Raw genomic sequence first — 115,343 nt, 5'->3', positions numbered from 1 at the left:
AACGCGGCATCCGTCGGTCCGGTGTTGACCAAGACGTACACGTCGCCGGTCGGCAGCGAACGATGGATGAACCCGATGTGCTCGGAGGCGGGCTCGATGTCGAGATCGGGACGCCTGTGGTGACGAAGAGTCTCGGTGAGCTGGTGCGGCTGAACGCTGTCGAATCCGGCGTCGGCACGATCCCCCGATTCGAAGGCATCCGCCGACGAGCCCACTCGGCCGCGGACGGCGATGACGGGAACTCCCCGGACGCGAGCAGCGGCGAGCACGGAACGCGTGCGCTCGGGCAGCGACGAGACGAACGGGAGAACGACGAGGCAGTCGTGCCCGAGGGCATCCTGCAGTGAGTCGTCGTCGACGAGGTTGAAGTCGAATCCGGCATCGCGGATCGCCGCCGGAATCTCGTCGCCGATGTGGTCGCGCAGCGCGCGCCAGAGGTCGAGCGAGCCGCCTTGCTCGGGTCCCAGGTGCGGGTACACGTCGTCGGCCGGCAGATAGAGCAGCACGTCGCGCACCGGCTCGCCCTGGCGCAGCAGCCAGCTCAAGCGCGTGAGGTACGTCATGAGCGACGGCATGGCCGGCCACCAGGCGTTGCGGTCGTCGAGGGCTCCCGACGCGTAGAAGAACCAGCCCAGGCCGCCGGCATCCGGTGCACTGTACGGCCAGCCGTGGCCGACGAACTGGTTGATGCCGAGAAGGAAGTGCTCGTGCGCCTCGCCTTTGAGATCGAGCGGTGTGGCACGGAACGAGGGGGAGTGCACCCAGGTCCAGGTCTCCGACGAGACGACGGCGCGACCCAGGTGATGCGCTGCGGATGACGCCCAGCGCGTCTGCGTGATCCCGCACCATCCCCATCCCTCGCCTTCGGTCAGGTCGGCGTGGCCATAGCTCATCAGGCGGGCAGGCGGTGTTCCGTAGCTCTGTACGCGGAACGGCATTCCGCGTTCGGCGGCCCAGGCCCGTATTACGTCGAGGAAGTTGTCTTCGTACAGCTCGCCGAGTGTCGCGTAGTACTCCCGGCGGAACGCCGCCGAGCCGGGTGCGTCGAAACGCAGCTTCCAGAGATCGGGGACCAGCTCGTGCCCGCGTCGTCGGGCGAACTCCGCGGCAAGGTCCGGTGTCCAGTTCGCGCCGTAGGCTTCGAGGCTGTCGCAGAATACGGAGTCGATGAGTTCGGCGGGTACCGCCTCGAGCATCGGATCCGCCACTGCGCGCAGGTGCGCGAGCGTCGCCGCAGCACTGTAGTGATCGAGCACCGGACCCTCCGCGCCCGCGGCCGCACGCTTCACCTGCTGCCCGGTGAGCCGGGATCGAGCGATCGCGAGCACGCGCGGTCCGCGTCCTCCGGGAACCAGGATGCGTCCGCCGTGCACCGGCACCTCGGCGAACGCGGAGGGCGGTTCCTGCAGCGATCCGTCACCGACGTAGACGGCGATGAGCTCGTCGTGCGGATACCCGTCGTCGGCTCTCGCCTCGAGCTCGGCCGCGCCGATGTCGCGCACATCCCACCGGAGCGCGCGGGCGGCCGTCTCCGGCCCGATGTGCGGCCCGCCGAACGACCAGCCGCTGCCGAGTGTGAGGTCGAACCCCAACCCGAGCGAGCGAGCGGTCTGCGCCGCGAACCGCAGGTCCGACAGAAGTCCGGGGGAGACGAACGGATGCTCCACCGCAGACAGCGGGTATTCGAACGCGACCTCGACCCCGCCGATGCCGGCGTCGCGCATCGCGGTGAGCTCGCGCTCGAGCTCGCCTCGTTCCACGTCGGGTCCGAACCACCACCAGCGCATGCGCGGCCGACACTGTGCCGGCGGTGCGACGAACGTCGCAAAAAGCTCGTTGCCGGATGCCGTCTCGTGCTCGGGTGCCGTATTCATGGCTCTCCTTGCTCTCGGTTCTCGGACTTCACTGCAGCTGATCGGCGCGCCGACGCTGCCGGGCGAGGTTCGTGGGGGACGGGCGCCGGTCCCGCCGCCCAGGCGTCGAAGAAGTCCTCCGCCGCACACATCATGTCGTCGCCGAACTCGTGCCCGCAGTCGAAGAACCTGCCGTCGTATCCCTCGACCGACTCGAGCATCCGGTCTGCGTCGTGCATGCCGGAGCGGGGGAAGAGCGGGTCGCGCTCGCCGTAGAGCACGAGCATCCGTCGGAACGATCCGACCCGTGCGAGCTCCGGCCAGTCGCACAGCTGCGGTAGGCCGGGACTGTGCAGCAGCCAGGAGTGGGTCTCGATGTAATCCGGCATGAGCGAACCGAAAGTCGCCATCATGCAGGCGATGGCAACGGCGCTGATGCGGTCGTCGAGGGCGCCGAGCAGGTGTGCCCGCCCCCCGCCACCCGAGAACCCGACCGCGCCCAGACGGTTCGCGTCCACTCCCGGAAGCCCGCTGAGCACATCGAGCGCGATGAGGTCGTCGGCGACGACCATGCCGGCGAACGTCTGACCGAGTGCACCCGCCGCCTTCGCGATCAGGTTCTCGTGCAGGTTGGAGACCGCGTCGAACACCTCATCGGGAGTCGGCTCGTGCCGCTCGGCTGCCCATAGTGCCATCAGCGCGTCGCGGTCACGCGCGAGCTTGGGCGGCGGCGACGAGAGGTCGAACCTTCTGCTCGCCCACGAGAACGTGTCGTGGGCAAGCACGACGAATCCGCGCTTGGCGAGCCGATTCGCCCAGGCGCCGGGATTCTCGCCGTGCACGTCGACGAGCTGTGCCGCGCCGGTCGACCGGCGTCCGCCGTGCTGATGCAGCGCGAGGATGCCCGGCAAGCGCCGGCCCTTGTCCTCGCCGAAGCGTGCGCCTCCGCCGGCGCTCGCGTGCGCGTTCTCGTCGGCCTCCGCCTGTCCGCCCCCGTGGGCGCGAGGCCCCGCGCTGTCGGCAGGTCGCAGTTCCCACGCCTCGGTCGCGGGTCCGTAGGGAGTGCGCCAGCGCAAGGGTGTGATCGCGACTCCGTCCCGCACGGTCGTCTCACCGCGCTGCACTCGCGGCGGCGCAGGCGAGCGTCTCAGGCCGAGAACGTTCGCGAGCGCCTGCACCGAGGCATCCGCTGCGACGAAGGACGGTGTGGCGGATGCCTGTGCCGGCCAGTCCTCGTATCCGGGTACGGCCGACGGCCGGGCGATGGAGTCTCCCATCGCCCGGCCGTCTCGTGCGGCGGCAGCCGCCGCGGAGTTGTCGTCGATCACGAAGCGGCTGCCATGAGCCCCTTCAGTTCGGTCGTGAATGCGGCGGCAGCGGCTGCCGGGGTGGCGCGGCCGAAGATCACGTCCTGCGTGTGGCGCTGCGCGACGGCGGCGGCCGTGCTGGTGCCCTTCGGCGGCACCGGCGGCACCCACTTGATCTCGCTCTTGATGTCTTGCAGGTACTGCACCCCGAGCTGATCGGTCTCGGTCAGCAACGGCTTCACCACTGCGAGCACCTTCTCGTTCACAGGGACGGCGCGTTCGGCCAGCTGGAGCTTCGCGGCCTTCGTGCTGTTCAGGAAGTAGTTGATGATGCCGCCCGCCTGCGACGGGTACTTCGTCTGCGCCCCGATCGACCAGTACATCGACGGCTTGTAGTACACGCCGTTCTTCTTGGCGGAACCGGCGAGGCTCGGCGGCCGGAGCAGCGCCAGGTCTCCCTTGTTCGACTGCTGGTACGCCGTGATCTGGTTGCTCCACATCCAGCCGAAGCCGACCTCGCCCTTGCCGAAGAGCGTCTGCTCCGTGGACGCACCGATGTCGTTCGTGAACTGGGCAGGGGTCGGCCCGGCTCCGCTGTCGAACAGCTTCTTGACCAGCTCGAACCAGCTGGTGAGAGCGTCCACCTTGAATCCGATCTTGCCCTTGTCGGTGTAGAGCTGTTGGTCGTGCTGGTGCAGCCAGATCTGCAGGTCCTGGTCACCGGCGTTCCAGTTCGAACCGCTGAAGTCGCCTCCCGAACCCTTCTTGAGCTTCTCGCAGATGTCGAGGAAGTCGTCCCAGGTCCACGTCTTGTCGTCCGGCAGGTCGACGCCCGCCTTCTTGAACAGCGTCTTGTTCGCGCCAACGCCGTAGGCGTTGTTCCCGGTCGGGATGCCGTAGAGCTTGCCGTCCAGAGTGCCCGCGGAGAGCGACGACTTGAGCGGCGTCAGATCGATGCTGGCGACCTTCGACATGTCGAGGAGCGCGCCGCGGCCGCCGTACTCGGCGATGTACGCCTGGTCCATCTGGATGACGTCGGGCTCGGTGTGACCCGCGACCTGCGTCGAGAGCTTGGTCCAGTACGTGGCCCACTCGCCGGGGGCGGGGTTGAACGTGACCTTGGGGTGCTCGCCGGTGTACTGCTTGAGTATCTTCTCCGTGTAGGCGGTGCGAACGGGATTGCTCCACCACTCGAAGTTCAGGTTCGCCTTCTTGAACGCGTCGCCTGCGGCGGCCGTGGAGCCGCTTCCGCTTGCGGATCCGGTAGCGGAGGTACCGCACCCGGCGAGCAGGAAAGTGGTGCCGATCCCGGTGAGTGCGAGCGCGCCGAATTGGCGCCGCGAGAGCTGCTGTGACATGTGGCCTCCTTGCCAGTCGACATGCTGTGATTCAGTGTCGGGGAAACGCTTTCTCGACCCGTCCGCCCACATTATGACGAGGCATTTTGAATCGTGTCAAGCATTCGGGGACAATTTGAGAAATCGCTTTCTCGCAGCCAGTGTAGACGGATTCGTGAGGATCGTTCGCTGTCGTGTCGCGAACGTTACACAGTGACGTTCTCGAGGAGTCGCAACGGCCAGTGGCTCATGCAGGCCATGACGTAGTCCCGGGAGCGCCGTCCTCCCGCGTTTCCAAGGGTGTCTGGCGAGTCATCCCACGATCTTCCATGGACCGTTCGCGACCGTCGGCTCCTGGTCTCGCGTCCACCATTGCGCCACGTAGAGCGCGCCCTTGTAACTCACGATGTCGCCGGCGGTGAAGATGCGTGAAGCGGTCCAGAGCACGGTTCCGTCGTCTGTAGTCGAGACCAGCTCCCAGGGACCGTTCGCGTCGCCGGGCGCCTGGTCGCGGGTCCAGTAGGCGGCCTCGTACAGTCGTCCTTGGTAGATGGCCTCGTCTCCCGCGGTGAAGATGCGGGAGGCGGTCCAGACGGCGGTGCCGTCGGCTGCCGTTCTCACTTGCTGCCAGGGACCGGTCGGATCGCCGGGCGTCTGATTCCTGCTCCACCACGACGCGGTCCACAAAGTGTCCTGATAGACCGCGGTGTCGTTCGCGGTGTAGGTCGTGGCGGCGTTCCATGCCGGAGCGAAGACGAATATCGCAGTCGCGCTCGCCGCCACCGCCCCGCTTCCGGTGAGACCTGCGCGCACGGTGAATGTCACCGGAACGGAGCCGGCTTCAGCCGAGGACCAACCGACAGCGGTCACGTCCGATTCCGCAAGTACGACGGTCGATCCGTCGGAGAGCGTACCTCGGAGCACGGCGCTGCCCGTCTGCGGCGCTCCGACGGCGAACGCTTCCTTCGCCGGCACGACGGACAATGCTTTCACGGCGGGGGCCAGTGCGGACTCGGCGGCATCGATCGCCTGGGAAGCAGCATCCACCTGCACCTGCGTGGAGCTCGCGTTCGCGACGACCATTGCGCCGGCGTCCCTCGCCGTGATCAGCGGTGCCCAGCTGTCGGCACTGAACTGTGTCGGGTCGAGTGCGTCGACATCGGCGATCGCGCCCGTGAGCACCGAGAAGTCGACGGCTTTGCGCGTCACGTCGATGACGTAACCGGCGGAGTCTCCGGGGTAGGAATCCACCGTGACGGTGATCGAGTTCGCACCCGGTTGCACCGGGACGGTCGCCTCCGTGGCACCGACGGGAAGCTGCTCCCCGTTCACCTGAACCCGTTGCCCTCCCCAGCCGAGCTGCCAGTGCAGGTGCACAGAGGTCGTGGTGGAGCCCAGCTGCGTGGTGACGTTGTATGGCTTGTCGGTTCCCACGCGGTCACTAACGAATGCCGGGTCGAGCGTGAGCCCGTCGAGCGAGAGATCGCGCAGCTGCGCCAGCTGGTCCGGATTGGTCCGGGTGAGAACGACGGTGTAGGTGTTCTGGGCGCCGTTCTCGGCGGTCACGACGATCGGAATCCGCGTGGTCACCACGGCCTCATCGTCGTCTTCCTGTGCCAGGGCGACGTCGACGGGGCTGCCGCTCGAGACGGGGGCGCCGTCGACCGTCGTCGACGCGAACGGGCTTCCTGATGCGGCGGTGATCGTGACCGTCTCGTCGTACGGGTTCGTGGTTCCGAGGTAGCTGTGCGCGTCGCCCGATGGCGTCAGGACGAGGTCGCCGCTCGCCGTCTGGGCGCTCAGCGAACCGAGCGACGCGTCGTCGTAGTCGACGGGCGTCCCGGTGTTCACCCGGAAGTAGTCGACGAGCATGTCACCGACGTTCGAGGCATTCACGAAGAAGTCGAAGTAGTCGAGCGAGTCCACCTTCGTGCGCAGCGGCTGGTCGGTGAGCACAGGCGTGTCCATGTCGTCGATGTAGAGGTCGAAAGTACCGGTGTCGAGATCGACGACGTTCCGTACGGTGTACCACTGGCCGATCGTGTAGTCAGCTACGTTCTTCACGCTGCTGGAGCCGGTCACGTTGTGCGTGATGACCTTGCCCCGGGAGAATCCGAACGTCGCCGCCGGATCCGTGGATGACGCGGGCTTCGAGGCGTTCCATCCGGAAGCGGCGTACGAATACATCGCCACCTGGTTCGCGGACGTGTTCGTGCTGGTCCGCGCGATTCGCGCCTCGAGCGTCACGGTGCCGGTGAGGTCGAGCGCTGAGGTGTTGTGCACGGCCAGAACGCCGGAGCTGGAGCTGGTCTTGGCGATGTCGAGGTACTTGTTGCCCGGGCGTGAAGGATCGTCGACCACGGTGATCGAACCGACCGAGGCATCCGTGCTCGCAACGAGCTGGCCGTCGTTCGTCTGGGTGAAATCACCGGGGGAGTTGTCGTCGAACGTCTCGTTGATCGCGTAATGCGTCTGGGTGACGACGGCGGAGAGCACGAGGTCGACGGTGGCTGTACGAGCGGCCTTCACGGCGACCCCTGATTGCGATGCGGTCTGGAAACCGGTCTTGCTGGCCGAGACCGTGTAGTCCGTCCCGCTGGCCACCGGGGCGATCGAATAGTCGCCGTCGGCGTCGGTGGTCGCCGTGCCGACGGTCTTCGTGTCCTGTGTCACGGTCACTGTCGCGCCGGCCAGCGCTTTGCCCTTGGCCGTGATGGTGCCCGCCACGGTTCCCGTTGTGATCGTCGTCGTGCCGAGTGCGAGATCCTGATCCAGAGTCTGACCGCCGGTGACGGTCACCGCTACGGAGTCGCCGTCGGCGTAATCGTCCGCCGAAGGCGTGAGCGTGTAATCACCGGCTTGCACTTCGAGCCAATAGCGTCCGGCGGAGTCGGTGGTGACCGAGGCGGCTCCGTAGGTCACTCGGGCGTTCGGCACCGGTTCGCCGTCCTGATCCCCAACGACTCCGACGACGACCGCTTTCCCGTCGGCGGGGCGATAGGACGCAGGACCGATGGTCGGCGGCGTTGTCAGCGCGTTGCCGAAGAAGTCGACGCTGGTCGGCAGCTGGCTGCTCTCGTCGTCACCGGTGGCGTGGAAGCCCGGTGCGAGCTGCGAGAGATCGACGGGTGCTCCGGCGGCGATCAACGGGGACGACGCAGAGCCTGGCTCGATGGCGGTGATCGCCTTCGCCGGGTCTGTCACTTGCGGATCGGAGGTGACGGGGTCGGAGTCCTGAGCGGGAGCCGTGACGCCGGGCCCGTAGTAGGCGTTGTGCGAGAACGTGACGCCGGGGTAGTCGGCTTGGAGCGCGGCTCCACTCGCCGACGCGAGCGTGTTGACGAAGACGTTGTTGTACAGGTAGTGCCTGTTCTTGTCGACCAGAACGCTGCTGTTGCTGCCCGACGAGTTGAAGAAGCCCACGGTGTTGTTCGACGACGGCGTGCGCGTGTTGTACATCAGGTTGTTGTAGATGATGTTGAGGCCGGAGTCGCCGTGCGGATTCACGTAGTTTCGTGCGACGTCCTCGATCACGTTGTAGCGCACAACCGAGGTGCCGAAGCCGAATCCGCAGAGCAGAACGCCCTCGCCCGAGTCGTGCACGTAGTTGCCCTGCATCACGATGTTCGACGTGCCGCGGTCCCCGTCCATCCCGTTGGAGTCCGCAGCGTTGGCGCGTTGCTCGACGTCGGCGATCTCGTTGTTCTGCACGACGATGTTGTCGGAGTAGTACATCTCGATTCCGGAGACACCGGCGCCATCGATCAAGTTGTCTCGTACTGTCGCGCCCTGAACGCTGGTGAGGTAGAGCGAGTCCCAGCCGTATTGCGTGTCGCGGTTGGTGAGGTAGTTGCCCGAGATGTCGATGTCGGTGTGCGGCCGCCAATCGGGATCTTCCGTGATGACGCCGGTGTTGCTCGCCTTGGCCATGGCTCGGTCGCCCCAACCCGGAGCGCGGTTCTGGTAGCGGTCCGTGCCCATGCCCGAGAACTGCTTGAAGATGACGTTCGCGAACGACGTGTCGGCGATGTAATTGTCGCGGATGGTGACGTCGTGGAACTGCGAAGCGGTCTGACTGTCGCCCTTGAGCCCTTCGAAGAGGATGCCGCCGGTGCGCTTCGAGCGATCGAGGCCGGAATTGCCGACCGACCAGGTCACGCCGCTGACGTCGTGCACGAAGACGTGGTGGATGACGAAGCCGGCGAGCGTGCCCGCGTCCGAACCCTGAATGTGGATGCCGCGCAGATCGCCGGTCAGCGGGTTCTCTTCACCCGGAAGGAGTCCCTTTCCCGAGGCGGGCTCCCAGGTGGACGGGTCGAAACCGTCGGTGACATTGCTGATGTCGAGGTTCGAGATGTCCCAGTGCTGCTGGTTCGTGAGCTGCAGCACGTCGTTGACGACACCGCGGCCTTCCAGCTTCGGTGCGTCGCCCGTGCCGTAGCTCGAGATGACTATCGGATCCGCGGCGGATCCCGATCCTTCCGGAGCGAGCAGGGCCGTCGGCGCAGCCTCCGTCACATCCGTCGGAACGCCGTCGTCCCACGTCGTGTAGTCGTACGCTTCCTTTGCCACCGCATCGCCCTGCGCGCTCCAGCTGCTCCCCGCTTTGAGGAGGATGCGATCGCCCGGCTGAAAGACCTTCGTATTGACGTTCGCGAACGACTTCCACGCCGTCGCCGCGCTCGTGCCGTCCTGGGAGTCGTCGCCGTCGTGCGAGTCGACGTAGTACGTCGTTCCGGTCGCGTCGGGCGCCGTTCCATCGGCGACTGCGAGCGCGTCGTCGTTCACGATGCTCCGACCAGAAGACCGAAGCTGGTCCTTCCCGGTGTATCCGGTGAAGCCCGTGTTCGACGGTGCCGCCGCGGTGGCCGCGGGAGAGAAAACGAGTGCCGCCGCGATAGTACCGATGGCCGCGGCCAGCGCGAGCGCGGCTCGGCCTCGTGATCGTGGTGCCGGGGAGAACAGGGACATCGGTGTTCCTTTCGCTGCTGCGCGAGCCTGACGCCACACGACGTGCCGCGACTTGCCGAGTCGTGTGTCGAGCAGGGGGTACGACGTCGTGGCTCTGCTGCGACGCACCGTCTCGGCTCTGAGGCGATCACGCCAGGACGGGCGATGGAGAGGACTTTAGTGATCGTTCACTATTGATGTCAACGCCCAGACTGAGACGGGTGCATCAGTGCGGTGCCGGCCCGCTGGAGGCGCGCGGAATGAGCCGACCGATGATCTCCTGCGGAATCTGCGGGGGCTCTTTGCCCTCGATCAGGGCGATGAGCTGGAGCATGCTCTGCCGTCCGATGAGCCCAAGGTTGTCTTCCACCGTGGTGAGGGTCGGAGCGCAGAATCGAGCGAACTCGTCGTTGTCCCAGCCCACGACGCTGACGTCGTCGGGCACGCGCAGGCCGCGGTCCTGGAGTCCACGAATGACGCCGAAGGCGATCGTGTCCTTGGCCGCGAAGACGGCGGTCACTCCCGAGTTCGCGGGAAGGTCGCGCGCGGCGTTGTAGCCGGATTCGGTGGTCCATTGACCGCCGACCACGCCGTAGGACTCCAGGCCGAGGCTCGTAATCGCCTCCTGATACACGAGGAGACGGTTACGCGCGGAGGCCCACCGTTGATCTCCGGCGACGTGCAGAAAACGACGGTGCCCGAGGTTCGCCAGGTGCTGGATGACCTCGGCCGCGAAAGCACCGTCGGCGAAGGCTCCCGTCGAGCGCATCTTGTCGTCGTACTGGCCCACAACGACGATCGGCGCCGATGATCCCGTGGGCGTTTCGAGCATGTCTCCCAAGGGTGTGAGTGAAAGCACGCCTTCGACGCGCTCGCTGTCCATCAGGGTGATGACGCGCTGACGCCGCCGCTCCTCATCGCCTTCGAGGCTGACGACATCCACTTCGTAGCCGGCTTCGTGTGCGGCGGCGGTGGCGCCCTGGAACGGCATCGGGAGGTAGTACGTGAGTTCTGGCAGCACGATGGCGATTCGGTTCGATCGCCCGGTGCGCATCGATCGGGCGATCAGGTCCGGCTTGTAGTCGAGCTCCCGTATCGCGGTCTCGATCTTCTCGACGGTGACGGGTTTGAGGCCGCCGTTGAACCGGAGGTAGCGCGATACCGTCTGATGCGACACGCCGGCGCGGCCGGCCACTTCCATGATGGTCACGCGCTTGCGGCGCGGAGCCGTCGATCTCGTTCCTTCGTCGGACATAGTGCTCAGCCAATCGGTTCTGCAGGTGATGGCGCCTGTCGGCGGCACCTCGAGACGGTGAGGCTCTGTGCGCCACAGTATCGAAAGCCTCGGCCAGGTACGGCAGCCCGGCTCCGGAAGCCAGCGTAGTTGCGTCGAACTCTCACTTCGTGCATTCTTCACTTTGTAAGGTGAACGATCACTTTTCGATCACGGCGTGCCCGGGCCGCCAGACGGGACTCTCGCCCGACCACAGCATGGCAAGGAGGCCACTTATGTCACAGCAACTCTCTCGGCGCCAATTCGGTGCTCTTGCGCTCACGGGAATCGGCACGAGCATCCTGCTCGCAGGGTGCGGTACGTCCGCGACTCCGGACAGCGGCGGCGCATCCACTGCTGCTGCAGGCGATGCCTTTAGGAAGGCGACGGTGAACCTCGCGTGGTGGACGAACCCGGTGCGTACCAAGTACACCGGCGAGATCGTGAAGGACTACACGAACGCGCACTCCAAGATCACGGTGAACCGAGCGCCTGGCGAGTGGGCCACGTACTGGACCAAGCTCTCGACGCAGGTCGCGGGTCACACCGAGCCCGACGTCATCCAGATGGACCAGGCGTACATCGCCGAGTACGGCGGCCGCGGCGCGCTCCTCGACATGTCGAAGGTGGGGAGTATCGACGTCGGGCCGCTGAAGTCCTCGTTGGCGGCCGGGACCTTGGATGGCAAGCTGTACGGCATCCCCGCGGGGAACACGGTCTACGCGGTGCTCGCCAACAAGACGCTGTTCACGAAGGCGGGCGTCGATCTCCCTGACGACAAGACGTGGACCTGGGACGACTACATCGATCTCAGCGCGAAGCTCGCCAAGGCGTCGCACGGCGCGTTCACGGGAACCTCGTGGTTCGGAGGTGATCAGGACGTGCAGATCTGGCTGAAGCAGCACGGCGAACAGCTCTACACGGCGAAGGGCAAGCTCGGCTTCTCGGCGAAGACCGTGGCGAGCTGGTTCGCGATGGTCAAGAAGCTGTTCGCGTCGGGTGGTGGTCCCACCGATGACCAGTACACGAACGACATCGCCACTTCGGTGCAGCAGGAACTGTTCGGCACGAACAAGTCGGCCATGGGTTGGCACTGGAACACCCAGCTCACTGCGCTGGCGGCGGCGAACGGTGGAGATCTGGTGTTGCTGCGCCCGCCGAGCGTTTCGGGATCGGCCAAGAAGAACGGCTTGTACTTCAAACCGTCGATGTACTGGTCCGTCGGCTCGCAGACCAAGTATCCGGCGCAGGCGGGCGGCCTCATCGACTACTTCCTGAACAATGTCTCCGCCGCCAAGCTTCAACTCGTCGATCGTGGCATCCCGACGAATGAGAAGGTCATCAAGGCCATCACTCCCTTGCTTGCGAAGACCGATCAGCGAGCGGTCACTTATATGCAGAACGTCAAGAGCGAGATCTCCTGGGTGCCGCCCATCCCTCCGAAGGGCACGAGCACGGTTGCGCAGGTGGCGCAACGCCACACCGAGGATGTGGTCTTCGGGCGCGCGACGCCGAGCGCGGCCGCCTCGGCCTTCAGGGCCGAGGTGCAGAGCTTGCTCGACAGCAACTCGTAGCGGAGCGTTCACGTAATCGCACGATGCCGGCCCGAGCGGTCTCGATTGCTCGGGCCGGCACATCCGTGCGGGCGAATGAGAGGCTGCCGCCATGCCCGTACGATTCGAAAGGAAGGGCAAGTTGGACTACGTCATCAACGACAACGGAGCCTGGTGCTGGTTCCAGGACGAGCGTGCGCTCGTCGACCCGGAGACGCAGGCACTGGTGGTCGGGTCCATCGCGGCGGCCGAAGGACCCGACGGCGAAAGGCGTGCCGGCAACGTCGAGTTGACTGTCGTCGACCTCGCCTCGTGCACGGCCCGGGTCGTCGTGCTGCACGACGCGTTCGAGGTCGATGACCACGATGTGCCCGCGCTGTGGCGCCGTGAAGACGGCCGTTGGCTCGCCGCGTACACCAAGCACAAGACGGACGACCTGCTGCGCTGGCGGATCAGCGAGCCGAATGATCCGACCGCATGGGGGCCCGAGCGAACATTCGACTGGTCGGCGTACACGGAGCACCGCGGCGTCACGTACGCCAACCTGCACGAGCTCGAGGGCCGGCTCTACTGCTTCAGTCGGGCGGTCAACGACGATCCCTGCGCCCTCGTGTCGGACGACGATGGAGAGAGCTGGGCGTATGCGGGCAAGCTGTTCACGCGTCCCAAGGTCGGCTACGTCAACGGCTACACCCGGTATGCCGCCGGCGAAGACCGGATCGATCTGATCACGACCGATCACCACCCGCGCGACTACGACAATTCGATCTATCACGGGTATCTGGCCGGCGGCATCCTTCACCGTTCCGACGCATCGCCGGTACAGGCTCGTCCATTCGACGCGGCGGGGGATGCCCCGTCACAGGTCGAGCTGACAACCGTGCTGAACGCGGGTGAGCGGCTCGGTGAAGTGGCGCTCACGCACGCGTGGACCTCGGACATCCGCAGAGCGCCGGACGGCACCATCGCCGCGACGATCACGGCACGCGGCGACGATCGGCCCGCCGATCCGGAGGATGAGTTCTCGCGTCTGCGGCCTGTGCTCGACCATCGGTTCGTCTACGCCCGGCAGGATCCCGGACGAGGATGGACGCGGCATTCATTGGGGAAGGCCGGAGCCGGCCTCCTCCCGCACGAGCAGGATTACACGGGGCTCGCCGTCATCGACCCGTACGACGTGAACTCCGTGTACATGTCGACGCCCTTCGACCCTCGCTCCGGCGCCGAGACGCCGCATCACGAGATCTACGCGGGCACGACGGCGGACGGCGGGGCCTCGTGGACCTGGGTCGCCGTCACGCAGGACAGCGAAGTCGACAACCTGAGGCCGATCGTGGCGCCGGGCGACCCGAGCAGGGTCGCGCTGCTGTGGTTCCGCGGCGAGATGACCGCATCGCAGCACTTCCGCTGCGAGATCGTTCTGCGCGACACCGCGCGATCCTCGTCCATGGGCGCCGGTGCGTAGAGCGGCATGTGTGCAGATCAAAGGTTGAGAGAAACACCATGATGACTGCTAAGCTAAGAAAGCGTTTTCTGAGTCGGCTTGACTCGAGAAGGCGCCCACGCGTACTGTTGGCCCGACAACCGCAGGGAAGCGCTTTCCGCCGGACGTCGCGCAGGCAAGTCCAGACCATCCGAACGGGTCGCCCGACGATCCGCACCGCGTACTCAACGTCGATTACAAGGGGGCTCATGTGAGCGTCTTCGAGGAACTCCGATCGGTTAGATCGGCGAAGTCGCAGGGCAAACGCGACAACAAGGCGGCGTTCTTCTTCTTGTTGCCGTGGTTGCTGGGTGTGGTGTTGATCACCGCGGGCCCGATGTTGGCGTCGCTGTGGTTGTCGTTCACGAATTACAACCTGATTCAGACTCCGGACTTCATCGGGGTGCAGAACTATGTGCGGATGTTCAACGATCCGCGCCTGCTGAACTCACTGCGGGTGACGTTCGAGTATGTGTTCGTGTCGGTGCCGATCCAGTTGGTGGTCGCGTTGGCGGCGGCGTTGGTGTTGGACAAGGGGATGCGGGCGCTGCCGTTCTACCGGTCGGTGTTCTATCTGCCGTCGCTGTTGGGTAGTTCGGTGGCGGTGGCGATTCTGTGGCGGCAGATCTTCGGTCAGGGCGGCCTGGTGAACCAGGCGCTGGGGCTGGTGGGGTTGCACAACCTGCCGGGGTGGATCTCGGACCCGCAGTTTGCGTTGGGCACGATCATTCTGCTGAACGTGTGGACGTTCGGTGCTCCGATGATCATCTTCCTGGCCGGGCTACGGCAGATTCCGGACATGTATTACGAGGCGGCGTCGATCGATGGTGCGGGCCGGTGGAAGCGGTTCCTGCGCATCACGCTGCCGATGCTGAGCCCGATCATCTTCTTCAACGTGATCCTGCAGCTGATCGGCGCGTTCCAGTCCTTCACGCAGGCGTTCATCGTCTCCGGCGGCACCGGGGGTCCCTCGGACTCGACGATGTTCTACACGCTCTACCTCTACCAGCAGGGCTTCAACCAGTTCGACATGGGTTACGCGTCCGCGATGGCGTGGCTGCTGTTCATCATCATCGCCATCATCACGGCTGTGACGTTCGTCACTTCGAAGTATTGGGTGTTCTATGACAACTGAGACTGCAACCAGAGCCCTCACGGTCCCGGCGAACGGTCGGAACCGAGCCCAGCGGGATGCCTCGCGCGGCATCAAACGCTCCGCCTGGAGCATCGCCAAGCACGTGATCATGATCGCGTTGGCGCTGCTGATGCTGTACCCGCTGCTATGGATGGTCGTCAGTTCGCTGCGACCCAACAGCGAGATCTTCACGAACCCGTCCATCATTCCGGACAGCTTCCAGGTGCAGAACTACGCAACCGGCTGGAACGCGCTCTCGGACCCGTTCAGCCTGTACCTGGGCAACTCGATCATCATCGTGATCGGCGCCATCCTCGGCAACCTGTTCGCCTGCTCCCTGGCCGCCTACGCGTTCGCCCGCCTCGAGTTCCGCTTCAAGCGGCTCGCGTTCACGATCATGCTGCTGACCATCATGCTGCCGTTCCAAGTCACCCTGGTGCCGCAGTACATCATGTTCTCGTTCGTGCACATGCTGAACACGTTCTGGCCCCTGATCCTGCCCAAAGTGCTCGGCACGGACTCGTTCTTCATCTTCCTGATGGTGCAGTTCATCCGCGCGATCCCGCGCGAACTCGACGAAGCCGCCAGGATCGACGGCTGCGGACATCCGCGCATCTTCTTCCGCGTCATCCTGCCCCTGATGACACCAGCACTAGCCACCACCACGATCTTCACGTTCATCTGGATGTGGAACGAGTTCTTCGGCCCGATCGTCTACCTCACGCAGCCGCACACTTGGACGGTGCAGGTCGCCCTAGGCCAATTCATCGACAACCAGACAGGCGGCGACTGGGGAGCGCTGTTCGCCATGTCCGTCGTCTCGCTGATACCCGTCTTCCTCGCCTTCCTCATCGGCCAACGCTTCCTCATCCGAGGCATCGCCACCACCGGCATCAAATGAGTTCGGGCGGGCGTTCGCGCTCGCCCGGCCATCATGCGGGACAATCGTCGCGGGCGGAAGACATTCCGCGTGGCGACGGAGGAGCGGGTGTGACACAAAGCGATGCGCATGGCGAGCAGAACAGATCGACCATCACGCTGGCGCACGTCGCACGGCACGCCGGCGTCTCACTGGCCACCGCGTCCCGCGCGCTCAACGGGAGCACACGCATCGTCAACCCGGAGTTGAAGGCACGAGTCGAGGCATCCGCCCGTGAACTCAACTACACAGCCAATGTGCAGGCGCAGGCGGTGGCGCGGGGCACCAGCCGCACCGTGTCTCTGGTGCTGGGTGACATCGCCGACCCGTACTTCTCTGCGATCGCCGCAGGCGTGATGGATGCCGCGTCTCGCCACCGCTTCACCGTCACCATGTCGGGCGCCGGCACCGAGCCCGAGCAGGTGGTGGAGACGATCGCGGCGCTCCGCGGCCAGCGTCCCGCGGCTGTGATCGTGGTCGGCAGCCGGTTCGTCGACGAGAAGACCGAGGCCGCGATCGCGGGTGAGCTGCGCGCGGTCGAGCAGCAGGGCGGCCGCGTCGTGCTCATCGGGGCGCGAGCCGGCGCCTTCCGCGCCGTGCCCGTGCTCAACGCGGAAGGCGCGTCGGCATTGGCGGACGCGCTCGTCGAGCGCGGTCACCGCGACTTCGCCGTCCTGGCCGGACCGACCGGCCTGACGACCGCCGCAGACCGCGCCGCGGGGTTCCTGAAGGGCCTGGCGGAACACGGCATCCGCCCGGATGCCTCGGCCATCGTCACCGGCGGATTCTCACGTGATGCGGGCTACCGCGACATGCTTCGGCTGCTGGATGCGGGCGTCCGCCCGGGCTGCGTCTTCGCGGTCACCGATGTGATGGCCGTCGGTGCGATGACGGCCATGCGCGAGCGTGGCCTCGCGCCGGGCCGCGACGTCGCCGTCGCGGGGTTCGACGACATCGAGATGCTGCAGGACGTCGTTCCGTCGCTGAGCACGGTTTCGCTGCCGTTGCGCGACCTGGGGGAGCGGTCATTGGAGCTGGCGCTGGCCGACGACGGGGCCGCTGCGGAGCCGATCCGCGGAACCGTGACCTTGCGCGACAGCACGCCGTAGCGGCCCCTTCGCGTCGGCCCTTCGCCCCGGTCGTCTCGCTCCGCTGTTTCGCTCCGCCGTTTCCCAACGGCCGTTTCGCGTCAGACCTTTCGCACCGGGCGTCTCGCGCCAACAGGACAGAAAGCGCCTTCCTGCCGAAAGCATGCCGATTCGGCATGTTCTCGAGCCGATGTCCTGTTGGCACGGGGCGAACGCTGCGAACGCAGCCGCAACCGCGACAGCGACGACAACCGCGACGACGACCGCGACGGCAATCGTGACAGCGACGACGACAGCGACAGCAACCGCACGACGTGGCTAATCGGGTCAGAAGGTGACGGTGCTGGTCCCGTCGTCCCACGTCACCCTGAGCACGGCGGATCTCGAGGTGCCGACCGCCCGGGCTCGCGGTCGAGCATGTGCAGCGGATGCGCTTCGAGCCAGCCGCGACGCCACGATGGCAGTCTCACCCGGCGCGAGCTCGAACTCCATCCAGGGCACGGTCGTCACGGCGCCGATCGGCGACGTTCCGCTCTCCTCATGCACCGACGGATGTCCGCCCTCGCTCAGCGCGATCAACTCGCAGACCAGACCCTCGGCTTCGACGGTGACAACCGTGCTCCCGGCGTCGGCGTCGGCATCGGTGCTGATGTCGATGCTGGTCCCGGCCGCCGCGGACGGAACCGGCCACCCGCTGACGCGTACGCGCGAGACGGAGGGCGCGGCATCCGACAGCCGAACGGCGCGCACCTCCCATGCACCACGCACGATGGAGGCCGTTCGCAGATCGGGGGCATCGACGACGATGCCCTCGCGCCCGGACCCGTGATCGTGGCCGTCATCGTCACCGCTCGAATCGACCCAGTGCGCGTGCGTCACCGACGTGGCGTATGCGGCGGTGCCGTCGTCGCCGACGATCCCGCGGTCGAAGCCGGTGCGATGCGTGAGGCGACCCGCATCCAACACGCCGGCCGAGTTGTCGACCGGCGAGTCGATGGTGTCTCCGATGAGGGGTGGGATGCTCGCGCTCGAGTACCCGAACCGCGCGTAGATGGGCGAGTCCCCGGCCCTGTCGCCGGCCACGGCGTGGTCTGCACCATGGTTGTACAACCGCACGATGCCGTCGTCTCGGGTTCCGCTGATCAGCCAGCCCGCCGCGCGGACCACGCGCCGGGTGTCGCCGACCTCGATCGGCAGCGGTTCCTCGACGGCGCGCCACACCTCGTGGTCGGCGGGGAGCAGCAGCCCCAGCATGCCCTTCGACGCCCAGTATGGCGATCCCGATCCTGAGTACGTCTGCGCCATCTGCGGCCACTCGCCGAACAGGCCGAGCGTGAGCAGCCCGTTCTCGTTGAGCGCGCCGCGCTCGACGAAGGCGCGAAGCACGCCTGACGCCGCCCTTCGGATGGTGCCCGGCTTCAGACGGGTCGCTCCGGTGATCGCACCGACCCAGAGCGGCGCGGCCGTCGCGAAACGGTAGACGAGACTGCGTCCCTGGAGCACAGGCATTCCGTCGGCGCCGATGAAATGCACGTAATCGTCGAGGAACTCGGTCAATCTGCTGCGGAACACGGGATCGAGCGCGCGCGATCCGAACGCGTCGGAGCCATTCGAGAGCACCCAGATCAGCGGGTAGAGGTGCATGGCCCAGCCGCAGTAGTAGTCATAGGCGCGTACGGACCCGTCGGCGTACCAGCCGTCGGCGCGGTAGTACGACTCGATCGTCGCCAGGTCGTGCATGACGCGGTCGGGGTCGTGCGGACCGCCGACCGAGGCCAGGAACGTCTCGACCGTGATGCGGAACCACAGCCAGTTGTTGTCGGGATACCAGCCGTGCGGCGACTGCGCCAGCCAGTCGATGACGTGCTGCTTCTCGGCAGGCGCGAGCGTGTCCCAGAGCCAGGGACGCGTCAGCTGCAGACCGAGCGCGATGGATGCCGCCTCCACCTTCGCCTGGCCCACCTCGCCCGGCGCGGGCCACGGCTCTGGTCCGTCCGGATCGGTGCCCGCCAGCAGGCCCGCGCGATACCAGTCCAGGAAGCCGTGCGGATCGTCGCCCCGCTCACCGTGGAGCCGGAACGCGAAGAGCATGAAGGAGCGCGCGTACCCTTCGAACCCGTCGCTGTCGGCGCCGCTGGAGCTCGTCGGCCCGGGCAGGTTCACGTGGCTGCGGGTCGTCGAGAAGTACGGGCGCAGCGAGAGCAGCATGTGGTCGGCGATCGCCGCCCAGTGCTCGCGGCCCCAGCCGGTGTAGGGGGAGAGTTCGCGGTTCTCCGCGGGCAGGTCGAGCGCGCTCACGCGGGAGTCCTTTCGGTGGTGGCGGTGGCCGGTGTCGTGTCGGTGATGGTGCTGCCGCCGGCGTCGGCGGCCGCCCTGGTGTTCGGGACGGTGCCGTCGGCCGATGTCTCGGTGCCGGCATCCTCGATGCGCGCCGGCATGGACGAGTCGCGCACGTGAAGGTCGGGGCTGAGCTTGACCCGATGCGCGGGACGGGCGGTGCCGGCCTCGAGTCGGGCGATGAGCAGGTTGACGGCCTCGCGGCCCACGGACTGCTTCGGCGGGCGCACCGCCGTGATCGCGGGATCGCCGAACCGGGCGACGTCGTCGTCGTAGGCCACAATGGCGAGGTCGTCGGGCACTCGGACGCCGCGGTCGAGGCAATGCTGCTCGAACGCGAGCGCCTGCGGGTCGGGCAGCACGATGATCGCGGTCGTTCCGGTGGCAGCGCAACGATCGAGCACGTCATCCATCTCGCGTTCTCTGCCGGGCGCATCGAACCGGATGCCGTCCTGCCGCACACCGTCTTCCGGCAGCCCCAGCGACCGCAGGGTCGCACGCCAGCCGCGGCGCACGTAGCGCCCCGTCGGATACTCCGACTGCGTCAGCAGGCCGATGCGCTCGTGGCCGGCCGCGTGCAGGTGGCGCACGGCCTCCGCGGTGCCGGCGGCGTGGTCGGTGACGACGGACTCGAGCCTGTGCACGCCCGCCGCGGAACGGATGCGCCGCTCGGCCAGCACCACCGGGATCGACAGCGAGTCGAGCCAGCGCAGCATCTCGAGCCCCTCGTCGCCGTAGGTGTCGGGTGCCGCGATGAGGCCGTGCATCCCCGGAGTGTTGACGAGCGCTTCCACCTGCCGCCGATTGTCGCGCGCGTCGTACGTGGATGCCCGCAGCATGAGTCGCGCCCGCAGCTGCAGCGCCTGCGCCCTGGCTCCGTTCACGATCGGTGGCCAGTAGTACTCGAGCGAGGGCACGACCATGCCGATGGTGTACTTCGGCACGGCTGGATCGTGTCCGGCCAACCCGGGTGCGAGACCCGGTTCGATCGAGCTGCGCAGCGTCGCTCCGCCGTGCACGCGGGTCACCAGCCCCTGCTGCGCCAGCGAGTTGATGTCGCGGCGGATCGTGAGCTCGCTCACCCCGAGTCGCCCGGCGATGTCGCTCACCGTGACGGACCCGTGCTCGCGGATCTCGTCCATGATGCGTTCGCGTCGCTGCAGCGCGAACAGCTGGTCGCCGTTGCCGCTCATGCTCGCGCCTCCGGTGCGTTCAGCGCCTCGACGACCGTGGTCAGCGTGCCGGCCGGCGTCGGCAGCAGGTATGTCAGCCGCGTGAGCCGCTCGCCCCACACCTCGATCAGCTCGGGGTCGTCGAGTTCCCACACTTCGGTCGTCGGCGCGACGCCTTCGGCTGTAGTGATCCGGATGCCCGTGCCGCCGTCGCGCACCACCGCTTCCATTCCGTGCACGGTCACCTCGCCCGCCGCGACGAGGTGCACCCGCGTGGCGGAGGCATCCGCTCGCCCGACCTCCTGCGACCGGGTCTCCCGTGACTGCGGCTCTCGTGACTGCGGCTCTCGTGACTGCGGCTCCGGCGGCCCCAACCTCCAGCGGTCGGCGATCTCGATGCGCGTCGCGGACACGAGCCGCAAGTCGCGCTGCCATTCGTCGCCGTTCGGCAGCGGATACCCGGCGACGAGCTCGAGCCGGAGCTCGACCGGGAGCGCAGCCTCCGCCCGGAACTGCTCCGACTGGCCGAGCGGGCTTGCCTGATCGGATCGGCCGGCTTGGCCAGGCCCGTCGGCCTGGACTGGCCGGCCCGGCTCGCCCTCCCGCGGTTCCCGCAGCACCGTGGCGTGGAAGTCCGGCCCCGCCCCTTGCTCCAGCCCGCGCGGTGCCGGCGCGTTGTGCCACCCGCTCTGCATGGCGCGGATCTCGTAGCGGTGCTCGCTGAAGGTCTGCGCGGTGTAGGTCGGCTTGCCGACGTCGACGAGGAGCGGGCGTCCGTCGGAGGCGACGATGAAGGAGCCGAGGTCCTTGTGGTTATGGTTCTCGTCGTTCGTGCCGCCCTTCGCGGCCAGGGCGAGCCCGTGCGATTCTCCTGCGCGGGCCCGTGCGACGAGCAGCTGCACCGATGGCAGCCAGACCGTGGCGGGAAGCGGAGCCGGCCGCGAGACTGCATCGCGCCACTCCTCGTCGCTGAGCGCACGCACCAGCCGCGGCAGGCCCGCGCTCACATCGGCCACCGGCCCGTCCGCGCGCCGGCCGCCGCTCGCCCAGGCGACGACACGAGCGTCGGCGAGCCTCGTGCCCCAAGCGAACGGCACGTGCCACGGCTCCGTGCCCGAACTGCGTGCCCAGCCGTCCGCCACGTTCACGTACCAGCCGTCGCCCAGCTGCATGCGCATCGGGAAACGCAGGACTTCTCGTACGACGGGCACCGCCGCGGCATCGAGCGCCCCGTCGGTGAGCCGCGCCACGAGGTCGAGGCACTCGAGCAGTCGCGCCGCGCCGTTCCACCAATAGGCGACGCCCTCATCGATCGCGCCATCGGCGGGCAGAGTCGCCACGTAGCGGTCCAGGCTGTCGAGTGCGCGACCGGCGATGCGCGCGACCCGCTCGGGGTCATCGAGAAGCAGCGCCGCGGCGAGCAGAACATTGCCGAGGATCCAGGGGTTCCAGTTGTTCACGTCCCGCCAGTAGCCGAGCCACCAGAAGTCGTCGCGCGTTTCGAACGGCGTGAAGACGCGGGTCTCCGCCTCGAAGCGGATTCGTTCGCGCAGACCCGGCCACGTGGCGTCCCATCGATCGCCGAGCACCCGATCCGCGATCCCGAGCTGAGCGACGATTTCGCCGGCCCCGAGGTCGAGATACGGCGAGGCGGCATCCGCGAGGACGTATCCCTTGCGAGCGTGCGCGTCATCGTGCGCGGCCCACGACCACGTGCTCTGTTCGCAGAGCAGCACGACGCCGTCGGCTGCCTCGTCGAGCCAGCCGCGGTCATCCGTGGCGGCGGCCGTGACGACGGCGCGGGTCAGACGCTGCTGTCGTGCACCGACCGCGGACTCGTACGTCTTGCGATCGCCGTCACGCACGTACCGCGCGAAGTCGGATGCCGTCGGCTGCGCCCATGCACCCCGTCGGTCCGCCTCGGCCGCCCGGGTGATGGCGTCGAGGGTGGCGCGGTCCATGCGGGTCCACACGTCGCGGTCGGACGACGAGGGGATGCCCACCCGCCTCCGCTGCTCGGTCGTGCTGACCGCTCCGATCGTCTCGGCCAGCGCGGGCGCGCGCATCGCCTCGCCCCAGGCCGCGAAGAGAGGTCCACGGAATTCCGACCGCTCCACGTCGAGTCCGGCGGGTGGCACCGCGTGCGCGTTGACCCGGGAGAGCGCGGCGGCCGCAGCGCTCGGCTCGTCGCGGGACCTGTCGTCGGGAGCGCCCGTGGGGGCGGCTGGCTGTTCCAGCATCGTCGCTGACCTGCAATCCGATCGTGTTTGTATTTTGATGTTCGAGTGTGATCGACTTGTTTGTTCTCGATCGGGAATGAGTATCTACTGTCAATCGCGACGATGCAATGGCGAGTCGCAAATCCGGTCGATGAACCTTCAGGAGCCTCCCCACCATGACCACCCCGAGCCCGACCTCACCGAACGCGACCGCCGGGCAGATGCCCGTGGCGCTCGTGGTGATGTCGCGCGACGTCTTCCACGCGCAGTTCGATCAGGCTCGGCTGGAGCGGCTCTCCCGACTCGCCGATCTGCCCGATCCGGTGTTCGCCGATGATCTCGACGATCCTGCGCTGGCCGGGCGACTCGCGGGAGTCGAGGTGCTGTTGACAGGCTGGGGTGCTCCGCAACTCGATGCAGCTCGGCTGGACCGCATGCCTCGGCTCGAGGCCATGCTGCACTGCGCGGGCACTGTGCGCGGCATCGTCACCGACGAGTTCTGGCGTCGCGGCATCCGCGCCTCCAACGTGGCCGAGGCGAACTCCGTACCTGTCGCGGAGTTCACCCTCGCGGCCATCATCTTCGCGGGCAAGAAGGCACCGTTCATCGCGGCCGATCCTCAGGCACGCCGGGCCAACGACCTCACCGTGCAGCGTTACGGCGAGCTGACGAATCTGGGCCGCACGATCGGCGTCGTCGGTTTCAGCCGTGTCGGCCGTCGTGTCGTCGACCTCGTTCGCCAGCTCGATGACGTCACCTGCCTCGTCTCCGATCCGTACGCCGACCCCGACGAGGTGCGTGCGTCCGGCGCTGAGCTCGTGGAGCTCGACGATCTGCTTCCGCGCGTCGACGTGCTCTCGCTGCACGCTCCCGCCCTCCCGTCGACCCGGAACATGATCGGTGCTCGCGAGCTGGCCGCCCTGCCCGACCACGCCACCCTGATCAACACTGCGCGCGGCAGCCTCGTCGACACGGCAGCCCTCGAGGCGGAATGCGCCACCGGCCGCATCAACGCCATGCTCGACGTCACGGAGCCGGAACCGCTCCCCGCGGACTCCGTGCTCTTCTCGCTACCCAACGTGATGATCACGCCGCACCTGGCCGGCTCCCTCGGCTCCGAACTGCACCGCATGACGGATGCCGCCCTCGACGAGCTCGAACGCTACGTCAGCGACGTGCCGCTGCTCGACGAGTTCACCAGCGAAGACCTGCAACTGAGCGCCTGACGGCGCTCTCGACCCCAACCCCAACCCACGACACCGATAACAAAGGAGTTATTCCTCATGAAACGCTCACTGATCGCCGCGGGCGCGGTCACGGCTGCGCTCGCGCTCGCGCTGAGCGGCTGCGCGGGCACGTCATCCTCCGCGTCCGACGGCTCCAGCGGCGGCAAGACCACGCTGCGCGTCTCCGTGTGGAACTACAAGCAGACGCCGGAGTTCAAGGCTCTCTTCACCGCGTTCGAGAAGGCGAACCCGAACATCACGATCCAGCCGGTGGACATCCTCGCGGCGAACTACGAGGACAAGGTCACCACCATGCTGGCCGGCGGCGACACCACCGACATCATCACCGTGAAGAACCTCACCGACTTCGGCGGCTACGCGCAGAAGAAGCAGTTCGTCTCCGTGAACGACGTGGCCAAGTCGCTGCCCGATGACAAGATTCCGGCGCTCGACGACTACAAATCCGACGGCACCTACTACGCCGTGCCGTATCGCCAGGACTTCAACGTGCTCTTCTACAACAAGACGATGTTCAAGGATGCCGGCATCGCCGACCCCGAGAACCTCACCTGGGACGAGTTCGCCGCCGACGCCAAGAAGCTCACCAAGGGCACCGGCGCCGACAAGGTCTACGGAGCCTACATCCACACCTGGAACTCCATGGTGCAGGGCTTCGCCGCCGCTCAGCAGAACAAGAACTACGACAAGCCCAGCTATTCGTGGATGAAGGACCAGTACAACCTCACGCTCGACCTGCAGAAGGACGGCACGATCATGAACTGGGCCACGGCGAACAGCCAGCAGACGAGCTACCAGACCATGTTCGAGACGCAGAAGGCCGCCATGGTTCCGATGGGCACCTGGCTGATCGCGCCACTGCTCGCCGACGCGAAGGCCGGCACGACGAACGTCGACTGGGGCATCGCTCCCACTCCGCAGATCGCCTCGGGTGACAAGGTGACGACGATGGGCGGCCCGACCGGGTTCGGCATCAACAAGAACTCCAAGCACGTGGATGCCGCCAAGAAGTTCCTGAAGTTCGCTGCGGGTCCCGACGGAGCGAAGGCCGTGGCATCCATCGGCATCGTCCCGGCGTATCACAGCACGGCGATCACCGATGAGTACTTCGGGCTCGACGGCATGCCGCAGGACGCGCTGTCGAAGAAGGCCTTCAACCCGGACGTGATCCGGCCTGACGGGCCGACAGGCCCGAACGCCGCCGCAATCGGCAACGTGCTCAACCAGGAGCACCAGCTGATCATGACCGGAAGCAAGTCGGTCGACGCCGGAATCTCCGAGATGGAGAGCCGCGTGAAGTCGGAAGTGCTGAACCAGTAGTACGCATCCGCCCGAGGCGGCCGGCACCGGAATGCTCCCGGTGCCGGCCGTCCCACAGGTTCACGACAGAACACAGGTTCACGACAGAACGGAGCGGTTCCGCTGAACCGGGAGTGACACCATGACGACCATCACCGAACGCCGCGACAGTGCGGCCCCGCCGTCGGGAGCGCCCGCGCGGCGAACTGCGAGCCGGAGGATGCGCCGCCGTAGCATCCTGGTCGGCTGGAGCTTCATCCTGCCGAACTTCCTCGGCTTCGCCCTCTTCACCCTGATCCCGGTGATCGCCGCGTTCGTGCTGGCGTTCATGCACTGGGATGCCTACAACCCGCCGACCTGGGCCGGATTCTCGAACTTCGTGCGTCTGTTCGGCGACGACAACTTTCACGTGGCCCTCAGCAACACGCTGCTGTTCGCGCTCGGGCACGTGCCGCTGACGCTGGCGATCTCGCTCGGACTCGCCCTGCTGCTGAACCAGAAGCTGCGCGGGATCGCGTTCTTCCGGGTCGCGATCTTCTTCCCCTACATCACCTCGCTGGTCGCGATCGCGATCGTGTGGAACATGCTGTTCGACCCCACGAGCGGCCCGATCAACCAGTTCCTTCACCTGATCGGCATTGCGAACCCGCCCGGCTGGACGGCGAGCACGGCCTGGTCTCTTCCCGCGGTCATCATCACCGCCGTGTGGCGCGACATGGGCTACTACATGGTGCTGTTCCTGGCGGGGCTCCAGGCCATTCCGCAGGAGTACTACGAGGCCGCTTCCGTCGACGGCGCCGGGCGGTGGCGTCAGTTCTGGAACGTGACGCTGCCGTCGTTGCGGCCCACGACCTTCCTCGTTCTCGTGCTGCTCAGCGTGTCGAGCTTCAAGGTCTTCGACCTCATCTTCGTCATGACGCAGGGCGGCCCGGGCCGCGCGACCCTCGTGCTCTCCCAGCTCATCTATCAGGACGGCATCATCAACGGGCAGTTCGGCTATTCGTCCGCCATCTCATTGGTGCTCTTCGTGATCGTGCTGATCGTGACCGTCTTCCAGTTCCGCATCCAGCAGAGGAGGGAACGCTGATGTCCACCCTGACCTCGGATCTCGCGCAGGAGCTCGAGACCGGGCGCACGCATCCGTCGTCCCGTCCGCAGCGGCGCGGGCAGCGCCGCATCCGTTCCCGTCTCGGCAAGGCCGCGATGTACGTGCTGCTGGTCGTGCTTCTGGCCGTGGTGTTGCTGCCGTTCATCTGGATGCTGTCGTCGTCGTTCAAGCATGACAACCAGGTGCTCACGGTGCCGATCCAGTGGATTCCGAGAGAGTTCGTCTGGAGCAACTACCAGAACATCTGGACGCAGGTCCCGATGGCCGGCTACCTGATGAACTCCGCCATTCTGGCGGTCGTGATCACGTTCCTTCAGGTGCTCACCGGCAGCTTCGCCGCGTACGGATTCTCGAAGGTGCGCTTCCCGGGGAGGGATGCCCTGTTCCTCACCTACATCGCGACCATCGCGGTGCCGTGGCAGGCCTACATGATCCCGCAGTACATGATGATGCAGAAGGCGGGGCTCACGAACACGTTCCTCGCGCTCATCCTGCTGCAGGCATTCGGTGCTTTCGGCGTGTTCCTGATGCGGCAGTACTACATGACCATTCCCGATGAGCTCAACGAGGCCGCCCGCATCGACGGCCTCAGCGACTACGGCATCTGGGCCCGCATCATCCTGCCGCTGTCGAAGCCGGCGCTCGCGTCGCTCGCCCTGCTCACGTTCGTGAACACGTGGAACGACTACATGGGCCCGTTCATCTACCTCTCCAGCAACGAGCTGTGGACCGTGCAGATCGGACTGAGGTCGTTCATCGGCCAGTACTCCGCCCAGTACGCCATGATCATGGCCGGATCCGTGATCTCGATCGTCCCGATTCTGGTCATCTTCCTGGCGGGGCAGCGCTACTTCATCAGCGGCATCGCGACGAGCGGAATGAAGGGATGACCGCCACGGCTCCGACGCGCGGGACCGACGGCCGGCCAGCGCGCGCCGCAGACGCGAAGCCGCGGCAGGGTCTCTTCCGGCTTCGGAACGAGACGATGGAGACCATCTTCGGCTACGCCTATGCACTGCTCATGGTCGACCTGCTGCTCGTGGCGTTCAACGCACCGCTCGCGGCCGCACTGTTCGTGACCGTCGACCCGCTAGCATCCTGGCCGTTCTTCCTGCTGCTTTCGCTGACGCTCGCGCCGTCACTCGCCGGCGCGTTCGAAGTGTTCCGAGCGATGCGCGCCGAGGGGCGAGCGCGCCCGTTCGCCGCGTTCTGGTCGGGGTATCGCCGTCGCGGAGGCGCGGCCTTCGTGGTTGGCGCCGCGACAGCGGTGATGGTCGGCCTGGCCCTGTTCGATGCCACGGTGATGGCGGGCACCGTGTGGGCGCCGCTGCTCGGGCCGTTGCTGGCGGTGCTCGGCATCGGTTCAGTGGTGGCCGCGCTCTTCACCGTGGTCGGTCTGGTGGTCTTCCCGACCGCGTCGTTGCGGGCGATAGCGAAGGCGGCCGTGTACTTGGTGGTGCGCCGCTGGTACTTCAGTGTGGTCGCGCTCGTCATGGTCGGGCTGATCGCGGCGGCGGTGCTCCTGCAGCCGGTGCTGGGTGCGGCGCTCGTGCCGGGCATCCTTCTCTATGCGGTGTTCGCGAACGCGCAGTACTCCTTCCACCGGGCGCTGGAGGAGGAGTCCGCGGCGGCGGCGTAGCGCAGGGCACTCCGCCCGCGGGTAGAGCCGGCGGGCTTTCGGCCGCGGAGTGTGGCTGTGGTGGGGTGGCTTCCGGGGTCGTTGGCGTCGAGCCACCCGTTTGGCGTCGAGCCACCCGTTTGTCGTCGAACCACCCCTCAATTCGCGCAAACAAAGGGGTGGCTCGGCAATAAGCGGGTGGCTCGACGTTGCGGAGACCCCACGGCCTCGAGTGGATCGTCGCGGTGAGGACGCGGCGGCGCTGGAACCGGGGCGGGACCGCGCGGGAGAGGCACGGCATCCGTCGACGCAGGCGTACCTCAGTCAAAGGGGAAGAGCGAGGCCGAACGCGCGAAGGCGGTGACCGAGCGTGTCGGCAGAGTCGATGTGCTTGTCTCCCCATCGGTACAGTGGTCGGCCGGTGATGCCGCGGATCCAGTCCTCGCGATACTTCTCGTCCAGGATCACCTTCTGGATGCTCCGATCCGAGCGCAGCTCTTCGTCCGTGTATTTGCGCTCGCCGTCGAACTCGCCGAAGGCGTTGAAGTCCTTCAGGTCAAAATCGAGCCAATAGCTTCCGCCGCGCGGGGCCGGTACGCGCACCTGCAGTCCGAGGTTTCGCACGCCGAGCCGGTGAAACTGAACGCGGCTGACGCTCTCGCCCGGCAATTGCGCACGACCGTCGGCGAAGCAGAGCACCCAGCTCGCCTGGCGAACCCCTCGCTGCCCTCGGACGGCATGCAGTTGCCGGGTCATGCGTTCCCGCCAGGCGTCGGCGAGATCGTCGTTCTGAGTGTTTCGCCGCACGGCGACCCGGCGCAACGACGCATCCGCGATGGCCACCGCCGCCTCGAGCGAGGTGGTGCGCAACACATCGGCGACGGTTCGCTCCATTGAGGTGACGCGCATCCCCTCGATGAGTGTCGTGTCGGAGTCGGGAAGGACTCCTTCACGCCGCAGCACGTCAGGCGAGCTGTGGATGTGGTGAGGGTTCGCGACAAGCAACTCGACGCGCGTCGGGCTCAGCCCGTAGAGAGGAAGTCCGTGCAGAACCGCAGCGGAAAGACCCGCGAACACGGCGTTCGAGCCACGGGCATCCCGGAAGACGGCGACGATGTGGACGAGATGTCTACCCTCTGACCACAGATTTTCCCATTCGGCACGGGGCACGAACCAGCCTCGTCGAACACGGTGCAGGATGCCAGTGGCGACCGCGCGCGAAATCACGCGATCGGACATCCCGCCGACGAACAGGTCCTGTCGCGATCGAAGGAGCGCCCGCGCTTCCGGAATCGTGATGGCGTGCCGCATGACCTCCATCGTCGGCGCTTCAGAGCGACGCGAACGTGCCGGGGCGGGATCTGTGGAGAGCTCACGCCTGTGGGGGAACAGTCGTGAGCCGAGCCTGCGGAGTCGGGCGCTCCGCTCGTCGTCGAGGACCGCGGATCCTGGCGAGCGCTCCGCCTGTTGCGGGGCCGCCGGATGCCGCCGGGCCACCTGCACGTTATCGGGCCACCCGGATGTTGTCGGGCCACCCCTTTATTTGCGCAAAGAGGCGGGTGGCTCGGCAACAATGTGCGGGCTCGGCAGTTCGACGCGCGCGGCGGCGCGGCGCGCCGGGGACCACTAAGAAGCCGCCGAGGGCCGCGAGGAGGCGGAAGCGGAAGAGGTGGGTGCGAGCAGGGTCCAGAGCGCGTCGAGCGCAAGAGTCGCCGCCACCGCCCGCGAGTCGCCGCTGGCTGGGGCCGCCGCCAGCGCCTTCGAGTCGCCATTGGTCGGTGGCGCCCCCGCAGCCTGGGGCTCGGCACCGCTCGGTTTTGCGCCGGTCGGTTCGGCACCCGCCGGCCGGACCTTCGGCCCGGCTTCGTCGTGGGCCGACGCGGCCTTCGACCCGGTTTCGTCGTGGCCCGACGCGGTGGGCGCGTTGAGCACCCATTCGTCGATCGTCGTCAGCGACGCGATCGCCCAGGCCGACAGGAGGTCGGCGGGCAGGTCGGACCGTATGACGCCGAGCGCGCGGCCTCTCATCAGCGCTTCGCCGATCCAGTTCAGCACAGCAGCGCGCACCCCGGAGATCGCGCGATCGGCCGGGGCGGTCGCCGAGTTGTGGAACATGAGTCCGAGGTTCATCAGCTCGGGGCGCTCCGCTGCAAGCGCGGTGGCGCGACCGAGCATCGCCGTCAGCGCGGGGCGGAAGGATGCCGCGGTCAGCATCCGAAGATCCGGCGGCTGAAGCGAGTCGACCATGTCGTCGGCGAGGGTGCGCACCACCCAATCGTGCAGTGCCGCTTTATCGGCGAAGCGGTGATAGAACGAGCCTTTCCCCATGCCGCACCGCTTCAGGATGTCGTTCAGTGACGCCCCGTCCAGGCCATCCGCGCCGAAGGCGGCCGCCGCAACGAGCCGGAGCTTCTTCGCGGCAACCGGAGCGAGGGGACGGGGTGGACGAGGCACGGCATCCACTCTAGGCTATTCCTGTACCGCGCGGTACAAGAACGCTTTCCGTACAGAGGTGGAGGTCGGTATGGGCGAGTTGGTCGTGGTCGCCGGAGCAACGGGGTACGTCGGCCGTCACGTGGTCGAGTCCCTCGACGCCCGGGGGTTCAGGGTGCGAGCGCTGGTGAGGTCACGCGAGCGCGCGGAGCAGCCTGGCGCGTTCGGTGCTCCGGCGTTGCGCGGACACGTCGCGGAGTGGCGCACCGTCGACTACGCCGAACCGGAGACGCTGACGGACATCTGCGAGGGTGCCGATCGCGTGGTCTCTGCGTTGGGCGTCACCCGTCAGAAGGCGAGCCCCTGGAACATCGACTTCCTGGGCAATCTCGCCGTGCTGGCGGATGCGGAGAAGCACGAGCTGGCATCCTTCGTCTACGTCAACGTGCTGCACTCGGAGACCGGAACGTCACTGACGATGCGGTCGAAGTTCGCGTTCTCACAAGCACTGGCTCGCAGTCGGGTTGCACCGCAGATCATCAACCCGTCGGGGTACTTCTCCGACATGTCCGATTTTCTTCGCATGGCGCAGCGCGGCATGGGGTTCACGATGGGCGACGGTGCAACGAGGCTCAACCCGATCCACGGGGCCGACCTCGCCACGTTCATCGTCGACCACCTCACGGGACCGGCCGGCAGCTGGAACGTGGGCGGGCCGGATGTCTTCACCTACCGCGAGATCGAAGAGCTCGCGTTCCGCATCGCGGGCCGCACGCCACGCATCCTCAGGGTCAACGAACGGGTCGGGCGCTCGCTGGAATGGGTTGCCGAACGCGGATCGCCGCGGCTGGGCAACCTGACCCGCTTCTTCATCGAGTCACTGCAGGTCGATGCGGTCGGGGAGCAGTTCGGCGAGCGGCACCTGGAACCGTACCTGCGGTCGCTCAGTTCCGGCGCGCCAGGCAAGTAGGGACGTCCTGCCGCACAGACGCCGGGCCCTGCGGCTGTCGAGTCATCCGCTTGTTGTCGAGCGACCCGCTTGTTGTCGCGCCACCCGCTTGTTGTCGCGCCACCCGCGTGTTGTCGAACCACCCGCTTGTTGTCGAACCACCCCTCTATTCGCGCAAAGAGACGGGTGGCTCGGCGACGATGTGCGGGCTCGACGTCGGCGCGGCCGCGGGAGCGGGCGGTCGCGCGGGGCCGTGGCGCGGGCGGCCCATGGGACGGGCCGCCCCGGGGCGGGTGCGACCCGGTGGGACTACCGCTCGCGGAGCAGCCAACCGGCCGCCTGGGCGATGATCGCGCGCGCCTCGGACGCGTCGTACGACGCCTCGTCGTGGCCGAGCGCGTCGTAGACGATCCGCGCAGCGCCGTACTCGTGCGTCCAGAGCACAGGCTGGCGCTCGCCGTCGAGGTCGTGCCACGCCAGCTGCCGGGCACGCGGCGAGACGCGTAACAGCGAGTAGCGCTCGTCGTCGGTGTCGAAATCCCGGATGGCCGCGACAACCGGGTGCGCATCGGTCGCCACCGAGATGTGCGCGCGCGAGTACGGCGGATGCATCGACGTACCGCGCACCCAGATGCCGCCCAGCACCGACTCCCATTCGGGCAGGAAGCCGAAGCTCGTCGACGAGACGTGCAACGCGAGCACGGGGCGTCCGCGCTCGACGTGGGCGAGCAGACCGGCGCGCGTCGCCGCATCCGCCTCAGAAAGGGGCAGGGTCTCACGGTCGTCCGAACTCTGCACCACCGAACGCTCCTCGGGCGTGCGGCCCGCGCCGACGTTGAGCACGAGCAGGTCGACGTCGTCGGCATACGCGAGGGAGGCGAGGCGGGCATCCACGTCGTCGTCCACGGTCACGCTATGCCCGGCATCGCGCAGTAGCGAGGCCGTGCGCGCTGAGGTCTCGGCGAGCGGATGCCACGGGTCGGCATATCGGCCGCTGCCCGACACGACGAGGATGTTCGCGCTCATGCTGCTCCTTGTGGTCCGCTGGTTCGACTCAGTGCGCCGGTTCGACTCAGCGCGCCGGTTCGGCGCGTCGGCCGGGTCGGCGTCGCGCGTCGAACCACCCGCGAGTTCCTCGGACCACGGTCTCAGGATGAGCCGCGTGGACGACGCCCTGCGCGCGTCACCCGCCAGCCTACGTTCTTCGTGCAGTCGCTCTCCTGCCGCTGATCGCTGGGCGTTGGTCGCTGGCCCCTTGGCCCTTGTGGCACGAGCATCGCGTGTCACGGGGAGGAGCGCCGCGAGTCCAGGACGCATAGCCTGGTCATCATGAACGCGAGGGGCTCGGGCGCTGAGGTGGCGGCATCCATGACGGAACGGCGGGAGAGCGCGAGCGACGTGACGGCGCGCGAGAACGATGTGATCCGGGTGCACGGCGCCCGGGAGAACAACCTGAAGGACGTCGACGTCGTCATCCCCAAGCGGCGGCTCACGGCGTTCACCGGCGTCTCCGGCTCCGGCAAGAGCTCGCTCGTGTTCGGCACGATCGCCGCCGAGTCTCAGCGGCTGATCAACGAGACGTACAGCGCGTTCGTGCAAGGGTTCATGCCGAGCATGGCGAGGCCCGACGTGGACCTGCTCGAGGGGCTGACCACGGCCATCACGGTCGACCAGGAGCGCATCGGCTCCGACCCGCGCTCCACGGTCGGAACGGCGACGGACGCGAACGCGATGCTGCGCATCCTGTTCAGCCGGCTCGCGCGACCGCACATCGGCTCGCCGAAGGCCTACTCGTTCAACGTGGCCTCGATCAGCGGGGCCGGCGCGGTCAAGATCGAGAAGGCCGGCCGTGAGGTGAAGGAGCGGCGCGAGTTCAGCATCGTCGGCGGTCAGTGTCCGCGGTGCGAAGGGCGCGGCACCGTGCAGGACTTCGACCTGACGCAGCTCTTCGACGATTCGAAATCGCTCGCCGACGGTGCTCTGCTCGTGCCGAACCACGTCGGCGACAGCTGGTACGGCCGCATCTACCGCGGATCCGGGTTCCTCGACCCCGACAAGCGCATCCGCGACTACACGAAGCGCGAACTGAACGACCTGCTCTACCGTGAACCCACGCGCATCAAGGTCGACGGCGTCAACGTCTGGTACATGGGGCTCGTGCCGCGCATCCACCAGTCGTTCCTGAGCAAGGATCGCGAGGCGATGCAGCCGCACATCCGCGCGTTCGTCGATCGGGCGATCACTTTCCAGACGTGTCCCGAGTGCGGCGGCACGCGCTTGAACGAGGCCGCCAGAGGCTCGACGATCGGCGGCGTGAGCATCGCGGATGCCTGTGCCATGCAGCTCACGGACCTCGCGCAGTGGGTGCGCGGCATCGACGAACCACGGCTGAAGCCCCTTCTGGGCTCCCTGCGCGACCTCCTCGACTCGTTCGTCGAGATCGGGCTCGGCTACCTCTCTCTCGACCGGCAGGCGGGCACGCTCTCCGGCGGCGAGGCGCAGCGAGTCAAGATGATCCGGCACCTCGGCTCAGCGCTGACCGATGTGACCTACGTGTTCGACGAGCCGAGCGTCGGCCTGCATCCTCATGACATCGAGCGCATGAACGGACTGCTCACCCGGCTGCGCGACAAGGGCAACACCGTGCTCGTCGTCGAGCACAAGCCCGAGGTCATCCGCATCGCCGACCACGTGGTCGATCTCGGGCCCGGGGCCGGCGCGGACGGCGGCACCGTGTGCTTCGAGGGCACGGTCGACGACCTGCGCGCCAGTGACACGGTCACCGGTCGCCATCTCGGGGACCGGGCGGCGCTGAAGGACGAGGTGCGTGAGGCATCCGGCGTGCTCGAGGTGCGCGGCGCGAGCGCGCACAATCTGCAGGACGTGGATGTCGACATCCCGCTCGGTGCGTTCGTCGTGGTCACCGGCGTCGCCGGTTCCGGCAAGAGCTCGCTGATCGACGACTCGGTGGCGGGGCGCGATGGCGTGATCGTCGTGGATCAGACGCCGATTCGCGGGTCGCGTCGTAGCAACCCGGCCACGTACACGGGGCTGCTCGAGCCGATCCGCAAGGCGTTCGCGAAGGCGAACGGCGTCAAACCGGCACTGTTCAGCTCGAACTCGGCCGGCGCCTGCCCCGCCTGCAACGGCGCCGGCGTCATCTACACGGACCTCGGGATGATGGCGACCGTCGCCACGGTCTGCGACGAGTGCGGCGGCAAGCGGTTCGACGCATCGGTGCTGGAGTACCGGCTGGGCGGCAAGAACATCAGCGAAGTGCTGGAGCTGTCGGTACGCGATGCGCATGCCTTCTTCTCGGAGGGTGAGGCGCGCACGCCGGCCGCGGTGGGCATCCTGGATCGCCTCGTGGATGTCGGCCTCGGCTACCTCACGATCGGCCAGCCGCTCACGACCCTGTCCGGCGGTGAGCGGCAACGCCTCAAGCTGGCGGCGCAGTTGGGCGGGGCGGGCGACATCCTGGTGCTCGACGAGCCGACGGTCGGGCTTCACCTGGCGGATGTCGAACACCTGCTGGCTCTGCTCGACCGCATCGTGGACGACGGCAAGTCCGTGATCGTTGTCGAGCACCACCAGGCGGTGATGGCGCACGCCGACTGGATCATCGACCTCGGACCCGGTGCCGGACACGACGGCGGACGCGTGGTGTTCGAGGGCACTCCCGCCGAGCTGGTCGCGGCCCGATCGACGCTGACGGGGGAGCACCTGGCGGAGTACGTCACGCGCTGACGCGCGGGCGGCGGCCCCGGGGCCATTGCCGTGCGGCGACGTTGCTGTTATCGTGCTGGTAAGCGCTTTCCCGCAATCAGGGCGGCGCGATATCGCGCCGCATCACCGGCGCGCTCGCACTTCACCACAGACGAAGTCAACGCACTAACGAAAGAGAAACCCGTGTCAGAGTCGACCATCGGCATCATCATGAACGGCGTCTCCGGACGCATGGGCTACCGGCAGCACCTGGTGCGCTCCATCCTCGCGATCCGCGAGCAGGGTGGCATCGAGCTCTCCGACGGGCGGCGCGTGCAGGTCGAGCCGCTGCTCGTCGGCCGCAACGAGGCGAAGCTCGCCGAGATCGCCGCGCGCCACGGGCTCGATCACTACACCACGGATCTCGATGCGGCACTGGCCGACGACCGGTGGCAGATCTACTCGGACTTCCTCGTGACGAAAGCACGGGCATCCGCGCTGCGCAAGGCGATCGCCGCGGGCAAGGCGATCTACACCGAGAAGCCCACCGCCGAGACGTTCGAGGAGGCTCTCGAACTCGCGCTGCTCGCCGATGAAGCGGGCATCAAGAACGGCGTTGTGCACGACAAGCTCTACCTGCCCGGCCTGCGCAAGCTGCGCCGCCTCATCGACTCCGGCTTCTTCGGCCGCATCCTCTCGGTGCGCGGCGAGTTCGGCTATTGGGTGTTCGAAGGCGACTGGATGCCCGCCCAGCGCCCGAGCTGGAACTACCGCACCGAAGACGGCGGCGGCATCATCGTCGACATGTTCCCGCACTGGAACTACGTGCTGGAGTATCTGTTCGGTCGCGTGGAGTCGGTGTACGCCAGGGCGGTCACCGAGATTCCGGAACGAGTCGACGAGCAGGGCAAGCGTTACAAGGCCACCGCCGACGACGCCGCCTATGCCGTGTTCGACCTGGCCGGCGGCATCACGGCACAGCTCAACTCGAGCTGGACGACCCGCGTGAACCGCGACGAGCTGGTCGAATTCCAGGTGGACGGCACGCACGGCAGCGCCGTGGTCGGTTTGTTCGGCTGCAAGATCCAGCCGCGCAACGCCACGCCGCGCCCCACGTGGAACCCGGATGTCCCCGACGCGCACGACTACGCGGCCGACTGGCACGAGGTGCCCAGCCTCGACCTGTCGGGCACGGAAGCGTTCGAGAACGGCTTCAAGGTGCAGTGGGAGGAGTTCCTCCGCCACGTGCTCGAGGACGCCCCGTTCCCGTACGACCTGCTCTCCGGCGCCCGCGGCGTGCTGATGGCTCAGAAGGGCCTCGAGAGCTCGAAGACCGGCGCGCGTGTGGACATCCCGGAGGTCACTGCGGAGAACCTTCGCGAGCTGAGCGGTGTCGTGCGATGACCGACTTGCTGCTGATCACGCCCGACGGGGCCGTGCGCACCGAGACGCTGATCGAGCATGAGCCGACGCTCGCGCCGTCTGGTCCGCTGCGTTCGCGGGTCGCGTACGCCGCGGCCCACGTGATTCCGAAGCCGTTCGCCGAGAACGTGCCCGGCGCTCCCGCCGACCTCGACTGGGATGCCACGCTCGCGTTCCGCCACCACGTCTGGTCCCAGGGCCTCGGCGTGGCCGACGCCATGGACACCGCCCAGCGCAACATGGGGCTGGACGCCGCGGCCACCCGCGAGCTCATCTCCCGCAGCGCGAAGGAGGCGTCCTCCGTCGACGGTGCGCTGGTGGTGGGCGTGAACACCGACCACGTCGACGAGGCGACCATCTCGATCGACGCCGTGATCGACGCGTACCTCGAGCAGCTGGAGTTCACCGAGGATGCCGGTGCCGGCGTCGTCCTGATGGCCTCCCGCCACCTCGCCCGCGTCGCGCAGACGCCGGCGGACTACGAGCGGGTCTACGGTGCAGTGCTGAGCAGGGCGACGACCCCGGTCATCCTGCACTGGCTCGGCGAGGCGTTCGATCCCGAGCTCGCCGGATACTTCGGCGGCGTCGGCGGCGACCTGACTGCGGCGACCGACACGCTGCTGCGCATCATCGAGGCCAGCGACGGGCGCGTCTCCGGCGTCAAGATGAGCCTTCTGGATGCCGACGCCGAAATCGCCGTGCGCGCTCGCCTTCCCGAGACCGCGGCGATGTTCACCGGCGACGACTTCAACTACGTCGACCTGATCGCCGGCGACGGCGTGCTCGTCGACGGGGCGGATGGGGAGCGCGTCGAGCAGTCCGGCCACTATTCGAACGCGCTGCTCGGAGCCTTTGCGGCGATCACGCCCGTGGCCTCCCGGGCGATCCGGGCCCTCGACGCCGGCGACCGAGAGGGCTACGAGCGCATCCTGCGCCCGACCGAGGCGCTGAGCCGCCAGGTGTTCGCCGCGCCGACCTTCTACTACAAAACAGGCGTCGCGTTCCTCAGCTGGCTGAACGGACACCAGGAGTCGTTCACGATGGTCGGCGGGTTGCACTCCGCGCGGAGTCTCCCGCATCTGGCCGAGATCGTTCGGCTGGCGAACGCGTCGGGCGCACTCGAACGGCCAGAACTCGCCGCGGCCCGGTGGCACGGAATGCTCGCCCTGAACGGCGTCGTCGAGCCGACCGTCTCGGCCTCGGGCGAACCGCCGGAAGCGCAGGCGGACGCGAGACGGGCCGCCGCGACTCAGGCCGTCGCGACTCAGGCCGCCGCGACGTCAGGCGCGCCGGTGGCCAATGCACCCCAGACCGACGCGACTAAGGAGGAGCGGGCATGAGCGCGCATCCGAGGTTCTCGCTCAATCAGGCGACGATCAAACACGCGTCGCTGGCCGAGGCCATCGCGGCGACGAGGGGCGCGGACATCCAGAGCATCGGCGTCTGGCGCGAGCCCGTGGCGGACATCGGACTGGATGCCGCCACCCGCCTCATCGCGGACTCCGGCCTGCGCGTCTCCAGCCTGTGCCGCGGCGGGTTCTTCACACTGCAGGACGGCCCGGAACGGGTCGCCGCGCTCGATGACAACCGCCGGGCCATCGAGGAGACGGCGGCACTGGCGGCGGCCGGTGCCGATGGATCCGCCGCCGTGTTGGTGCTGGTGGCGGGCGGTCTGCCCGCAGGATCACGCGACCTGATCGGCGCCCGCGAACGGGTGCGCGACGCGCTGGGCACGCTCGAGCCGTTCGCCGCGCAGGCCGGCGTGACGCTGGCGGTCGAAGCGTTGCATCCGATGTTCGCCGCCGACCGCGCGGTCGTCTCGACACTGGGCCAGGCGATCGATCTGGCCGCGGATGCCGGCCCCTCCGTCGGCGTCGTCGTCGACACGTACCACCTCTGGTGGGACCCGGAGGTGCTGACGCAGATCGCGCGGGCGGGTGAACTCGGGCGCATTGCGTCGTACCAGGTCTGCGACTGGATCACGCCGATCCCGGCGGATTCGCTGCTCGGTCGGAGCGTTCCGGGTGAGGGTCACATCGACTTCGCGCCGATAACGGCGGCTGTCGCGGCCGCCGGCTATACCGGCGATGTCGAGTGCGAGATCTTCCACGCGGATGTCTGGGCCCGCCCCTACGACGACGTCGCCCGCCAGGTCTCCGACGCGTTCACCCGTGTGGTTGCCCCTCACCTCTGAGGGGCCGTTCGCCGGGTGGTAGCTCTTCGGGTTCTCCGCTTCGCCAGTTCATAACTCAGGCTGGGAACCCGCAGCCGGCGGACGCGCCTTCGCGGATCGCCGGTGATCCGGGGTTCGGGTCGCGAGCAGGTCGGCGCAGCCTGAATTGTGAACCGGGCGCCGCCCACGCCAACCGGCGCCGCCCACGCCAACCGGCTCCGTGCAAGTCAACCGGCGTTGAGGAGACGGTCAGCAACCGACGGCCAGGACCCGGCCGCCGCAAGCGAAAGCAGTCGAATGCAGGAGAGTAGTGCCATGCGCATCGTCATCGCCCCCGACTCGTTCAAGGGTTCCGCCTCCGCCGTTCAGGTCGCCGAAGCGATCGCGTCCGGATGGCGCGAGGCGCGACCGAACGACGACCTCGTCGAGCTTCCCATGGCTGACGGCGGCGAAGGCACCCTCGACGCCTTCGAGACCGCCGTCCCGGGCGCGACGCGAGTGCCGATTCGGGTGACAGGTCCGGATGGGCGGGCGGTGCAGGCATCCTGGATGCTGTTGCCTCCGTCCGACGGATTGCCCGGCGGGACCGGCGTCGTCGAGCTCGCTGACACGAGTGGCCTGCCCCTGATGCACCGGCTCGACCCGATGAACGCGCACACGCTGGGCTTCGGACAAGCGATCGCAGCAGCCCTCGATCGAGGTGTCTCGCGGCTGCTGCTCGGCATCGGCGGCAGCGCCTCCACGGACGGCGGATGCGGCGTGCTCGTCGCCCTCGGCGCCCGGCTGCTCGACGGGCAGGGCATGTCGGTGCTGCTGGGCGGCGGTTCCTTGCCGGAGATCGTGTCGGTCGAACGCGGCAGGCTGCGCGCGCTCCCGGAGGGCGGCGGGCTCGTGCTCAGCGACGTCACGAACCCGCTCGTCGGGCCGAGCGGTGCGGCCGCCGTCTTCGGCGAGCAGAAGGGAGCGGATGCCTCCCAGCGCGCCGTCCTCGACGCCGCGCTCGCGCACTGGTCGGCCGTGCTCCACGGTGCCGGGCTCACGATCGATCCGGCCACCCCGGGTGCCGGGGCCGCCGGGGGAACCGGTTTCGGTCTTCTCGCCTGGGGCGCCGAACTGGCTTCCGGAGCGACCACCATCGCGGATGCCGTCGGCCTCGACGCCGCGCTCGCCTCCGCCGATCTGGTGATCGTGGGGGAGGGACGATTCGACGCCCAGACGGAGTCCGGCAAGGCGCCCGCGGTCGTGGCCGCGCGAGCGGCAGCCGCGGGAGTCCCGGTGGCGCTGGTGGCCGGCGCGATCGCGGCATCCACCGAAGGCTTCGCCGCGTGGCAGTCGCTGACGGAACTCGCGGGTGGCACGGAGTCGGCGGTCGCCGAGCCGCTCACCTGGCTTCGTGAGGCCGGACGTCGTATCGCGGTTGAGGTCGCGTCTCGCTGACGGAGGCCGCGAAGGCGGCCCCATGCGACGAGACGTGCTCGCCTGAAGCGCGTAGATGCTCGACGAGCGTTCGCACTGCGGCGAGCCGGTTACAGCGCCGCAAGCCTCGCGTAGCGCTCGTACTGCTCTCGGATCACCGGACGGAAGTCCGGCGCCGGCTCTGCGACCACCTCCAGCAGCCACTCCGGCCGCGATCCGCTTAGCACCCACGCGGCCTGCGCCGCCGCTCCGTTCGCCACGTACTCACCCGGCGCCGGGACGACGACCGGAGCATCGAAGACCTGCGCCGCCACCGCCTGCACGGCCGGGTTCAGCGCGGCGCCGCCGACGAGCAGCAGCCGCTGCTCGCGCACCCCGACCGCACGCACGGCGTCGAGTCCGGCGGCGAGCCCGCTGAGCATGCCCTCGACGGCCGCACGCGCGATGTTCTCCCGTCGCGTCGACGCGATCGAGAGGCCGTGCAGGCTGGCCTTCGCCGTCGGCAGGTTCGGCGTGCGCTCACCCTCGAAGTACGGAACCAGCACCACGCCCTCAGAACCGGCGGGCGCGCGCAGGGCGAGCTCGGCGAGCTCGTCGAAGTCCACGTCGAGCAGGTCCGCCACGGTGCCGAGCACGCGCGCGGCATTCAGGGTGGCGACGAGCGGGAGGAAGCGGCCGGAGGCATCCGCGAAGCCCGCCGCAGCGCCCGTCGCGTCCGGAACCGACTCGTCGACGACGGCGAACACCGTGCCGCTCGTGCCGAGTGAGACGACGACGTCGCCGGATGCCGCGCCCAGGCCGAGTGCGGCCCCCGCGTTGTCTCCGGCGCCGGGGCCCACGATGATGCCCGCCTTCACGGCGACCTCGCCGTTCTGCTCGGCGGCCGTGCCGGCCGAGTCTGCGGGGCCGAGCACGCGAGGCAGCACGACCGGCGCGGAGACGTCGGAATCGAAGACATCGGTATCGGCGTCGCCGGTACGCGGCGCGCCGTCGTTCTCGGTGCCGGGCCTCGTCGCTTCCGAGGCGGCAGCGCTCGCGTCAGCGCCGGCGGCCTCCCGCGCGGGACGGCCGAGAGCGAGCTCGAACAGTCCGAGGTCGTAGGAGTCGGCAGCCGGCGACCAGTATGCCGTGCCCGATGCATCAGAGCGGTCGGTGACGAGGGCGTCGAGCTGCGGGCCCAGCGGCGCCTCGTCCGCGGGGCCGTAGCCGAGCAGGCGCCAGGTGAGCCAGTCGTGCGGGAGCGCGACGGCGGCGACGCGCGACGCGTTCTCCGGCTCGGCATCCCGCAGCCAGCGAACCTTCGTGGCGGTGAAGGATGCCACCGGCACAGACCCCGCGCGCCTCGCATACTCCGCGGCCCCCACCTCGGCGGCCAACTCGGCGGCTGCGGCGGCGCTGCGTGTGTCGTTCCAGAGCAGGGCCGGGCGGATGACGCGGCCATCGGCATCCAGCACCACCATGCCGTGCTGCTGGCCGCCGACCGCGATCGCCGCGACGTCGTCGAGCCCGCCGGCTTCGCCGATCGCGGTGCCGAGTGCACTCCACCAAGCCGCCGGATCGACCTCGGTGCCGTCGGGATGCGACGCCCGGCCCGAGCGCACCAGCGCGCCTGTCTCGAGGTCGCGGATGACGACCTTGCAGCTCTGCGTCGAGGAGTCGACGCCTGCGACCAGTGTCATGGGAGGTTCCTTGCGCTCAGCGCCCTGAGCGAGCAAAGCGAGTCGAAGGGCCCGTGTGGGTTGCCCTTCGACTCGCTGGCGCTCGCTCAGGAAGCAATGGTGGATGACGCGTGAAGCGGGATGCGAATCGAATCAGCGCGCGCCGAGTAGGTGCTCGGTGGCGAGCTGCTGCAGCCGCACGAAGCCGAAGCCCTTGCCGCCGAAGTACGCGTCGGTGTTGAAGTCCTCCCACGCGCTGCGGTCGGCCTTGATCGACTCGATGGTCTCGCCCTCGTTCAGCGTCGGCTGCTCGAGTTCGAACACCCGGGCGGCCTCCAGAGCTTCCTGCACCTCGGGGTCGGCGCGGAACGCGTCGGCCCGCTCCTTGAGCAGCAGGTAGGTCTCCATGTTCGCCTTGGCCGACTCCCACACGCCGTTCTCGTCCTCGGTGCGACTCGGCTTGAAGTCGAAGTGGCGGGGACCGTCATACGCCGGACCGCCGTTCGCCCCGCCGTGCTCCAGCAGGTCGACGAGCGCGAACGCATTGTGCAGGTCGCCGTGACCGAACGCCAGGTCCTGGTCGTACTTGATTGAGCGCTGCCCGTTCAAGTCGATGTGGAAGAGCTTGCCGTGGTACAGCGCCTGGGCTACGCCGGAGGTGAAGTTGAGGCCCGCCATCGTCTCGTGGCCGACCTCGGGGTTGAGACCGACGAGTTCGGGGTGCTCCAGGGAGTCGATGAACGCGATCGCGTGACCGAGCGTCGGCAGCAGGATGTCACCGCGCGGCTCGTTCGGCTTCGGCTCGATCGCGAAGCGGATGTCCCAGCCCTGCGACAGCACATAGTCGCCCAGGAAGTCCACGGCCTCCTTGTAGCGCGCGAGCGCGGCCTGGATGTTCTTGGCCGAGTCGTACTCCGCGCCCTCCCGGCCGCCCCACATCACGAACGTCTTCGCACCGAGCTCGACGCCGAGCTCCAGCTGGCGCAGGATCTTGCGGATCGTGTACCGGCGCACGTCGCGGTCGTTCGACGTGACTCCGCCGTCCTTGAACACCGGCGCCGAGAACGTGTTCGTGGTGACCATCGGCACGATGAGGCCCGTGTCGTCGAGCGCCTTCTTCAGGCGGTCGATCTGCTTCTGGCGTTCGGCATCGGTGGATCCGAACGGGAACAGGTCGTCGTCGTGGAACGTGAGGCCGTAAGCACCGAGCTCGGCCAGCTTCTCGACGGCGTGCACGACGTCGAGCGGGGGGCGCGTCGGGCCGCCGAACGGGTCGGTGCCGTTGTAGCCGATGGTCCAGAGACCGAATGAGAACTTGTCGTCGCGTGTGGGCGTGGGTGCCATGGGAGAGTCCTTCAGCATCGAAAGAAGAGTATTTGTTGCGCCGCCAAACATATCAGACGAGAGAGAGCGCGTACAGGCCTCAGCAGCATCGAAGCGCGCAGAGCGCCTTGCTGCGCGCCGCCTCGCTCGAGAGCGAGCCGTTTTCACCCCTGTTCGAGGAGTCGATCCAGCGGCGCGCGGTCGGCGGGCGCCGGTCCCGTCGACTCGCCCGGCCGCAACGTGCAGGCGAGGCGCTGCAGCATCGGCGGCGCGGAGCTGCCCTCGAGCCGCGCGATGAGCGCCTCGGTCGCCAGGCGCCCGAGGGGACTGCCCGGAGCGTCGTAAACCGTCAGCGGCGGCTCGAGCAGGTCGCCCATCGCAGTGGATGTCGCCACTCCCGTGATCGAGAGGTCCTCCGGAATGCGCACGCCACGCCGCGGAAGGCTCATGACGAGCGAGAACGCGGCTTCGTCGTGCACGGAGATGATCGCCGTCGTCTGCGGAGCACGGCGTGCCAGGTCGTCGGCGAGCGCCAGTACCGCCTCGGAATCGTGCGTCACGCGGAAAACCGTGCCGTTCAAGCCCCGGGATGCGATCACCTCGGTGAACGCCTGCTCGCTGCGGATCGGTGGTGCGTATCCGGCCAACGGTGTGCCGGAGAGGTCTTCGACGATCAAGGCGAAGTCACGATGGCCGACCGCGGCGAGGTCGTCGATCGCCATCTCGACGGAGCGCTCGAAGTCGATGTCGACGCAGTCGATCCCGTCGGTCTCCCGCGTGCGGCCGATCAGGGCGAACGGCGCCTCCGCTCGCCGCAGATGATCGACCCGCTCGTCATCGAGCTGCACCTCCATGAGGATCACGCCATCGGCCGAGCCGGACTGGATGAGCGAGGTGATCTCACGGCTCACGTTGTCGGAATGCAAGGGCCAGAGCACGAGGTTGTATCCGCGTTCCTCTGCGGCGGTGGCGGCGGCATCCACGAAGGAGTGATGGTGGCGATGGTCGAGCAGCGGGTAGATCAGGGCGATCACCCGCGACTTGCGGCTGGCGAGCGCCCTCGCCGCAGAATTGCGTCGGTAGCCCAGCTCGTCGATGGCCGCCAGGATGCGATCGCGCGTCTCGTCAGAGACGGGCTTGGTGCCGTTGACCACGAACGAGACCGTAGCGATCGAAACCCGAGCCCGATCGGCGACCTGCTGCATCGTGACCACGGGGCCAGTATCGCATCAGTTTCGGTAAAGCGCTTGACTATCGGTGTCGAGCGTGCTCACAATGCCAACAGGCACTCGCTCGTATCCTCACCCCACATCAAGCAGAGTCGTCTTTCGAGGATTCGGTAAAGCGCTTGACCGCACCGTGCTGTCCGGCCGGTGCGCACCCTGATCGAGAACCATTCGAAGAACGAAGCAAAGGAGCTTTCCGTGAAGAAATCACGCATCCTCGCGGCGGTGGCCGGGGCGATGATGGTCTCGCTGTCACTGGCGGCGTGCTCGGGATCCGGCAGCAGTTCCGGCTCGAAGCAGACGCTGACGGTCGAGGACTACTACACCGCGAACCCGAGCATGAGCGGGTACAACAACATCTACAAGCAGTGCGGCAAGCAGATCGGCGCGAACGTGAAGACGGTGCACATCGCCGGCGCATCGCTGATCTCGAAGGTGCTGCAGCAGGCATCCTCGAAGACACTGCCCGACGTACTCATGCTCGATAACCCGGACGTGCAGCAGATCGCCGCCACCGGGGCTCTGTCACCGCTGAAAGACTTCGGCGTCACCGCACCGAAGGGCGATGTGCCCGCCGTGATCAAGGCCGGCACGTACAAAGGCGAGCTGTACGGCCTGGCGCCTGTGATCAACTCGATCGCCTTGTACTACAACGCCGACATGCTGAAGGCCGCCGGCGTGACTCCGCCGACGACCTGGGCCGAGCTCAAGGCCGCCGCGCTCAAGCTCACCGACAAGAGCAAGGGTGTTTACGGCTTCGCGATGAGCAACATCAACACCTACGAGGGCACGTGGCAGTTCCTTCCGTTCATGTGGAGCAACGGCGGTGACGAGAAGAACATCGACACGACGGCGACGGAGCAGGCGCTGCAATTCGACGTCGATCTGCAGAACGACGGCTCGATGTCGAAGAGCTCGGTGTCGTGGAGCCAGCAGGACGTCAACAACCAGTTCGTCGCGGGCAAGGCGGCCATGATGATCAACGGCCCGTGGCAGCTGCCGGTGCTGAACGCCAAGAAGGGTCTGAACTTCGACAGCGTGCCGATCCCGACCCGCACGAGCAGCCAGAAGGTTGTCTCACCGTTGGGCGGCGAGACGTTCAACGTGCCGCGCACCGGTGACAAGACGAAGATGGCGCTGGCGGGCAAGTTCGTGCAGTGCTTGAACAAGCCGGCGACACAGCTGAAGATCGCGAAGGTCTCCGGCAACGTGCCGTCGCAGGAGGCCGCAGCCGCCACCTGGGCGAAGTCGCACCCGCAGGTGAAGTCGTTCGTCGAGACGGTGAAGACCGCTCGCGCGCGCACTGCGGAGCTCGGGCCGAAGTGGCCGACCGCCGCGACGGCGATCTACACGGCCGTGCAGAACGCGCTCACCGGCAAGGCATCGCCGGCTGATGCGCTGAAGCAGGCGCAGACGCAGAACAAGTAGGCCTGACACGGACGGGCGGGGAAGGCATCCTCGCCCGTCCGCGGTCCTCGACGCGCGAAGGAGCGTGACATGACCTCAGTGGACGTCGGCCTCGAGAAAGAGGTCGCACACACGAGTCGCGGAGGCGGCCGGCGACGAAGGAGACGACTCGGCGACTATCTCACGAGATGGTTGTTCGTGGCGCCGGCGATCGTGTTCGTGCTGGTGTTCTTCGGCTACCCGATCGTGCAGAACGTGGTGATGTCGCTGCAGGACTACACGACGGCCACGTTCTACACGGGCATCGCGCCGTGGGTCGGGTTCGAGAACTACGCCAAGGTGTTCGGCAACCCATTGTTCGTCACCACGTTGGTGAATACGTTGTTGTTCACGGTGGGTTCGATCGTGTTCCAGTTCGGCATCGGCATGGGGCTGGCGCTGTTCTTCAAGCGGCACTTCCCGCTGAGCGGGTTCTTGCGCTCGCTGCTGCTGCTGCCGTGGCTGCTGCCGTTGATCGCGTCGGCGGCGGTGTGGAAGTGGATCCTGGATCAGGGCAGCGGGGCGTTGAACCAGTTCCTTGGACTGTTCGGGGTGCAGCCGGTGCCGTGGCTGGTCAGCCCGAGTCTGGCGTTGATCGCCGTGATCGGGGTGAACATCTGGTTGGGCATCCCGTTCAACACGACCATCCTCTACAGCGGCCTGCAGGCCGTGCCGGAGGAACTGTATGAGGCGGCGGCGCTGGACGGTGCTGTCGGGTGGAAGGCGTTCTGGCACATCACGTGGCCGAGCATCCGATCGGTGGTCAGCGTGGTGATCGTGCTCGGCGTGGTGTTGACGCTCAAGGTGGTCGACATCATCCTCGGCCTGACCGGCGGCGGACCGGCGAACTCGACCCAGACGCTCGCCACCTGGGCGTACCAGAACTCGTTCGTGCAGTTCTTGTTCGGGCAGGGCGCGGCGATCAGCAACGTGCTCATCGTGATCTCGCTGCTTTTCGCCGTCGTCTATCTCTACATCAACCGCAAGGGGGCGGACGAATGACCGCGACTCAGACGATGGTGCTGCCTACCGGTGCTCCGGCCAACCGGCGCAGGTACACCCGCACATGGCCGATGACGGTGCTCGGCATCATCTTTTTGGCGATCATGGTCTTCCCCGTCTATTGGATGATCAATAGCAGCCTGCAGGGGAACTCGGGTGCGGCCACGACCGACTGGTTCCCGTTTCACCCGACGTTCGCCGGCTACGAAGCCGCAATCAACCAGCAACTGCCCAACCTGGTGACGAGCCTGATCGTGGCGCTGAGCACTGTGGTGCTCACGCTCGTGATCGCGACGCCGGCGGCTTATGGTCTTGCGCGGTTCAAGATGAAGGGGATGACGGCGTTCGTCTTCGTTCTGCTGATCACGCAGATGATCCCCACGATCGTGATCGCGAACGCGTTGTACGCGTTGTTCAACGATTGGGGCCTGTTGAACTCGTACCTCGGGCTGATTCTGGCCGATAGTGCGGCGCAGATCCCGTTCGCGATCATCCTGATGCGCGCGTTCATGGCATCCCTGCCGCAGACGCTCGTGGAGGCCGCGCTGGTGGACGGCGCGAACAACTTCCGCGCGTTCCTCTCGATCGTGGTGCCGATCAGCAAGAACGCGATCATCACCGCAGCCTTGTTCACGTTCCTCGGCGCGTGGGGAGACTTCCTGTTCGCCCTGACGCTGACCAGCACGCCGCAGGTGCGCCCGATCACGCTCGGCATCTACAACTACCTCGGCGCCAACGTCTCGCAGTGGGGGCCGGTGATGGCCACGGCCGTCATCGCATCCATTCCTGCAGGGTTGCTGCTGATACTCGCGCAGAAGTACATCGCAGCCGGTGCCCTCGGCGGCGCCATCAAGTAACGAAGAAACACGAAGGAGAAACACATGACAGCCACTACTGACCGCCCATTGCGGGTCGTCGTCTGGGGGGAGAACCGGCACGAGCAGGTGGAACCGCACGTGGCCGAGATCTACCCGGAGGGCATGCATAACGCGATCAAGTCGGGTATCGAGGAGAACCTCGGCGACCGGGTGGTCGTGAGCACGGCGCTGCTGGATGAGCCGGAGCACGGCCTCACCGAGGAGCGGCTGGCGCAAACCGATGTGCTGACCTGGTGGGGGCACGCGGCGCATGGTGAGGTGTCCGACGAGGTCGTGGAGCGGGTGCATCGACACGTGCTGTCGGGCATGGGCCTGGTGGTCCTGCATTCCGGGCATTGGTCGAAGATCTTCCAGAAGCTGATGGGAACCACGTGCACGCTGCGGTGGCGCAGCGAGCACGATCGCGAGCTCGTTTGGACCGTCGACCCGACGCATCCGATCGCTCAGGGTGTTCCGCATCCGATCGAGATTCCGCAGCAGGAGATGTACGGGGAGCAGTTCGATGTTCCGCGGCCGGACGAGATCGTGTTCATCAGCTCGTTCTCCGGTGGTGAGGTCTTCCGCAGCGGCATCACGTACCGGCGCGGCAACGGCAAGATCTTCTACTTCAGCCCGGGCGATCAGGACTTTCCGGTGTATCACCACAAGGATGTTCGCCGCGTGATCGCGAACGGCGTCGACTGGGTGGCTCCGGCGCGGGAACGAGCCGTGCCGACCCTGCTGCGGTACGAGTCGGGCGACTTCTTCCACGGCCACGGCTACGAGGGCGCCATGCGCAACCAGGACGAGGACGAATGAGCACGTTCGCCCTCGTGCCCGGGAATGAGCCGGTGCGGGTCGTGCTGGTCGGCGCCGGAGCGATGGGACGCAACTGGATGCGTGTCATCGCCTCGACGCCGGCCGTGCGGCTCGTCGGCGTGGTCGACCTCGACCTCCCGCTCGCGCGGCGGGCGGTCGAGGAGTACGGCGCCGAGCAGGGTGATGGGCAGGCGCGGGGAAGCGGTGTGGCCCCGCTGGCGGGTGACTCGCTGGCGGCGGTGGTCGCCGAATCGCAGGCGCAGGCCGTGATCGACGTGACGGTTCCACCGGCGCATCACGCGGTCAACACGCAGGCGTTGTACCTCGGGCTGCCCGTGCTCTGCGAGAAACCGATCGCGCCCACCGTGGCGCAGACGCTCTCGCTCATCGCCGCCCAGGAAGTCACCGGGCAGCTCCTGATGACCTCACAGTCGCGGCGCTACTACCCGCAGCTGGCGCGGTTGAAGCATGCCGTGGCATCCCTCGGGCAGATCGGTTTCGTCACCACGGAGTTCTTCAAGGCACCGCACTTCGGCGGGTTCCGGGACGAGATGGAGCACCCCCTGCTGGTCGACATGGCCATCCACGGCTTCGATGTCGCCCGATACCTCCTGGACGACGACCCCGTCAGCGTGGACTGCCGCACCTTCAACCCGGCGTGGAGCTGGTACCGCGGAGACGCCGCCGCGACGGCAGTGTTCGAGTTCGCCGGCGGCACCCGATTCGGGTACTCCGGCAGCTGGTGCAGTCCCGGGCTGGAGACCTCCTGGAACGGAAGCTGGCGCATCAGTGGTGCACGGGGGACCGCCATCTGGGACGGCGAAGGCGAACCGGAAGTGGAACTCGCCGAGCAGACAGGCGCCGTCGGCGCCACAACGCATCCCGACGGGCCGGCCGTGCCCGTACGCCCCGAGATCGCCGGCGCCCTCGACGAGTTCGTCGACGCACTACGCACGGGAACCACGCCGTCCGGCGACGTGCACTCCAACGTGCACAGCCTGGCGATGGTCGAGGCCGCCGTGCTGTCGGCATCCTCGGGCGGCACCGTGCGCCTGGCAGATGTGCTCGACGAGGCCTACGCCGCGGCACTGCAGAACGAGCTTCGCGACGACGTGCGCGAGAGGCTGCGATCGTGGGGTTCCGCATCCGGTGCGGGCCTCGCCTGACGAACCCCACCCCGCACTCGGCGCCGGCTCGGCGCGCTGCAGCCCATCACTCCACCGCGTGCATCGCGGCCGAGCACGAGGGCGGCGAGACCGCCTAGTGTCGTTCAGGCATCCTTCGGCCACGTCATCGAATGGGAGGTCGGCCGTGACCGACGTGAACCTCGACCCCTCATGCCTCGAGTTGGAGGAGCCCGCCCGCTACTTCCATGAGGCGTTCCTGCTCGGCAACGGCTCCCTCGGCGGCGCCCTCTGGGGCCGGCCCGGCGAGGAATGGGTCGATCTGAACCGCGACACGCTGTGGTCGGGCGGTCCGATCGCGCGCGGGGTCGATCCCGTCGTCGATCCGCGCGCCGCAGCGGCACTGCACGACCTCCGTGCCGCGATCGCGCGCGGCGATCACGCGGCGGCAGACACGTTGGCGCGTCGGCTGCAATCTCCGGGCTGGACGCAGTCGTATCAGCCCGTCGGTCGGCTCCGCTGGCATTGGCAGGGCCAGCGCCCGGGACAGGGACAGGAACAGGGCCCAGGGAAGCACGCGGCATCCGGCGAGGGCTACCGACGGTCGCTCGATCTACGGCGGGCCCGGGCGGAGCTCCGTGTCGGCGGCGATCGCCTGCACGCTTTCGCGTCGCATCCCGACGATGTGCTCGTGCTCGAGACCACGCATCCGGATGCCCCGCCGCCCGACTTCGAGTCACCGCACCCGCTGCTCGTCTCGCGTACCGAGCACGTCGACGGGGTGACTTGGCTCCTGGCCGCCGGCCGCGCGCCGTCGCACGTGGTTCCCGAGTACGAGCGACATGCCGAGCCGGTGCGATATGACGCCGCCCCGCCCGCCGTCGACGGTACCGTTGCGGCCGGGATGGGATGGGCGCTCGCAGCGGCGCTCACCCGCACGAGCGCGGGATCCCGGCTGGTCCTCACGGTGGAGACCGGGTTCGCAGGCTGGGACCGACGGCCTTCCGCCGACCTGACTGCGCTCATCCAACAGGCACGTTCGCACGTGGCGCGTGCTCTCACCGCAAGCACAGCCGAGCTCGCCGACCGCCACGAGCGCGACTACCGCGAGTTCTTCGATCGGGTGCGGCTCGACCTCACGGCCAGCGGCGATCGCGGCGCTCTCGACGCACAGCGCTACTTCGACTTCGGCCGGTACCTGCTCATCTCCAGTTCGCGACCGGGAACGCAGGCGGCGAACCTGCAGGGCATCTGGAACGACGACGTACGGCCCGGCTGGTGCAGCGATTACACCACGAACATCAACGTCGAGATGAACTACTGGGGAGCGGGGGCCGTCGACCTCGGTGAACTGCACGAGCCCTACTTCGACCTGCTCGCCGAGCTCGCCGAGGCCGGACGTTCGACGGCGATCGAGACGTACGGCGCGCGCGGCGCGACGACGCATCACAACACCGGCCTCTGGCGGTTCACCGACGCGGTGAGCGGCAACCCGCAGTGGGCGAACTGGCAGTTGGGGCTGGCCTGGATGAGCGCGCAGCTCGGTCTGCGGCTCGACACCGCGTGGTCGGATGGCTTCGCGAGGGAGCGCGCGCTGCCCGTGTTGCGTGCGGTCGGTGCGTTCGTGCTCGATCAGCTGGTGGAACATGAGGGCGGGCTCGTCGTGAGCCCGTCGAGCTCACCGGAGCACTCGTTCCGCGACCCGCAGGGCGTGGTCGGCGCGGTGACGGCGGGGTCGACGATCGACCAGGAGCTCGCGCACGAGGCGCTGAGCCTTCTCGTGCGCGTGGCGGACCGCGTCGGCGAGCGGGACGCGCTCGTCGAGGAGGCAGCATCCGCTCGAGACAGGATTCGGATGCCGTCGCTCGACGAGCGGGGCCGCCTGCGCGAGTGGCTCCCCGGTCTCGCAGCGACGGAGGAGGGCCACCGGCACCTCTCACACCTCTACGGCGCGTTCCCCGGTACCCGCATCACGCCGACGTCGACACCGGTGGAGTTCGAAGCAGTGCGGCGATCGCTCGCACACCGGCTCTCCCACGGCAGCGGATACACCGGATGGAGCCAGGCCTGGGTGCTGTGCCTGGCAGCGCGGCTGGGCGAGACGGAACTGGCCGAGCACTCGCTCGATGTGCTGGTGCACGACCTCAGCTCGCCGTCGCTCCTCGACCTGCACCCGCACGGAGAGCGGCCGGGCGGCGCCCTGTTCCAGATCGACGGCAACCTCGGTGCGATCGCCGGCGTCGCCGAGCTGGTGATGCAGAGCCACGACGGCGCGATCTCGCTGCTGCCGGCGCTCCCCGCGACGTGGGGCGGCGGATCCGTGCGCGGCCTGCGTGCCCGCGGCGGCCACGTCATCGATCTGGAGTGGAGCGACGGGATGCCCGTGGCCGCCACGCTCCGCCACCCGGCTGGTCCCGCGACCGGTGCAGCAGCGTCGGGCTGCCGCGAGGCAGCCCCGGCGGCGGGAGCGGCGGCCTTGTCGGGAGCGGCGGCCTTGTCGGGCTCGGCGTCGTCGTCGGGCGCGGAGACGGGAACCGGAGCCATCGTCACGATCGAGGTCCCTCGCGGGGTGCGGCCGCGGGTGACGGACGGTGCGGGGCGGAACCTCCCTGTCCTGCCGGTGCACGTCGCCCGCGAGGGTCGGACGCGATGGTCGTGGCCCGTGCCGACCGGCGCGACGTCATCCCTGGAGTTCGACCGCGAAGGCTGACGACACGGCCCGCGCAGATCTTCGTCGCGCGTCGCGTCGCTCCGGGAGCGCTTCGAATGTGCTGATTAGTGAGCGCCGCGAGCTTGCAGCGCGCATGAAGCCGCCGAACTGACCGAACCGGACCCCCTCGTCTTCTTGACGGATCCGCCACTCACTGGCTATGGTCATCGAAGCGGTTCGACATATTTCGCTTGAGGCTCGGCTCACTTGCCTGACCGAGGGATGTCTTGAACCGGGCACGTCGGACCTCACACAAGGGAGTGACATGAAGCGAGGCCAGCAAATCACGGGCCAGAGCGCGGTCACCGCGTCAGCGAAGGTCATCTCGCGATGACCACGCAAGCGGTTCTCCAAGAAGCGGTGACCGACGAGGTCGTCGAGAGCAAGAGCCACCGGCGCGCGAAGCGTCCTCGCGCGGGCAAGAAGTCCGTCGGGATGTTCCTGTGCATCCTCCCCTTCCTCGCGCTCGTGTTCGTCTTCTCGTACCTGCCGCTGTACGGCTGGATCTTCTCGCTGTACGACTACCAGCCGGCGCTCGGCCTGAGCGGCAGCGACTTCGTGGGCTTCCAGTGGTTCGAGATGCTGGTGCGCTCGCCGACTCAGCTCGCTCAGATCACCCAGGTGCTGGTCAACACACTGGCGATGAGCTTCCTCGGCATCCTCACGTCGTTCCTGCCGATCGTGTTCGCGGTGTTCCTGAACGAGGTCAAGGCGCCCTGGTTCCGCAACGTCGTGCAGACCCTGACGACACTGCCGAACTTCATCTCTTGGGTGCTCGTCTACATGATCGCCTTCTCGCTGTTCTCCAGTTCGGGGCTGGTGAACAGCGTGCTGACGGATTCCGGCATCATCACGACGCCGATCAAGTTCCTCGACTCGGGCGACCACGTCTGGCTCACCATGCTTCTCTGGAGCCTCTGGAAGGGCGTCGGCTGGGGCGCGATCATCTACCTCGCCGCCATCACGGGCATCGACCCGGCACTGTACGAGTCGGCGAAGATCGACGGGGCGGGCCGGTTCCAGCTCATGCGGCACATCACCATCCCGCAGCTCATGCCGACCTACGTCGTGCTCCTCATGCTGTCGGTCGCGAACCTGCTCAACAACGGCATGGACCAGTACTACGTGTTCCAGAACGCCTTCAACATGAAGCACATCCAGGTGCTCGACCTCTACGTCTACAACGTCGGCATGACGGGCAACAACCTCTCGCTGGCCACCGCGATCGGCATGCTCAAGAGCCTCATCTCGGTCATCCTGCTCGTCGTCGTCAACCTCATCGCCAAGCGTGCCCGCGGCACCTCGATCATCTAGGAGCCTTCACGAACATGGCTATCGCAGCGGATGCCCTCTCCCGCACGAAACGCGCACCTCGTCGTGGCCGCGCCCCGCGCACGAAGGGCAGCTGGGTCTTCAGCATTCTGAACTACGCGGTGTTCGCGCTCTTCGCGCTGATCTGCGCCTACCCGTTCTATTACCTGATCATCAACTCGGTCAGCGCCAACGATCTCTCCGCGCTGGGCGACGTACGGTTCTTCCCGGTCGGATTCCACCTCTCGAACTACGCGCAGGTCTTCCAGCTGCAGGGCCTCACTCTGGCCACCGCCGTGAGCGTTGCGCGCACCGTGCTGGGCACGGCGGGCACGGTGCTGGTGTCGGCGTTCCTCGGTTTCATGTTCACGCAGGAACGCATGTGGGGCCGGGCGTTCTGGTACCGGTTCACCGTCATCACGATGTACTTCAGCGCAGGCCTCATCCCCGTGTTCCTCATCATCAAGGGCCTCGGGCTGACGAACAACTTCTGGGTCTACGTCATCCCCTATCTCGTTCAGCCGTTCAACGTCATCCTCGTGAAGACGTTCGTGGAGTCGATGCCGCGCTCGATGCAGGAAGCCGCCGAGATGGACGGCGCCAACATCATCCAGGTCTTCTTCCGCGTCTACCTGCCCAACATGACGCCCATCCTCGCCACCGTCGCGATCTTCTCCGCGGTGGCGCAGTGGAACATGTTCCAGGACACGCTGATCTACATCACCGATCAGAGCCTGTACACGCTGCAGTACCTGCTCTACATGTTCATCAATCAGGCGAACAGCCTGGCTCAAGCGGCCCAGAACGCAGCGGGCGGAAACCTCAGCGCCATCGCCAATGCGGCCACATCGCAGACCGCGACATCCATTCAGATGACGGTCGCCGTGGTCGTCGTGCTGCCCATCATCTTCATCTATCCCCTGTTCCAGCGCTTCTTCGTGAAGGGCATCATGCTCGGCTCCGTCAAGGGCTGACGGGCCGCTCGAGCGCACCAAGAAAGGAATACAGCAATGAAGCGTAGAGAGTTCCTGGCCATGGCGGGCATCGGCACGCTCGCCTCGGTCACCCTGTCGTCGTGCTCCCTGATCTCCGGGGATTCCCCGAAGGCGGCGAGCACGTCGGGCGCGTTCCCGACGACCTGGAAGAAGGAGATCACGGTCGACGTCTTCGACGACCTGGCCAACTACCAGGGCATTCAGAGCGGCTGGTTCGCGAAGATCGTCAAAGACAAGTTCAACATGAAGCTGAACATGATCGCACCGAACGTGGCGGGCGGCGGCGAGACCCTGTTCAACACCCGATCGGCCGCCGGTGATCTCGGCGACCTGGTCGTCCTGGGATCATCGCAGCATCTCGATGAGGCGCTCAAGGGCGGCCTGCTGCTCGATGCATCCACGTACTACAAGAACATGACGAGCGTGGCCGGGTACAAGCAAGCGGTCACGAAGACCAACCCGGGAGACAAGGGGACGTTCGCGTTCCCGACGTCGGTGTCGAAGCTCAAGCCGACCCAGTCCTCCGAGAGCACGGAGCCCACGTTCGGCCCCTACCTGCGCTGGGACCTCTACGCCGACGCCGGCTACCCCAAGATCGGTACGCTCGAAGACCTCGTCCCGGTGCTCGAAGACATGCAGAAGTCGAACCCCAAGGCGCCGAACGGCAAGCCCGTCTATGCACTGTCCCTGTTCAAGGACTGGGACGGCAACATGATGAACAACGCCAAGCAGCCCGCGTGCTACTACGGCTACGACGAGATGGGATTCGTCCTCGCCGCCGCCGACGGGTCGGCCTATGAGAGCATCATCGACTCGGACTCGCACTACGTGCGCTCGCTGAAGTTCTTCAGCGCGGCCAGCAAGAAGGGGCTCGTCGACCCCGACTCGCCCACGCAGAACTACTCGACCATGTACGCGAAGTACCAGGCGGGCGAGGTCCTGTTCGCCTTCTGGCCGTGGCTCGCGCAGCCGGCCTACAACACGACCGAGAACATGAGCGCAGGCAAGGGCTTCGAGATCGCGCCGCTGAAGGACATGAAGATCTTCTCGTACGGCGCGGAGGTCTACGGCAACTCGAACTACGCCATCGGCATCGGTGTCAAGGCGAGCGATCCGGAGCGCGTCGCCGCCTTCATCGACTGGCTGTATTCGACCGACGGGGTCTACGCGAACGGCAGCCAGACGGGATCCGCCGCCGGCCCGAAGGGGCTCACCTGGGACCTCAATTCCGCGAAGAAGCCGGCGCTGAATGCGTTCGGCCAGAACGCCTTCCTGGGCGGTGGCACGAAGCAGGTGCCCGCGAAGTGGGGCTCGGGCAAGTACGCCGATGGCGTTTCGGCGCTCAACGTCACGACGGTCACGGCCGTGGACAAGGACCCCTCGACCGGGTACTCGTTCGCGTACCAGATGTGGCCGAGCTATCAGAAGCTGATCATCAACCCCCTGACCAAGGACTGGTCGAAGCACATGGACGGCGCGTCGACGACGATGGAGTACCTGCGCGACAACAAGAAGATCATCGTCGCCCCCGGCTCCGGCTACGTCGCGCCGGCCGACAGCTCCGAGATCCAGACCCTGCGCAACCAGATCAAGGCCGTCATCGTCGCCGACTCCTGGAAGATGGCGATGGCCACCAGCACGAAGCAGTTCGATTCGCTGCTGAAGGACATGCAGGACACCGTGAAGGGCCTCGGCTACGCGAAGGTGCTCAAGGTCGACATGGAGCACGCCAAGGAGCAGAACAAGACGCGCCTCGAGGTGGCGAAGAAGTTCGGCTGACGCACCGCCGCGTGACACAGATCGTGTAGCGACACCTAGCAGGAACGGGGCCCGGCGCAAGCCGGGCCCCGTTCCCGTGTCGGCCGGCGGCCCTCGGAACGCGCTTCGTGCGGCCATCGCAAGATGCGCAGGCGCACACGTCAGGAACGGTACTGCCGCGCGGTGCCTCAGTGCCGGGCGAAGACACCCCGCAGCAGGAAGCTGACGGCGTAGGCGCTCACCGAGAACCCGACGCTGAGCATCACGATCAGAAACGGCGAGAACGCGGCGGTGAGACTCACCAGAGTCGCAGGGATGACGACCAGCACGAACGTCCGCCAGGGCTCGGCCGCCGGCAGCAGCAGGGCGTTCTTGAGGGTCTGCCGCAGCGTCGCGCGGTACCGCGCGACCAGCGCCATGCCGTAGAGGAATGCGGCGAACAAGTAGACGGCGCCGAGGAACGCGATGACGGCGACCGCGATCGAGATGGCGCTGCCCTGGAACAGCCAGAAGAATCCGGCGAAGGCGAGCAGCAGCGTCGGGACGATGAAGCAGAGATAAACGACGCTCGCCCTGCCGGCATTCGACTTGAGCGCGACGAAGTAGTCCTTGAGCAGATGTCCGCTCTCCTCGTCGGAGTAGCGCATCGTCACCTCGAACAGCGCGCTCGTGGCCATCCCTATGGTGACGATCGGGATGCACGTGACCAGGAAGACCACGTTGAGGGCGATGAACATGACGAACGCCGAGGCGCCCTGCATTGTCTTGCCGTCAAGATTGACCTTCATGCGGTCGGCGTCATTTCGCGGTGGCCGGCGTCGTGCGCACGGTCAGGGTCGGCGCGATGAGGCGAACGCCGGCGGGGGTGCCGCCGGCGATCATGTCGCAGATCACCTCGGCCGCGGCTTCGCCGAGCGCTTCGGCCGGCACGGCGATGCTGTCGATCGGGGCCGGGACCGACAGCGCGACGTCGTCGGGGCACAGTGCCACGACCGCGGGCTTTCCGGTGGTGTGCTTGCCCAGGTCGACCAGGCGGGCGAAGACGTGCGGCAGTGCTGACTCGTTGTGCACGAGAAACCCGCTCACGTCCGCGTCGTGGGCGAGCACCTCGTCCACCAGGGCGCCGGCCTCGGCGCCCGGAGGGCAGGCGTGCACCGAACCGTCCACGCCGGCCGCCGCGCACGCGGCGAGAAAGCCACGGGCGAGGCGATCGGCATACGACGTGTGCCGCTCCATGACCTCCTCGGGCGAGCCGATCAAGGCGAGGCGACGATGACCGAGGGCGCGCAGCCTATCCACGGCGAGCCAGCCGGCCTCCTCGAAGTCGAAGTCGACGCAGGGAACGGCGCGCCGGCCCTCCGGAAGCCCGATCAACAGGCTCGGCTGGGGGAGCTGGGCGAGCACGCCGATGCGGGGATCGTCGGATTCGACATCCATCAGCAGGAGGGCATCGACCATCGACCCTCTCGCCGCGCGCTCCATGCCCCGAAGGTCGTCGCTCGTCAACAGCAGGATGTCGTACCCGTGCGTGCGCGCCCGCGCGACGAGCCCGGTGACGATCTCCATCACCACGTGCACGTCGACTCCGGAGCGCAGCGGGATCTGCAGCCCGATGACGTTCGTCGATCTGGACGCCAGCGACCGTGCGCCGGCGTGCGGGCTGAAGCCGAGCGTGGTGATCGCCCGCTCCACGCGCTTGCGCGTCTCGGGCGAGATCGTGCGTTTGCCGCTCATCACGTACGACACGGTCGAGATGGAGACGCCCGCCTCCTCGGCGACATCCGCGATCGTGACCATCGAAAGTCTCCTGCCCTTCTACGGCATCGTTCCCCGCGTCATCCGTGACAGCTCGCGCCGCTCGGCGGCAAGAAGTCGGCGGCGTTTCGACACGTCGTGGACACCACTTGCGTCATCCTATAAGGTCGCAATGTTGAAACGCTTCGACAACGGTGCAGAAGGTATGGAATTGACGATGCCAACGACGGATCGCCCGGCGGATGCCCGTGCCTCGGCCGACCGGGCCGGGTCCGGTTTCGCGGCGCTCTGCGCGGATCTCGGGTTGTGCTTCGGGGGTGATTACAACCCCGAGCAATGGCCGCGCGAGGTGTGGAACGACGATGTGCGGCTCATGCGTCGCGCCGGAGTCAACCTCGTCACCGTGGGCGTCTTCAGCTGGTCTCGAATCGAACCGGTTCCGGGCGAGCGCGACTTCACCTGGCTCGACGAGGTGCTCGACCTGCTGCACGAGAACGGGATCGCGGTCGACCTGGCGACGCCGACGGCATCCCCACCGCCCTGGCTCGGCATTCGACACCCGGAAACGCTTCCGGTCGACCGCGACGGCGTACGGCTGTCCGCGGGCTCGCGCAACCAGTTCTCGCCGGCGTCGGCGGTGTACCGGGAGCACGCGCTGGCCATCACGCGGGATCTTGCGGAACGCTACGCGAGGCATCCGAGTGTGCGCATGTGGCACGTCGGCAACGAGTGGGGGCAGCTCGACCACGGTGACGAGGCCGCACGCGAGTTCCGGCTCTGGCTGCGCCGGGAGTATGCCACGATCGACGCGCTGAACGAGGCGTGGGGCACGGCCGTGTGGTCGCAGCGCTACGGCTCGTTCGACGAGGTTCTGCCGCCGCGCCGCGCGCCGTACACGATCAACCCGACGCAGTCGCTCGACTTCCGTCGTTACTCCTCCGACCAACTGCTGCGGTGCTACGGCGAGCAGCGTGACGCGATCCGCGAGGCCGGAGCGACGCAGCCGATCACGACGAACTTCATGGGGTTCTTCCCGCACGCCGACTACTGGTCGTGGGCCGACGCCGTCGATGTGATCGCGGATGACCAGTACCCCGACCCTGGAGACGAGCACGCCCCCGCCGACATCGCGCTGGTGCAGGATCTCATGCGCTCTCTCGGCGGTGGCCGGCCGTGGCTGCTCATGGAACAGGCCATCAGCGCGGTGTCGTGGCGCGAGCACAACCTCGCGAAGACTCCGCAGAAGGGCAGGCTCGACAGTCTGCAGGCCGTCGCGCGCGGCGCCGACGGCATCTGCTTCTTCCAGTGGCGCCAGGCCCGCAGCGGCCCCGAGCGTTTCCACTCGGCGATGCTTCCGGCAGCCGGCGACGACTCGGCGGTTTTCCACGGCGTGGAGCGGTTGGGCGCCGACCTGCGTCGGCTGCGACCCGTGGTCGGCGCAAGGGTGAACGCGCGCGTGGGCATCCTTTTCGACTGGCCGTCGTGGTGGGCCTCCGAGGAACCGGCCCGTCCGACAGAGCGGCTGCGCACGATCGAGCAGGTGCAACGCTGGTACCGGGTGCTGTGGCGCAACGGCGTGGCGGCGAACGTTCTGCGCCCGGGTGACGACGCCGGCGATCACTGCGTCGTGCTCGTGCCGCACAGTTATGTGATCGAGCCTGGGGCCGCCGATGCGCTCCGTGATGCGGTGTCGGGCGGTGCGCGGCTCGTGGTCGGGCCGTTCAGCGGCGTCGCAGACCGGCACGGGCACCTCCTGCAAGGCCGGTCTCCGGCGCTCCTGCGCGACCTGCTCGGTGTCAGCGGCGAGGAGTGGAGCGGTCTTCCCGACGGTGCACCACTCGTCGTCGACGAGGCGTGGGATGCCGCGCCGGCGGTAGGCAGAACGGCGAGCGTTCTCGCCGAGCGGCTGCGCGCCGACGGCGCCGACGTGCTGGCGGCCTTCGGCGACGGGGTCTACGCCGGCCTTCCCGCGATCACCCGCCACGCGTTCGGCGAAGGCCGTGCCTGGTACGTCGGAGCAGTCGTCTCTGACGAACTGCTCGCGGCGGTTCTCACCGACGCACTCCGCGACGCGGGCGTCACGAACGTGGTGGGGGTGCCACCGCGCCCGGAAGGCTCGCTACCCCAGGGGCTCGAGGCGGTGCGCCGCGGCGACCACCTGTTCTTGCTCAACCACGGTCGGCACGGCGCGGAGCTCGTTCTCCCCGCAGCGATGCGCGACCTGCTGACCGACGAAGAATTCGACCGTGCCGCAACTGTGGCGCCGGGCGCGGCGATGGTGCTGACAGAAAGGCTGACTACGTGAAATTCACCGATGGATACTGGCTGACGAGGCCGGGACTGAAGCCGATCTACGCGATCGAGGTGGACGACATCCGCGCGGATCCGGATGCCGGCACGATGACCGTGTACGCCCCCACCAAGCCGATCAGGCAGCGCGGCGACACGCTCAACCTGGCGATGCTCACGGTCACGTTCTCCTCTCCCGCGCCGGGTGTGATCAAGGTGCGCGCGGAACACCACGCGGGTGCGGTGCACCGCGGGCCGGACTTCGAGAAGTTCGCCCAGGAATCCTTTCGTCCGACCATCGAGATCGACGACGAGTTCGGTGTGCTCACCACCGGCGACCTGAGGGTGCGCGTGGCGCGCAAGGGCCCATGGCGGTTCGACTTCGAGCACGGCGAGACGCTTCTCACCAGTTCGCTGCCGCGCTCCATCGGTCACGTCACGCGAGAAGAGGCACTGGGCCAGAGCGCCGCGACCTGGATGCACCAGCAGCTCTCGCTCGATGCGGGAGAGCGCGTCTACGGACTCGGCGAGCGCTTCGGCGCCTTCGTGAAGAACGGCCAGGTCGTCGACACGTGGAACGCGGATGGCGGGACCTCCAGTGAGCAGGCCTACAAGAACATCCCGCTCTACATCACGAGCCGTGGCTATGGCGTCTTCGTCGACGACCCGGCGAACGTCTCGTTCGAGGTCGCGAGCGAGGTGAACTCCCGCGTGCAGTTCTCGGTCGAAGGCGAGTCGCTGGAGTACTACGTGATCGGGGGCCCGGCGCCCAAGGACGTGCTGCGACGGTACACCGCGCTCACGGGCCGTCCGGCCAAGGTACCGGCCTGGTCGTTCGGCCTGTGGCTGACCACGTCGTTCACGGCCAGCTACGACGAGCGCTCCGTGAACGAGTTCGTCGACGGCATGGCCGAGCGCGACATCCCGCTCAGCGTCTTCCACTACGACTGCTTCTGGATGCGCGAGTTCCAGTGGACCGACTTCGAATGGGACGCCCGCTTCTTCCCCGACCCGGAGGGTCAGCTGTCGCGCCTGCATGACAAGGGCCTGCACGTGTCGGCCTGGATCAACCCCTACATCGCGCAGCGCTCGGCGCTCTTCGGGGAGGCGGCGGAGGCCGGATACCTGCTCAAGCGCACCGACGGAAGCATCTGGCAGTGGGATCTCTGGCAGGCCGGAATGGGCCTCGTCGACTTCACCAATCCCGCGGCGGTCGAGTGGTACATCGGCAAGCTCGAGGCGTTGATGGATCAGGGGATCGACGCCTTCAAGACGGACTTCGGCGAGCGAGTGCCGGTGGATGACGTCGCCTGGCACGACGGGTCCGACCCACGTCGCATGCACAACTACTACGCGAAGCTCTACAACGGCGCGGTCTTCCGGGCGCTCGAACGACGGCGTGGCAGGGGGGAGGCGATCGTGTTCGCGCGATCGGCCACGGCCGGATGTCAGCAGTATCCGGTGCACTGGGGCGGCGACAGCGACTCGTCGTTCGCGTCGATGGCGGAGTCCCTGCGCGGCGGCCTCTCGCTCGCGATGTCGGGCTTCGGGTACTGGAGCCACGACATCGGGGGCTTCGAGGGCACACCCGATCCCGCGCTGTTCAAGCGCTGGCTCGCGTTCGGCCTGCTCAGCTCGCACTCTCGTCTGCACGGCTCCGACTCGGTGCGTGTGCCCTGGGCGTTCGACGATGAGTCGGTCGACATCGCCCGCGAGTTCACCAAGCTCAAGATGCGGCTCATGCCCTATCTGGCCCAGGCCGCACGGCAGGCGCACACCGAGGGGACGCCGATGATGCGCCCGATGGTGCTGGAGTTCCCGGATGACCGTGGCGGCTACGACGCGGACTGCCAGTACATGCTCGGCGACTCGCTGCTCGTCGCCCCCGTGTTCACCGCTGACGGCAGCGTCGAGTACTACCTGCCGCAGGGCCAGTGGACCGCGCTGCTCGACGGCTCGAGTCGCGACGGCTACCGCTGGCAGGTGGAGAAGCACGGCTTCGACTCGCTGCCGCTGCTGGTGCGTCCCGGCACGGTGCTGCCGTTCGGGGCCAGGGACGAACGCCCGGACTACGACTGGGCCGACGGCGTCACCCTTCGCTGTTTCGAGTTGCCCGACGGATACGACGAGCTCGTGGTCGTGCCCGGGCACGACGGGGCCGCCGACACGACGTTCCGGGTGCGGCGCGACGGGAACGCGATCACTGCGAGCTCGGACGACGCACGGGCATCCTGGTCGCTGCAGGCGGGGGATGCCCTCGCGCATGCCGACGCCGCCGGCGAGCTCACGATTTCACTCGACGACACGCTTCAGGAGGGCCACCGATGACCGCCGACGCATTCCGCCGCACCGACCTGTCCGTCTCCGAGCGTGCACGCGACCTGCTCGGCCGGCTCACCGCCGACGAGCGGATCGCCATGCTGCACCAGGCGGCGCCCGCCATCGAACGCCTCGGCGTCGAGCGGTTCCACACCGGGTGCGAGGCGCTGCACGGCGTGGCCTGGCTCGGCACGGCGACCACCTTTCCGCAGGCCGTCGGGCTCGCGACCACCTGGGACACCGACCTGCTGAAGGCTGTCGGCGAGGTGACGTCGATCGAGGTGCGCGCCAAGCGCGCCGCCGACCACTCCGTCGGGCTGAACGTGTGGGCCCCGGTGGTGAACACGCTGCGCCACCCCGGCTGGGGCCGCAACGAGGAGGGCTACTCCGAGGACCCGCAGCTCACCGCACACTTCGGCACCGCCTACGCGCGGGGCCTGCGCGGCGACCACGAGCGGGTCTGGCGCACGGTGCCGACGCTCAAGCATTTCCTCGCGTACAACAACGAGACCGACCGCTCGACCACGTCGTCGAACATGTCGCTGCGCACCCTCCACGAGGAGGAGCTGCCCGCGTTCCGGGCGCCGTTGGAGACCGGTGCCGCCGGTGCCGTGATGCTCGCGTACAACCGGATCAACGGCATCCCGGCGCACACGCAGCCGGAGCTCGTGTCCGAGGCGCGGTCGTGGGCATCCGAGTCGCTCGCGTTCGTCTCGGACGCGGGCGCGCCGAGCTTCCTCGTGACCACGCAGCGCGCCCATCCGGACCACGTGTCGGCCAGTGCGGCGCTGCTTCGAAGCGGTATGGACTCCTTCACCGACAACGAGACCAACGCCGAGCCCACCATCGGGTACGTGAACGACGCGCTCGCGAACGGGCAGCTCACCATGGCGGAGGTGGATGCCGCGGTGCTGCGTCTCCTGGAACTGCGGGTGCGCACCGGCGAGTTCGACGGGGATGACGACCCGTACGCGTCCATCACGGCCGACGATCTCGACGCGCCCGCCTCGCGAGAGCTGGCCCGCGAGGTCGTGGCCGCCTCGGCCGTCGTGCTCCGCAACGATGCCGCGGTGCTGCCGCTCGCGCAACCGGAGTCGATCGCCGTGGTCGGTCCGTTGGCCGACGCGGTGCTCATGGACTGGTACTCGGGCACGCCGCCCTACGAGTTCGGACTCGCATCCGGGCTCGCGCAGCGCTACCCCGACGCGGAGATCATGACGGTGACGGGCGCCGACACGATCGCGCTGCGCTCGGCCTCGGCCGGACACTACGTCACCGTCACGACCGATGGCGGCCAGGTCGATGCGGGTGCGCAGACGGCTGACGAGGCGACGCGCTTCGACGTGACCGACTGGGGCGACGGCATCCTCACGCTGCGCTCCGCCGCCAGCGGCAGACTGCTCACCGGCGCCGCGTGGCCGATGCACGCTGACGCCGAGAGCGTGGGCGAGTGGGTCGTGCACGAGAGCTTCCGCCGCCACGTGCACGCCGACGGAACGTGGTCGCTGCTCAACCTGGGCACCGGCCGCTGGGTCAGAGTGTTCCGCGACTCGGGCCTGCTCGCCGCCGAGGCGGTGACGCTCGAGGAGGCCGAGCGGTTCACCGTGCGCACGCTGGTCTCGGGACAGGATGCCGTCGCTCGTGCCGCCGCGCTCGCCGACGTGGTCTTCGTGGCCGTCGGCAACGAACCGCACCTGTCGGGCCGCGAGACGCAAGACCGTCCCCATCTGTACCTGCCGGAGTCGCAGGCGGAGCTGTTCCGGGTGGCGCGTGCCGCGAACGACCGCGCCGTTCTCACCGTGATCTCCAGCTACCCGTACGTGCTGCCCGAAGGGGTTCGGGATGCCGCCACCATCGTCTGGTCCAGCCACGGCGGCCAGGAGCTCGGTCGCGGCCTCGCGGACGTGCTCAGCGGCGACAAGGAGCCGCGCGGTCGACTCGCCCAGTCCTGGCCGGCCCGCCCGGAGCAGGCGGGCGACCTGTTCGACTACGACACCGCGGCGCAGAAGGCCACCTACCGTCACCAGCCGGATGCCTACGAGTTCGCGTTCGGACACGGCTGCACCTATTCGAAGGTCGTCTACGAGGCGGTCGGCCTGATCGCCCCCACGGCCGTGGCGCCGGAGCCCACGCACCGCCACGCGGCCTTCGAGCCGGCCGGCGACGAGCCGACGGCCGATCGCGTGCGCGCGGTAGTCGCGGTGCGCAACACCGGCGACCGGGACGCGGAGGAACTGGTTCAGCTCTACGCGCTGCCCCAAGCCGGGCTTCCGATCGGCACGCCGCTGCGCATCCTCGTCGCGTACCAGCGCGTGCACCTGGCGCCGGGCGAGCGCCGCTCGGTCGAGCTCGACTTCTCGCTCGCACGTCTCGCGGTGTGGGACGACTCGGTGAGGCTCGCAAGCGCGCCGATCGATTGGCTGCACGCGGGCGCTCTGCGGGTGCAGGTGGGCGAGTACCGGCTGGCGGCCGGACCGTCGGCAGGGAATCTTCCGGTGGCGGCGACGCTGACCGTGACCTCGTAGGCACGGCGACGATCCTCCTCACGGCGGACGCTCCCGGAGACACCGTCGGGATCGTCGGCCGTGTCGTGGCGGCGACGTCGGGTCGTGGCGGCGACGTCGAGTCGTTTCCGCGGCGAGCCCCGCGTTGTCGCAGGCTGGCGGGTAGCGTGACCTGGTGAGTAGCGATCAGGTGCCGATCCGGCAGGTCTTCCACGGCCGCCGCGGCGTGTTCCTGTTCAGCATGCTCCTGGCCGAGTTCGGCGGCGGCATGCAGGGCCTCGCAGTCTCGACCGTGCTGCCCGTGGTGGCGCAAGAGCTGCACGGGTTCGCGCTCTTCGGTGCGACGCTCGCCGCCGGCAACATCGCCGCCGTGCTGATGCTGTCGTTCAGCGCGCCGATCCTGGCGAGGATGCGCCCTACCGCCGTCATCGCGTGGGCGACGGTCATCTTCCTGGCCGGGGTGGCGCTGTCGGTGTTCGCCCCGACGATGGAGTGGGTGCTCGCCGGCATGGTGGTGCGCGGCATCGGGCTCGGTCTCATCACGGGGTTCGGGTCGTCGGCCATCGGCGGCCTGTTCGACGACCGCGAGCGGCCGCGGGTGCTCGGCCTCTACGCCTTCGTGTGGCTGATTCCGTCGATCGCCGGTCCGGCGCTGAACGCGGTTGTGGCCGAATGGGTCGGCTGGCGCTGGGCGTTCGCGTGGCCCGCGTTCCTGGTGCTCGCAGCCAGAATCCTGATGGGCGCCTACGCCTCGGCGATTCCGTGGGAGAAGACCAGGGAACCGGTGCGTGCTGTGGCTGGCGTGATCGTCGCGGCGGCGCTGGGTGTCGGAGCCGCGGCATCCACGACCGCAGGGTTCTGGTCCGTCGTGCTGTTCGTGCTGGCCGCGATCGGCGGGGGAGTGGGAATCATCGCGTTCCTGAGGCGAGGTGCGCGCGGCGGGCGGCTGTTCAGCGTGCTGCTTTCGTTCGGAGCGTTGTGCGCGGGATTCTCCGGCATCGATGCGCTGCTGTCCGTCACCGTGATCGAGGCGTTCGGCAGCGGGCTGCTGTGGGCATCCGTCGCGATCACGGCGGCGCTCATCATGTGGACGCTGGCGGGCCTGCGGCCGCGACCGTCCGCGAGGCCCGACCGGGTCACCGTCGGACTCGTGCTCATGGTGCTCGCCGCCCTCGCACTCGTCGTCACGAGCTTCACCGGGTCCGGTCCCGGCGCGATCGCGGCCGTCATCGTGGCTGCCGGGGTCGCCGGGCTCGGAATGGGCATCGCGTATCCGCTTGCCATGTCTGAGGCCTTCGAGGGACCGGATGCCGCCATGCGGGTGGGCCCGCTCGTCTCGTTCGCCGAGACGGCGAGCATGGCCTGGATCTCGATGATCTGCGGGGGACTCTATTCCGCCCTGCACGGGTTCGGCTCCGGCCCCGGTGCGGCGGCCGGAGCCGCCTATGCGGTCGTGGTGCCGGTCGCCGCTGTCGGCGTCGTCATGGCCGCACGCCGCCGCCGCGTGCCGTGGGCGGCAACCGCCGCCTGAGCTCCGCCTACTCCACCGTCACCACGCTGCGCAGCACCCGCGTGTGGTCGACCTCGCGCACCGGACCGGTCAGAGTGACGGGCAACGCGAACCGGATGTCCCCACTGGATGCCCCGATTCGCAGCTCGAGCTCGCCCGGCTCCACGATCCGCGCGTAATCGCGACCGGTGAATGCGGAGAGGTCGGCGTTCACCTCGAACGACACCCGGGCATCCGCTCCCGCCTCCAGCGGAACCGACGCGTACCCGATCAGCCGCTGCACCGGACGCACTACGGATGCCACCGGGTCGTGCAGATACAGCTGCACGTTCTCAATGCCCGCGCGCTCGCCGGTGTTCCTCAGGGTGAGCGACACCGTCACCGAGCCCGACGTGGTCGTCTGCGCGGAGTCGATCGCGGCATCCGACCACTCGAACGACGTGTACGAGAGGCCGTGTCCGAACGGGTACTTCGCCCGGGGGTCGATGTTCGACACCTCAGTCGGTCCACCGAGCGGGGCGGCGAGGTAGGTGGCGGGCTGTCCGCCCTCGATCGCGGGGATGCTCACCGGCAGCCGTCCGCTCGGGTTCACTCGGCCGCTCAGCACGCCCGCAATCGCGGGTCCGCCCTCTTCGCCGGGGAAGAACGCGGCGACGATGGCACCGGCGGTGTCCGCCGCGGAGCCGAGCGAGTACGGGCGTCCTTCGATGAGGGTCGCGACGAGGGGCGTGCCGCAGGCGACGAGCGCGTCGAGAAGATCCTGTTGGCGGCCGGGCAGCCGCATGCTCGCGGCGTCGCAGCCCTCGCCGGAGGTGCCGCGGCCGAAGAGGCCGGCGCGGTCGCCGAGCACGGCGATCACCAGGTCGGCGTCACCCGCCGCAGCGACGGCGCGGTCGATGCCCGCGACATCCGACTCCCGGGCATGCGACTGCGCATCACCCGACCGTGCGACATTCGACTGGGCGTCATCCGACTGGGCCGTGGCGTCGCCCTTGCCGTCCACGCTCACGCCCGGCTCGAATGTGATGGTCGCGTTCGGGAACTCCGCCCGCAGGCTCTGCAACACGGTCGGCAGCTCGATGCCGATCGGCACCTCGGGATGCAGAGTGCCCACGTGGCTCGGGAACGAGTAGCAACCCAGCATCGCGAACCGGTCGTCCGCCAGCGGCCCGACCACGGCGATGCGGATGCCCGTGTCGGGCGCCAGCGGGAGCATTCCGTCGTTGCGCACCAGCACCACCGCGCGCTCGGCGACTTCCCGGGCGAGTGCCCGATCCGCCTCGGCGTCCAGATCGACGCGTCCCCGCACGGCCTCGATGTCGTCGAGATCGTTCTCACGCCAGCCTGCCGGCAACGGCGACCAGCCCTCGTCGAGCATGCCGAACTCGGCCTTCTGCAGGAGCACCCGCCGCAGCGCACGGTCGACGTATGCCTCGTCGAGGTCGCCCGACTCCACCTCCGCGACGAGCGGGTCGCCGTACGCCTTCACCGTCGGCAGCTCCACGTCGACGCCGGCCCGGAGAGCGGATGCCGCGGCCTCGCCCCACGTGCCGGCCACACCGTGCAGCGTCTTGAGGAATGCGACGCCGAAGTAGTCAGCGACGACCGTGCCCGTGAATCCCCAGGTGTCGCGCAGCAGTCCGGTCAGCAGCGTCTCGTCCGCGGCGGACGGCACCCCGTCCACGTCGGTGTACGCGTGCATGACACTGCGCACGCCGCCGTCGCGCACGGCGAGCTCGAACGGCGGCACCATCACGTCGTTGAACTCGCGCCGCCCCATCGACACGGGCGCGAGGTTGCGCGCGGCCTTCGATGCGGAATAGCCGATGAAGTGCTTGAGGGTGGCGACGATGCCGGCGGACTCCAGGCCGCGCACATACGACGTGGCGATGGTGCCGACCAGGTACGGGTCTTCGCCGATCGTCTCCTCGGTGCGGCCCCAACGAGGGTCTCGCGTCACATCGAGCACGGGCGCGAGACCCTGGTGCACGCCGACCGAGCGCATTCCCGTGCCGATCCGCTGAGCGACGCGCTCGATCAGCGCCGGATCGAACGTGGCGCCCCACGACAGCGGCACGGGATAGGCCGTCGCACCCCACGCCGTGAATCCCGCCAGACACTCCTCGTGCGCGATGGCCGGAATCCCGAATCGGTTCGCTGCCATGATGCGCCTCTGACTGTGCGCCAGCGAGACCACGCCGACCGCGGCATCCACCGGAGCCGACCCGAACGAGCGCGTCAGCTGACCGAGGCCGTGCGGGAGAAGCGCCTCGAGCTCGACGGCGTCTTCGTTCATGTCGTGCTGGAAGGGCGCGACATCGCCGCCGGTCGGAGAGGATGCCACCCACACGCCGTACAGCTGCGCCACCTTCTCGCGAAGGGTCATCTCGGCGATCAGTGCGTCGACCCGTTCTGCCGCCGGGAGAGTGGTGTCGCGCCACCGTGCATCGGGACGCGGTGCCGTGGCCGCGTGGTCAGCCGTGTTCATCTGGATGTCTCTTTCGTCGTCGTCGACGCGGTGCTCGCGTCGATCGTGTCAGGGTGCGCGAAGGGCGGTCGCGCGGGGTGCGCGGCCGCCCTTCGTCGTGGGTTGAGGTGTGGGTTTATCTTCCGGCGAGGGATCCGCCGATGCCGCCGACGGAGAAGAACTTGTTCAACACGGCGAAGACGATGATGGGTGGGAGCATCATGATCACGGCCACGGCCATCACGAGTCCCCAGTTGGTCTGGTTCTGCTGGAAGAACGTGTTCAGGCCGATGGGGAGCGTGTAGTTCTTGTCGCTGCGGAGGAAGACCAGCGCGATCAGGTAGTCGTTCCACGCGAGCAGGAACGAGAAGATCGCGGTGGAGAGGATGCCCGGCAGTGAGTTGCGCAGCACGACTCTGGTGAACGAGCCGAACACGGAGGCACCGTCGATCCAGGCTGCTTCTTCCAGGGAGATCGGGATGGAGTCGAAGTAGGCGGCCATCATCCATACGGCCACACTCATCGTGGAACCGCTGTAGATGATCATGACGCCGACGAGGTTGTCGACCAGTCCGAGTTTGGCGAACAGGAAGAACAGCGGGATGACGGCGGTGACCACGGGCAGGGACTGGACGATGAACAGGATCAGCGCGTAGGAGGACACGAGTTTGCTGCGGCCGCGGGAGAGGACGTACCCGGCGGGTGCCGCCACGACGACGGCGACGATCACGGTGACCGCGGCGACCAGGAGGCTGTTGCCGAGCCAGGTGCCGACCGAGGTCTGTTCGAACACGTTGCCGTAGTTCTCGAACGTGAGCCCGGTGGCGGTGGATCCCAGCGACGGAGTCAGGGACAGGATCGCGACAGCGATGATCGGCACGAGCACGATTGCGGTGATGACCACGATCGCCAGCAGGCGCCACCATTTGCCGCGTTCGCCGAGTTCGGACAGACTGCGACGCTTCTTGCCGGCGTTGACACCGTAGTTGAGCTGGCCGGTGATCTGCTCGTCGGCGGTTGTTTCGGCGCTCATTCGATGTTCACCTTCCTGATCTGGCGGTAGAGCAGCACGGAGATGATCACGAGGACGATGGTCATCAAGAACGCGATCGCGACACCGGGGCCGACTTGGTAGTTCTGGAACACGGTCTGGTAGGCGAGCACGACCAGGGACTGGGTGGCGTTGACCGGGCCGCCGCCGGTGAGCAGGAAGATCGTCGGGAAGTCGTTGACGCAGAAGATCGTCATCAGGATCCACGACACGTACGTGGTCCGGGAGATCATCGGCAGCGTGATCTGCCGGAACGTCTGCCAGGTGCCGGCACCGTCGACCTTGGATGCCTCATACACCGTCGTGTCCACCGACGCGAGCGCGGAGGACATCATCATCATCATGAACGGGAAGCTGATCCAGACCTTGAACACGCACACCGTGATCTGGGCCAGCAGCGGGTCGGCCAAGAACAGCACATTCCCGAAACCGAGCGCCTTGGCCAGCTCCGGCAACGGGGACTGCGGAGTCGCGACCAACCAGTTCCACGACGTGGCCGACACCACCGTGGGCACCACCCACGGCAGAAGAAGCAGAACCTTCCACAAGCCACCCGCGGGGATCTTCGTACGCAACAGCAGGCCAAGACCCAGGCCGGCAGCCCACGACCCGAACACACCCACGACGGTGAAGACGAGCGTGAAGACCGCCGCATGCCAGAACCCCGGCTGCTGCACCACATCCACGTAGTTCGTGAACCCGACGAACGCGCCGGCATCGATCAGGTCGCCATTGCGCAGCGACTGCCAACCGGCGTAGATCACCGGATACAGGTTCAGCAGAACCAGCAGCAACAGCGACGGAATGGCGAACAGCAAGAATGTCCACGTATGGGACATGGCACGATTCCGTTTACCCGAACTGGGTGAACGGCCCGACCCGGCCACTCCCACACCGTTACGCGCCTTCTTCAGCGCGCCGGCCACGGACTCGGTCGACATCAGCGAATCTCCTTAGAGCTAGAGCAAGAACCTCGTCATGGTGAAAACGGGTGGGCCCGCGCGAACACGCAGCGCCCACCCGCATTCAGCCCATTACTTCATGAGGCCTTCGATGGCGTTCTGCAACGTCGTCAGAGCCGTCTTGGCATCCGTCTTACCACCGAGGATCGACTGTGCGAAGTTGATCATCGGCTGAGTGCCGTCGACGGTGTTGGCGATGTTGTAGAACAGGCCCTTGCCGCCCGGAGCCGCCCACGTGCCGTAGATCGGGTTCCAGTCCTTCAGGATCTTCACCGTCACCGGGTCCGCCTTCAGCACGGAGGTGTCCGCGATCGACTTGAGCGGCGGCAGGCCGATGCCGGTCTTCTGCGTCCACAGCTTGGACATGTTCTTGTAGTAGTAGGTGAGGAACGCCTCGGAGCCCTTCTGGCTCGGGGTGTTCTTGTACATCATGATGTTGTTCGGGAAGTAGATGCCGCCCTTCTTGCCCGACGGGCTGGTCAGCGGATCACCGACGACCATGTCCGTAGCGACATCGCCGCCGACGCTGGCCGCGAGGCCTGCACCGTCCCAGCCGTAGCCGAACTTCTTGGCCTTCCACTGCGACTGCACGTTGGCGCTGGTATAGGTCGCCGCCGCGGGGTCGGAGTACCCGTTCTTCACGAGCTCCAGCACGTACTCCATGGCCTCTTCGTTCTCGGAGGTCACGCAGTCCGGCTCCTTCTTCTTGTTGAAGAGGCCGCCGCCGTTGTTGATCATGAACGCCGTCAGGATGTGGCTTCCGGTGAAGTTACCGGCACCCGAGCCCAGGCCGAAGCCATAGACGCCGTTCTTCTTGAGAGCAGCACAGACCTGCTTGTACTCGTCCCACGAGGTCGGCACGTCGACGCCCGCCTGCGACAGCAGCGTCTTGTTGTACCAGGAGCAGCGCACATCGAGGTTGTACGGCACGGCGGCATAGCCGTCGTCGGTCTTCATGGTTTCGAGCAGGCCCTCGAGGAAGTCGTCGTAGATGCCGTTGCTCTTCCACGAGTCCAGCAGGCTGTCGGCGTAGGCGATCTTGCCCTGATGGGCGAACTGGAACGCCTGGGTGCCACCACCGGAGCTGACCGCGGGACCCGTGTTGGATGCGACCGCCGAGGAGAACGTCTGGGTGAAGTTCGCCCACTGGATCTCCTGATAGGTGGCCGACGGAAGACCGCTCTTCGGCTTGTAGGCCAGGGTGATCTTCTTGTCGAGCTTGTTGAACTCCGTGTTACCCCACGGCATGTTCCAGAACTTCAGCGGCTTGCTGCTGCCACCACCGCCGGAACCGCCGCTGCCGCCGGAGCAGGCAGCGAGGAGAGTCGTCGCGGCGACGCCGCCGGCGAGGCCGAGAAAGCCGCGTCGGGTGAAGGCTGCGCCTGTGGATTCCGATGCCATTATCAGATCCCTTCCGTCCGTCCCGACGTCGGGCGTCGAGCGGAGATTCTTCGTTGAATGTGAGATTGGTGCGTCGGTCGCGGCCACGTCTTCCACGGCCGGTGCTGGTTATCTTTCAATCTTTTGTTGGACGTGTCAACATTTTATGAGGCGTACTCACGCGTGTCGCACCGACTGAAACCAAGATGTGATCAAGTCGTGGGAGCGCTCTCACGGAGAGGCTATACGACGTTTCGGGGAAGGGCCAAAACGTTACCCAGCCGTTGCCGTGGACCCTCTGACGACCAATTCGGTGGACAACTCCTCGCGGGCCGAGCCCGCGGACATTCCGGATCGCATACGCAGCAGCTTGCGCATCGCGGCCGCCGCCATCTCTTCGATCGGCTGGCGCACGGTGGTCAGTGACGGGGTGATCCAGGAGGACTCCGGCAGATCGTCGAAGCCCACCACGCTCACATCGCTCGGGACCTTCAGCCCGTGGCGCGCTGCCGCCTCGTAGACACCGAGCGCCATGTCGTCGGAACACGCGAACACGGCCGTAGGGCGATTGCTCGGCGCGAGCAGGCGCTCGGCGACGGCCGTTGCGCTCTCCCGGTCCCAGGCCGCCGCGCCGATCCGGCGATCGGAGAGCCGGATGCCTGCCTGCTCGAGGCCGGCGCGAAACCCGTCGACCCTGGCGCGGCTGTAGCGAAAGTCGCCGGCGCCGGCGATGACGGCCAGCTCGCGGTGTCCCAGGCCCACCAGGTGAGAGGCCGCGGCGTAACCGCCGGCCCAATCCGTGGTCCCGATGCTCGGCACACCGGCGGCGGAGTCGGCGGACGGATCGAGCAGCACCAGCGGGATGCCCGCTGCGCTCAGCAGCTGCAGTTGCGAACGACTGGGGGTGAGCAGCGCGATCGCGGCGCCGCGCGACCGGCGCGCGAGGAGGCGGGCCGCCCAGTCGGCGCCCGCGTCCTGATCCGGCCTGGCCACCGTCACGACGACATCGAGTCCGTCGTCGGCCGCCGCGCGTTCCGCGCCGCTGAGCACCAGGTTCGCCCACGACCCGGCCACCTTGCTGATCACCAGGTCCACCAGGCCTCCGGTCTCGTGGCTGCGCGCGGAGTCCTTCCTCGTGCGCCGCCGGTAGCCCGTCTCGTCCACCAGCCGCATCACCCGCTCCCGAGTGGTGACGGAGACGTCGGAGCGCCCGTTGAGCACTTTCGACACCGTGGGCACGGTGGTGCCGGCTCGGCGCGCAAGCTCAGCCATGGTCATCCGGGCCGACGTTTCGCCGCTCTGCGGTCCTCCGCCCGCTGTGCCGTCGCTCATGCCGCCCATCGTAGGACCCAAGTTGCGCAACTCTCTAGTCACTGTGCGCGCTTGATTTGCGCCGATGTACGATGCGATGATCAAGACATCCGCGTCGATTCCGCCTTCTAGTTGCGCAACTCCGACGCGATCCAGGCCCGAGAGCGTCACGAAGGAGTCGCGATGGCAGACAGCACGCCCCGCTTGCGGGTCGGCATGGTGGGGTACGCGTTCATGGGGGCGGCGCACGCCCACGCCTGGCGCACGGCCCATCGGTTCTTCGAGCTCCCGCTCACCCCGCAGCTGACAGCCGTGGCCGGCCGCAACGTCGCCGCGGTCACCGAAGCCGCCGAGCGTCAGGGCTGGGAGAGCGTGGAGACCGACTGGCACCGCCTGCTCGAACGCGACGACATCGATCTGATCGACATCTGCACGCCCGGAGACACTCATCGCGAGATCGCGATCGCCGCGCTCGAGGCGGGCAAGCACGTGCTGTGCGAGAAACCGTTGGCCAATTCGGTCGAGCAGGCCGAGGAGATGGCGGATGTCGCGCGCCGGGCCGCGCAGCGCGGTGTGTTCGCGATGTGCGGGTTCACGTATCGCCGCACTCCGGCGCTGACCCTCGCCCGGCGCTTCGTCGAGGAGGGGCGGCTGGGCGAGATCCGCCACGTGCGGGCCCAGTACCTGCAGGACTGGCTGAGCGATGAGACGGCGCCGCTCACCTGGCGCATGGACAAGAGCAAGGCCGGCAGCGGCGCCCTCGGCGATATTGGTGCGCACAGCATCGACATGGCGCAGTGGATCATCGGTTCGTCGATCACGGGCGTCTCGGCCGTCATGGACACGTTCGTGAAGGAACGGCCGGTCGGCGGAGATTTCGTGGGCCTCGGCGGTCACGGGTCGGACGCGGGGGAGAAGGGCCCGGTCACCGTGGATGACGCCGCCGCGTTCACCGCGCGGTTCGCGAACGGAGCTCTCGGCGTCTTCGAGGCGACCCGGTTCGCGCTCGGGCGCAAGAACGCGATGCGCATCGAGGTCAACGGCTCGAAGGGTTCGCTCGCATTCGACTTCGAGGAGTCCAACATTCTGCAGTACTTCGACGGATCGGACGACGGCGAGGCGCAGGGTTTCCGGCGGATCATCGTGACCGAGCCGGTGCATCCGTATGTGGGCAACTGGTGGCCTGCCGGGCACGGTCTGGGCTACGAGCACGGGTTCACGCACCAGGTCGTCGATCTCGTGCGGGCGATCGCCGCGGGTGAGCAGCCACGACCGTCGTTCGACGATGGACTTCAGGTGCAGCGCGTGCTCGCCGCAGTGGAGGCGTCCGCCGGCGACCGTTCTGCCTGGCGCGAGGTCGGCTGACCCGAGCGCCGCAGCTGAACAGCACACATCTCGACGAGACACAAAGGAGAACGCGCGATGACGCGACCGATCACACTCTTCACCGGTCAGTGGGCCGACCTGCCCTTCGAGGAAGTGGCGCGGCTCGCCGGTGAGTGGGGCTACGACGGCCTGGAGATCGCCAGTTGGGGCGACCACCTCGATGTGAACAAGGCGGCGACCGACCCGGCCTACGTGAAGAACCGTCTCGAGATCCTTCAGCGCAACGGACTGAAGGTCTTCACCATCTCGAACCACCTGGTGGGACAGGCCGTCTGCGACGACCCGATCGACCAGCGGCACCAGGACATCGTGCCTCCGCACGTGTGGGGCGACGGGGATGCGGAGGGTGTGCGGCAGCGCGCCGCCGAGGAGCTGAAGACCACCGCCCGTGCGGCAGCGGCCCTCGGCGTGAAGACGGTGACCGGCTTCACAGGATCCAAGATCTGGAAGACGATCGCGGGCTTCCCGCCTGTTCCGGACTCCATGATCGACGACGGCTACCAGGACTTCGCCGACAGGTGGAATCCCATCCTCGACGTGTTCGACGAGGTCGGAGTGCGGTTCGCGCTGGAGCCGCACCCGAGCGAGATCGCATTCGACTACTGGTCGAGCAAGCGCACGCTCGAGGCGATCGGCAACCGCGACGCCTTCGGGTTCAACTTCGACCCGTCGCACTTCGTGTGGCAGCAGATCGACCCGGTGACGTTCCTGCAGGACTTCGCCGACAAGATCTACCACGTGCACTGCAAGGAGTCGGTGACGCAACTCAACGGGCGAAACGGGCGACTGGCATCCCACCTGCCGTGGGGCGACCCGCGGCGCGGCTGGGACTTCGTCTCGACCGGGCACGGCGAGGTGCCGTGGGAGCCCATCTTCCGCACGCTCAACTGGATCGGCTACGAGGGCCCGACCAGCGTGGAGTGGGAGGACGCAGGCATGGATCGGCTCGTCGGCGGCCCGGAGGCGCTGCAGTTCGTGCGCAAGCTCGCCACGATCACGCCGCCGGATGCGGCGTTCGACGCGGCCTTCTCGCAGAGCCGCTGACCGCCGCCCGTTCTGCGCTGCGCGCATCCGGTGTCTCCGCTTTCCGCGTCGCCGCGGCCCCGTTCCTCCGAATGCGCCCGAACGACTCTGTACACCCCGCCTTGCGCCGACATTTCGGAGCACTCGCTAGCGGCAACCTGCGGCGGGGCGGCGGCTCGGGGCGGCAGGGGCGGCGACAAGCAATGAATTCGGGGCGGCCCGGCCGGCGACGGGCGGCCGGGCCGCGACGGAGGGGTTATGAGACCCGCTACGCCGAGGAGAAAGAAGACTTCGATGAGAGGAAAAAATGACTGACGCAACACGCCGCGCACTCATCGTGCGGGGCGGCTGGGACGGGCACGAGCCTGTTCAGACCACCGACTCCTTCGTGCCGTTCCTGAAAGAGAACGGCTTCGAGGTGCGCATCGAGGAATCGCCGGCGATCTACACCGACGAGGCCTACATGGACACCGTCGACCTGCTGGTGCAGATCAACACCATGAACACCATCGAGAAGGACCAGATGGCCGGTCTCGACCGCGCCGTCCGGAACGGCATGGGCATGGCGGGCTGGCACGGCGGCATCGCGGATGCTTACCGCAACGAGGCCGACTACCTGCACATGATCGGCGGCCAGTTCGCGCATCACGCGAACAAGGCGCCCAAGGATCAACTGGCCGGCGAGCAGTCGGACAACTACATTCCCTACACCGTGCACATCACGGAGCTGGGCAAGGTGCACCCGATCACCGAGGGCATTCAGGACTTCGACCTCGTCACCGAGCAGTACTGGGTGCTGAGCGACGAGCTGAACGACGTGCTCGCCACCACGACGCAGAGCGTGCGGTCGTGGGATGCCTGGCACCGGCCGGTCACGGCGCCCGCGATCTGGACGCGGCTGTGGGGCGAGGGGCGCATCTTCGTCTCTGCGCCGGGCCACAAGCTCGAGGTGGTGGACGACCCGAACGTGCGCACCATCATCGAGCGCGGACTGCTCTGGGCCGCTCGCGGATCCGGCCAGCCGGCACCCTCTGCTGCCGAGGTCACCGCCGCCCCGGCGGTGTCGGAATGAGCGCGCTGCGCATCGGCGTCATCGGCGTCGGGAACATCAGCACGCAGTACTTCGCGCACATCCCCAACCTGCCGAACCTCGAACTCGTCGCCGTCGCGGACATGAACGAGGAGCGGGCACGCGAGGTCGCCGCCGAGCAGGGCGTGCGGGCGCTGACCGTGGACGAACTGCTGGCGGATGCCGGCATCGACGCGGTTCTGAACCTCACGATTCCGCAGGCTCACGCCGCCATCGGCATCCGTGCGCTGCAATCGGGCAAGCACGTCTACGGTGAGAAACCGCTCGCGCTCGACCCGGCGGAGGCGGAGCCGCTGCTCGCTCTGGCGGAGCAGAAGGGACTGCGCGTGGGAAGCGCGCCGGACACGGTGCTGGGCACGGGCATCCAGACCGCTCGCAAGACGCTGGACGACGGCACGATCGGTCGGCCGATCGCCGCGGCCATCCACTGGAGCGCACCCGGGCACGAGCTCTGGCACCCGGCGCCGGCGTTCTACTACCAGCCCGGCGGCGGTCCGCTGCTCGACATGGGGCCGTACTACCTCACGAGCATCGTGACCCTGTTCGGTCCGATCGCCCGTGTCTCCGGCGTGGCGACCACCTCGTCGCGCGAGCGCCGCGTCGCGACGGGTCCGCTGGCGGGCACGGCCATTCCCGTGGATGTCGCCACTCACGTGAGCGCGCTGCTCGAGCACGAGAACGGCCTCACCACGACCCTCACCGTGAGCTTCGACGTGTGGAAGTCGCGCGCGCCGCTGTTCGAGGTGTTCGGCACGGAGGGGACCATGGCCGTGCCTGATCCCAACCGGTTCGACGGCGACGTCGAGATCGCCCTGGCGGCGACGAGAGAGTGGGAGACCGTGCCGGTGTCGGCCGGCTGGGCCGACTCGGGCCGGGGCTTCGGTTTGGCAGACATGGCCCGTGCCATCGAGACGGATCGGCCGCATCGCGCCAGTGGCGCGATGGCGTTCCACGTGCTCGAGGTGATGGACGGCATCCTTCGTGCTGCCGCCGATCACTCCGTGGTCGAGATCGGGAGCACCCTCGAGCGCCCGGAAGCGGTGCCGCTGGACTCGACGCCGGCGACCTGGTGATGCCGTGCGGGCTTCGGCACTGACCCGCCTTCCCCGTTCATAACTCAGGCCCGCGGGTCGCGCCTCGGGGCGCGGCCCGCGGGTTCCTGCTGTCCGGGGTTGCGGCGCCGCGCGGACACGGCGCGCGGGCCTGAATTCCGAACGGGCGCCGTCGCCGCGCCGCGCCCCGCCCTCCGAGGTGGCACCTCCGCACGCTCTTGTGGCACCTCCGCTTGCTCTTCTTCGGCGTTCCGGTGTCACGAAACGCGGGCGCGGCGGCGGCGGTGGAGGTCGCATTCTGCGACAGCGGAGTGGACGGGAGGGGTGGGCGTGATGCCGGAGGGCGGCGAAGCGTCGCTGGTGGGTGATAGGGGCAGCGGGCGGCGGAAGTGGTAGTGGGTAGTGGCGCAGCGAGCAGCCGAGGGCGCCCTGGGGGCGGTATCGTCGCTGACGCACCATTCAAGGCACGAATCGTTTCGAGTCGAATCGGAGCCGGAGCACCGGACCCGCTAGGGTGACGGAGTGAAAGAGCGCTCTCACGGGCATCCGAACGTGGAGTCGCGCTCGTGACGATGACAACCAGACGCAGGGCGTCCGTGCCGCGGCCACGCGTCGATCAGGCAGGAAAGACATGACACAAGGCAGTGACGACTACCGCGACAGCGGTCTGCAGTTCCCCGACTCGTTCGTCTTCGGTTCGGCGACAGCGTCGTACCAGGTCGAGGGCGCGGTCAAGGACGACGGCCGTCAGCCGTCCATCTGGGACACCTTCAGCCACACCCCGGGCAAGATCTGGAACGGCGACACCGGTGACGTGGCCGACGACCACTACCACCGCCTGGATGCCGACCTCGACCTCATGAAACAGCTCGGCCTGCACGCGTACCGGTTCTCGATCGCGTGGCCCCGTGTCATCCCCACGGGTCGCGGCAAAGTGAACCTGCCGGGCGCCGACTTCTACTCGCGCCTCGTCGACGGTCTGCTGGAGCGCGACATCACTCCCGTCGCCACGCTCTACCACTGGGACCTGCCGCAGGTGCTCGAAGACGAGGGCGGCTGGCCCAACCGGGAGACCGCGTACGCCTTCGCCGACTACGCCGCCGCTGTCGGCGAGCGTCTGGGCGACCGCGTCGCCGTCTGGACGACGCTGAACGAGCCGTGGTGCTCCGCCTACCTCGGCTACGCCTCAGGCGCTCATGCACCGGGCCGCACCGATGGCGCCGACGCACTGCGCGCCGTGCACCACCTCAATCTCGGCCACGGCCTCGCGCTGCAGGCGCTGCGCGCAACGGTCGCGAACGACGAGGCTCAGTATTCGGTCACTCTCAACCTGCACGTGCTGCGTCCCGAGGGCGACACGGGCGACGAGGCCGTTCGCCAGATCGACGCACTCGGCAACCGCGCGTTCACGCACCCGATGCTGAAGGGCGAGTACCCCGCAGACCTGCTCGAGGACACCAAGTCGGTCACCGACTGGTCGTTCGTGCAGCCGGGCGACCTCGACACGATCAACCAGCCCATCGACATCCTGGGCGTCAACTACTACTCCACCAACCGGGTGCGCCTCTGGGATGGCAGCAGCGAGCGCCAGCACGCCGACGGCCACAAGGACGTCGGTGCTTCGCCGTGGCCGGCTGCCGACCGCGTCGAGTTCCTGGAACAGCCCGGCCCGTACACCGAGATGGGCTGGAACATCGAGCCGGAGGGCCTCTACGACCTGCTCGTCTCGCTGCACGACGAGTTCCCCGAGCAGCCGCTGATGGTGACGGAGAACGGCGCGGCATTCCCGGATGTCGTCTCTCCCGATTCCGAGGGAGCCGCCGTTCACGACGCCGACCGCATCGACTACCTGCGCCGCCACATCACCGCCGTGCACCGTGCACTGCAGGACGGTGTGGATCTGCGCGGCTACTTCGTGTGGTCGCTCTTGGACAACTTCGAGTGGGGCTTCGGGTACTCCAAGCGATTCGGTATCGTCCGCGTCGACTACGACACGCTGGAGCGCCTGCCGAAGGACAGCGCCGGCTGGTATTCCGAACTCGCCTCGAGTCGCCGCATTCCGGAGTAGGGCTCCTTCGCCGGGCGGAGCACGTCACCAGCGGTTGTGCACGTCCTCCGCCCAGCCGAGCACGCCGTCGACTGCGACCTTCTCGCCGCCATCGTCGAGCATCCAGCCGGTGTAATGGCCGAAGCACTGATGCGTCGACGAGGAGACGACGAGGAAGTTCGTCGTACCCGCGCGGTCGAAGAACGGCCTGAACGTGAGGTCGGCGCGGTCACCGGTGATGCGCCACGGTCGCAGATAATCGTCGCGGTCGAACTCCCAGTGCAGAACGCCGGCGATCTTGTTCACGCGGCCGTCCACGCTGAACGAGTGCTCGGTCGGGCCGTGATGCGGGAGCCATTCGCCGCCGAGCTGCACGCCGATGCGGTGCCCGTTCACCATGCCGGATGCCGCGCCCCAGTTCCACGAGACGCGGTACGGCCAGCGGCCGCGGCCGTGATCGAGCACGCCGAACGACTCGCCCTCCGGGAACGCGAAGTCGAGCCCGTCGACGGTGAGGTTCCCGCTCACCGGGCGGGCGACATCCTTCACCGAGTACTGCAGGTGCCGGTCGTCCCAGGCGGCGGCGACGCCCATGGCCTCGTGTCCGGGCGGGCGCAGCACGGTCACATCGAGCCGCACCCGAGGCACGCGGGCGCGAATGGCCGTGCCCTCGCCGACCTCGTCGATCTCGATCGTCAGATCGTTGGCGGATGCTCGTGCCGGTCCGTGCGCAAACGACTCCGGCAGCCGCACGCTCGAGCCGAACGGCGCGATGGCCACATGGTCGATCTCGGTGAGGGTCTCGCGTTGCAGCACCCACACCTCGTGCAGGGCCGCATAGTCGAGGGCCGACACGGTGAGGGCGACGATGTGTGTCGGCGAGGTCAGCGCCCAGTATTCCCAGCGCTTGTTGCGCCCCCATGCGTACGGCAGACGTCCCCGCCGCGCTGCCGCCACCCCGCTGGTGTCGTGCACCTGATGACGGCTCCAGCCCAGGGCCTCGTGGTTGAGCCTGCCGTTGGGCAGACAGAGGGCGACGGGCTCGTGCAGCTCCCGTTCTGCGGCGACGCTCTCCGCCTCCGCGCTCACCGGGCGCTCCGAATGGGCAGCACGGCGAGCGCTCCGAGCACGGCGAACCCGATGCCGGCGACGAAGATCGACGCGTATCCGCCGCTGACGGTGATCAACGCCCACGCGACCGCGGGTGTGAGCGCCTGCGGCAACGTCGTTGCGAGGTTCAGGATGCCCAGCTGGCGCCCCGTCTCCATTCCCTCGCCGGGCAGCACCTCCGTCATCAGCGCGAGGTCGACGCTGAGGTACACGCCGTAGCCGAACCCGAACAGGGCGGCGAGCACGATCATCCCGGTCACGGTCGGCCAGATCAGCGGGATGGCCAATGCGGCGCCCATGATGAGCGAGGAAGCCACGACGAACGGCTTGCGGCGTCCGATGCGATCGGAGAGCTTGCCCGAGGCATACGTGCTGACCAGTGCGCCGAGCAGCTGCACGACGGTGAGGATGCCGGCGAACGAGTTCGACGCGTCGATGCTCAAGTGGATGTGGTCGCGCAGAATGTAGAGCAGGTAGCTCTGCACGCCCTGGTAGGCGAGGATCATCAGAAACCGGGCGGCGAACGCCCACGCGAAGTCCGGATGCTTGCGCGGGCTGACCCAGAACCCCGCGAAGAACTCGCGCCAGGAGAACGGAACGCGCTCGGCGTCCTTCGACGAGAAGTCGCGGTTGAAGAGCACGAACCCGAACGACGACAGCAGCACCAGCACGGCGAACAGGGTGTAGCCGATTCCGATCATCTCCGCGAATGCCCCGGCGATCAGCACGCCGGCACCCATGCCGAGAATCGTGCCCATGGCGAGCACGGCGGATGCCACGCCGCGGCCTTTGCGCGGCACCCGGTCGGTGATGATGGCCGGGAGCGGCGCGTTCAGCACGTTGAGCAGCATCATGAGGAGCACGTAGAAGACGGTGATCCAGAGCAGCGTCGCGGCGCCGGAGAGCAGGATCATCAGGATCGCCGATCCGGATGCGCCGATGACCACCCACGGTGCGCGCTTGCCCATGCGGCTGCGGGTGCGATCGGAGAACGCTCCGATCAGGGGCTGCACGAACAGCGTGGCGATGGATCCCGCCGTCGTGACGATCGCGAGGTTCGCCACTTTCGCGGCGGGGTCGTACGCCTGCACCTGATTCGGGATGAAGATCACGATGAACGCCGCGTAGCACGACAGCAGCACCGTGTTCACCAGGAAAAGCCAGACGAGCAGGCGGCGTTGGCGCGACGCGGCCGTGGCGACGTCGGCGGATGCGAGTGTTCGGGTCACTTGCTTCAGCTCCTCTTCGAGTCGCCCCACTATATGCGCCGCGCGTTGCCCCAGTGCAACGTTGGAACGACATCCGGGATCGACTTGTTACCCGTCACCGGCGCCGGTAACAGCCGGGCGAATAAGTTCGGACCGCGAACGAGAATGCCGTTATGCTTCCGGAGTGACCGCAGCCCGCTCGGCGTCTTCGTCGGATTCCACCCGCGCGCGACCGTCGCTCGGCAGCAACCTCGACGGGGTGCGTCAGCACAACCTCGGCACGATCCTGCGCCTCGTGCACGGTACGCCCGGCAGGTCGCGCTCGGAGCTGACGAGAGCCACCGGTTTGAGCAGGTCCACCATCGGCGCGCTCGTGGCGGAGCTGAGCTCGCTGGGTCTCGTCTCCGAGATCGAACCGCGCGTGTCCACCGGGGTGGGCCGACCGAGCCCCGTCGTGCGGGCCAATCCCGACGTCGTGGTGGTCACGGTGAACCCCGATATCGACGGCGTCTCCGTGGGCGTCGTCGGATTGGATGGCAGCCTGCACCGGCGAGTGCGTCACGCCACGGCGGCCCCTCCCACTGCTGCCGAGGCCGCTCGCATCGTCGCCAACGTGCTCGAGGGTCTGCGTGCCCTCTTCGACAGCGGCCTGCGCCCGGTGGGCATCGGCGCGGCCGTGCCCGGAAGCGTGCGCGAGGCCGACGGTGTCGTGCGACTCGCACCGCACTTGGAATGGGTCGACGAGCCGTTCGCCGCCCTGCTCGGCGAGGCCACAGGCCTTCCCTCGCAGGTGGCGAACGACGCGAGCCTCGGTGCCACCGCCGAGCACCTCTTCGGCGCCGGCCGAGGCATCGACGACCTCATCTATCTGAACGGCGGGTCCGGCGGCATCGGCGGTGGCGTCATCACGCGTGGCCTTCCGCTTCTCGGTGGCTTCGGCTTCGCGGGGGAGTTCGGCCACACACTGGTGAACTCGCAGGGCGGGCGCTGCCACTGCGGGGCAATCGGATGTCTGGAGACCGAGGTCTCGCAGGCGCGCCTTCTCGGGGCGCTCGGCCTCGACGATCCCGACGCGCTGGCAGAGGCGGTTGAACACCTCGACGAGGCGGGTCGTGCGGAGGTGGAACGTCAGACCGGTTACCTCGCCGTGACGATCCGCAACGCGGTGAACGTGCTGAACCCGCGGCGCGTGGTGCTCGGCGGCTTTCTGGGGCTGCTGCTTCAGGCCGCGCCCGAACTGCTCGACGGCGAGGTGCGCGCGCAGTCGCTGGCGGCATCCGTCGAACCGGTGGAGATCGTGCGGGCGGAACTCGGAACCGACGTGCTCATCGTGGGCGCCGCGGAACTCGCGTTCACGCGGCTGGTGGCGGAGCCGACGGCCATTCAGCGCTGACTGCGCCCGACGGGCGCCGTTGCGTCACGCCGATGAGCGAACCGGCTACGGCGGCGGCTCGGCAAGCGGACCCGGCTTAGGCTGCCTGGCATGATCATCCCGCTCGCGATCTCCGCCAGCCTCGATGTGACCTACGAGGTCGACGAGCTGCGCCACGGCGACATCACGCGCCCGAACGCGGTGACGAGGGTCGCCGGCGGCAAGGCGCTCAACGTTGCTCGCTCCGCGGCCGCGCTCGGCGCCGAGGTGCAGGCGATCGTCGCCCTCGGCGGACCGATCGGTGACTGGGTGCGCGCCATGCTCACTGACGACGGCGTGAGCGCCACGGTCATCCCGTTGCGGCGGGTGACCCGCACGTGCACCGCGGTCGTGGAGTCTGCCGAGTCGACCACGAGCACCGACCTCTATGAACCCGCGACGGCGCTCGACGTGGACGAGTGGGATGCCTATGCCGCCGCCGTGCGCACGCTCGTCGGAGAGGCGGTCGCCCTGGGTCCCGCGCCGTGGGTCGCGCTGTCGGGCTCGGTGCCACCCGGCGTTCCCCTGCAGCAGTTGGGTGCGCTGCTGGGCGAGCTTCGTGCCCGCGGTGCACACGTCGTCGTGGACGGGTCCGGTGACGGACTGCGTGCCACGGCGCCGGCGGCGGAGCTGATCAAGGTGAACCGCGGTGAGGCGAGCGAGCTGATGGAGACCGACTTCGGCAGCGCGGCCGACGCGTGCCGAGCGCTGCGCGAGCGATTCGGAGCCGACGCGGTGGTCACCGATGGTGTCGCAGGTTCCGCGGCTCTGATCGGCGAGGTCGAGGCAGCCGTCCCCGCGCCCCGGATGCGCGGGCGGTTCCCAGCGGGCAGCGGCGACTCGTTCCTCGGCGGCTTGCTCGCCGCATTCGAACGGGGTGAGGATGCGCGATCGGCGCTCGCCGCGGCATCCGACGCCGGCGTGCGGAACGCGCTCGTGCCCGGGCAGGGAAGGCTCGCGCCGGCGTCGTGAGTGCCGCCCCTCGCGGGCCGGCCGCCGCCCCGGGGCCGCCCGGGCGTGCCGATCCCGGCGATCTGGCAGGCGACACGACGTCAGGCGGTTTGGCGGGCGACGCGACGCGGGGCGGTCTTGTAGGCGACAGCACGTGAGGCGGTCTTGTGGGCGACACGACGTCAGGCGACCTGGTTCGTGGGCCGACCCCCGGGCGAATGCGTTAGACTGGTCTCGAATCGATTCGAGATCCGCGACGTCGTCGCCCACTCGCATCGAGTACCACCGAGCCGAACAGATCAGCCAGCGGACGCCCACCAGGGTGCGAGGGCAGTCACTGTTCGGCTCGAATCGTCGCGGCATCGCCGCACGCTCCACCTCTTTCGTGCACGTCGGTCGCCCACCGTGGCTCCGGCGGTGCCGCCCGACCCTGCCCGCTCGCCGACCTCGCCGGATCCGCCTCGCATGACTGCCACCAAGCCCATCCCCGTCCTTCCCGACACTGCCCGTGCCGACGCTGCCCGCCTCGACTCGCGGCGCCTCGACCCCCGGCGCCTCGACGCAGACAGCCTCGACGGTGACCGCCTCGACGACGCCGAGCTCGAGGATGCCCGCACCGCAGGCATCCCGGTCGTCGGGATCACCGCGGGCATGCCGACCGGTGGCATCCCGACCATCGAGCACACCGGCCGCCGGACGAAGAGGCGCGGGCCCATCACGGCGCCCGTGTCGGTGCGGCACCCCGGTGACGCGCTGCCCACGCGCAAGCGGGTGGCGTACATCCTGATTCTCGGTGCGCTCACCGCGCTCGGGCCGTTCACGATGGACACGTACCTTCCGTCGATGCCCAGGCTCGAGACCGACTTCCACGTCTCCACGGCCGTGATCCAGCTCACGCTCACGGCCACGACCATCGGCTTCGGACTGGGCCAGCTCATCGTGGGCCCATGGAGCGACAAGGTCGGTCGGCGCATGCCGCTCGTGATCGCGACTTCCATACACATCCTCGCCTCGCTCGGCGTGGCGCTCGCGCCGAACGTGGAACTTCTCAGCCTGTTCCGTCTGCTGCAGGGCCTCGGTGCCGCGGCGAGCAGCGTGGTGGCCATGGCCATGGTGCGCGACCTGTTCAGCGGGCACCGTCTGGTGACGATGCTCTCGCGGCTCGCGCTCGTGAACGGCCTCGCCCCGGTGATCGCGCCGGTGCTTGGCTCCCAGCTGCTGCTGATCATGCCGTGGCGCGGCATCTTCTGGGTGATCGCGTCGTACAGCGCGGTGATGCTCGTGTGCCTCGTGCTGTGGATCCGGGAGACGCGCCCGCTCGAGGCGCGACTCGCCCTGGGGCACTCCAGCGTGCTGCAGCGCTTCCGCTCCGTTCTCAGCGACCGCGTCTACGTCGGCATCGTGATCGTGAGCGCCATGAACTTCTCCGGACTGTTCTCCTACCTCTCGTCGAGCTCGTTCGTCTTCCAGGGCGTGTATTCGCTGGATGCCCAGCAGTACGGAGCGCTCTTCGCCGTCAACTCGGTGGGCATCATCATCGGAGTGCAAAGCGCCGCGCGCCTGGCGAAGAAGGTGGGTCCGCAGTGGGTGCTCGCGGTGTCGACGGCGACGATGTCGATCTCGGCCGCGTTGATCGTGATCCTCTCCAGTGCGGGCATCGGCGGCATGTGGGGCGTCATCGTTCCGCTGTGGTTCTTCATCACGTCGTGCGGCTTCGGATTCCCGTGCGTGCAGGTGCTCGCGTTGAACGGGCACGGCGCGGAGGCAGGAACCGCGGCATCCCTCCAAGGCGCCTCGAACTTCGCGATCGCCGGCCTCATCTCACCGCTCGTCGGCCTGCTCGGTGTGGCCAGCGCCGCGCCGATGGGTATCGTGATGCTCGGCTGCTCGATCGTGTCGGTCTGCGCGCTCTGGTTAGTGGTGCGTCCGCGCACCGTGCCGGCGCTGGCGCACTGACAAGCCGTCGTCACTCAGCCCGCCGAGGCGAACCGACTCGACGCCATCCGCCGAGACACCTGCGTAGGCACCGGTCGCGAGCCGGCACGACGCACACGTGAGAATCAGAGAGGACGCCGTGCCAGACATCCGCCCGTACCGGCCAGAAGACCGCGACGACATCCGGGAGATCTGCATCGCCACCGGGCGATCGGGCACGGGAGCCGCCGGCTGGCTCGAATCTGACGACCTGCTCCCCGACATCTACGCCTTGCCGTACGTGGACTTCGAGCCAGCAACCGCGTTCGTCGTCGACGTGGACGGTCGGGCGACGGGTTACATCCTCGGGGTGCCCGACACCCGAGCGTTCGTCGCCCGGCTGCGCGAAGAGTGGTTGCCCGGTTTCGAGGCGAGGTATCCGCTCACCGGCGAGAACACGCCGACCCAGAACTTCGTGCGCGACGGACGCAATCCCGAGCGGATGCTCATCCCCGAGCTGGATGCCTACCCCGCCCACCTGCACATCGATCTGCTTCCCGTGCTGCAGGGGCAGGGCTTCGGCCGCCGGCTGGTGCGCACGCTGAACGAGGCGCTCGCGCAGCGTGGCGTACCTGGCGTGTGGCTCGAGTACGGCCCCGACAACGTGAACGCGGCGGCGTTCTATCGTCGGCTCGGGTTCGAACCGCTGCCATCCGGAACGGGCGGCACTCGGGTGGGCATGCTCACCGACGCGACGGTCTGAGCGTCAGAGCCAGGTGGCTACCGGAAGGCGTTCGAACCAGTAGAGCCACTCGGGGCGGCTGGAGCGCAACTCAGAGAGGGTGATCGGCTCGGCGGGAGTCGCAATCGGTCTGTCGAGCGTTTCGGCCAGGTCTTCCATGTCGGAGCGCGACCAGTACTGGCCCCGGAGGCGGATACGCGCCGTCCCCGAGCGATCGAGGATGAACAGATTCGGTTGCGTGTCGAGCTCGTTGTCCCGGTACAACTCGACCATGTGCAGCGCGCCGATGTCGGAGTTCGAGATCTCGCTGACGTGGCCGAGGAATCCGTACTCTCGCACGCGGTAGGGGGAGACCACCACGCGAGTGCGGCGGTAGCGGACCACGAAGAGGAGAGCGACGACCACGGCGAGCAGATGCACTCCGAAGACGATGGGCCACGTGCCGACGTGGACGGTGAGCCAGTAGGCGACGGCGAAGACCGGTGTCGTGAGTGCGAGGCCCGCGAGGATGCCGCTGATCAAAAGGTGGCGGTGGGGTCGAAGCACACGTGTCTCCGTCATGACCACCTGTTCGGAAAGCACAGACGCTCCTCCACCTATGAGGGCATTGCATCGCGGTATTCCGCGGTCGCTGAGTGCGATCGCCTGGTTGCGGATCGAACGTCCGCAGACGAAAGGGACGAGGACCACCACCCGATTCGCCTCGTCGCCTGAGACGCCAGACTAGTCGTCTTCGCGCCCGGATAGAACCCCCATTCTTCCCTCAGCCGACCGATTGCGTGCACATCGAGCGGATCGAACGGGTATTTTGGTTTGTGCGGCATCGGTTTTCGGGTGCCCGTGAGTTGGGAGACCTGACCGTAATGAATGTGATCGCTCTGATCGTGTCGTTCGCCCTGTTCGTCGGCGGCTTGCTGCTGATGGGCTATGCGGCGGAGTTCGTCGGCTGGCAAGGCGCCACGTTCATCGCGGGAATCCTGGCGGTCGCACTGTCCATCGGGCTGCCGGTGCACGTGCTGACGAAGCTCGACTGAGCAAGCGACTCGCGAGCCGTTCGGTCGTGGCCGAGGCCGCGCCGACGGCGCGGGACGCGGCCGGACCGTGCACCACTAGACGACCAGGGGTTGCTCGACCACCAGTTCGCCGTGCTCGACGAGCCAGCGCACAGCCTCCAGAACGGTCTCCAACGAGCTATGTCCGGGCGCGTAACCGAGCAGTTCGTGCGCCTTCTCTGCGCTGAAGCACGGGCTCCGTTCCAGGTGCTCCCGGCTCGTCGCCGCGTGCTCGGCAGACATGCCGGAGGCGAACTCGTCCCAGTCGACGGACTCGAGCCGGGCCGTCTGGCCGAACCAAGAGGCCGCCGCGGCAGCGAAGCCGCGGACGGTGAGCGCCGCCGACGAGACGATGTTGAAATCCTCGCCCGCCGCGCGATCGCGATGCGCCACTGCCAGCTCGAACGCCTGCGCCACGTCGTCGGCATGCACATGGTGAACGGTCTCCGCGCCGAAGCCCGGGACGCGAAGCGACCGGCCGGCGGCGAGCGTCTGCCAGACCGTCGGGTCGAGGTTGCCGACCGGGCCGATCGGCGCCCAACCCGGGCCCGAGATGTGACCGGGGTGCAGCGAGGTGGTGACGAGACCCCCGGATGCGGTTTCGGCCTTCAGCAACCGGGCTATCCGTTCCTTCTGCACGCCGTACTCGCCGAACGGCGGCGTCATCGTCGTCTCCGTGGTCGGTACGAGGGCGCTGCGACCGCACCGCCAGATGGACCCGCATTCGATCAGGTGCCCCACCTCGCCGCGGAGCCGCGCGACCAGCGAGGATGCCGAGTCGAGGGTGAAGCACACCAGGTCGATCACGACATCGGGACGTAGCTCCGCAACTCGATTCGGGAAGCTTCCGTCGGCATCCTCGTGCTGTCGGTCCGCGACCACCTGTCGCACCTGTGCCCATTCGGGGGAATCGGTGTAGGCGCGGCGAGTGCCGCGGCTGATGTTGATCACCTCGTGTCCTGCGCGCACCAGTCGTGGCAGCAGATAGGTGCCGATGTGTCCGCTGCCGCCGACGACGACGATTCGCATGGTTCTCCTTACTGCACCGCGTTCGACAGGCCCGAGTTCAAGAGCGAATGTCGTAGGTCGCGGAGGCCCCGGTGCCCACGGTAAGCCTTCGCTCCCGTGCCGGCTCGGTGGCCGGCGTGGAGCGGGCGATCGACGGGAGGCCGGTGCGGTCTTCTGATCAGGCGAAGGTGGCTGCGTCGATCACGAAGCGGTAGCGCACGTCGGAGGCCAGCACGCGATCCCATGCCTCGTTGATGTACGAGGCATCGATCAATTCGGTGTCGGGCACGATTCCGTGCTCCGCGCAGAAGTCCAGCATCTCCTGGGTCTCGCGGATGCCGCCGATGCTCGATCCCGCGAACGACCGTCGGTTACGGAAAAGACTGAACACGGTGACCGGGAGCGGTTGAGGCGGGGCTCCGACGTTGACCATCGTGCCGTCGAGGCGCAGCAGCGACAGATAGGCGTCCAGGTCGAGCGGAGCCGAGACGGTGTTGACGATCAGGTCGAAGGTGTTCGCCAAAGTGGTGAACGTCTCGGGATCCTCCGTGGCACGGTAATCATCGGCGCCGAGCCGCGCGCCGTCGTCCTTCTTCGCCAGGGTGCGCGAAAGCACAGTGACCTCGGCACCCATCGCGTGAGCGAGCTTGACGGCCATGTGCCCGAGGCCGCCCATGCCCACAACGGCGACCTTCTTGCCGGGGCCGGCGTTCCAGTGCCTCAGCGGCGAGTACGTGGTGATGCCCGCGCAGAGCAGTGGGGCGGCCGAGGCGAAGTCGAGGGACTCTGGCACGTGGAGCACGAAGTCTTCGTCGACGACGACGTGGGTGGAATAGCCGCCCTGCGTGATGGTGCCGTCTACGTCGACGCTCCCGTACGTGCCGGTGTTGCCGTTCAGGCAGTACTGCTCCTGGCCGGCGAGACAGTTCTCGCAGGCGCGGCAGGAGTTGACCATGCACCCCACCCCGACGCGATCACCGATGCGGTGCTTGGCGACGTCGGCGCCGACCTCGGCGACGATCCCGACGATCTCATGGCCCACGACGAGCGGGTGCTGCACCGGCCCCCAGTCCTCACGAACGGTGTGGATATCGGAATGGCAGATCCCGGCGTACCTGATCTCGATGAGGACATCCTTGGGTCCCACGTCACGGCGGGTGATCGTGGTCGGCGCCAAGCGCGACCCGGCGGATTCGGCGGCGTAAGCATTGACAGTGAGCACGGCTTCTCCTTGCAGGTGGTGGCTCTTCGAGGTGCGGGACGCGGGCCCGCTGTGCCGACGACGCGCATCCTCATCCCGGTCGGGGTCGAGAAAAACTCTGTCGACGTGCTGCGGCTCGCGCTCGCGGCAGACGGATACGAGCTTCGCGGCGATCACCACGGTCGCGGGTCACGTCGAGCGCGAGCGCCGTGCGCGATTCCGCCTGGCGGACGAGTGGGCGGCGAGGCCACCGATCGCATACCGGGCGAGTTCGAGCACGGACCACGCGGTATCCGTCGGCCCAGCGTAGCCGGTGAGCGCGAGGGACGTCGTCGCTGTCGCTGTCATGTCCGCCCCGCGGCGATCACCTTCAGCAGGGATCCTCTCACCGCTGAAACGACGATCGCCCCCACCGACCTCCGGGGACGAGGTGGTGGGGGCGTGCGTCATGTGGCTAGTTCGGGTCATCGCCACGGTGCTGCAGCTTTCGGGTCGCTGCAACTGATACGAGTATGGAGGACGAAGCTCAACAGACCAGTACAGGTCGCGCAGCGTCGCCGCAGTCTTTCCTCAAGGGTCTTGTCAGCATGCGCGGGCCGCTCAGGATGCGCAGATCCTCCAGGGGCGGACTGCGGGAGCTCGAGACCGTCACGGACATCCCGTCGGCACGCCCGCCAGCACGTAGAACCCGCGCGGTCAGCGTCCACGACTCGGCTACGCGCCGAGACCGGTCCGGAACCCCTCACGCCAGCTTGCGTAGCGCGGCGCCCAGCCGAGCACGGCTTTCGCCTTCGCGTTCGAAGATCCGCGTGCCGTCGTCATCCACTGCACGCCGAAGTCACCGATCATCGGACGCGCCATCCATGCGGGAATGCGCATCGGCTTCTTGCCGCCAGCCGCGCTGGCGAGCACCGGAAGCCACTCGGACACGGTGGCAGGGTCATCGTCGACGATGTTGTACAGGCCCGGCTCGCCGCGGGTCGCAGCCGCAGCCGTCGCCATCGCCGCGTCATCGATGTGAGTGAATGACCAGACCCCGCGACCGCCACCGACCACGGGCATCTTGCCTTTGGCGACCAGCTCGAGCATCTCGCCGCCCGTGCCGAGGCTCTGACCCGGGCCGTACAGAGGCCCGTATCGAACGACGAGTCCGCCCGCTGCGAAGGTCGCTGCCTCGAGGTGGGTGATCGCGGCCAGGCTCTCGCGTGCGGATGCGACGGGATGAGGCTCTAGCGGGTCTTCCTCGGTCTTCACCCAGGACCCGGTGTGCTCGTTCGTCCACCCAGTGAAGCTCTGCACGACGAAGCGACTCGTTCCGGCCTGCCGTCCAGCGGCGAGCAGCGCATCTGTGGCGCGCGTGCGCAGCTGATTGGTGACGGCGAAGGATGAGTCGAGCTTCTTGAGATTTATGCTTCCCGCCAGAGAGGTGAGCTCATGGACGATGACGTCGGGCCGGGCATCCAGCACCGCTCGTCGAACGGAGTCCGCATCCAGGCCGTCCATGATGACGCCGTGACCGCCCGCAGCATCGATGCGGCTCGTGCCCTTGGCAGAACGGGACGTTCCGATGACCTGGTGACCTTCGGCCACGAGAAGGGGAACGAGCCGAGATCCGATGGCCCCGGTGGCGCCTGCGATGAATACCTTCATGGTGTTTCTCCTGTCTGTCATCCCCTTCGACGGATGACAGTGCCTGCGTGTGACAGACTCCCCAGCATGGATCTCGCCGTCGAAGCCGAGGCGCTCCGTCCGCTCATGTTCTCGATCGCGTATCGGATGCTCGGTAGCGTTACCGACGCGGAAGATGTCGTGCAGTCCGGGCTGCTGCGCCTGCACGAGCACATGCGGGCAGGCGAGGTCATCGAGCGACCGGATGCCTTCGCCTCGACGGTGACGACGCGTCTCTCGATCGACGCGCTTCGTTCGGCGCGCCGTACCCGCGAGATGTACGTCGGCCCGTGGCTGCCCGAGCCGTTGCTTATCGACGATGTCGACCCTGGGCGGCAGGTCGAGCATGATGAGACGGCGTCCATGGCCGTGCTCAGGATGCTCGAACGGCTCGGCCCCGTGGAGCGGGCCGTGTTCGTGCTGCATGATTCGCTCGGCCTCGACTACGACGAGATCGCCGAGATCGTGGAGCGCACGCCCGCTGGGTGCCGCCAGATCCTGCATCGCGCCCGCCTGCGCGTGGGGGCGGATGGTGTTCGGTTCGAGGTGGACCGGGCCCGTTCCGCCCGTCTTGCCCAAGACTTCCTTCGGGCTCTACGCAATGGCGACGTGGATGGCGTCGTGCGCGTGCTCGCGAACGACGTGGTGCTGACGGCCGACGGCGGCGGCAAGGCGCCGGCCATCCAGCATCCGATGCAAGGAGACGTCGCCGTCGCCCGATTCCTCATCGGGCTCATGCGTCGCGGCGAGAGGCTCGGTGTGCGCGCCGAGCCCGTCTTCGCCAACGGGGAGCACATTTTGGTGTTCCGCGGTGCGAATGACGCGACGCTGTCAGTGCTCATCCTGCACATCTCCGGCGGCGCGATCCAGTCGCTGTCGAACCAGCTGAACCCCGACAAGCTTCGGCATCTCGGCCTTACGGGCGACCTGTTCGCGCTGGTGAGGGGCGAGAACGACGAGAACACCGAGCGCTGACGGCGGCAGCGGGTACAACGCTCGACTCGTCCAACCAAAAGCGGTTGAACCCTCCAAACCGAGGGCCCGACCGGTCACGATGTCCCGCGACATCACACGGCGGAGGATGGGGGATTCGAACTTTTGCAGTTCTATCGACATGAAGGTGCATGTTCCGTGTGACTCCGGCGTTTTCGGGTGCTGGCGTGGGAGGCCATAGATGCAACGCGTGGCCGCCGGGCGTTCGCACACCGCGTTCATCGATGCCCGGCACATCGGCAAGGTCGATGCAGGAGGAGCGCGACTGGCTGTTGAACACCTCGTTGAAACCGGTCGCACGCGCATCGCGATGGTCAACGGACCGACGCAGAATGCAGCTGCTCAGAACCGCGCCGCCGGAACGGTCGAGGCTCTGGCAGAAGCCGGCCTCGAGCTCGTCGGTGGAACCCCGCTGAGCGGCGACTGGAGTGAGCACTGGGGACGCGAAGCAGCAGCACTGCTGCTGCGGCGCGGCCTCGAGTTCGACGCCGTCTTCGCTGCGAGCGACCAGATCGCCCGCGGGGTGGCGGATGCCCTGCGTGAAAGTAGCAAACGCATCCCGCAGGATGTCGCCGTGGTCGGTGTGGACAACTGGGATGTCATGGTTGCCGCCTCCCGGCCGCCACTGACCACAGTCGACCTGAACCTCGCGCAGATAGGCCACCGGGCCGCTGACATCCTTCTCGACATCGTCGGCGGACAGCCCGTTGAACCCGGCGTGCGCCTGGTCCCGTGCACGCTCGTGAAGCGAGAGTCGTCGGCGCTCTCCTGAGTGCGGCCGAGTCGCGCCTCGGCGCAGCTAACCTGTGCTGACTTACAACCTGTGCTGACTTCTAACCCGCGCTGACTTTGCGTGACGCGCTGTGTGCCTGACGATCCTCGTTACCGCGCGCGGACAGGTTCCCGAGCGGTCCCGCGATGCCGAAGGTTCTCAGGAGAAAGACGAACTCGTCGTACATGTCGAAGTCCGGAGCGTGCAACCACCGGATCTGCAGGCCCTCGCAGGCGGCGATGAGCAGCCGGGCGATCCGCGGAAGATCTGCGTCGTGCGACATGAGGCCGTCGTTCTGCTGCTGGCGCAGGTCGCCGACGATCTGGTCGGTCAGCTTTGCGTAGCGTTCGGCGAAGAACGGGCGCGCGGAATGGTCGGGATCGGATGCCTCGACCGCGAGCGCGGTGTAGAGGTGCACGAGCCCGGGGATCTGCGTGTTGTGCCGGATGTTGTTCAGCCAGTGATCGATGAAGGTCATGCCGGCGCCGAGCTCGTCGTTCTCGTCATCCCACGCCTTGATGATCTCGATGAGCAGTTCTTCCCGGGTGGGGAAGTAGTGCTGCAGGAGAGTCGGGCTGATGTCGAGCTGCCGGGCGATCGCACGCAGCGATGCGCCCCGGTAGCCGACCTTCGAGAAGACATCGAGTGTGGTGCGAAGGATCGCTTCCCTTCGTTCCCGGCCCTTGGCGTACTGCCCCCGCTCGTATGCCACTTCCCGTTCAGACATGTTGTCACTGTACAGCATCACGTTTTGGAAACTGGACATTGCACATGATTCAAAAATGGCCTACGTTCTAGTTTCACCAAGGGTGCCGCACACAGCAGGTATCCATCACAAGGAAGTGAGGAAGCTCCCGTGAAAGTAGGTCGCACTCTCGTTGCGGCTGCCAGCGTCGCCGCACTCGTGGCCGGGCTGACCGCATGCTCGAGCTCCGGAGACCCTTCGAAGGACTCGGGCAAACAGACCGTGACGTTCTGGCAGTTCGACACGGCGAAGCCGACGATCAAGGCGTACAACGACGCCATCGCGGCGTTCGAGAAGAAGAACCCGAAGATCACCGTCAAGATGCAGATCGTGCCGTGGGCCAACCAGCAGCAGAAGATCACGACGGCCATCGCCGGCGGCGGGCTTCCAGATGTCTCCATGCTCGGCAACGACGTGGTGGCGCAGTACGCGGCCTCCGGAAACCTGAAGCCGCTGGACTCCTACATCGACGCGTGGTCGAAGGAGGAGGGCCAGAACATCAAGGACGACATGTACTCCGGAGACACGTCGTACTACACGTACAAGGGCAAGCTCTATGGCTCACCGGTCGCCGACGAGACGCGCATGGTCTACTACAACAAAGCGCTGTTCAAGCAGGCCGGGCTGGATCCGGATACTCCTCCTACCACGTGGGAGGAGATGCAGAAGGCGGCCACCGCGCTGAAGAGCACGGGCAAGGTGCCATGGGCGGCGCCGATGAGCAACCAGTACATCACGGTGCAGACCTTCATGTCGGTATATCTGTCCTACGGAGCCCAACTCTTCAACTCGTCGGGCAAGTGCGGACTGGACACGAAGCAGTTCAAGGATGCCCTCACCTACTACTCGGGCATCGCCAAGGCGGGCCTGACCACCACGGATGCCGCCAACCAGCAGGCGAGCGATCTCGACAACCTCTTCATGTCGGGCGGGGCGGCGATGGAGATCCAGGGCCCCGGTCTCTACACGCAGATCAAGGACCAGAACCCGTCCTTGCTGAAGGATGTCGGCATCGCTCCGATCCCCTCAGGCCCGAAGGGACAGTTCGGCTTCCTGGGTGGGTGGCCGCTCGTGATGTGGAACTCCACGAAGGTTCCTGACGCGGCGGCGAAGTGGATCCACTTCGCGACGAGCCCGAAGGGCGGACTCAAGGAGATCGCCGCAACCAGCGGCATCCTGCCGGGACGAAAGTCGCTCGCGAACTCCGCACCGTGGAACACCGAACCGTTCACCGGCTTCGCAAAGCAGCTGACCAAGGCGTACCCGTACCAGTACCCGGCCGGTCCGAGCCCGAAGATGGGTGAGATCGAGACCGCCTCGGTCCAGACCGCCGTGCAACAGGTCGCCACCGGCGCGCTCAGCGTGGACGCCGCGACGAAGCAGCTCTGCAGCAACATCAACGGCATCCTCGCCAAATGACGACTGCCGCTCTCCGCTCCACGACGCTGGGAAGGTCCCGCCGCGCTCGCGGCGGGACCAACCCCTGGTACTACGTCACACCAGCGATGGTCATCGTCGGATTACTGACGATCGCGCCTCTCTTCTATGGTCTCTACCTGTCGTTCACGAACTGGAGCCTGCTCCACTCGCAGTCACCGAGCCTGCAGGGGATCGACGCCTACGTCGCCGTCCTCAACGACCCGAACTTCTGGGGGAACGTGGCGCGCACGGTCGGCTGGACGATCGGCACCCTGATCATCGAAGTGGTCGTCGCTGTGCCGTTCGCGCTCCTGCTCAACCGGCGCACACCGATCACCGGCACGCTGACCGGACTGGTCATGATTCCGTGGATCACGCCGTTCGTGGTCCTCGCCTACGCGTGGCTGTTCCTGTATGACGGCACCTCGGGTCCGCTCCACGGCTTGCTTCACGCGCTGGGTCTCGTGGGTCCGGCCTCTCCGCTCGCCACCCCTTCCACCTCGCTCTGGTCGATCACGCTGATCAGCGGATGGAAAGGCATCCCGTTCCTGACGATCGCGCTGCTCGCATCGCTCAAGAGCATTCCTGAGGAGGTCTACGAGGCGAGCGCCGTCGACGGTGCCAACAGGTTCAAGGGCTTCTGGCACATCACGCTTCCGATGCTGCGCCCGACGCTGGGGGCCATGTGCGTCGTGCTCGGTGTGCAGGCCTTCTACAGCTTCGACCTCGTGTGGATTCTCACCCAGGGCGGTCCCGGGTACTCTTCGACGCTGCTCGGAGTGCAGCTGTTCCAGACGTTCTTCAACCAAGCGAGTCCCGGTCAGGCCGCGGCGTTGGGAACGCTCATGCTGCTTCTGGCCATCGTGCTCGTGGTGCCAATCCTGCGAACGACTGCCAGGAGGAATGACTGATGGTCTCCGTTCCTACATCACCGGCGCGTCAGGGCGCCGAAGTGGCGACTCGAAACAAGCGGTCGGCGCGGTCGATTCGATTGCTGCGCCGAGACCGTGCACGCACGACGTGGTGGGCGGTCGCACAACTCGCGGCTGCCGCCGTCTTCCTCGCGCCGATCATCTGGATGTACGTCGCGTCGTTCCGGCCGAGCCTCGACATCAAGGCGGGCGGACTCATCCCTTCCCGATTGAGCTTCGACAACTACATCAATCTGTTCCAGCTCGGGACGGTGCCGCAGGCGTTCCTCAACAGCGCGATCGTCGCGGCCATCAGCGCGGTGGCCGTCACCGTGATCTCCACGCTCGCCGCCTACGCGCTCAGCCGCTTCCGTTTTCGCGGCAGCGGATTCGTCGCAGGGCTGCTGCTCGCCGGCCAGCTCGTGCCGGGACTCGTGGTACTCGTTCCGCTGGTGGTGGCACTACGCCAGTTCGGACTGGCCAACTCTCTCGGCGGGCTCACGATCGCCCACCTCACGCTCGGCATCCCGATCGCTGTCTTGCTCCTCAGGAACTACCTCGCCGATATTCCGCCAGCTCTCGAGGAGGCGGCGATCGTCGACGGCTGTTCCAGGATCGGTGCGTTGGTGCGCATCGTGCTGCCGCTACTGCGACCGGCGCTCGCCGCCGTGACCGCGTTCTCGTTCATCCTCTCGTGGGGTGAGTATCTGCTCGCTTTGAGCCTGATCACCGACGACAGCAAGAAGACCCTGCCGCTGGCGATGCAGTCCCTGTTCCAGCTCTACAGCGTCGACCTCGGGCTGGTGATGGCCTTCGGTGTCGTCATCTCGTTGCCGGTCGCCGTGCTCTTCATGTTCATCCAACGAAGCTTCGTGTCCAACCTGTCCACCGGAGGAGTCAAATAGAAATGCCAGTACTGACACGCACCGCCCGCGCCGCCACCCTGGTCGCGCCCCGAACCGTCGAGGTGCTCGACCAGGACCTACCAGAGGTGGGACCCGGGGATGTGCTCCTGACCACCCTCTACTCGGGCATCAGCGCAGGCACGGAGATGAACGTGTACCGCGGTTCCGCTGCCCAGTGGCGCACGAAGCACGATCCGGAAACCGGACTGTTCGAACCGACGGATGAACCGGAGTGGCACTATCCGATGGCCTACGGCTATGCAGCCGTGAGCCGTATCGATGCCGTCGGCGAGCAGGTCACGGGAGTCGAGGTCGGAGACCTGGTCTACACCTACACTCCGCACGCATCCGCCGCGGTCGTTCCAGCGGAAGCGGTCATCGCGCTGCCGCAGTTGGATGACCCGCGCATCGGCATCCTCAACTCCAACCTCAACACCGCGTACAACGGCATCCTCGATGCGCATCCGAACCTCGGCGACGTCGTCGTGGTGTCCGGGCTTGGCGTGATCGGGCTCATTCAGGTGCAGTTGCTTCGCAAGCTCGGCGTTCGGGTCATCGGCATCGATTCCGTCGCGCATCGACGTGAGCTGGCCGAACGATTCGGCGCAGAACTCACCATGACTCCCGGGCCTGAGGTCGCGGCCGCTGTGCGCGCGCTGACCGGCAACCGAGGTGCGGACATCGTCATCGAGGTCTCCGGCGCATCGCCTGCCTTGAACGAAGCCATCCGCATCGTCGGCTACTGCGGAACGGTCATCGCCATGTCATGGTACGGCGGCACCTTCGAGAGCCTCAGCCTCTCGGGAGAGTTCCACCACAACCGACCGCGCGTCATCTCGTCGCAGGTCGGCGGGCTCTCGCCGAATCTCGGTCCGCTCTGGTCGATGAAGCGGCGCCAGCAGATGGTCTCGCAGTTCATGCAAGAACTCGACCTCGAGCCACTGCTCACCCACGAAGCCGACATCGAAGACGCCGGCGACGCGTACCGCCTCGTCGACTCGCGGCCCGACGACCTCGTGCAATTCGTGCTCACCTATGAGGAGGACCGGGCATGAGCATCGCGGCGAACATGGAATGGATGTTCACCGAGGCCGGCGAGACGACGGCAGACCGCATTCGCGCGGCCTCGGCTCACGGCCTGAGGCACGTGGAGATGTGGGGCTGGCGCGACAAAGATCTTGATGCGATCAAGGCTGCCCTCGAGGAGACGGGCGTGGAGCTGCTCTCGTTGATCGTGGATCCCCAGCTGCAGATCACCGACCCGCGCACGCATGATGCTTATCTGCATGCGGTCGCGGAATCGCTCGACATCGCTCAGCGGCTTGGTGCACCGTTCCTGGTCGCCGTCGCCGGTGACGAACGGTCGGATGTTTCCCGCGGCGAGCAGCGTGACGTCGTTGTCGACGTGCTGCGCCGGGCGTCCGCCCTGCTCGAGGGCACGGACGTCACGCTCCTGCTCGAGAATCTGAACACGAGAGTCGACCACGCTGGAGCGTTCCTCGACTCGACACGGGAGGGCCTCGACGTCGTGCGCGCCATCGGCTCGGAGCACGTGAAGCTGCTGCTGGATGCCTACCACGCGCTCGTGATGGAGGAGGACCTGGCATCCGCCATCGGCTCGGATGGCTCGCTGATCGGGCACGTGCAGGTTGCGGACGCTCCCGGACGGCATGAACCGGGCACGGGCGACCTCGATTGGGCGAAGCAACTCCGCATCCTGCGCGAAGCCGGATATAGCGGACCTTGGGGCATGGAGTATCTCCCCAGCACAGACACCGTGGCCTCGCTCGCACACATCGAGCGCATCGCTGCCCAACTCGACGGAGATGCGCCATGAATCTGAAACCCCTCCCGGCCGAGCGAACCGTCATCGTCACCGGCGCAGCATCCGAACGCGGCATCGGCCGGGGAGTCGCCCAGCGGCTCGCCGGCGCAGGATGGAGCGTCGGCATCGTTGATCTGCACGCCGAGGCCGTCGATTCCGGCGCGCGCGAACTGGCGGAGGCAACCGGCGCCACTATCGCCGGTGCCGCGGCGGACGTCTCGGACGAACGAGCAGTCGACGCCGCCTTGAGCAGCCTCGAGGCGGAGCTTCCACCGGTAACCGCACTGGTCAACCTCGCCGGCATCAGCGACCCCACACCCTTCCTGGAGAGCACGCTCGCCCAATGGGAACGGGTCATGCGCATCAACGCCACGGGCACGTACGTCACCTGTCGTCGCGTCGCACCAGGCATGGTCGAACGAGGGCTCGGCCGCATCGTCAACTTCTCCTCGACTGCGGCGCAAACCGGCGGCGGCAACTACAGCAAGTCTGCTTATGCGGCATCCAAGAACGCCATCGAAGGGCTCACTCGATCGATCGCGCGCGAGCTCGCGCCGCACGGTGTGACCGCGAACGTGATCGCACCGGCATCCATCGACACCGACATCATGGGCGGACGCATCACCGAGGAGCGGCTCCCGCAGTTCGTCGGCGCCCTCCCCGTCGGTCGTCTCGGCACGGTGCCAGAAGTGGCGGCACTCGTCGAACTTCTCGTCGGCAGTGAAGGCGGCTTCATGACCGGAGCCACGATCAATCTCAACGGCGGGCTGCGCATCGGATGACCGACACGCCTGACAACGCCGCTGCGGCATGGCCCATCGCTGCTGCGATGCTGCAGTTTCCCGGAACGCTTCGCGACGGTACGGCGATCACGGACGCCGGCCCCGACCACTGGCGCCGTCTCCTGCGCCGCGTCGTGCTGGCTGGGTTCGACAACGTGGAGATCCCCAGCGCCTGGCTGCGTCTCGGTGACCTCTCCGCGACCGCTCTCGGCGATTTCGGTGCCGTCGTATCGGAGCTCGGGCTGGGCGTACCAGGGATCACTGTCGTGCGAGAAAGCATCATCCATCCGGCTCAGGGCAGCCAGAATCTGGCGTTTTCGCATCGCACCATCGACGCCGCGGCCGAACTGGGCGTACCCGTCGTCTGCCTCGGGCTGCACGACGCTCTTGCGCCGGCGCAGCGCGACGTGCTCTGGTTCTGGACGCAGGCGCCGCCGCCGAAACCGAGCGAGCCGGAAACGTACGACCTGGCCGTTCGCGGGTACCGCGAGCTCGCGGAGCACGCCGCGAACGTCGGTGTGGAACTGTCGCTGGAGCTCTATGAAGACACCTATCTCGGCACCGCGAGCGACGCAGTCCGATTCGTCACCGACATCGGGCATCCCGCGGTGGGGCTCAATCCTGATCTCGGGAATCTCGTCAGGCGACAAGGCCCGGTCGAAGATTGGCGTGACATCCTGCCCGCCGTTGTTCCGTATACGAACTACTGGCACGTGAAGAACTACCTCCGCATGGAGCACGAGAACGGAACCGTGTTCACGGCGCCGGCCACGATGGCGACCGGAGTCATCAACTACCGGGATGCCGTGACGATGGCTCTCGACGCCGGTTACCGCGGTGCCTTCGTGGTCGAGCATTACGGCGGAGACGGGCTCGGCGTCGGTGCCATGAGCCGCGACTACCTTCGCGGCCTGCTCAGCGAGGAGCTCGCGCTCCGATGACGCCGATCGCGGCACACGAGATGCACGCGTTCCAGATCGACGCAGCCAAAACGGCATCCGTTCGGAAGGTGCAGCTGCCCGCCGTGGGCCCCTTGGATGTTCTCGTTCGCGTGGAACGGGTAGGCCTCTGCGGTACGGATCAGGAGCTCTTCGCGGGCACCATGCCGTACTTCGCCTCGGGGCTCGCACGCTATCCGCTTCGCCCGGGACACGAATGGGTGGGCGTGATCGCTGAGATCGGGGAGGACGTTCAGGCGGTCGCGAGAGGCCAGCGGGTGACGGCCGACACGTTCATCGGGTGCGGTGAGTGCGGTGCCTGCGGGCAGGGCCGGCACCATCTCTGCGACACGCACGTGGAAACCGGTGTGCGCGGTGGGCGAGACGGCGCCCTCGCCGAATACGTTCTTGTGCCCGAGCGAGCCGTGCATGTGCTGCCGCAAGAGATGCCACCCGAGGTCGGCGCCTTCGTGGAGCCGGCATCGTGCGCGCTACGCGGTGTGCTCGCGGCCGCGCTGACTTCGACCAGTTCTGTCCTCGTGTGGGGTGCGGGCACGATCGGTCTCTTGGCTGCCTGGTTCGTCACGGAGATCACGGCTTCTGTCACGGTTGCCGTGCGGACGGACGAGCAGCGTTCGTACGTGCAGAGCCTCGGCTTCGATGACGTGGTGCTTTCCGACGACGTCGAGGAGGATCGGTACACGGCCGTCATCGACGCGACGGGCGCCGACGACGTTCCCCCTCGGGCGGCACGCCTGGTGACCCCGGGCGGAACGATCGTGCTGCTCGGTGTGCCCGGCGGGCATTCCACGCTCGACGTGGCAACGGTGGTGCATCGCGACCTGACGGTGCACGGCGTGCTCGGGGGATCTGCGTTCATCGACGACGCCATCGACCGGCTCGCCGCTGGTGCCTTCGACGTCACTCGCCTTATCGGGCGCACGCTGTCGCTCACTGATGTGGCGAAGTACCTTGGCGATCCAGTTCCTTCCCAGGCGCCAAAGGTACAGGTCGACCTGGGTTGACGGCGATCACGAACCCACCATCAAACTATGCCGTGCGACGCGACCGCCCGTCATCACTATTGGCGGTACCGGATTCGTGCCCGTGCTCGCGAAGTGGCCGTCTACTTGCCGGCAAGGGATCCTCCGATGCCGCCGACGGAGAAGAGGCGGTTGAGGACGGCGAACACGATGATGGGTGGGAGCATCACGGCCACGGCCAGGCCACGGCCACGGCCATCACGAGTCCCCAGTTGGTCTGGTTCTGTTGGAAGGACGTGTTCCGATGGGGCGGGCGTACTCCTGGTCGCTGCGGAGGAAGACCAGCGCGATCAGGTAGTCGTTCCAAGCGAGCAGGAACGAGAAGATCGCGGTGGAGAGGATGCCCGGCAGCGAGTTGCGCAGCACGACGCGCGCGGCGGATGCGGTGTACCGGCAAGCGTTCAACGTGCAGGAAGACCGCACTATCGCCGCGCGCGCTCTACGCGACGCGAACATCCTCCAAGGACGAGCAAAGTCGTGGATCAGCAAGGACCGTGGAGATTCCGACCCCGCGGCCGTGCGATTTCGCACGTGTGGACGTTCCTGCTGTTGTCGCGGGACAATGACACCACCATCACCGTCATCCACCACGACACCGGCGAAGCCATCGCAACCAACAACATCCAGCCCGACAAAACCTACTGGCGCAACACACAGAAAGCCCCCGGCCGCTGGCCGAGGGCTTCCACGTGACACATGTCGCAACTCATCCGCGACACATGTCTCGACTCATCACAACGGCGGAGGATGGGGGATTCGAACTTTTGCATTTCCGCCGACATAAGACGGCAGAGCCCGGCAAATACGGACCCAACGGGCGCCTTCGGCGGCCGGCGACTACATGAAACGGCATGCTCCGACACGGAGAACACGGAAAACTGTGTCACCTACTGTGCCACCCAGATTCGCGCGCTCCACTTGTCGTTTGTGACTGATTTGTGCCGTGCGACCCTCCGTTCCAGTATCTGCGGGTCTACCGGGGTGGGCGCTGGGTTCGGTGTTCCGACAGCGATAGCGGCCTTCTCGGCGTCCGGCCTTTGGGTCATCTCGGAGAGGATTCAGCGCCGTGCGATCGCTACACGGATCCGATAGAAGGCTGTCGCAGAGTGGCAGCAGTTACAGGTCTAGGAGCTTGAGTCAGACGATTCCTTGCCGATCCCCGAGTTCTGGACAGGTGCGGGGGGCGTAGGTGCCGGCTGATAGAAAGCCGGTTCGATGCCCTTTTCGATCAACCGATCGGGCTGCGTCGTAGGGCGGTCGTTGCTGTTCTGGTCGCTCACGCTGGACTCTCCTCGTTCGGGATTTCCCGATCCTTCTTGGTCCAGATCACGATATCTGTGTCGTTTATCGCGAGCCATACCCCCGTATCGGGGATTGGTTTTGTGAACGCTCCTTCCGAGGACATTTCCCACTGCTCATTGATGTAGATCGTCGGCTTTTCGGGGTAGGTGGTTGCGTGTGATCCGGTCGTGAACCATCCGCCGATCCATTCGCCGTTGGAACGTTTGACTTTGACCCAAGCGTTCTGATTTCGACGCACGCTGTGATCCCACGAGGTCGGCACCGTGACGTAGTTGTGACGCGATCGCGGGAGTTTCAGCCAATGGAGCCCGCCACTCGAAACCGGTCGCCATTCAATGTCCTTCCGGACCAGGAGCAGCGTCACCAGAGCCGGCATCAGTAGATAGAGAACAAGAACGACCGCGGAAGCCAACCGCGGCCGCGCCACTATGATCTGTTCTCCAGCTGGGCCCGATTTGAGTCCATCGAAGAGGAGCCCACCGAAGATCAAAGCGTATGTGGCCGTGAGAGTTACCGCGAAGATCAGACCGCGCACGAACAATAGGCCAGGGTTGCGATCCTCAGCCCGTTCCCCGCCGGCCCAGCGTCGAATCCCCGCGTAGATGATGCCAGGAACCGCCAAGATGATCAACGCGGCGACGGCGAAACTCGTGGTTGGGACACCCATAGTTCTCCCCGCTCGTCGACCGGCGATGCCAGATTAGCGGTGCCGAAGCGCTACTCAGGGGAGCGGTTCGGCACCGCGGAGCGGCTCGCTATCGCTACTCTTGACGATGCTCGCACTTTGAGTACAGGTGTGTCACAAGGGCGAATGAGCTCCAGGCGGGCTTGCGGTACTCGGAACCCACGCACCGGGCGCCCTGAAAGCAGATCCAGGGCTCAGAAGTGCGCGCCGAGAGACGCGACGAGCTGCTATGCGGAGTTCCCGGTAGTGCCGGGTTGGAGCGTCGGCCCTCTTGGTCAAGCCGCAAGGGTGAAGCCAGGAGGGCCACACCGCCTTCGTACGGCTACGTAGGCGGCCGACGAATAGTGCTGTTGAGGCGGAGACCTCCGCCACGCAGCTCGGACGCAAATACGCGGAGGTCAATTCGTCCTTGGTGGGGCGCCGTCATCGAGAACGAGAAGGTGTGCCGGCTGCCACGTGGAGAATCGAGCCGCAGAGTGGTGTCGCTATTGGTTCGGACGCGCCAGCCCTGGGCACGAGAGTTTGCCTCAAGGACGTTCAATTCGCGCCGTAAAGAGGCCGCCTCTCCCTCCGCTTCTAACACCCCCCGCGCACTGCTGCTAGAACTGCGGCGTCCGTGCTCTCGAGTCTGCTTCATCACTTCAACCGTCGCCGGACCGACAGCGGCCGAGAGGTTCTGATCATGTACTCGTGGATGGTAGGGGAGGAAAGTCAGGCCGGCTATGTCGCTGGGAAAGCGTATGGACTCTGCGGTGCGAAGGATGTAGACACGTTCCAAGCCGATGGCTCCAACAAAGAGCCCGAATTCCAAGATGACGTTGTCTCGTGCCACCGGGTCCTGGGTGCCTCGGCGTACGGCCATATCGTCCGGCGTTGCGATCAGTACGGCGAAGTCCGTGCGGCTCGCTTGCCGAATAAGCGAAGGCAGGGTGTACGTCGAGGCGCCAAAAACGCCCTGGTCCCAGACGGTCGGCTCGCAACCCTCGCGGGCCAGCGCAGCGCTTAGCGCATACGCGATACTGCGGCCCTCGGAGGATGACCCGATGAAGACTGTCGGCGGATTGGTGGACACAGGCCGACGATATCCGAAGGGGCACTTTGAGCAACGCGAACCTCCCAGTCGGAGGTTAAGCAGAACTTCGACTGGTGCGCGTGCGAATTCAGGAGCGGTGTATCTCCTGACACGAGGGATCCCCTATCGGCCAGCGGGAGTGAACGCTGCGGTGGAGTGGCGACCCGGCCCCTGTCGTGAAGACAAGTGCTCCCTGGGCGACGCCAGGGTGTCCCGTCGAGGCGGGCTCCTGGTTGAATGCCCTACGTGGCGTCGAAGTACGCAGGTATCGCCGAGTTCAATGACCTTCTATTCGATCGTCATGCTCAGATGAGCATGACGTTCCTTCGCGGGCATCTCTTGCTGGAGCAGGCGCTGACGACAATCGTCGAGCTTCGCGGACCGCGCGCGAATGTAATCCTCGATCGCGCCTCGTTCAGTGCGAAGCTGAACCTATGCGACGGCCTCGGTCTGGTGGACGAGGACCTCGCATCGGCGATTCGACTCGTCAACCGGGAACGCAACCATCTCGCTCACCATCTTGATACGCTGGTAACTTTCGAGAGAGTCACTGAACTCCTAGCCAAAATGCCCGCACGATTTCGGCGGGCGGTGGAGGAAGTCGTTGCTGCCGCGCCGGGCGATCTTCGCGCAGAGGTCGAGCGGAGAGTAGCCGTCGCCCGCCGCAGCGGCGCGGACGACCAGCAGGTACATGCGCTGGAAGTTGGGTTTACGCAAGGCGCCAAGACGACATCGATGCTCAGCGGAATCTTCCTGGTTCTGGCAATGGGACTGGGCGCAGTGATCCAGCAACTCCGCTTTGAGGAAGAGCACGGAGCAGAACTCGAGACCTATCAGTGGGCGTGTGCAATCGCAGAAACTCAAGAGACGGGCGCAACACCCGAGAGCATCCGCGCTCGTCTCGCAGTGCCGGATCCTCCTGACCCACGGCATGCGCTGGGGGAACTGTTCGGGTCCAGAAGCCCTGAAAGTTGAAGCATCGTCGCGTCTCTCGGGTGGCGAAAGCAGCGCTGAGGTGCGTGCGGTGGAAGACCGCCGGGTTGAGGGCGAGGTGTCGGACAAAATGCACGAACGGATCGCCAAGCTCGATTGGCCGGACGGAGACGCGCGTCCGTAGACGATCGTTTCCGGACGTGCGCGAAGAGTGACACTTTCGGTGTCACTCAGTTGTCGGATTGCCGTGTCCGAATGACGGCGGCGATGACGTACGTTTGTGTGACACTTCGCGGGTGACGAATCATCGCATCGGGTATTCGCGAATCTCCACGCTTGATCAGGACCCGTCGAGCCAGCAGGACGCTCTCGAGCGCGCCGGCGTGGGCCGAGACTTCGTCGAGCACTTCAGCGGGACCCGTGCGAGTCGACCTGAGTGGGATCGCGCGCGGGAGCAGCTGCGAGCCGGCGACACGCTCGTCGTGACGCGGCTCGACCGTTTTGGCCGTTCGACGAAGGATCTTCTCGAGATCAGCCAGTGGCTCGAGGTCGGCGGAATTGAGCTGCAGGTGCTCGAGCAGCCGATCGACACCCGATCACCCGAGGGGCAGATGTTCTTCACGATCCTGGCCGCGTTCGCGCAGTTCGAGCGCGATCTGATGGTGGCTCGGACCAAAGATGGACTCGCGGCTGCGAAGGCACGAGGGAGGCCCGGTGGCCGGCGCCCGAAGCTGACACCTCAGAAGGCCAGCCACATAGTCGAACGGCACGGGTCAGGAGAGTCGGTTACGTCACTCGCGGAGCACTTCGGCGTGAGTCGCCAAACCATCTACCGAACGCTGGACGGAGAGACGAATGGCTGATCCACTCACCGGCGCCGCTACGGACATCGGGACCGGTGCTCTTCTAGGTCTCGGTACCCGGATCTATCGCCGGCTTTCGTTCCCGTGGCGTATCGCCGCGGGCGCGCGGAAGGCTGCCAAGGCGCAGGGGTACTTCGTGTCGCGACGGCGGCTCTGGTTGGTCGTCCGAGCGAAGCCAGTGAAGACCGCGATTCGGTCAGGGCAAGCCGGCCAGATGCAGGCTGCTTTCACTCTCTTGGAGAAGGCCCGTCCGGTGAACCGAAACGGCGTGGCGATGCCGGCGGAGGAGTTGTTTCGGCTGCTTCGTCGCTCCTATTTCGGCGCGGCGGAGCCTGCAGAGCGTGAGATCACGCTGCATGACGAGGTGATTAAGGGCGTGCAGGCGTTGGCGACCTCAGGAGACGCAAGAGCGGCGTTGTGGCGGACCTATGTCGACCAGCTCTCGCCGTCATTTGGGCAAGACGCCGTCGCGATCCGCGAGTCAGTTGGCGATTCGATGGATCGAGTACTGCGGGAGCTGCTCCGTGCCGCGGATCGTGCCGCGCTGCTTCGGTCGTGGGCGACATCACCGCCAAGCTGGCTGCCCGATCAGGCGGGGCTGCTGGGTTGGCTCGGCGAGTACAGCTCCGAGGTGGAGGCCAGGGACGCAGCCTTGGCATGGTTCACACGCGCGATCGAGCAGGGAGCAGTGCCGATCGCGTACTGGAAGGTGCGATGGACCTGGGCCAACCCTGATCTCGATGAGGCCGCAACGATCGACTACCTCGAGGATGTCACCGAAGACCCGATCGCCAAGGCTGTGCTGCCGGGCGACCCGGAAGAACGGCTTGGCCATGCTCGCTCGTGGACTCCGCAGAGCGCAGTACAGGATTCGATTCGTTCCACCTTGATCGCGGATTTCATGTTGAGCCGACTCCAGCTCGACGAATTGATCGAATTCGGCACGACCGCCTTCGACACCAACGGCCACACCGGCGCTGGCGGTCTCGCGGTGGAGGCGTATCTACGTCGCAGCGGAATGGACATGCGTGGCGCCCACACGCTCGATCTCAGCGCCGGCCTGGCTCTCGCGCTGAAGATCCGGGATGCGCGACGGCGGTGGGGGCTGTCGTCGGGGGGGGCGTTGTCGCGCGAGCGATGCGCGCCTACGCAATGCTCACGAACTACGAAGGCGCATGGAATCTCTCGCACCCGCCGACTGCGACCCAGGCGGAGACAGACCACCCTGAGGTGCGCAGTGAGTCCGCAGTGCTGCTCGCGTTGTTCGGAAATGTCCGCGCCGCTCGCGAGCAGTTTGATGTAGCGACGCCGAGGTGGGTGAAGCTTCAGGTCGCCTCCCGCGAGGCAGAGCTCGCCGACGACGCGGACCGCGCCGCGGCCCTGCTGTCAGAGGCGATCGACGCCGCCGAGAAGGAGTCGGACAAGGCGGAGCTCTGTTTCCGATACGCGATCCTCGGTCATGTGCACCCGTTCGTGGACGAGCTCCGCGGTGCCAATCCTGGGATTGCGTCTGAGCTTGAACTGATCGTGGAGCTGTACACGAACGTTCCGGGAGCAGAGCAACGAGTTCGGGCGCAGGCTCCAAAGAACCCGCGACTGTCGCTCGCACTGATCGGTTACTACGAGAAGAACGGCAAGACCAAGGAGCTCGTCTTCATTGCGGAGCAAGCCGCACAAGAGTGGGGCGATGCGGAGCTGTGGTTGCGCGCGGCACGAGCGCTGCAGGGGGAACAGAACTACGCCGCTGCTATCGAGCGCGCGTCCCGCGCCATTCAGATCGGCGGTTCCGACTGGGGCAACCAGTTCGATGCCTATGTCGTCCAGCTCGAGTGCGGATCGTCGATGGGTGACTTTGCGGCCGCGCTCACCGCCGCACAGGGCTTGCTCCGGGTCTGGCCGGACTCCCTCTCAGCGCAGTGGGCGTTGATCCGGCTACGCCACGACTCGGGCGATCTCGACCAGGCCTACCGTGATTGGAAGACGTACCGGCCGACGCCGCGGATCGCTGATGACGCCACGCTGTGGATGCTGTTGTTCGGTCACCACGGCAATGACATGGCGACGTTGGCAGAGTTCTTCGAAATCGTCACCAAGTTCGCCGACGACCGGCACGTCCGAAACTTCGCCGTCGCCGCTCTGACGATGGGGGAGGGACTTACGGAGCAGTCCCCGGACATCACTCCGGACAAGCTGCTCGACCAGTTCGAGCGTGAATACCCAGGAGAGAACGCGTTCCGCCGCATCGAGGTCGATCCCGACGATCCGGCGTCGATCATCCAACAGATGGACGAGCTCGCCGCTGGCCAACGCAACCCCGCCATGCAGGAACTGAACGACAAGCTCAAGAAGGGTCTGTTCCCCATCGGTGTAGCGGCCAAACCGACGGGTCGACAGCTTGCCGAGCTGATCAATCTCGGGCATCGCTCTCCGAGATTCGCCGGCCCGATCCAGGGCTTCGATGAGTCCGCCGCAGTTGATGCAGCGATCGCGTCCGGGGGCGTGGTCGACGTCACCGCGCTATTCACACTCACCGTTGTGGACCGCGACCGGGCACAATTCCTCGCCTCGCGCTTCCCGCGCCTGATATCGACTTCGCAGCAGATGGTCGACGCGGGCGCGGCGCGCGAAGCGTTCGCGCGCGAGGTCGGGGGAGTGTTCATCCCCAGCGGCCCAGACACTCCGGCAACGTTCAGCGCTCAGGATCCAATCGAGCTCCGTATACAGCGCGATAACGCCAACTCCCTCTACGAGTGGTTCCGCCAGACCGACCGCGTGGGCAACACGCAGTTCGCAACCGAGGTCGCTCAACGATTCGGGGACGAGCATGATCCGTGGCTCACCGCCCTAGACCTTGCCGTGCAGCGGGACCTGCCGTTCTGGTGCGATGACGTCGCAACGCGCGTCGTCGCCCGAGAAGCCGGTGCGCTGACATTTGGCACTCCAGCCCTGATAGAGCGTCTCCGCGTGACGGGCGCTCTCAGCGCTGCCGATGCCGACGCGGCGGACGTCGATCTGATCCGCAATTGGACGGTCGGAGTCGCCTTCCGCGACTGGGTGTGGGATGCCGCCGGACGTGACGAGCAATACGCGCCGCAAGGCCTCGCGGCGGCCCTCTTGCACAGCGGCCCGGAGCACGCTCCCGACAAAATCGCGTTGATGGTCAAAGCCGCTGCCGCGAACATCACGCTTCCCGATCACGTTTCGGCGTGGACTGGGATCGCCGCTAGCTACGCGCGCGACGTCGCCGGCAACGCCCAGGCTGCGTTCGACAACCAGGTGATCGTTATGCGCAACCTGATCGGTCAGCAATGGATGGACGCTTCGTGTCTCGTGTTCGTCGTCAACGGAGCACGCGGGGAGATCTCTCGTTGGAGTGAGGCCTTCCAAACCGCATTCCGTCAGGTCTTCCTCGCCTTGGTCAACAGCAACGGCCATCACGTCGCAGCGCCCTACGCGGTCGGACTCATCTCGCGGCTCGAAGACGTCGAACGGCAGCTTGCCCTCGAGGTCATCATGGCCCGCTGAACGTCCATCAACCCCCTCTCGGCGAGCGTCGCCACCGCTGATCGCCACCCAGAAGCTGGGACTGACGCTTCTATATCTGTCAAGCTGCGTGGGCATATAGCGTGTTGAGCTTGCGGTAGAGGCGTCGTGCGAGGTAGCGCTTGAGGCAGCGCCGGATTTCTCGTCGGCTCCGTCCTTCGCTGAGTCGCAGTCCTGCCGCCGCACGCGGAGCTATCCGTTTGCGGGCAGGTCGTAGGGCCGGGATGCCGTTCACGCAATACGACTTCTCAACTGGTCAGTCGCCACGATTTCGGCTGAGCGTGCGCGGCCGGCATTGCCGCAAATTGGGGGTAGCGTTCGAATCAATCGACGTTTCGATGCTGGATAGCGTGTTCCACATGCCCAGCACGACAACGATCAGGTCGCCTCGGACGGACGCTGAACGGGGTGCGTGCGAGAGGATGCGACGCCAAGGGGAATCGATGGTCGCCGCGTATCCGAATATCTGGGAGAGTTTGGACGTCATTGCCACTCACGCGGCCCGATCTGTCGGTCCTCTAGCAGCAAGCCTCGCGCCCAATTCGATCACGCCGGACGAGCGCACAAGAAAGTGGTTCACTTATGCATGGGTAGATGGCCTGCTGTTCGCCACGCTGTTCGTCATCGGGGTGAGCCAAAACGCGGCCAGCAGCGGTTCCGGAACGTGGTCCAGTTTGCTCGCGGCTCCGGTGGCTCTCATCTGGATCGGACTAATGATGGCTTGGCGGGGTGCCGTCCGGCGGCGAGCCTGATGCGACCACCATTACGAGGTTCAGCGGTGACGGGGGCGTGGACGTGGAGTCCACGCATTACATAGCGCAAGTCAAGAACTACAGCGGCACCGTCGGCGTCACCGAGATGAGAGAACTTGGTGGCGTCGCATCTGTGGACGGGCGAAAACCGCTCTTCTTCACTTCTGGAACCTACTCAGCGGGCGCCGTTGAGTTCGCCAACGATTCGGCATTGCGTTGTTCGTCTATGACGCCCCGAACGGAACGCTCAACGGCGCCGACGCCGTAGGTCGATTTGCCATTAGTCACGGCTTGTAGATGGTCAAAGCGTCGCGCGGCTCGCGGATCGCCCGCCCGGAAGCCGATCCGCCTGCGTGCGCAGGGTCACTCGATGTGGCGACTCCAGAAGGGATCTTCTGCCCAATGTTCGGGTATGCCCATTCCGGCGCGATTCGTTGGGGAGCGAGATATGAGAAGTGTGTGGAGTCGCTTTGCCCAGCTGCTTCGCGGGGACGCAGTGTCGAGCACCGACTGTAGTGAGATAAGCACGGGGTAAAGCCGTCTCCGCGACCGCTCGGGGAGTGTATCGGGGGCTTGCAGCCAGGAGATCGATGGTGAGTTGGGGATCGCGGGGTAGACGCCGAGGCCGACGTTCCATAGTCGTCCGTGGTGTGCGCAGACGTTCCGCACACGGACGTATGTTTGCAGCCAGGATTCGAGGACGGGCGCGGTCAGTCCGATGCTTGCGGCGATTGCTGTTCGGTCGGACCGGTTCCGAAGGTTGCGGTATGCGCTGGTCAGTTGGCCGATGGTCAACGTCTCGACCATGAGCCAAGAGGGTGGGAGTTCCGGGGAGCCGTATGTCGTGAGGTAGTGCTCGAGTGCGGAGCGGTGCACGAGCGCGTCTTCGCCGGCGTCCGGCGTTCCGTTGAGGCGGTCTTCGCATGTCTCGTGCACGATCCTGAGCAGGCCTGCGTGCCTGTGCCGGTCGCGGAAGTGTGTTGGGTCCGTGTACCAGTGCGAGTTGTCGTATGTCGTCGACATGTGATCGGTGAGAGCGGCTCGTACTGCTACTTCGACGCGTTCGAGCGCGTCCATGGCCAGGAGTCGTAGTGCGCGGTCGAACACGTAGAGGTCCAACACATCATCGAAGGACGTGCCCTTGCGGACCAGGTGGTCGGATCCGTTCTGCCGGAAAGGGATCGTGTATGGCGAAAGGCGGTAGTAGCCGATGTGGCGTAGGTATCTGATCGCGCGATCTCGGTCTGGGATCTGCAGGCCGCGGCCGGCGAGACGGTCGACGAGTTGGTCGACGCTCAGCGGTGGTTTCTCGTAGGGCAGCGATCCGCGTGGTCGCGGCGGTCGAGGCATCCAGCGGTCCCTTCTCGCTGGGCAGAGAAAATCCCCCAAGTGCGCATCGTCGAGAGGCGTGGGGGATGTAGTGCCTTGAGAGTAGCACGAAGAGACTGCTATCGGCCGGTCATGGCCAGGTCTTTGTTGCCGTCGCGAACGCCTCCAAGCCGCACTCCGTTGCCTCGGCCCGTTGGTCTGCCGGACTCGGACAGCCCCGCTTATCGCAGGCGGGGCGGAAGCCAACATCCTCACGAGGCGAGAATCCCCCATCCTTCGAGGGCATGAAACGGCATATTTTAACCTGAAACGGCACCAAACTGTGCCACCTCAGGCGCCCTACATGTCGTTTTGTGCCGCTTTGGGCAGCAAAATACCTGGTAAACGCATCTATTTGTGGCGGAGGATGGGGGATTCGAACTTTTGCATTTCCGCCGACATAAGGAAACATGTTCCGCTGGTCAAGTCCCGTGATGTGGTGTTACTGCTGTTGTTTCCTGTGGGTGGGTGATGGTTAGGCGGTGAGGAGCAGTTCGGGGTGGGCGGGCTCGGTGGTCTCGTGGAGGACGTGGATCAGTGCTCGCATTGAGGTCTCGGAGAAGTAGCGGCGTTCCCCGTATTGCCATTCCTCGTGCTGCTCTTGGAGGACGGCTCCGATAAGACGGGTGACGGAGTCGCGGTCGGGGAAGATCTGGACCACGTCGGCGCGACGTTTGATCTCCCTGTTCAGGCGCTCGATCGGGTTGTTCGACCAGACCTTCTGCCAGTGCTCACGGGGCAACGTCGCGAACGCGGTCAGGTCTGGCTCGGCGTTCTCGAGCATGGCCGCGATCTCGGGGAACGAGCCGCGGAGGCTGTCGGCGACTTGGTGGTACTGGGCCGTCACCGCTTCGCGGGTGGTCTGCGCGAAGATCGTCGAGATCAGCGCGTTGACGGGCTTTGACCGTGCCGAGCCGAGCCGCTGGGTCACGTTCCGCGCGAAATGCACCCGGCATCTCTGCCAGCTCGATCCGGGCAGGATCGCCTTGACCGCGGCCTTGAGGCCGGCGTGCGCGTCGGAAGTGACCAGGGCGACGCCGAGCGGGTCGGCGTTGGTGGGAACCTTCAACCCCCGGTCACGCAGGCCGCGGAGGAACTCGGTCCAGAAGTCGGTGGTCTCCGCGTCGCCCAGTGCCATGCCAAGGATCTCCCGCCGACCTTCGCCGGAGACGCCGGTGGCCACGACGAGGGCCTGGGAGACGACGCGGCCGCGGTGGCGCACGTCGAGGTAGGTGGCGTCCAGGAACAGATACGGGAACCAGGTGTGGTCGATCCGGCGGTGCAGGAACTCCTGAACCGCCTCGTCGATCTCGGAGCAGATCCGCGAGACCGTGGACCGGCTGATGCCGGTGTCGTTGCCCAGAGCCCGGACCAGCTGCTCGACCTTGCGGGTGGAGACACCGTCGATCCACGCTTGGCAGATCACCGCGTAGAGGGCCTTATCGACCCGCCGGCGCGGCGACAGCAGCGACGGGAAGAACGACCCCTCCCGCAACTTCGGGATCTGAAGGTCGACTTCGCCGGCCGGGGTCGCGAGGGTCTTCGGCCTGGTGCCGTTGCGGCGCGTTGTCCGCTCCGGGGTGCGCTCGTGCGGGGCGGCTCCGATCCGTGCGGTCGCTTCCGCGTTGATCAGGTCCTGCAGGCCGGCCTGCAGCATCCGCCGGAACACGTCCGAGTGGGCCAGGTCGGGATCGGCGAGGACTTCGCCGATCAGGGTCGTCAAGGCAGACTGGTTATCGGTCATCGTGGGATCTCGCTTTGCTTCTTGCCGGAAACAACTGGTCATCCCACGATGGCCCTCCTACGTCAACGACGACGAGAACCCCGCGGGAAGTGACACCACGCTACGAGACGCACCC

General features: G+C 67.0%; 90 protein-coding genes and 1 pseudogene (1 of these 91 running past the window's edge). 56 read left to right on the top strand and 35 right to left on the bottom strand.

The features are described from left to right. From H623_RS0116035 to H623_RS0116015, 5 genes are all read right to left on the bottom strand, one after another. Positions 1 to 1,874 carry the 5' portion of a glycosyl hydrolase gene (locus H623_RS0116035; RefSeq protein WP_022901945.1) on the bottom strand. It extends 928 nt beyond the left edge of the window, so 1,874 of the gene's 2,802 nt are visible here — the first part of the coding sequence; its start codon is at positions 1,872 to 1,874; the stop codon falls past the left edge of the window. Continuing rightward, complete coding sequence (locus tag H623_RS20550; protein ID WP_022901944.1) at positions 1,871 to 3,181, bottom strand: alpha/beta hydrolase; 1,311 nt, start codon at positions 3,179 to 3,181, stop codon at positions 1,871 to 1,873. Before H623_RS20550 ends, H623_RS0116035 begins: the two co-directional genes overlap by 4 nt. Beyond that, the gene (locus tag H623_RS0116025; protein WP_022901943.1) at positions 3,178 to 4,518 is read right to left on the bottom strand and encodes an ABC transporter substrate-binding protein; all 1,341 of its coding nucleotides are present in this window, start codon (positions 4,516 to 4,518) and stop codon (positions 3,178 to 3,180) included. Before H623_RS0116025 ends, H623_RS20550 begins: the two co-directional genes overlap by 4 nt. A gap of 291 nt (positions 4,519 to 4,809) precedes the next feature. After that, positions 4,810 to 9,468 (bottom strand): carboxypeptidase regulatory-like domain-containing protein, encoded by a 4,659-nt coding sequence (locus tag H623_RS20545; protein ID WP_022901942.1) that lies wholly within the window; start codon positions 9,466 to 9,468, stop codon positions 4,810 to 4,812. Between the two features lie 205 nt (positions 9,469 to 9,673). Then, a complete protein-coding gene (locus H623_RS0116015) occupies positions 9,674 to 10,702 on the bottom strand; it encodes a LacI family DNA-binding transcriptional regulator (protein WP_022901941.1) in 1,029 nt (342 codons plus the stop codon). Positions 10,703 to 10,956: 254 nt separating this feature from the next. Between H623_RS0116015 and H623_RS0116010 the strand changes: the two genes are divergently transcribed. From H623_RS0116010 to H623_RS0115990, 5 genes are all read left to right on the top strand, one after another. Then, entirely contained in the window at positions 10,957 to 12,294 is a 1,338-nt protein-coding gene (locus tag H623_RS0116010) for an ABC transporter substrate-binding protein (RefSeq protein WP_022901940.1), read from the top strand. 91 nt (positions 12,295 to 12,385) lie between these two features. Then, complete coding sequence (locus H623_RS0116005) at positions 12,386 to 13,738, top strand: BNR-4 repeat-containing protein (protein WP_051143295.1); 1,353 nt, start codon at positions 12,386 to 12,388, stop codon at positions 13,736 to 13,738. 229 nt (positions 13,739 to 13,967) lie between these two features. Further along, on the top strand, positions 13,968 to 14,891 hold the full coding sequence (locus H623_RS0116000) for a carbohydrate ABC transporter permease (protein ID WP_022901938.1): 924 nt from the start codon (positions 13,968 to 13,970) through the stop codon (positions 14,889 to 14,891). Then, on the top strand, positions 14,881 to 15,792 hold the full coding sequence (locus H623_RS0115995; RefSeq protein WP_022901937.1) for a carbohydrate ABC transporter permease: 912 nt from the start codon (positions 14,881 to 14,883) through the stop codon (positions 15,790 to 15,792). The genes H623_RS0116000 and H623_RS0115995 overlap by 11 nt, the downstream gene beginning before the upstream one ends. 89 nt (positions 15,793 to 15,881) lie before the next feature. Continuing rightward, complete coding sequence (locus tag H623_RS0115990) at positions 15,882 to 16,919, top strand: LacI family DNA-binding transcriptional regulator (RefSeq protein ID WP_022901936.1); 1,038 nt, start codon at positions 15,882 to 15,884, stop codon at positions 16,917 to 16,919. A gap of 306 nt (positions 16,920 to 17,225) precedes the next feature. Here H623_RS0115990 and H623_RS0115985 read toward each other — a convergent pair whose 3' ends face one another. From H623_RS0115985 to H623_RS20535, 3 genes are read right to left on the bottom strand one after another with little or no spacing between them, the layout of a single operon-like run. Then, positions 17,226 to 19,196, bottom strand: a complete 1,971-nt coding sequence (locus H623_RS0115985) for a DUF2264 domain-containing protein (protein WP_022901935.1) — start codon at positions 19,194 to 19,196, stop codon at positions 17,226 to 17,228. Further along, the gene (locus H623_RS20540) at positions 19,193 to 20,428 is read right to left on the bottom strand and encodes a substrate-binding domain-containing protein (RefSeq protein ID WP_084486107.1); all 1,236 of its coding nucleotides are present in this window, start codon (positions 20,426 to 20,428) and stop codon (positions 19,193 to 19,195) included. Before H623_RS20540 ends, H623_RS0115985 begins: the two co-directional genes overlap by 4 nt. Next, the gene (locus tag H623_RS20535; protein WP_022901933.1) at positions 20,425 to 22,647 is read right to left on the bottom strand and encodes a heparinase II/III family protein; all 2,223 of its coding nucleotides are present in this window, start codon (positions 22,645 to 22,647) and stop codon (positions 20,425 to 20,427) included. The genes H623_RS20540 and H623_RS20535 overlap by 4 nt, the downstream gene beginning before the upstream one ends. A gap of 155 nt (positions 22,648 to 22,802) precedes the next feature. On the opposite strand from H623_RS20535, the gene H623_RS0115970 reads away from it, so the two are divergent. The 5 genes from H623_RS0115970 (at position 22,803) to H623_RS0115950 (ending at position 27,916) form a co-directional block, all read left to right on the top strand. Next, entirely contained in the window at positions 22,803 to 23,852 is a 1,050-nt protein-coding gene (locus H623_RS0115970; protein WP_022901932.1) for a hydroxyacid dehydrogenase, read from the top strand. A 57-nt stretch (positions 23,853 to 23,909) separates the two neighbouring features. Further along, on the top strand, positions 23,910 to 25,190 hold the full coding sequence (locus H623_RS0115965) for an ABC transporter substrate-binding protein (RefSeq protein ID WP_022901931.1): 1,281 nt from the start codon (positions 23,910 to 23,912) through the stop codon (positions 25,188 to 25,190). Between the two features lie 121 nt (positions 25,191 to 25,311). Further along, on the top strand, positions 25,312 to 26,256 hold the full coding sequence (locus H623_RS0115960) for a carbohydrate ABC transporter permease (RefSeq protein ID WP_022901930.1): 945 nt from the start codon (positions 25,312 to 25,314) through the stop codon (positions 26,254 to 26,256). Further along, complete coding sequence (locus H623_RS0115955) at positions 26,256 to 27,167, top strand: carbohydrate ABC transporter permease (protein WP_022901929.1); 912 nt, start codon at positions 26,256 to 26,258, stop codon at positions 27,165 to 27,167. Before H623_RS0115960 ends, H623_RS0115955 begins: the two co-directional genes overlap by 1 nt. Then, entirely contained in the window at positions 27,164 to 27,916 is a 753-nt protein-coding gene (locus H623_RS0115950) for a YesL family protein (protein ID WP_022901928.1), read from the top strand. Before H623_RS0115955 ends, H623_RS0115950 begins: the two co-directional genes overlap by 4 nt. A 303-nt stretch (positions 27,917 to 28,219) precedes the next feature. Here the strand turns inward: H623_RS0115950 and H623_RS20530 are convergent, their stop codons facing one another. Together H623_RS20530 and H623_RS21260 are read right to left on the bottom strand one after the other, a co-directional pair. Further along, complete coding sequence (locus H623_RS20530; RefSeq protein WP_022901927.1) at positions 28,220 to 29,206, bottom strand: type IV toxin-antitoxin system AbiEi family antitoxin domain-containing protein; 987 nt, start codon at positions 29,204 to 29,206, stop codon at positions 28,220 to 28,222. A gap of 315 nt (positions 29,207 to 29,521) precedes the next feature. Next, positions 29,522 to 30,349, bottom strand: a complete 828-nt coding sequence (locus tag H623_RS21260; protein ID WP_169514936.1) for a TetR/AcrR family transcriptional regulator — start codon at positions 30,347 to 30,349, stop codon at positions 29,522 to 29,524. Between the two features lie 70 nt (positions 30,350 to 30,419). On the opposite strand from H623_RS21260, the gene H623_RS0115935 reads away from it, so the two are divergent. Further along, positions 30,420 to 31,298 carry an SDR family oxidoreductase gene (locus tag H623_RS0115935; RefSeq protein ID WP_022901925.1) on the top strand — a complete coding sequence of 293 codons (879 nt, stop codon included), beginning with the start codon at positions 30,420 to 30,422 and terminating at the stop codon, positions 31,296 to 31,298. A 288-nt stretch (positions 31,299 to 31,586) separates the two neighbouring features. On the opposite strand, the gene H623_RS0115930 is transcribed toward H623_RS0115935, so the two are convergent. Continuing rightward, complete coding sequence (locus H623_RS0115930; protein ID WP_022901924.1) at positions 31,587 to 32,303, bottom strand: ThuA domain-containing protein; 717 nt, start codon at positions 32,301 to 32,303, stop codon at positions 31,587 to 31,589. A gap of 342 nt (positions 32,304 to 32,645) precedes the next feature. On the opposite strand from H623_RS0115930, the gene H623_RS0115925 reads away from it, so the two are divergent. The 5 genes from H623_RS0115925 to H623_RS0115905 all read left to right on the top strand — a co-directional run bounded on the left by H623_RS0115925 (position 32,646) and on the right by H623_RS0115905 (position 40,014). Further along, positions 32,646 to 35,024 (top strand): ATP-binding cassette domain-containing protein, encoded by a 2,379-nt coding sequence (locus tag H623_RS0115925; protein WP_033372133.1) that lies wholly within the window; start codon positions 32,646 to 32,648, stop codon positions 35,022 to 35,024. Between the two features lie 189 nt (positions 35,025 to 35,213). After that, entirely contained in the window at positions 35,214 to 36,386 is a 1,173-nt protein-coding gene (locus H623_RS0115920; protein WP_033372148.1) for a Gfo/Idh/MocA family protein, read from the top strand. Next, positions 36,383 to 37,744 carry a dihydrodipicolinate synthase family protein gene (locus tag H623_RS20520; RefSeq protein WP_022901921.1) on the top strand — a complete coding sequence of 454 codons (1,362 nt, stop codon included), beginning with the start codon at positions 36,383 to 36,385 and terminating at the stop codon, positions 37,742 to 37,744. Before H623_RS0115920 ends, H623_RS20520 begins: the two co-directional genes overlap by 4 nt. Beyond that, positions 37,741 to 38,598 carry a sugar phosphate isomerase/epimerase family protein gene (locus H623_RS0115910; protein WP_022901920.1) on the top strand — a complete coding sequence of 286 codons (858 nt, stop codon included), beginning with the start codon at positions 37,741 to 37,743 and terminating at the stop codon, positions 38,596 to 38,598. Before H623_RS20520 ends, H623_RS0115910 begins: the two co-directional genes overlap by 4 nt. A gap of 294 nt (positions 38,599 to 38,892) precedes the next feature. Then, on the top strand, positions 38,893 to 40,014 hold the full coding sequence (locus H623_RS0115905; RefSeq protein WP_022901919.1) for a glycerate kinase: 1,122 nt from the start codon (positions 38,893 to 38,895) through the stop codon (positions 40,012 to 40,014). Positions 40,015 to 40,103: 89 nt separating this feature from the next. Here H623_RS0115905 and H623_RS0115900 read toward each other — a convergent pair whose 3' ends face one another. The 3 genes from H623_RS0115900 to H623_RS0115890 form a co-directional block, all read right to left on the bottom strand. Continuing rightward, positions 40,104 to 41,672 carry an FGGY family carbohydrate kinase gene (locus H623_RS0115900; RefSeq protein ID WP_022901918.1) on the bottom strand — a complete coding sequence of 523 codons (1,569 nt, stop codon included), beginning with the start codon at positions 41,670 to 41,672 and terminating at the stop codon, positions 40,104 to 40,106. A 132-nt stretch (positions 41,673 to 41,804) separates the two neighbouring features. Continuing rightward, complete coding sequence (xylA, locus tag H623_RS0115895; protein WP_022901917.1) at positions 41,805 to 42,995, bottom strand: xylose isomerase; 1,191 nt, start codon at positions 42,993 to 42,995, stop codon at positions 41,805 to 41,807. A 143-nt stretch (positions 42,996 to 43,138) separates the two neighbouring features. Next, positions 43,139 to 44,179: a LacI family DNA-binding transcriptional regulator gene (locus tag H623_RS0115890; RefSeq protein WP_033372146.1), complete on the bottom strand. Its 1,041-nt coding sequence runs from the start codon at positions 44,177 to 44,179 to the stop codon at positions 43,139 to 43,141. Positions 44,180 to 44,398: 219 nt separating this feature from the next. On the opposite strand from H623_RS0115890, the gene H623_RS0115885 reads away from it, so the two are divergent. From H623_RS0115885 to H623_RS0115845, 9 genes are all read left to right on the top strand, one after another. Next, entirely contained in the window at positions 44,399 to 45,628 is a 1,230-nt protein-coding gene (locus H623_RS0115885) for a sugar ABC transporter substrate-binding protein (protein ID WP_026940450.1), read from the top strand. 69 nt (positions 45,629 to 45,697) lie between these two features. Beyond that, on the top strand, positions 45,698 to 46,648 hold the full coding sequence (locus tag H623_RS20515) for a carbohydrate ABC transporter permease (RefSeq protein WP_022901914.1): 951 nt from the start codon (positions 45,698 to 45,700) through the stop codon (positions 46,646 to 46,648). Beyond that, entirely contained in the window at positions 46,645 to 47,505 is an 861-nt protein-coding gene (locus tag H623_RS0115875) for a carbohydrate ABC transporter permease (protein ID WP_026940449.1), read from the top strand. Before H623_RS20515 ends, H623_RS0115875 begins: the two co-directional genes overlap by 4 nt. 24 nt (positions 47,506 to 47,529) lie before the next feature. Further along, positions 47,530 to 48,324 carry a ThuA domain-containing protein gene (locus H623_RS0115870; RefSeq protein WP_026940448.1) on the top strand — a complete coding sequence of 265 codons (795 nt, stop codon included), beginning with the start codon at positions 47,530 to 47,532 and terminating at the stop codon, positions 48,322 to 48,324. Next, positions 48,321 to 49,490 (top strand): Gfo/Idh/MocA family protein, encoded by a 1,170-nt coding sequence (locus tag H623_RS0115865; RefSeq protein WP_022901911.1) that lies wholly within the window; start codon positions 48,321 to 48,323, stop codon positions 49,488 to 49,490. Before H623_RS0115870 ends, H623_RS0115865 begins: the two co-directional genes overlap by 4 nt. 145 nt (positions 49,491 to 49,635) lie before the next feature. After that, the gene (locus H623_RS20510; RefSeq protein WP_022901910.1) at positions 49,636 to 52,158 is read left to right on the top strand and encodes a glycosyl hydrolase family 95 catalytic domain-containing protein; all 2,523 of its coding nucleotides are present in this window, start codon (positions 49,636 to 49,638) and stop codon (positions 52,156 to 52,158) included. A gap of 330 nt (positions 52,159 to 52,488) precedes the next feature. Further along, positions 52,489 to 53,472 (top strand): ABC transporter permease, encoded by a 984-nt coding sequence (locus H623_RS0115855; protein ID WP_022901909.1) that lies wholly within the window; start codon positions 52,489 to 52,491, stop codon positions 53,470 to 53,472. A gap of 14 nt (positions 53,473 to 53,486) precedes the next feature. Beyond that, positions 53,487 to 54,443: a carbohydrate ABC transporter permease gene (locus tag H623_RS0115850; RefSeq protein WP_022901908.1), complete on the top strand. Its 957-nt coding sequence runs from the start codon at positions 53,487 to 53,489 to the stop codon at positions 54,441 to 54,443. A 36-nt stretch (positions 54,444 to 54,479) separates the two neighbouring features. After that, the gene (locus H623_RS0115845) at positions 54,480 to 56,243 is read left to right on the top strand and encodes a type 2 periplasmic-binding domain-containing protein (protein WP_026940445.1); all 1,764 of its coding nucleotides are present in this window, start codon (positions 54,480 to 54,482) and stop codon (positions 56,241 to 56,243) included. A gap of 167 nt (positions 56,244 to 56,410) precedes the next feature. On the opposite strand, the gene H623_RS0115840 is transcribed toward H623_RS0115845, so the two are convergent. Together H623_RS0115840 and H623_RS0115835 are read right to left on the bottom strand one after the other, a co-directional pair. Continuing rightward, on the bottom strand, positions 56,411 to 57,010 hold the full coding sequence (locus H623_RS0115840) for a DUF624 domain-containing protein (protein ID WP_022901906.1): 600 nt from the start codon (positions 57,008 to 57,010) through the stop codon (positions 56,411 to 56,413). Positions 57,011 to 57,020: 10 nt separating this feature from the next. Then, positions 57,021 to 58,019 carry a LacI family DNA-binding transcriptional regulator gene (locus H623_RS0115835; RefSeq protein ID WP_022901905.1) on the bottom strand — a complete coding sequence of 333 codons (999 nt, stop codon included), beginning with the start codon at positions 58,017 to 58,019 and terminating at the stop codon, positions 57,021 to 57,023. 175 nt (positions 58,020 to 58,194) lie between these two features. Between H623_RS0115835 and H623_RS20505 the strand changes: the two genes are divergently transcribed. The 4 genes from H623_RS20505 to H623_RS0115815 all read left to right on the top strand — a co-directional run bounded on the left by H623_RS20505 (position 58,195) and on the right by H623_RS0115815 (position 66,620). Then, entirely contained in the window at positions 58,195 to 60,282 is a 2,088-nt protein-coding gene (locus tag H623_RS20505; RefSeq protein WP_022901904.1) for a beta-galactosidase, read from the top strand. Then, positions 60,279 to 62,594, top strand: a complete 2,316-nt coding sequence (gene yicI, locus H623_RS0115825) for an alpha-xylosidase (RefSeq protein WP_022901903.1) — start codon at positions 60,279 to 60,281, stop codon at positions 62,592 to 62,594. Before H623_RS20505 ends, yicI begins: the two co-directional genes overlap by 4 nt. Beyond that, positions 62,591 to 65,110 (top strand): glycoside hydrolase family 3 protein, encoded by a 2,520-nt coding sequence (locus tag H623_RS0115820; protein ID WP_022901902.1) that lies wholly within the window; start codon positions 62,591 to 62,593, stop codon positions 65,108 to 65,110. Before yicI ends, H623_RS0115820 begins: the two co-directional genes overlap by 4 nt. 154 nt (positions 65,111 to 65,264) lie before the next feature. Continuing rightward, a complete protein-coding gene (locus tag H623_RS0115815) occupies positions 65,265 to 66,620 on the top strand; it encodes an MFS transporter (RefSeq protein ID WP_157561007.1) in 1,356 nt (451 codons plus the stop codon). Positions 66,621 to 66,627: 7 nt separating this feature from the next. Here H623_RS0115815 and H623_RS0115810 read toward each other — a convergent pair whose 3' ends face one another. From H623_RS0115810 to H623_RS0115790, 5 genes are all read right to left on the bottom strand, one after another. Further along, positions 66,628 to 69,087 (bottom strand): glycoside hydrolase family 3 N-terminal domain-containing protein, encoded by a 2,460-nt coding sequence (locus H623_RS0115810; protein ID WP_022901900.1) that lies wholly within the window; start codon positions 69,085 to 69,087, stop codon positions 66,628 to 66,630. A gap of 115 nt (positions 69,088 to 69,202) precedes the next feature. After that, entirely contained in the window at positions 69,203 to 70,099 is an 897-nt protein-coding gene (locus H623_RS0115805; protein ID WP_022901899.1) for a carbohydrate ABC transporter permease, read from the bottom strand. Then, positions 70,096 to 71,058, bottom strand: a complete 963-nt coding sequence (locus tag H623_RS0115800) for a carbohydrate ABC transporter permease (protein WP_022901898.1) — start codon at positions 71,056 to 71,058, stop codon at positions 70,096 to 70,098. Before H623_RS0115800 ends, H623_RS0115805 begins: the two co-directional genes overlap by 4 nt. Positions 71,059 to 71,151: 93 nt before the next feature. Beyond that, positions 71,152 to 72,480 (bottom strand): ABC transporter substrate-binding protein, encoded by a 1,329-nt coding sequence (locus tag H623_RS0115795; protein WP_022901897.1) that lies wholly within the window; start codon positions 72,478 to 72,480, stop codon positions 71,152 to 71,154. A gap of 252 nt (positions 72,481 to 72,732) precedes the next feature. Beyond that, entirely contained in the window at positions 72,733 to 73,791 is a 1,059-nt protein-coding gene (locus H623_RS0115790) for a LacI family DNA-binding transcriptional regulator (protein WP_022901896.1), read from the bottom strand. Between the two features lie 162 nt (positions 73,792 to 73,953). Between H623_RS0115790 and H623_RS0115785 the strand changes: the two genes are divergently transcribed. The 5 genes from H623_RS0115785 (at position 73,954) to H623_RS0115765 (ending at position 80,389) form a co-directional block, all read left to right on the top strand. Next, positions 73,954 to 75,135: a Gfo/Idh/MocA family protein gene (locus tag H623_RS0115785; protein ID WP_022901895.1), complete on the top strand. Its 1,182-nt coding sequence runs from the start codon at positions 73,954 to 73,956 to the stop codon at positions 75,133 to 75,135. A gap of 57 nt (positions 75,136 to 75,192) precedes the next feature. After that, positions 75,193 to 76,200, top strand: a complete 1,008-nt coding sequence (locus H623_RS0115780; RefSeq protein WP_022901894.1) for a sugar phosphate isomerase/epimerase family protein — start codon at positions 75,193 to 75,195, stop codon at positions 76,198 to 76,200. Positions 76,201 to 76,486: 286 nt separating this feature from the next. Next, positions 76,487 to 77,251 carry a ThuA domain-containing protein gene (locus H623_RS20500; protein WP_022901893.1) on the top strand — a complete coding sequence of 255 codons (765 nt, stop codon included), beginning with the start codon at positions 76,487 to 76,489 and terminating at the stop codon, positions 77,249 to 77,251. After that, positions 77,248 to 78,342: a Gfo/Idh/MocA family protein gene (locus H623_RS0115770; RefSeq protein ID WP_022901892.1), complete on the top strand. Its 1,095-nt coding sequence runs from the start codon at positions 77,248 to 77,250 to the stop codon at positions 78,340 to 78,342. The genes H623_RS20500 and H623_RS0115770 overlap by 4 nt, the downstream gene beginning before the upstream one ends. Positions 78,343 to 78,952: 610 nt before the next feature. Further along, the gene (locus H623_RS0115765) at positions 78,953 to 80,389 is read left to right on the top strand and encodes a GH1 family beta-glucosidase (protein ID WP_022901891.1); all 1,437 of its coding nucleotides are present in this window, start codon (positions 78,953 to 78,955) and stop codon (positions 80,387 to 80,389) included. A 24-nt stretch (positions 80,390 to 80,413) separates the two neighbouring features. Here the strand turns inward: H623_RS0115765 and H623_RS0115760 are convergent, their stop codons facing one another. Next, on the bottom strand, positions 80,414 to 81,457 hold the full coding sequence (locus tag H623_RS0115760; protein ID WP_022901890.1) for a DUF2804 domain-containing protein: 1,044 nt from the start codon (positions 81,455 to 81,457) through the stop codon (positions 80,414 to 80,416). Beyond that, the gene (locus H623_RS0115755; protein ID WP_026940441.1) at positions 81,454 to 82,707 is read right to left on the bottom strand and encodes an MFS transporter; all 1,254 of its coding nucleotides are present in this window, start codon (positions 82,705 to 82,707) and stop codon (positions 81,454 to 81,456) included. The genes H623_RS0115760 and H623_RS0115755 overlap by 4 nt, the downstream gene beginning before the upstream one ends. Positions 82,708 to 82,870: 163 nt before the next feature. On the opposite strand from H623_RS0115755, the gene H623_RS0115750 reads away from it, so the two are divergent. From H623_RS0115750 to H623_RS20490, 4 genes are all read left to right on the top strand, one after another. Then, complete coding sequence (locus H623_RS0115750) at positions 82,871 to 84,079, top strand: ROK family transcriptional regulator (protein WP_033372132.1); 1,209 nt, start codon at positions 82,871 to 82,873, stop codon at positions 84,077 to 84,079. A 90-nt stretch (positions 84,080 to 84,169) separates the two neighbouring features. Then, the gene (locus H623_RS21255) at positions 84,170 to 85,069 is read left to right on the top strand and encodes a 1-phosphofructokinase family hexose kinase (RefSeq protein WP_022901888.1); all 900 of its coding nucleotides are present in this window, start codon (positions 84,170 to 84,172) and stop codon (positions 85,067 to 85,069) included. A 444-nt stretch (positions 85,070 to 85,513) separates the two neighbouring features. Beyond that, a complete protein-coding gene (locus tag H623_RS0115740; RefSeq protein WP_022901887.1) occupies positions 85,514 to 87,004 on the top strand; it encodes a multidrug effflux MFS transporter in 1,491 nt (496 codons plus the stop codon). 118 nt (positions 87,005 to 87,122) lie between these two features. Further along, complete coding sequence (locus H623_RS20490; protein WP_051143293.1) at positions 87,123 to 87,725, top strand: GNAT family N-acetyltransferase; 603 nt, start codon at positions 87,123 to 87,125, stop codon at positions 87,723 to 87,725. Between the two features lie 3 nt (positions 87,726 to 87,728). Here H623_RS20490 and H623_RS0115730 read toward each other — a convergent pair whose 3' ends face one another. Then, positions 87,729 to 88,265, bottom strand: coding sequence for a hypothetical protein (locus H623_RS0115730; protein ID WP_033372131.1), 537 nt, complete (start codon positions 88,263 to 88,265; stop codon positions 87,729 to 87,731). A 308-nt stretch (positions 88,266 to 88,573) separates the two neighbouring features. Here H623_RS0115730 and H623_RS21990 point away from each other — a divergent pair, with 308 nt between their 5' ends. Then, complete coding sequence (locus tag H623_RS21990; protein ID WP_169514932.1) at positions 88,574 to 88,738, top strand: hypothetical protein; 165 nt, start codon at positions 88,574 to 88,576, stop codon at positions 88,736 to 88,738. Between the two features lie 75 nt (positions 88,739 to 88,813). Here H623_RS21990 and H623_RS0115720 read toward each other — a convergent pair whose 3' ends face one another. The 4 genes from H623_RS0115720 to H623_RS0115705 form a co-directional block, all read right to left on the bottom strand. After that, positions 88,814 to 89,785 (bottom strand): NAD-dependent epimerase/dehydratase family protein, encoded by a 972-nt coding sequence (locus H623_RS0115720; protein WP_022901883.1) that lies wholly within the window; start codon positions 89,783 to 89,785, stop codon positions 88,814 to 88,816. Between the two features lie 157 nt (positions 89,786 to 89,942). Further along, a complete protein-coding gene (locus H623_RS0115715) occupies positions 89,943 to 90,986 on the bottom strand; it encodes an NAD(P)-dependent alcohol dehydrogenase (protein WP_026940437.1) in 1,044 nt (347 codons plus the stop codon). 168 nt (positions 90,987 to 91,154) lie between these two features. Then, the gene (locus H623_RS22095; RefSeq protein WP_022901881.1) at positions 91,155 to 91,313 is read right to left on the bottom strand and encodes a hypothetical protein; all 159 of its coding nucleotides are present in this window, start codon (positions 91,311 to 91,313) and stop codon (positions 91,155 to 91,157) included. A gap of 366 nt (positions 91,314 to 91,679) precedes the next feature. Next, positions 91,680 to 92,615 (bottom strand): NAD-dependent epimerase/dehydratase family protein, encoded by a 936-nt coding sequence (locus H623_RS0115705; RefSeq protein WP_022901880.1) that lies wholly within the window; start codon positions 92,613 to 92,615, stop codon positions 91,680 to 91,682. 66 nt (positions 92,616 to 92,681) lie between these two features. Here H623_RS0115705 and sigJ point away from each other — a divergent pair, with 66 nt between their 5' ends. Both sigJ and H623_RS20485 read left to right on the top strand, forming a co-directional pair. Beyond that, entirely contained in the window at positions 92,682 to 93,608 is a 927-nt protein-coding gene (gene sigJ / locus H623_RS0115700; protein ID WP_022901879.1) for an RNA polymerase sigma factor SigJ, read from the top strand. A 199-nt stretch (positions 93,609 to 93,807) separates the two neighbouring features. After that, positions 93,808 to 94,398: a substrate-binding domain-containing protein gene (locus H623_RS20485; RefSeq protein ID WP_051143292.1), complete on the top strand. Its 591-nt coding sequence runs from the start codon at positions 93,808 to 93,810 to the stop codon at positions 94,396 to 94,398. 61 nt (positions 94,399 to 94,459) lie between these two features. On the opposite strand, the gene H623_RS20480 is transcribed toward H623_RS20485, so the two are convergent. After that, positions 94,460 to 95,125: a TetR/AcrR family transcriptional regulator gene (locus H623_RS20480; RefSeq protein WP_169514935.1), complete on the bottom strand. Its 666-nt coding sequence runs from the start codon at positions 95,123 to 95,125 to the stop codon at positions 94,460 to 94,462. Positions 95,126 to 95,254: 129 nt separating this feature from the next. Between H623_RS20480 and H623_RS0115685 the strand changes: the two genes are divergently transcribed. From H623_RS0115685 to H623_RS0115650, 8 genes are read left to right on the top strand one after another with little or no spacing between them, the layout of a single operon-like run. Continuing rightward, positions 95,255 to 96,562 carry an ABC transporter substrate-binding protein gene (locus H623_RS0115685; protein WP_022901876.1) on the top strand — a complete coding sequence of 436 codons (1,308 nt, stop codon included), beginning with the start codon at positions 95,255 to 95,257 and terminating at the stop codon, positions 96,560 to 96,562. Next, positions 96,559 to 97,473: a carbohydrate ABC transporter permease gene (locus H623_RS0115680; protein ID WP_033372130.1), complete on the top strand. Its 915-nt coding sequence runs from the start codon at positions 96,559 to 96,561 to the stop codon at positions 97,471 to 97,473. Before H623_RS0115685 ends, H623_RS0115680 begins: the two co-directional genes overlap by 4 nt. Next, positions 97,473 to 98,378 carry a carbohydrate ABC transporter permease gene (locus H623_RS20475; RefSeq protein ID WP_022901874.1) on the top strand — a complete coding sequence of 302 codons (906 nt, stop codon included), beginning with the start codon at positions 97,473 to 97,475 and terminating at the stop codon, positions 98,376 to 98,378. Before H623_RS0115680 ends, H623_RS20475 begins: the two co-directional genes overlap by 1 nt. Before the next feature lie 2 nt (positions 98,379 to 98,380). Further along, on the top strand, positions 98,381 to 99,433 hold the full coding sequence (locus tag H623_RS0115670) for a zinc-binding dehydrogenase (protein ID WP_022901873.1): 1,053 nt from the start codon (positions 98,381 to 98,383) through the stop codon (positions 99,431 to 99,433). Beyond that, positions 99,430 to 100,215 carry a hydroxypyruvate isomerase family protein gene (locus H623_RS0115665; protein WP_022901872.1) on the top strand — a complete coding sequence of 262 codons (786 nt, stop codon included), beginning with the start codon at positions 99,430 to 99,432 and terminating at the stop codon, positions 100,213 to 100,215. The genes H623_RS0115670 and H623_RS0115665 overlap by 4 nt, the downstream gene beginning before the upstream one ends. Next, positions 100,212 to 100,985, top strand: a complete 774-nt coding sequence (locus tag H623_RS0115660; protein ID WP_022901871.1) for an SDR family NAD(P)-dependent oxidoreductase — start codon at positions 100,212 to 100,214, stop codon at positions 100,983 to 100,985. Before H623_RS0115665 ends, H623_RS0115660 begins: the two co-directional genes overlap by 4 nt. Further along, entirely contained in the window at positions 100,982 to 101,926 is a 945-nt protein-coding gene (locus H623_RS0115655) for a sugar phosphate isomerase/epimerase family protein (RefSeq protein WP_022901870.1), read from the top strand. The genes H623_RS0115660 and H623_RS0115655 overlap by 4 nt, the downstream gene beginning before the upstream one ends. Further along, positions 101,923 to 102,948, top strand: coding sequence for a zinc-dependent alcohol dehydrogenase (locus H623_RS0115650; RefSeq protein ID WP_022901869.1), 1,026 nt, complete (start codon positions 101,923 to 101,925; stop codon positions 102,946 to 102,948). Before H623_RS0115655 ends, H623_RS0115650 begins: the two co-directional genes overlap by 4 nt. A gap of 216 nt (positions 102,949 to 103,164) precedes the next feature. Here H623_RS0115650 and H623_RS22235 read toward each other — a convergent pair whose 3' ends face one another. After that, entirely contained in the window at positions 103,165 to 103,371 is a 207-nt protein-coding gene (locus tag H623_RS22235) for a hypothetical protein (RefSeq protein ID WP_245559014.1), read from the bottom strand. Positions 103,372 to 103,497: 126 nt separating this feature from the next. On the opposite strand from H623_RS22235, the gene H623_RS20465 reads away from it, so the two are divergent. Next, the gene (locus H623_RS20465) at positions 103,498 to 103,659 is read left to right on the top strand and encodes a hypothetical protein (protein WP_022901866.1); all 162 of its coding nucleotides are present in this window, start codon (positions 103,498 to 103,500) and stop codon (positions 103,657 to 103,659) included. Between the two features lie 583 nt (positions 103,660 to 104,242). Here the strand turns inward: H623_RS20465 and H623_RS0115630 are convergent. Then, positions 104,243 to 104,935 (bottom strand): DUF6338 family protein, encoded by a 693-nt coding sequence (locus H623_RS0115630; protein WP_022901865.1) that lies wholly within the window; start codon positions 104,933 to 104,935, stop codon positions 104,243 to 104,245. Between the two features lie 340 nt (positions 104,936 to 105,275). Next, complete coding sequence (locus H623_RS22400) at positions 105,276 to 106,025, bottom strand: TIR domain-containing protein (protein ID WP_169514934.1); 750 nt, start codon at positions 106,023 to 106,025, stop codon at positions 105,276 to 105,278. 246 nt (positions 106,026 to 106,271) lie between these two features. Here H623_RS22400 and H623_RS0115625 point away from each other — a divergent pair, with 246 nt between their 5' ends. The 4 genes from H623_RS0115625 to H623_RS0115610 all read left to right on the top strand — a co-directional run bounded on the left by H623_RS0115625 (position 106,272) and on the right by H623_RS0115610 (position 111,346). After that, the gene (locus H623_RS0115625) at positions 106,272 to 107,000 is read left to right on the top strand and encodes a hypothetical protein (RefSeq protein ID WP_157561006.1); all 729 of its coding nucleotides are present in this window, start codon (positions 106,272 to 106,274) and stop codon (positions 106,998 to 107,000) included. A gap of 254 nt (positions 107,001 to 107,254) precedes the next feature. Then, positions 107,255 to 107,821, top strand: a complete 567-nt coding sequence (locus tag H623_RS0115620) for a recombinase family protein (RefSeq protein WP_022901863.1) — start codon at positions 107,255 to 107,257, stop codon at positions 107,819 to 107,821. After that, positions 107,814 to 109,124 carry a hypothetical protein gene (locus H623_RS0115615; RefSeq protein WP_022901862.1) on the top strand — a complete coding sequence of 437 codons (1,311 nt, stop codon included), beginning with the start codon at positions 107,814 to 107,816 and terminating at the stop codon, positions 109,122 to 109,124. The genes H623_RS0115620 and H623_RS0115615 overlap by 8 nt, the downstream gene beginning before the upstream one ends. Beyond that, complete coding sequence (locus H623_RS0115610; protein WP_157561005.1) at positions 109,070 to 111,346, top strand: tetratricopeptide repeat protein; 2,277 nt, start codon at positions 109,070 to 109,072, stop codon at positions 111,344 to 111,346. The genes H623_RS0115615 and H623_RS0115610 overlap by 55 nt, the downstream gene beginning before the upstream one ends. Before the next feature lie 79 nt (positions 111,347 to 111,425). Here H623_RS0115610 and H623_RS22230 read toward each other — a convergent pair. Continuing rightward, positions 111,426 to 111,551 (bottom strand): annotated as a pseudogene (locus H623_RS22230) (IS110 family transposase); the annotation flags it as partial. A gap of 256 nt (positions 111,552 to 111,807) precedes the next feature. Here H623_RS22230 and H623_RS0115605 point away from each other — a divergent pair. Together H623_RS0115605 and H623_RS22395 are read left to right on the top strand one after the other, a co-directional pair. Beyond that, entirely contained in the window at positions 111,808 to 112,116 is a 309-nt protein-coding gene (locus H623_RS0115605; RefSeq protein ID WP_157561004.1) for a hypothetical protein, read from the top strand. Continuing rightward, positions 112,094 to 112,384: a restriction endonuclease gene (locus tag H623_RS22395; RefSeq protein WP_084486098.1), complete on the top strand. Its 291-nt coding sequence runs from the start codon at positions 112,094 to 112,096 to the stop codon at positions 112,382 to 112,384. The genes H623_RS0115605 and H623_RS22395 overlap by 23 nt, the downstream gene beginning before the upstream one ends. Before the next feature lie 95 nt (positions 112,385 to 112,479). Here the strand turns inward: H623_RS22395 and H623_RS0115600 are convergent, their stop codons facing one another. Together H623_RS0115600 and H623_RS0115595 are read right to left on the bottom strand one after the other, a co-directional pair. Then, the gene (locus tag H623_RS0115600) at positions 112,480 to 113,466 is read right to left on the bottom strand and encodes an Abi family protein (RefSeq protein ID WP_022901859.1); all 987 of its coding nucleotides are present in this window, start codon (positions 113,464 to 113,466) and stop codon (positions 112,480 to 112,482) included. A 493-nt stretch (positions 113,467 to 113,959) separates the two neighbouring features. Continuing rightward, positions 113,960 to 115,228 (bottom strand): IS256 family transposase, encoded by a 1,269-nt coding sequence (locus H623_RS0115595; protein ID WP_022899078.1) that lies wholly within the window; start codon positions 115,226 to 115,228, stop codon positions 113,960 to 113,962. Positions 115,229 to 115,343 lie beyond the last annotated feature (115 nt).

The sequence above is a fragment of the Humibacter albus DSM 18994 genome, from assembly GCF_000421825.1.
GTDB classification, from domain to species: Bacteria; Actinomycetota; Actinomycetes; order Actinomycetales; family Microbacteriaceae; genus Humibacter; species Humibacter albus.
This window is presented reverse-complemented; position numbering and strand designations above follow the sequence as displayed.

Excerpts from the sequence above, each read along its gene's own strand:
- H623_RS0116025 (WP_022901943.1), bottom strand. The coding sequence starts at position 4,518 with ATGTCACAGCAGCTCTCGCGGCGCCAATTCGGCGCGCTCGCACTCACC.
- H623_RS20545 (WP_022901942.1), bottom strand. The coding sequence starts at position 9,468 with ATGTCCCTGTTCTCCCCGGCACCACGATCACGAGGCCGAGCCGCGCTC.
- H623_RS0116015 (WP_022901941.1), bottom strand. The coding sequence starts at position 10,702 with ATGTCCGACGAAGGAACGAGATCGACGGCTCCGCGCCGCAAGCGCGTG.
- H623_RS0116010 (WP_022901940.1), top strand. The coding sequence starts at position 10,957 with ATGTCACAGCAACTCTCTCGGCGCCAATTCGGTGCTCTTGCGCTCACG.
- H623_RS0116005 (WP_051143295.1), top strand. The coding sequence starts at position 12,386 with ATGCCCGTACGATTCGAAAGGAAGGGCAAGTTGGACTACGTCATCAAC.
- H623_RS0115995 (WP_022901937.1), top strand. The coding sequence starts at position 14,881 with ATGACAACTGAGACTGCAACCAGAGCCCTCACGGTCCCGGCGAACGGT.
- H623_RS20540 (WP_084486107.1), bottom strand. The coding sequence starts at position 20,428 with ATGAGCGGCAACGGCGACCAGCTGTTCGCGCTGCAGCGACGCGAACGC.
- H623_RS20535 (WP_022901933.1), bottom strand. The coding sequence starts at position 22,647 with ATGCTGGAACAGCCAGCCGCCCCCACGGGCGCTCCCGACGACAGGTCC.
- H623_RS0115970 (WP_022901932.1), top strand. The coding sequence starts at position 22,803 with ATGACCACCCCGAGCCCGACCTCACCGAACGCGACCGCCGGGCAGATG.
- H623_RS0115965 (WP_022901931.1), top strand. The coding sequence starts at position 23,910 with ATGAAACGCTCACTGATCGCCGCGGGCGCGGTCACGGCTGCGCTCGCG.
- H623_RS0115960 (WP_022901930.1), top strand. The coding sequence starts at position 25,312 with ATGACGACCATCACCGAACGCCGCGACAGTGCGGCCCCGCCGTCGGGA.
- H623_RS0115955 (WP_022901929.1), top strand. The coding sequence starts at position 26,256 with ATGTCCACCCTGACCTCGGATCTCGCGCAGGAGCTCGAGACCGGGCGC.
- H623_RS0115950 (WP_022901928.1), top strand. The coding sequence starts at position 27,164 with ATGACCGCCACGGCTCCGACGCGCGGGACCGACGGCCGGCCAGCGCGC.
- H623_RS20530 (WP_022901927.1), bottom strand. The coding sequence starts at position 29,206 with ATGCGGCACGCCATCACGATTCCGGAAGCGCGGGCGCTCCTTCGATCG.
- H623_RS0115935 (WP_022901925.1), top strand. The coding sequence starts at position 30,420 with ATGGGCGAGTTGGTCGTGGTCGCCGGAGCAACGGGGTACGTCGGCCGT.
- H623_RS0115930 (WP_022901924.1), bottom strand. The coding sequence starts at position 32,303 with ATGAGCGCGAACATCCTCGTCGTGTCGGGCAGCGGCCGATATGCCGAC.
- H623_RS0115925 (WP_033372133.1), top strand. The coding sequence starts at position 32,646 with ATGACGGAACGGCGGGAGAGCGCGAGCGACGTGACGGCGCGCGAGAAC.
- H623_RS0115920 (WP_033372148.1), top strand. The coding sequence starts at position 35,214 with ATGAACGGCGTCTCCGGACGCATGGGCTACCGGCAGCACCTGGTGCGC.
- H623_RS20520 (WP_022901921.1), top strand. The coding sequence starts at position 36,383 with ATGACCGACTTGCTGCTGATCACGCCCGACGGGGCCGTGCGCACCGAG.
- H623_RS0115910 (WP_022901920.1), top strand. The coding sequence starts at position 37,741 with ATGAGCGCGCATCCGAGGTTCTCGCTCAATCAGGCGACGATCAAACAC.
- H623_RS0115905 (WP_022901919.1), top strand. The coding sequence starts at position 38,893 with ATGCGCATCGTCATCGCCCCCGACTCGTTCAAGGGTTCCGCCTCCGCC.
- H623_RS0115900 (WP_022901918.1), bottom strand. The coding sequence starts at position 41,672 with ATGACACTGGTCGCAGGCGTCGACTCCTCGACGCAGAGCTGCAAGGTC.
- xylA (WP_022901917.1), bottom strand. The coding sequence starts at position 42,995 with ATGGCACCCACGCCCACACGCGACGACAAGTTCTCATTCGGTCTCTGG.
- H623_RS0115890 (WP_033372146.1), bottom strand. The coding sequence starts at position 44,179 with ATGCAGCAGGTCGCCGATCGGGCTCGGGTTTCGATCGCTACGGTCTCG.
- H623_RS20515 (WP_022901914.1), top strand. The coding sequence starts at position 45,698 with ATGACCTCAGTGGACGTCGGCCTCGAGAAAGAGGTCGCACACACGAGT.
- H623_RS0115875 (WP_026940449.1), top strand. The coding sequence starts at position 46,645 with ATGACCGCGACTCAGACGATGGTGCTGCCTACCGGTGCTCCGGCCAAC.
- H623_RS0115870 (WP_026940448.1), top strand. The coding sequence starts at position 47,530 with ATGACAGCCACTACTGACCGCCCATTGCGGGTCGTCGTCTGGGGGGAG.
- H623_RS0115865 (WP_022901911.1), top strand. The coding sequence starts at position 48,321 with ATGAGCACGTTCGCCCTCGTGCCCGGGAATGAGCCGGTGCGGGTCGTG.
- H623_RS0115855 (WP_022901909.1), top strand. The coding sequence starts at position 52,489 with ATGACCACGCAAGCGGTTCTCCAAGAAGCGGTGACCGACGAGGTCGTC.
- H623_RS0115850 (WP_022901908.1), top strand. The coding sequence starts at position 53,487 with ATGGCTATCGCAGCGGATGCCCTCTCCCGCACGAAACGCGCACCTCGT.
- H623_RS0115845 (WP_026940445.1), top strand. The coding sequence starts at position 54,480 with ATGAAGCGTAGAGAGTTCCTGGCCATGGCGGGCATCGGCACGCTCGCC.
- H623_RS0115840 (WP_022901906.1), bottom strand. The coding sequence starts at position 57,010 with ATGAAGGTCAATCTTGACGGCAAGACAATGCAGGGCGCCTCGGCGTTC.
- H623_RS0115835 (WP_022901905.1), bottom strand. The coding sequence starts at position 58,019 with ATGGTCACGATCGCGGATGTCGCCGAGGAGGCGGGCGTCTCCATCTCG.
- H623_RS20505 (WP_022901904.1), top strand. The coding sequence starts at position 58,195 with ATGCCAACGACGGATCGCCCGGCGGATGCCCGTGCCTCGGCCGACCGG.
- H623_RS0115820 (WP_022901902.1), top strand. The coding sequence starts at position 62,591 with ATGACCGCCGACGCATTCCGCCGCACCGACCTGTCCGTCTCCGAGCGT.
- H623_RS0115810 (WP_022901900.1), bottom strand. The coding sequence starts at position 69,087 with ATGAACACGGCTGACCACGCGGCCACGGCACCGCGTCCCGATGCACGG.
- H623_RS0115805 (WP_022901899.1), bottom strand. The coding sequence starts at position 70,099 with ATGAGCGCCGAAACAACCGCCGACGAGCAGATCACCGGCCAGCTCAAC.
- H623_RS0115800 (WP_022901898.1), bottom strand. The coding sequence starts at position 71,058 with ATGTCGACCGAGTCCGTGGCCGGCGCGCTGAAGAAGGCGCGTAACGGT.
- H623_RS0115795 (WP_022901897.1), bottom strand. The coding sequence starts at position 72,480 with ATGGCATCGGAATCCACAGGCGCAGCCTTCACCCGACGCGGCTTTCTC.
- H623_RS0115790 (WP_022901896.1), bottom strand. The coding sequence starts at position 73,791 with ATGAGCGACGGCACAGCGGGCGGAGGACCGCAGAGCGGCGAAACGTCG.
- H623_RS0115785 (WP_022901895.1), top strand. The coding sequence starts at position 73,954 with ATGGCAGACAGCACGCCCCGCTTGCGGGTCGGCATGGTGGGGTACGCG.
- H623_RS0115780 (WP_022901894.1), top strand. The coding sequence starts at position 75,193 with ATGACGCGACCGATCACACTCTTCACCGGTCAGTGGGCCGACCTGCCC.
- H623_RS20500 (WP_022901893.1), top strand. The coding sequence starts at position 76,487 with ATGACTGACGCAACACGCCGCGCACTCATCGTGCGGGGCGGCTGGGAC.
- H623_RS0115770 (WP_022901892.1), top strand. The coding sequence starts at position 77,248 with ATGAGCGCGCTGCGCATCGGCGTCATCGGCGTCGGGAACATCAGCACG.
- H623_RS0115765 (WP_022901891.1), top strand. The coding sequence starts at position 78,953 with ATGACACAAGGCAGTGACGACTACCGCGACAGCGGTCTGCAGTTCCCC.
- H623_RS21255 (WP_022901888.1), top strand. The coding sequence starts at position 84,170 with ATGATCATCCCGCTCGCGATCTCCGCCAGCCTCGATGTGACCTACGAG.
- H623_RS0115740 (WP_022901887.1), top strand. The coding sequence starts at position 85,514 with ATGACTGCCACCAAGCCCATCCCCGTCCTTCCCGACACTGCCCGTGCC.
- H623_RS0115730 (WP_033372131.1), bottom strand. The coding sequence starts at position 88,265 with ATGACGGAGACACGTGTGCTTCGACCCCACCGCCACCTTTTGATCAGC.
- H623_RS0115720 (WP_022901883.1), bottom strand. The coding sequence starts at position 89,785 with ATGCGAATCGTCGTCGTCGGCGGCAGCGGACACATCGGCACCTATCTG.
- H623_RS22095 (WP_022901881.1), bottom strand. The coding sequence starts at position 91,313 with ATGACAGCGACAGCGACGACGTCCCTCGCGCTCACCGGCTACGCTGGG.
- H623_RS0115705 (WP_022901880.1), bottom strand. The coding sequence starts at position 92,615 with ATGAAGGTATTCATCGCAGGCGCCACCGGGGCCATCGGATCTCGGCTC.
- sigJ (WP_022901879.1), top strand. The coding sequence starts at position 92,682 with ATGGATCTCGCCGTCGAAGCCGAGGCGCTCCGTCCGCTCATGTTCTCG.
- H623_RS20485 (WP_051143292.1), top strand. The coding sequence starts at position 93,808 with ATGCAACGCGTGGCCGCCGGGCGTTCGCACACCGCGTTCATCGATGCC.
- H623_RS20480 (WP_169514935.1), bottom strand. The coding sequence starts at position 95,125 with ATGTCTGAACGGGAAGTGGCATACGAGCGGGGGCAGTACGCCAAGGGC.
- H623_RS0115680 (WP_033372130.1), top strand. The coding sequence starts at position 96,559 with ATGACGACTGCCGCTCTCCGCTCCACGACGCTGGGAAGGTCCCGCCGC.
- H623_RS20475 (WP_022901874.1), top strand. The coding sequence starts at position 97,473 with ATGGTCTCCGTTCCTACATCACCGGCGCGTCAGGGCGCCGAAGTGGCG.
- H623_RS0115670 (WP_022901873.1), top strand. The coding sequence starts at position 98,381 with ATGCCAGTACTGACACGCACCGCCCGCGCCGCCACCCTGGTCGCGCCC.
- H623_RS0115665 (WP_022901872.1), top strand. The coding sequence starts at position 99,430 with ATGAGCATCGCGGCGAACATGGAATGGATGTTCACCGAGGCCGGCGAG.
- H623_RS0115660 (WP_022901871.1), top strand. The coding sequence starts at position 100,212 with ATGAATCTGAAACCCCTCCCGGCCGAGCGAACCGTCATCGTCACCGGC.
- H623_RS0115655 (WP_022901870.1), top strand. The coding sequence starts at position 100,982 with ATGACCGACACGCCTGACAACGCCGCTGCGGCATGGCCCATCGCTGCT.
- H623_RS0115650 (WP_022901869.1), top strand. The coding sequence starts at position 101,923 with ATGACGCCGATCGCGGCACACGAGATGCACGCGTTCCAGATCGACGCA.
- H623_RS0115630 (WP_022901865.1), bottom strand. The coding sequence starts at position 104,935 with ATGGGTGTCCCAACCACGAGTTTCGCCGTCGCCGCGTTGATCATCTTG.
- H623_RS0115615 (WP_022901862.1), top strand. The coding sequence starts at position 107,814 with ATGGCTGATCCACTCACCGGCGCCGCTACGGACATCGGGACCGGTGCT.
- H623_RS0115605 (WP_157561004.1), top strand. The coding sequence starts at position 111,808 with ATGGTCGCCGCGTATCCGAATATCTGGGAGAGTTTGGACGTCATTGCC.
- H623_RS0115600 (WP_022901859.1), bottom strand. The coding sequence starts at position 113,466 with ATGCCTCGACCGCCGCGACCACGCGGATCGCTGCCCTACGAGAAACCA.
- H623_RS0115595 (WP_022899078.1), bottom strand. The coding sequence starts at position 115,228 with ATGACCGATAACCAGTCTGCCTTGACGACCCTGATCGGCGAAGTCCTC.